Genomic DNA, 111,429 nt, shown 5'->3' with positions numbered 1-111,429 from the left:
CCGTCGAGGTCCGGGGGCTGGTCAAGCACTACGGCTCGACCAAGGCTCTGGACGGCGTGGACCTCGATGTCCGCGAGGGCACCGTGCTCGGTGTGCTCGGTCCCAACGGTGCCGGTAAGACCACGCTCGTACGCTGCCTGTCCACCCTGATCATCCCCGATGCCGGACACGCCACCGTGGCGGGCTACGACGTGGTGAAGCAGCCCCGGCAGCTGCGCCGCACCATCGGTCTGACCGGGCAGTACGCCTCGGTCGACGAGAAGCTCTCCGGCTGGGAGAACCTCTACATGATCGGGCGGCTGCTCGACCTGCCGCGCAAGACCGCCCGGTCCCGGGCCGACGAGCTCCTGGAGCGGTTCTCCCTCACCGACGCGGCCAAGCGCGCCGCGATGGACTACTCCGGCGGCATGCGGCGCCGGCTCGACCTGGCCGCCTCGATGATCGGCAGCCCGGCCGTCCTTTATCTGGACGAGCCGACGACGGGGCTCGACCCCCGGACCCGTAACGAGGTCTGGGACGAGGTGCAGCGGATGGTCGCGGAGGGGGCGACCGTCCTGCTCACCACCCAGTACATGGAAGAGGCCGAGCAGCTCGCCAATGAGCTCACCGTCATCGACAAGGGCAAGATCATCGCCAGTGGCGGGGTGAACGAGCTGAAGGCGAAGGTCGGCGGCCGCACCCTGCAGATCCGGCCCTCGGACCCGGCGCAGCTGCCCGCGATGGCGCACGCGCTCAGGGAGGCCGGACTCGACGGGGTCGCGGGCGCGCAGGCCGTCCCGGACGAGGGGCTGCTGTACGTACCGATCCTCAGCGATGAGCAGCTGACGGCCGTCATCGGCCTGCTCGGCACCCGGGGCTTCTCGCTGGCGCACGTCGCCACCGCCCTGCCCAGCCTGGACGAGGTCTTCCTGGCCATCACCGGCGAGAAGAGCTCCTCCGTCACCGACACGATCCCCGAGGAGGTCGCGGCATGAGCACGACGACTCTGACGCCCACCCCCACCGCGCCCGCAGCGGTGAAGGCGCTCCACGACGAGGGCCGGATCGGGCTGCGCGGCAATCTGCGGCACATCGGGGCGCTGGCGCGGCGCAATCTGCTCCAGATCAAGAAGGATCCGGAGTCGATGTTCGACGTACTCCTGATGCCGGTCATCTTCATCCTGCTGTTCGTGTACGTGTTCGGCGGTTCGGTCGGCGGCAGCATGGGCGGCGGCCGACAGGAGTATCTGAACTATCTGGTCCCCGGGCTGATGGCGATGATGGGCATGAACATCGCCATGGCGGTCGGCACCGGCGTCAACGACGACTTCCGCAAGGGCGTCATGGACCGGTTCCGGACGATGCCGATCGCCCGCTCCTCGGTCCTCATCGCCAAGATCGTGGTCGAGCTCGGCCGGATGATGGTCGCCACCCTGATCCTGCTGGGTATGGGGTTCGCGCTCGGTATGGAGCTGCAGACCTCGGTTCTCGGGCTGATCGGGGCGGTCGCGCTGTCGGCGGTGTTCGGTGCCGCCATCATGTGGATCTTCATCCTGCTCGGGCTGGCCATGAAGACGGCCCAGGCGGTTCAGGGAATGGGGATGCTCGTGCTGATGCCGCTCCAGTTCGGCTCCTCGATCTTCGCCCCGACCAAGACGATGCCCGGCTGGCTCCAGACGTTCACCGATTACAACCCGCTGTCCAATCTGGCGGACGCCGCGCGCGGACTGATGATGGGCGGACCGATCGCCCACTCGGTGTGGGTGACGCTCGGCTGGGCTGCGGTGATCACCGCGGTGATGGCGCCGCTCGCCGTCGCCAAGTTCCGCAAGAAGTCCTGACCGGCGATCCGGCCGGGGTCCGGCCGGTCTCAGTCCCGGTACGCGTCGACGAGGGCGGCGGCCTCCTCCAGGGAGAGGCCGCCGCCCTCGGCGTACGCGGCGTCGTAGGCGGCCCGGCCGAGGACGGCGATGGCCAGTTCCTCCGTCTGGGCACACTCGTGCCGCTCCGTGGACGTCGGCACATGGCTTTCGGGCAGCAGCCCCTGGCCGGCCCCCAGCAGCCGGGCCGCGAGTGCGGCCCGTCGCTCGCCGCCGATTCCGGCGAGCGCCCGCGCGAGGGTGACGAGATGGATGACGGACATGTGCGGCGCCACCATCTGCGACAGCGGGTCGCGGGACCGCGCCAGTGCCTCCAGGCCCCGGGGCAGGGCTTCGGCGTACAGCCCGTCCTGGTTGTCCAGCCAGGCCAGCGCGCCCTGCGCGAACCCTTCGAAGATCGCCACCGTCTCGGAACGGAACTCCTCGCGAAGCACCGTCAGTTGCTCACGTGCCTCGCCCGTACGGCCGCTGCGGCCCAGCCACATGGCGAGATAGAGCCGGGCGGCGGGCATCGCCTCGTGTCCCGCCTGACGCCCCCCGGCGAGCACCTCCCGCAGGATCGCCTCGCCCTCGTCACCGCGGTCCAGTTCGGTGAGCACGGACCCGTATCTGGCGCGCAGGACCGACACCTGGGACTGGGCGCCCAGCTTCTCCGCGTAGCCGATGGCGGCCCGGAAGTCCTCGGCCGCGCGGGTGTAATCACCCCGCTTCTCGTTGGCCTCGCCCCGGGAGGAGAGCGATTCGGCGACGCCCCAGTCGTCGCCGAGCCGGTTGAAGATCTCCAGACTCTCGTCGGCGTCCGCTTGTGCGTCGCCCGCCCACTCGGACCGGTTGGCCAGCACATTGGCCCGCATCTGGAGAGCCGCGGCCAGCTCCCACTCGTAGCCGAACTCCCGGCTGGCACGGACCGTTTCGTCCAGCAGGTCGCGCAGGTCGCGTATTTCCCCGGTGAGCAGGACCGCGAAGAACCAGAGCGATGCCGGAGTACGGCAGGTCTGCGGCTGGCCCGGCCGGTAGGTGCCCGCGATGACGCGCAGCCGGGCCATGCTCTTCTCGTCGGTCCACTCGTCCTTGGCGTGGTCCATGCTGACCAGCTGGATCAGGGCGACCTGACGCCGGGCCTCCTGGAGCAGCTCGGGCCGCATGGGCGGCGGAGCGTCGGTGCAGCGTTCGTGGAGGGAGGGTGCGGGCTCGACGGGCGGAGCGAAGGGGTCGGGGCCCAGCGCGGCGGCCGCGTCGGCCCAGTGCAAGGCGTCGGCGCGCAGATCGCGCATCTGCCAGTACCAGGACAGCGAGAGCACCATGCACAGTGCCTCCTGCTCGTCGCGGGCGGCGACGGCGCGGCGCAGGGCGGTGCGGACGTTCTCGTACTCGCGCTGGAGGAGTTCGATGACGGACCGCTGTCCGGCACCGCGGAGTCCGGGCTCCGCAGCACGGGCCAGCTCCCGGAAGTACACCAGGTGGTGCCGTTCCACGGTGTCCCGCTCCCCGGCACCGTCGAGCCGTTCGGCGGCGTACTCCGCGACGGTCTCCAGGAGCCGGTAGCGCATCTCGCCGTCGTCGGCGGGTGCGGCGACGACGAGGGACTTGTCGACGAGCGAGCCGAGCAGCCCGGCGACCTCGCGCGCACCCTGCGGCCCGTCCGCGCAGACGGCCTCGGCCGCGGCCAGGGTGCAGCCACCCGCGAAGACCGACAGCCGACGCAGGACGGCACATTCGGCGGCGTCGAGGAGGTCCCAGGACCAGTCGACGACGGCGCGCAGGGTCTGCTGTCGGGGCAGTACGGTACGGGCCCCGCTGGTGAGCAGGCGGAACCGGTCGTCGAGCCGGTCGGCGATCTGACGCGGAGTGAGCATCCGCAGCCGGGCCGCGGCGAGTTCGATGGCGAGCGGCAGTCCGTCGAGGCGGCGGCAGATCTCGGCGGCGGCCGCCGCGGTCTCCTCGTCCGCGTCGATCCGGAAGCCGGGCTTCGCTGCGGCGCCGCGGTCGGCGAGCAGCCGCAGCGCCATCGGGTCGGGCAGCGGGTCGACGGGGCGGACGAACTCGCCCGGCACCCCGAGGGGTTCACGGCTGGTCGCGAGCACGGTGACGCCCGGGCAGCGGGCGAGCAGATGGTCGGCGAGGGCGGCGGCGGCCCCGACGAGGTGCTCGCAGTTGTCCAGGAGCAGCAGCATGCGGCGCCCGGAGCAGTGCTCGGTGAGGCGCACGAGAGGGTCGCCGACGTTGCCTTCGGCGACCCGGAATTCCTCGGCACCCGCCCCGCGCAGCACGGTCTCGCGGGCGCCGAGCGCGGTCAGCACGGCTTCCGGTACGGCCTCGGGGTCGTCGACGGGGGCGAGTTCGGCCAGCCAGACGCCGTCCGGCCAGGCGGGCCCGACGGATTCGGCGGCCTCCTGGGAGAGCCGGGTCTTGCCCGCGCCACCGGGGCCCAGGAGGGTGACGAGCCGGGCGTGCGAGAGGTCCTCGCGCAGGGCCTCCATGTCGTCCTCGCGCCCGACGAAGCTGGTGAGCCTGGCCCGGAGGTTTCCCTGCGGGACGGTGGAGGTTCGGGTACGGGAGCGCCGGTGCGGCTCGGCCGCCACTGCCGCCGCGACCGGTTGCGCCGGGTCCTGACGGAGCAACTCCGCGTGCAGGGCGCGCAGTTCGGCTCCAGGGTCGGCGCCCAGGCGGTCGGCGAGCACGGTGCGCACCTCGTCGTACGCGGCCAGCGCCTGTGCCGTGCGCCCGGCATCGCGCAGGGCCCGCAGCCGCAGCGCCTGGAGGGGTTCGTCGATCGGGTGCTCGGCGCAGAGCGCGACCAGTTCGGGCAGGGCCTCGTCCGCGCGGCCGAGCGCGAGGGCCGCGGCGAGCCTGCTGCGGCGGGCGTCCAGACGCCGGGCCGCCCAGCGGGCCGCGACGGCGCCGCGGTCGGGCAGATCGGCCAGGGCAGGTCCGCGCCACAGGGCGAGCGCGTCGTCCAGCACGGCCTGGGCCTTCGCCGCGTCGCCCTCCTCCAGTGCCCGCGCCCCCTCCCCCGCGAGCCGCTCGAAGCGGTACAGGTCGACCGCGTCCGGCTCGGCGGCGAGCCGGTAGCCGCTCTCCGCGGAGGTGATCGCGGCATGGCCGAGGGCCCGCCGGAGCCGGCCGACGAGCGCCTGCAGGGCGCCCACCGCGTCGGCCGGCGGGTCGCCGTCCCATACCTCGTCGACGAGCACGGCGGCCGGAACGGTGCGGCCGGGACGCAGAGCGAGGACGGAGAGCAGGGCGCGCAGCCTCGCCCCACCGATGGCGACGGCCGTGCCGTCGTCGCGGAGTGCCTGGGTCGTCCCGAGGATGCAGTAGCGCACGCGCCTATTCTCCGTGACCGGGATCGGGAAGTGGACACCCGTACGACCGTGCCCGTGTTCGCTGTGTGCCGGGATCGTTCGTCATGCTCCCACCCTTCACGGAACCACCGCCCCGACGCGAGACGTTTGTGACGTGTCGCCTGTACGGTCGCTCTCGCCGACCGCCGCCCGTCCCCCCTTCCGGCCAGCCACCAGGAGTTTGCCGATGACCATCGCAGCAGCCCGCAGCGACCGGCGGATCAGCCCGGTCTTCCTCGGGATCGTCGCCGTGATGGCGGTATCGGGCTGGGCGGTGTGGACGGACTTCGCGCAGCGGCCCGGCATCCCGCTCTTCCTCTTCGTGACGGCGGCCTGGGTGGTGTCGCTCTGTCTGCATGAGTACGCGCATGCCCGTACCGCGCTCCACAGCGGGGACATCTCCATCGGGTCGAAGGGCTATCTGACCCTGAATCCGCTGAAGTACACCCATGCGCTGCTGAGCATCGTGCTGCCGGTGCTGTTCGTGATCATGGGCGGTATCGGTCTGCCCGGTGGTGCGGTCTTCATCGAGCGGGGCCGGATCAGCGGGCGCTGGAAGCACAGCCTCATCTCGGCGGCCGGTCCGCTGACGAATGTGCTGTTCGCGTTTGTCTGCACGGCGCCGTTCTGGCTGCACGCGCTGGACGGCGTCCCGGTCGTCTTCCAGTACGCGCTGGGCTTCCTGGCACTGCTCCAGGTCACCGCGGCGATCCTCAACCTCGTCCCGGTCCCGGGGCTGGACGGTTACGGAGTGATCGAGCCCTGGCTCTCGTACCGGATCCGCCGGCAGGTCGAGCCGTTCGCCCCGTTCGGGCTGATCGCGGTCTTCGGCATCCTGTGGATCCCCGAGGTCAACCACGCGTTCTTCGACGCGATCCACGCCCTGCTGCGGGCACTGGGCATCAGTGAGTTCACGACGTACTGCGGTTTCGACGCCTACCGCTTCTGGCAAACGGCCGATCCGGTCTGCGCGCTCAACCTCTAACCGGCGGTCTGCGCACGCTGCCGGCGCAGGTAGAACCACGCCATGTTGGACGAGAGCCCGGCCAGCAGCACCCAGACGATCCCGAGCCAGCTGCCCTGGACGAACGAGATCACGGCCGCGACGACGGCCAGGACGCAGACGGCGGTGGCGTAGAGAGCGAGGCGGGGCATGGGGGGCGGCTCCTGTCCGGGGTGATGCACGGTCCCGTCCAGTGTCCCCCATGCCCCTTTCTGCTCGCCGCAGGGTACGCCGGGAACGTGTCCGGCTCAGACGTCGGTGGTACGCAGACCCGCATGCGCCTTGTAGCGGCGGTTGACCGAGATCAGGTTGGCGACCAGCGACTCGACCTGGTGGGCGTTGCGCAGCCGCCCGGCGAAGATGCCGCGCATGCCGGGAATCCTGCCTGCCAGCGCCTGTACCAGGTCGGTGTCGGCGCGGGCCTCGCCCAGCACCAGCACATCGGTGTCGATCTCCTCGATCGCCTCGTCCTGAAGAAGCACCGCCGAGAGGTGGTGGAAGGCGGCGGTGACCCGGGACCCCGGCAGCAGGGCGGCGGCCTGCTCGGCGGCGCTGCCCTCCTCGGGCTTCAGGGCGTAGGCGCCCTTCTTGTCGAAGCCGAGGGGGTTGACGCAGTCGATGACGAGCTTGCCCGCGAGCTCGTCGCGCAGCGTCTCCAGGGTCTTGGCGTGGCCGTCCCACGGCACGGCGACGATCACGACATCGCTGCGCCGGGCGCACTCGGCGTTGTCCGCGCCCTCGACGCCCTGGCCCAGCTCGTCGGCAGCGGTCTGTGCGCGCTCGGCGGCACGGGAGCCGATGATCACTTTCTGCCCGGCGCGGGCGAACCGGTAGGCGAGCCCGCGGCCCTGCGGTCCGGTGCCGCCGAGCACGCCGACGGTCAGCCCGGACACATCGGGGAGGTCCCAGGGGTCCTTGGCGGGGGGCTTGGGTGCGCTGCCACTGTCATTCGTAGTCATGGCTTCGACACTACTGCCCGCGTTGGAGGCGAACGCTCCGTCGTCGGCCGCGCGATCCGGATCGCTCCGCATGGCCCGTTCGGATGGTTCCGCCGTCGTTCGCCCGTGGCGGGGCCAGGCCCTGGGGCATGATGCCGGGCCATGGATGCCGTACGCGTCGCCCTGCTGCGTGAAGTGCTCGCCGGGACCGAGTGGCCCGCGGCGGCCCGGCGGTTCGCCGGGGCGCTCAGGTCGTCCGTCGTCCCGCACCGCGGCGGGCTGCTGCTGGTGGGGACTGCGGTGTACGAGCCGTGGCATCTGGCGGCCCATCTGGTCGACGAGTCGACCTGGTCCGGGCTGCCCGAGCTGACACCCACCCTGGTACGCCACCGGGTGGAGCCGGGCGATCCGGCGCATCTGGCCGTCGGCCTGTGCAGGATCGAGGCGGCCGGACGGGGCGAGACGCTGCTCCTGGTGGCCCCGGAGCGGCCCGGTGCCGGGCTGCTGGAGCGGGTGCACGACGCCCGCCGGGCCGGGGCGACGGTGCTCTCTCTGGACGACGGCGACCCGGAGGTGCGGGGGCTCGCCCACGAGACGCTCGCGGTGACCGGCAGCGACGATGTCGATCTGGACACCGTGCAGCATCTGGTGAGCGCGGCGGCCGGGGAGAACAGCGCCCCCGCACCGCGCGGCCGCCGCTTCCGGGACCGGCTGTCCCGGCTCGCCGACCAGCTGACGGCGCCACCACCGGCCCGGTGGTGAGAGTCCGGGATCGCGCGGCGGGACCGGCCGGTCACCCCGGCCGCCGCCAAAATCTGTTGCAGAGGGCACCTACGGCGCCGGACCATGAGCCCTCGTGACCTCAGTTCCCTCCCCGGCCGCCCGGCTCTTTGCTCTGCTGCCCGATCTCTCGCCCCTGCGCTCCTCGGCCGACTTCCGGCTGCTGTGGATCCAGGGCCTGGTGACCTACTTCGGCAGCTTCATGGCGCTGATCGCGCTGCCGCTCCAGATCAAGGAGCTGACGGGTTCGCCGCTGGCCGTCGGTGCGATGGGGGCGGTCGAGCTGGTGCCGCTGGTCGTCTTCGGTCTGTACGGCGGAGCGCTCGCGGACTCCGCGGATCGCCGCAAGGTGATCCTGGGCACCGAGGCGGGGCTGGGGCTGCTCGCCCTCGTACTCCTGGTGAACGCCGCGCTGCCCGACCCGATGCTCTGGCCGCTCTATCTGGTCGCGGGCGGGGTCTCCGCGCTCGCCGGGCTCCAGCGGCCCGCGCTGGATTCACTGATGGCCCGGATCGTGCCGCACGACCAGCTGACCGCGGCCGCCGCACTGAACTCGCTGCGCTGGCAGTTCGGCGCGATCACCGGCCCGGCGGTGGCAGGACTGGTGGTGGCCTACGCCGGGCACGCCACGGCATACACGGTCACGGTGGTCACGTTCACCGTCTCCGTGGTCCTGTGTCTGCGGCTGGCGCCCGCGCCGCCCGCCCCGGACAGCCGGAAGCCGTCGCTGCGCGGCATTGCCGAGGGGGCGAGGTATGCCTGGAGCCGCCCGGTGCTGCTGGGGACGTACGCGGTCGATCTGGCGGCGATGTTCTTCGCCTTCCCGAACACGATCTTCCCGTTCCTCGCGGACGAGCTGGATGCCGATTGGTCGCTGGGCCTGATGTACGCGGCGGGGTCGGTCGGCTCGCTGGTCCTGGGCCTGACCAGTGGCTGGACGTCACGGGTACGGCGGCACGGGCTGTTCGTCGTGTTCGGGGCGGCGGCCTGGGGGCTGGCGATCGCGGCGGCCGGATGGTTCAGCAATGTGTGGCTGGTGCTGGTCTGCCTGGCGGTGGCGGGCGCGGGGGACATGCTCAGCGGTCTGGGCCGCTCCACGATCTGGAACCAGACCATCCCGGAGGAGCTGCGGGGCCGGCTGGCAGGCATCGAGGTGCTCTCGTACAGCGTCGGCCCGCAGCTGGGCCAGGTGCGGGCCGGCGCGATGGCGGGCTGGACGGGGACCCGCTCCGCGATCTGGAGCGGGGGTGCGGCGTGCGTCGCCTCGGTCGCGCTGCTCACCGCAGCGCTGCCGAAGCTGCTGACGTACGACTCCGGGACGGACGAGGACGCGGTACGCAGGCGCGCGGCCAGAGAGTCCAGCCCCGCCGGCGTCTGAGGAGCGGGGGCCCGGGGGCGGAGCCCCCGGACGGAGCCCCCGCTCACGCCTCCGGGTCGGGCGGAGTGGCCCGGTCGTGCCACTTGGGATCCGTCTCCCACTCAAGATTCCGCTCCTGCGCCGTCTGCATCGCGTGTTCCGCCTCCTCGCGGGAGGCATACGGCCCGAAACGGTCCTTGGCCGGGCACTCGGGGCCCTCCTCGACCTTCTGATGCTGCAGGCAGTAGTACCACTCGCCCGGCTTGCCGACCGTGCGCTTCTTGAACAGGGCCATCATCGGCTCCTTCCCTCGGGGCCATGCTGCCCCAAGCACGCTGGTTAGACTCGCTGACATGTCTGGCCAGTCGCTGCTCGTACCCGGGGAGATCACTCCCATCCGTTCCGTACCCGGAAACATCCGGCGCCCCGAATACGTGGGCAAGCCGGCCCCTACCCCGTACACCGGACCGGAGATCCAGGACGCCGACACCATCGAGCGCATGCGCATCGCGGGGCGGATCGCCGCGCAGGCGATGGCGGAGGCCGCGAAGCACATCGCCCCGGGCGTCACTACGGACGAACTCGACCGGGTCGCCCATGAGTTCATGTGCGATCACGGCGCCTATCCGTCGACGCTCGGCTACCGCGGATTTCCCAAGTCGCTCTGTTCCTCGCTCAACGAGGTGATCTGCCACGGCATCCCGGACTCCACGGTGCTGCGCGACGGCGACATCGTGAACCTCGACGTCACGGCGTACATCAACGGGGTGCACGGCGACAACAACGCCACGTACCTCTGCGGCGACGTGGACGAGGAGTCGCGGCTGCTCGTGGAGCGCACCGAGGAGTCGCTGAACCGGGCCATCAAAGCGGTCCGGCCGGGCCGGCAGGTCAATGTGATCGGACGGGTCATCGAGTCGTACGCGAAGCGCTTCGGGTACGGGGTGGTGCGGGACTTCACCGGGCACGGGATCAATTCCTCGTTCCACTCCGGTCTGATCATTCCGCACTACGACAGCCCGCACGCGACCACCGTGATGCAGCCCGGGATGACATTCACCATCGAGCCGATGCTGACGCTGGGCAGCCGTGACTACGACATGTGGGACGACGGCTGGACCGTGGTGACGAAGGACCGCAAGCGCACCGCTCAGTTCGAGCACACGCTGGTGGTGACGGAGACGGGCGCCGAGATCCTGACGCTCCCGTAAACACGCAGACAGCTCCCTTTCGAAAGCGGCCGCCCCCGGGCGGCCGCTTTCGCGTGCTCCCCCGCTGCTCCCGCCGCGTCCGCTGCACCCGCGCGGAAGCGGAACCGGGCGTATCGTTTTTACCGACAGCCTGTCGGGAAGCTGTTGACTTAGGTAAGCCTAAGTAGCAAGATCGGAGTTGTCGACAGCCGCTGCCGATGTTTCTGTCTCTGCTCCTGCCCCTTTCCGGACTTCCCGTCCGCCCTCGGCCCCCGGAGGCCCGCCTTGGACGCAACCGTCGCCACGCCCTTCTCGACGCTCATCCGCACCGCCTCGCACGAGCAGCACACCGAGGCGGAGACCTCGACCTTCATGAGCGACCTGCTGGGCGGACGCCTCGGAGTGGACGCGTACACGCGTTACACCGAGCAGCTGTGGTTCGTGTACCGGGCACTGGAAGAGGGGGCCCAGGCGCTGCGGAACGACCCGGTCGCCGGTCCGTTCATACAGCCCGAGCTGATGCGCACCACCGAGCTGGAGCGCGATCTGGCCCACCTGCGGGGTACCGGCTGGCGCGAGGGCCTGGCGCCACTGCCCGCCACGGCCGCGTACGCCGCGCGGGTCGCCGAATGCGCCCGCACCTGGCCCGCCGGTTACATCGCACACCACTACACCCGCTATCTCGGCGACCTCTCGGGCGGCCAGATCATCCGCGACAAGGCGGAGAAGACCTGGGGCTTCGCGCGCAAGGGTGACGGGGTCCGGTTCTATGTCTTCGAGGAGATCTCCAACCCCGCCTCGTTCAAGCGGGGTTACCGCGAACTGCTGGACGCGGTGAACGCGGACGACCTGGAGAAGCAACGCATCGTCGCCGAGTGCAAGCAGGCGTTCGCGCTGAACACGGCGGTGTTCCGGGAGCTGGGCGAGGTGTTCCCGCTCAGCGCTTAGCGCGGTGGCGGGGCGGGAGGAGGGGGCGACCGGGGTCAGTCGGTCGGCCCGGTCCGCCGTGCCGCTTCGTCCTCAATTGCCGGAAGGGCTTGACTGAAACGCCAGCGTGACGCGACCCCCGATCTCCACCGTGCCGTCCGGTGCGGGTGCGGTGAGGATCTGGGAGCCGCGTCCCTGCCTGATGTTGAGGGCGCGGCCCAGCTCCGCGCTGAGCAGCAGCGCCGCCGCCCCCGTCGCCTCGTCCTCCACAATGCCCCCGGCGCAAGCCCCGGCTCCACCGGAGCGGCTGACGCCGCGCTCATCGATACGTCGCGGGAACGCCCGCGCCCTGACCCGGCCCGCCGCCTCGTCCTCCCAGGCCCATACGTACAGCCAGCCCTCGCCCGGTGGCGGCCCGGTCAGCGCCTCGACCTCGGCTACGGATGCGTACCGCTCCAGCGTGCGCGGCGGCGCCCACTCGGGGCGGGCGGTGATCCAGGTGAACTCCCCGTCCTGACGGGCGAAGATCTCCCCGACCGGCAGCTCCAGGATCTCCAGATCGAGCAGCCATGCGGCGCCGACGAGCGGATGCCCGGCGAAGGGGAGGCGGAGTCCGGGGGTGTAGATGTCGACCTGCCCGCGCTCGGGGTCGTCGACGAACACGGTCTCGCTGAAGCCGAGCCGGCGGGCCAGTTCCTGCCGGGACGCCTCGTCGGGGTACGTACGACCGTCACGTACGACCCCGAGGGCGTTGCCGTGCCGGCCGTCGGGGCCGCAGAACACGCGCAGTACATCGATGCCTGCGGGTACGTCGAAGTCGCTGTCGCTCACGTGGGCATTCAAACACCGCCCGGGTGACGGCCGTACAACTGGGCCGTCACCCGGGCGGTGTCGTCGGACGGTCCGGACGGATCAGGCGTTACGGCGACGGCGGGCGGCGATCACGGCTCCGGCGCCGGTCGCCACGACGACACCCGAGGCGGCGATCAGGGCGCCGGCCGGGACGTCGGAGCCGGTGGCGGCGAGGGAGCCCGAGCCACCGACCGAGCCGCCGCCCACACTGCCGCCGCCGGTGGCCGCGGAGCCTCCCGCCAGGGCTGTGGAGCCGGTGGAGCCCGTGCCGCCCGGAAGAGCGGCGTCCTTGTCGAGGGCGACCACGACGGTCAGCGCGTCGAGCTGCTCGCCCGCCTGGTACATGCCGCCGAAAGCCCTGGTGCCGTCGGCGGTGAGAGTCGCCGGAACGGCCGAGAGGGTCACCACGCCGTCCCTGGCCGCGAGTTCGCCCTTCGGCAGCTTCAGGTCGGCGACGGCCAGGCCGGTGTATGTGCTGACCTTCTTGGTCTCACGGTCCTTGGTGGAGACGTCCGCGATCAGAGTGCCCTTTGTCCCGTTCACCTGGATCTCCATGCCGGTGAGGGAGAGGTCGAGGGTGTAGGCGCCGCTCTCCTCGTGGCCCAGGAAGCGGACCTTGCCGTCGAAGTCCGCGTTGAGGGTCTGCTTGTCGGCGTCGAAGTGGCCGGTGGCGTCCGGGAATCGGTAGCCGTCGCCGGATGCGCCGGCGCCGGCCGTCGCCTCGACCTTGCCGTGGGCGATCGGGCCCGTGACGTACGTACGGAAGGACTTCTTGACGCCCCAGTCCAGAGTGCCGTCGACAATCGCGCCCTGCTCGGCGGCGGCCGGCTTGTCGGTGACCGTGGCCGAGGGGGACGGGGACGCGGTCGAGGTGGGCTTCCCGGTCGGCTCGGTGGTCGGCTTCCCGGTGGGCTTCGTGGTGGGCTTCCCGGTCGGTTCGGTGGTCGGCTTCTGGGTGGGCTCGGTGGTCGGGGCCGAGACCGCCTTCACCGAGAGTGTGGCCGGGTCGAGCGCGTCACCCTCCTTGTACTGGCCGTTGAACGCCTCGGAGCCCGCCTTCGTGAGCGTCGCCGGGATGTCCTTGAAGACCATCGCGCCGCCCGCACCCTGGCCCGGCTTCACCGCCGACAGGTCGAGAGCCGCGAACGCCACATCGTTCCGGGTGCCTTCCGGGGTCGCCACGTCGACGGTGATCGCGCCGCCGGTGCCGGTCGTGGCGAGCTTCACGTCCGAGAGCGTGATGTCGAGAACGCCCCCGTGGGCGTAGAAGTGGACGCCGCCCTCGAAGGCGGTGTCGGTGCCGTGCGTGGCCGTGTCGTAGGTGCCCTTGCCGTTGACGAAGGTGAACACACCGTTGTCGGGCGCCTGCGTGGCACCGTCCTTGACGGTGATCTTCCCACCGGAGAACGACGAGGCGAGGTACTTGCGGAAGGACTCCTTGACGCCCCATTCCAGCGTGCCGTCCTTCAGCTCCAGCTTCGGCGCCGCGGCTGCCGCCCCGTCCGGGGCGGTGCTGTCGGCGGCGAGCGCCGGAAGGACGAACACGGTCGCGCCGAGGGCGGCTGCCGTGGCGACGGCGGCGGCGAGAGCTATGGGACGGCGGGTTGCTGCCATGGTCGGTGGTCTCCTCAGGAATGAAACGGGGGGATTGGCTAGCTGTTGTTCTGCTGGGTGCTGCGGCGGCGGGCGAGGTACAGCGCGCCTGCCGCGGCGGCGAGCACGCCCGCGCCGCCGATGCCGAGATACAGCCCGGTGCGGGAACCGGAACCGGAGTCGGACACCGATGCCGCGGTGGTGGCCTTCTCCGCGGGCGGGTCGGACGGGTCGGGAGCACTGCCCAGGTCGGGCAGGGCGGGCAGTTCGGCCTTGGTGTCGACGGCAACGGCCAGCGAGAGCGGGTCCATTGCGGTGCCCGCCCTGTAGAGCGAGCCGAACGCCTTGGCGCCGTCGGCGGTGAGGGTGGCGGGGGCTTCGGTGAGGACGGCGAGACCGTCCTTCGCCGTGAAGTCCTCTGCGGTGAAGGTGACGAGCGGGACGGCCTTGAACCGGTCGCCATCGCTCAGGACGTCGACCGAGAGCGTGCCCTTGCCCGCCTTCACCCGGACCGCGACCGCCGACAGTTTCAGATCGAGTCCGTCGGCTCCCGTGAAGCGGACGCTGCCCGCGAAGTCGGCGTCCAGGGTCTGTCCCTTCGGGTCGTACGTGCCCTTGCCGCGCGGGAAGCGGAAGAGCGCCCCACCGTCCTGGGCGCCGTCGGCGAGGGTCCACTTCCCCTTGCCGATCGAGCCCGTGACGTACTCGCGGAAGGTCCGGCGCACACCCCAGTCGACGGCGGCGTCCTCGAAGCGGCCCGCGGCCCGCTCGGTCTTCTTCGGCTCCGCCGGCTTCTCGGGGGACTTGGACGCGGCCGGCTTCCCGGCCGGGGCGGAGGTGTCCACGGAGAGACTGACCGGGTCGAGCGGCGTGCCGGCCGCGTAGTAACCGGCGAACGCCTTCGCGCCCTGCGAAGTCAGTGTTGCCGGGATGTTGTTGAGGGCGATGGGGGTGGAACCGCCCTTCATGTCGATCCCGGACAGACCGAGCGTCGCGAGTGGCACCTGGGAGGCCGAGGTGACACGGCCGCTCCCCCGGTCCTTGCTGACCATGTCGGCATGGACGGTGCCGGTGCCGCCCGTGATGCGGACGGTGGGGCGACTGATGGTGAGGTCCAGTTCGTAGCCGCCGTCGGACTTCTTGTGGCCGATGAAGCGGACCCCGCCCGAGAAGCCGGAGCCGAAGGCGCCGGTCGCCGGGTCGTAGGAACCGGTGGCGGAGTGGAAACGGAACTGACTGCCGCCGACCGTGGCGGCACCACCGGTCAGGCTCCAACTTCCGTTCGCGATGGGGCCCGTGACGTAGCTCTGGAAGGAGGACTTGATGCCCCAGTCCAGTCTGCCGCCCTGCACCGTGCGGCTCGCCGCTTGCGCGGTGGTGGCCGGGAGCAGGACTCCCAGCAGCACCGCGAGAAGCGCGACAGTCAGGGCCTGTCCGGGCGCGCGGGCAGGTCTGGACGGCAGCATGAGGACCCCTCCGAGGTCTAGAAAGTCAGGTAAGGCTAACCTAAGCTATGTAGATCTTGTGGCGGTACCCCCTTCCGTCACATTGCTCGCAAAACATTGCCAACTGCTCACCGCAGAACGACAGGACGGTGCCCCAGTGCGCTTCTCGCAGGACTTCGCCACGTCGGGCCCGGGCGCCCGACGGCCAGGGCGCGGGCCGGTCAGGACCCGTGGACCGCTGGGTGCACTGACGGCCGTCGTCGCCCTGGCCCTCGTTCTGACGGGCTGCGGCGGCGGTACGGATACGGGGACTCCTGCCGCCGGTTCCAGGAGCGCCGCGGCCGACCGCGTCGAGCCCCTGGCCACCGCTCCGAAGCCGCAGTTGCCGGTCACGGTGAAGTCGGCGGACGGCGCCGAGGTCACCGTCGCCTCGACGGACCGGATCGTTCCGCTGACCGGCAGCCTGAGCGAGATCGTCTTCACCCTCGGCCTCGGCAAGCAGGTCGTGGCCCGTGACATCACCGCCACCTTCGAACAGGCGGCGAAACTCCCGGTGGTGACCCGCGCCCATGACGTCTCGGCGGAGAGCGTGCTGTCGCTGAGGCCGACCGTCGTCCTCGCGGACACCACGACCGGCCCCGCCGAAGCCATCGGCCAGATCCGGGATGCCGGCATTCCGCTCGTCGTCGTCGAACCGGCCAAGGAACTCGCCGATGTCGGCCGCCGGATCGACACCGTGGCGGCGGCCCTGGGCGTGCCGGACTCGGGCACCGAACTGAAGTCGCGCACCCGGTCGCGCATCGACGCCGTACGGGAGTCCGTGCCCGTCCCGGCGGACGGACGGAAGAAGCCTCGGGTCGCCTTCCTCTATCTGCGCGGCTCGGCCTCCGTATATCTGCTGGGCGGCCGGGAGTCCGGTGCCGGCTCGCTCCTCGAAGCGGCGGGAGCCGTCGACGCGGGCAAGGCGTCCGGGCTGAAGAGGGACTTCACCGCCATCACCAGCGAGGCCCTCGCCAAGGCAGCCCCCGACGCCATTCTGGTGATGAGCAAGGGACTCGAATCGGTGGGCGGCGTCGACGGTCTGGTGAAGATCCCGGGCGTCGCCGAGACCCCGGCCGGGATGGACCGGCGGATCGTCTCCATCGACGACGGCGTGCTGCTGAACTACGGGCCGCGCACGGACCGGGTGCTGAGCGAACTCATCGCGCAGCTCTACCCGAAGGACGGGGCGGGCAAGTGACCACCTCGTACGAGGAACGCACCCGGCCGGGCGCTCCCATGAAACCGGAGCCTCAGCCGCCGACGGCATCGAAGCCCCGGCGCTCCGCCCCCTTCGCCCTGACCGCAGGGCTGCTCGCCGCTCTCGTGGTGTGCGCTCTGCTCTCCGCCGGGCTCGGCGCGTACAGCATCCCGCTCGGCGATGTCCTCGGCTCCGTCCAGCACCGGCTCGGGCTCGGTGGAGCCACGCTGGACCGGGTCGGTGAGAGCGTGCTGTGGAACGTACGGCTGCCGAGAGTCGTCCTCGCCCTGCTCGTCGGGGCGTCGCTGGGCTGCGCGGGCGCCCTGATGCAGGGTGTGTTCGGCAATCCGCTCGCCGAGCCCGGGGTGATCGGGATCTCCTCCGGTGCGGCGGTGGGCGCGGTCGCCTCGATCGCGCTCGGGCTGAATTTCTTCGGCAACTGGACGATCACCGTCTGCGCGTTCGCCGCCGGGCTCGCGACCGTACTGCTGGTGTACGCGCTGTCGCGGTCGGGCGGGCGGACCGAGGTCGTGACGCTCATCCTCACCGGGATCGCGGTCAATGCCTTCGCGGGTGCGCTGATCGGGCTGTTCGTCTTCTTCGCCGACAACGCGCAGATCTCGCAGATCACCTTCTGGCAGCTGGGTTCGCTGGCCCAGGCGACCTGGCCCAAGGTGCTCGCCGTGCTGCCTTGTGCGGTGCTCGGGCTGCTCGTCGCGCCGTTCTACGCCAGGAAGCTGGACCTCCTCGCGCTGGGCGAGCGGCCCGCCCGGCATCTGGGGGTCGATGTCGAGCGGCTCCGGATCACGCTCGTCCTCGTCGTGGCGCTGTTGACCGCGGCCGCGGTGGCGGTCGCCGGGATCATCTCGTTCGTGGGGCTGCTGGTTCCGCATCTGCTGCGGATGGCGAACGGTCCCGGGCACCGCTTTCTCGTCCCCGGCAGCGCGCTCGGCGGCGCCCTGGTGCTGGTGGCGGGCGATCTCGCGGCCCGTACCGTCGCCGATCCCGCCGAGCTGCCGCTCGGCGTGCTGACCGCGCTCTTCGGCAGCCCATTCTTCTTCTGGCTGCTGCGCAGAACCCGTCGCAAGCAAGGTGGTTGGGCATGAGGGCCTTGAAGAACCCGTTCCGGGTACGGGGCCGGCAGCTGCCCGCTGCCGTCTCCCCCGGCTCCCCCGTCGTCGAGGCGCGCGGGCTGCGGGTGCGGCTGGGGCAGCGGCCGGTACTCGACTCCATCGAACTGACCGCGTACGCGGGCGAGGTGCTGGCACTCGTCGGTCCCAACGGGGCCGGGAAATCGACCCTGCTGGCGGCGCTGGCCGCCGATCTGCCCGCCGAGAGCGGTGAGATACGGATCGACGGACGCCCGGTCACCGACTGGTCGGCCCCCGAACTGGCCCTGCGCCGGGCGGTGCTGCCGCAGTCCGCCGCACTGTCGTTCCCCTTCCCGGTGGAGGACGTCGTACGCATGGGGCGGGCGCCGTGGGCCGGGACGGAACGGGCGGACGAGGACGATCCGGCCATCGCCGCGGCGATGGCGGCCACCGAGGTGACCGAGTTCACCGGGCGCCCCTTCTCCGCGCTGTCCGGCGGCGAACGGGCCCGGGTCGCGCTGGCCAGGGTGCTGGCGCAGCGCGCCCCGCTGCTGCTGCTGGACGAGCCGACCGCCGCGCTCGATCTGCGTCACCAGGAACTGGTGCTGCGGATCTGCCGGGATCGGGCCGCCGCCGGTGACGCGGTCGTCGTCGTGCTGCACGATCTGGGGCTGGCCGCGGCGTACGCGGACCGGGCTGCCGTGCTGCACGACGGGCGGATCGCGGTGGCGGGCCCGCCCGCCGAGGTGTTCACGGGCGAACTGCTCGGCGAGGTCTACCGGCAGCCGGTCGAGGTGTTCCCGCATCCGCGGACCGGGGCGCCCCTCGTCATACCGACGCGAGAGACTTGACCATCACTTGACCTTATGCTGAGGCTTTCATGGGACGCCCGTGATCACCTCGTTCCCGCACCGCCGGGATGAGAGCTGAATCACTGCGCAGGTGGGTACCGGTGAGGTAAGCCTCGGTTAAGTTAGGTCCGCCTCACCTGTCTTTGTCCGACCTTCTCCTGCTTCTCCTTCATCCTCTGTGGAGCCCGTATGCGAGCCGTTCGTTTCTCCGTCGCCACCGCTGCCGCCACGGTGGCAGCCCTGACCGCCGTCACGGGCTGCGCGCAGAAGAGCGACGGCAAGGGCGACGGCGCCCTGCAGGTCGTCGCGAAGGACGACGCCTGCGAGCTCTCGAAGAAAAAGCTCCCGGCCGGTCACGTCGAACTGGCCGTACAGAACAAGGGCTCGAAGGTCACCGAGGTCTACGTCCTCTTCCCGGACGACCGCATCGCCGCCGAGCGCGAGAACATCGGCCCCGGCACCAAGGCCACCATCACGGCCGAGGTGAAGGCCGGCTCGTACAACGTCGTCTGCAAGCCCGGCATGAAGGGCGAGGGCATCCGGCAGCAGATCGAGGTCACCGGCGGTTCCGTCGCCAAGCGCAGCCCCGAGATGGACAAGGCCGTCGCGGAGTACCGCACCTACGTCCAGGCCCAGGCCGACGAGACGCTGCCGAAGGCCAAGAAGTTCACGGACGCCGTCGCCGCCGGTGACATCGAGGCCGCCAAGAAGATCTACGCCGACTCCCGGCTCGGCTGGGAGCGCACCGAGCCGGTCGCCGAGTCCTTCGGTGACATCGACCCGAAGGTCGACCTCCGGGAGGACGGCCTGGAGGACGGCCAGAAGTGGACCGGCTGGCACCGCCTGGAGAAGGCGCTGTGGCACGACAAGAAGCTCGGCGCCGAGGAGAAGGCTCTCGCCCCGGTCCTCTACAAGGACCTGCTCGACTGGCAGAAGCGGGTCGGCACGGCGGAGATCACCCCGACCTCGATGGCCAACGGCGCCAAGGAGCTCCTCGACGAGGTCGCCACGGGCAAGGTCACCGGTGAGGAGGAGCGCTACAGCCACACCGACCTGATCGACTTCAAGGGCAATGTCGAGGGCGCGGAGAAGTCCTACGAGCTGCTGAAGCCGATCGCCTCGAAGAACGACGCGGCGCTGACCGCGACCCTGGACAAGCGGTTCGCGGAGCTGAACACACTGCTGGACAAGTACCGCAAGGACAAGAGCTCCTACGAGTTCACCTCGTACGAGAAGGTCGGCAAGGCGGACCGCAAGGAGCTGTCGGACGCGGTCAACGCGCTGGCCGAGCCGCTGTCCAAGCTCGCCGCCGCGGTGACGAAGTAACGAGCGGGGAGGCTTCGGGATGTCGGAGAAGACGCAGAACACCGCCGTGGACGAGGCCGCCGGGGCAACCGCCGAGACCGGTGGCCGTGCCCCGTCCCGTCGGGCACTGCTCGGCTGGGGCGGCGCCGGTCTTGCGCTGGGCGCGGTCGCGGCCGGTGGCGCGGTCGCCGCGGTGCGTACGGAGAGCGACGCTGTGCCGGCCGCGGACAGCGGTGCGGCCGTGCCGTTCCACGGTCCGCACCAGGCCGGTATCGCCACCGCCGTACAGGACAGGCTGCACTTCGCCGCGTTCGACGTGACGACGAAGGACCGCGCCGAGCTGATCGCACTGCTCAAGGAGTGGACGCGGGCGGCCGAGCGGATGACGGCCGGTCACGCGGTCGGCGACGGTGCTTACGGCGGTCTCGCACAGGCCCCGCCGGACGACACGGGCGAGGCGCTGGGGCTCAAGCCGTCCCGGCTCACGCTCACCATCGGCTTCGGCCCCTCGCTCTTCGCCAAGGGCCGGTTCGGCCTGGAGGACAGGCGTCCCGAGTCGCTCGTCGATCTGCCGAAGTTCCCCGGCGACAATCTCGACACGGCCCGCAGCGGCGGCGATCTATGCGTCCAGGCGTGTGCGGACGACCCGCAGGTCGCGGTGCACGCCATCCGCAACCTCGCCAGGATCGGCATGGGCCGCACCGCGATCCGCTGGTCCCAACTGGGCTTCGGCAAGACATCCTCGACGACGCCCGACGCCCAGACCCCGCGCAACATGATGGGCTTCAAGGACGGCACCCGGAACATCTCCGGCACCGACACCGCTGCCCTGGACAAGCACGTGTGGGTGGGCGAGAAGGACAAGGCGGGCTGGATGACCGGGGGTTCGTACCTGGTGGCCCGGCGCATCCGGATGCACATCGAGACCTGGGACCGCGCCCCGCTCCAGGAGCAGGAGGACGTCTTCGGCCGGGACAAGGGCGAGGGCGCACCGGTCGGCAAGTCCAAGGAGCGCGACGAGCCGTTCCTGAAGGCGATGCTGCCGACCGCGCATGTGCGGCTCGCCCACCCGGACAGCAACGACGGTGCGACGATCCTGCGCCGCGGCTACTCCTTCACCGACGGTACGGACGGCCTCGGCCGGCTCGACGCCGGGCTGTTCTTCCTCGCCTACCAGCGCGATGTCCGCAAGGCATTCATTCCGCTGCAGCGCCGCCTCGCGGCGCACGACGCACTCAACCAGTACATCCAGCACGTGGGTTCGGCGCACTTCGCCGTCCCGCCGGGCGTCCGCGACAAGGACGACTGGTGGGGCCGGGCGCTGTTCTCGTAACGGAAAGGGAACCGAAACGTGTTCAGCAACTTCCTGATCGGCCTGCGCGAAGGCCTTGAGGCCAGCCTGGTCGTCTGCATCCTCATCGCCTATCTGGTGAAGACCGGCAACAAGAGCAAACTGGTGCCGATCTGGATCGGCGTCGGTATCGCGATCGTCGTCAGCCTGGCGTTCGGTGCCGGCCTCGAATTCGGTTCGCAGGAGATGACGTTCAAGGCCCAGGAGGCGCTGGGCGGTTCGCTGTCGATCGTCTCGGTCGGTCTGGTCACCTGGATGGTCTTCTGGATGCGGCGCACCGCGCGGCACCTGAAGACGGAGCTGCACGGCAAGCTCGACGCGGCACTCGCGATGGGCACCGGCGCGCTGGTCGCCACGGCGCTCCTCGCGGTGGGCCGGGAGGGCCTGGAGACCTCGCTGTTCGTGTGGCGTGCGGTGCATGCGGCGGACGACGGCTGGCACCCGATGATCGGTGCGTTCCTCGGCATCGCGGCCGCCGTCGTGCTGGGCTGGCTGTTCTACCGCGGTGCGCTGAGGATCAACCTGTCGAAGTTCTTCACCTGGACCGGCGGCATGCTGGTGATCGTCGCCGCGGGCGTGCTCGCGTACGGCGTCCATGACCTGCAGGAAGCCGAGTTCCTGGGCGGTATCCACAACAGGGCGTTCGACATCAGCGCCACGATTCCGCCGGACAGCTGGTACGGCACGCTGCTGAAGGGCACGTTCAACTTCCAGCCCGACCCGACCGTTCTTCAGATCACGGTGTGGGCGCTGTATCTGATCCCCACTCTCGCGCTGTTCCTCGCCCCGGTAGGGTTCGGACGGTCAGTGGGGGCGACGGATCAGAAGGCGCAGAAAGCAACGGATGAGAAGCCTGAGGCCGATTCGGCTGGCGACGGGGCTCGCGACGGCGACGGTGCTGTCCATGACGGCGAGCGGGTGCGTGACGGTGCACGGCGAGCTGGAAGTGGTGCCGACGGCAACCAGGTCTGAGGCCGCACAGGCCCTGAAGGCCTTCACCAGCGCGTACAACGCGGCGGACAAGGCCTACGACCCGGCTCTGGACGCGGACCGGGTCACGGGCCCGCTCGGCGCGATCAATCAGGCCGGGCTGAAGGCGCGGCAGAAGAACAATCCGGACGGCAACGCGAACCACTCGCCGTTGGAGCTGACCGACGCCAGGTATCTCATCCCGAAGAAGGCCGGCTGGCCGCGGTGGTTCCTCGCGGACACCGACTCCAACCGCGACGAGGACAGCGGAAAGCTGGACACCCGCTGGCTGGTCGTCTTCGTCAAGTCCGGGCCGGACGCGGGGTGGAAGGCCTCCTATCTGTCGGTCGTCACACCGTCCCAGCTGCCCGGCTTCACGAAGGACAACGACGGCCTGGCCGAGCCGGTGGCCGCGGACAGCTCCGAACTGGCCGTGGCGCCGGAGGACTTGGGCACCCAGTACACGGAGTACCTGCAGAAAGGCACCCCGGACGTCTTCGCCCCCGGCACCGCCACTTCGGGCTGGCGGGACGCACGCCGCACCACCCGTCGGGCGGGCTTCTCGTACCAGTACATCGACCAGCCGCTGGACAGCGGTACGTTCGCCCCGCTCGGCCTGAAGACGGACGACGGCGGGGCGCTGGTCTTCTTCAGCAGCAAGCACTTCGAACAGCAGACCGCGGCAAAGGGCCTGCGTCCGCCGCTCAACGCGGATGTGGAGGCGCTGCTGACCGGTGAGGTGAAGTCCACCCTCACCAAGGAGCGGGTCTCCAGCCAGCTGGTGTTCGTTCCGAAGAAGGGCGCCGGGGACGGCAAGGTGGTCATGCTGAACCGGCTGCCGGGCCTGACGGCGGCGAAAGGGTCGTAACCGGGGCAGGAACAGGCCCGTCCGGCGATTGAGGACGTCGTTGAGCCCGTCCGGCGATTGAGGACAGAGCGGCCACCGGACGGCCCCGGTCATTGAGCTAGCGGCTCAGCGGCCACGCCACCGAGTCGTGATCCAGATCGCTCTGGTCCGCCGCGTCCGCGTACTGCGCACACGAATCGGTGAGCGTCTCCAGGAGCGTCAGCGGATCGGGCAGCGGGTTCTCCGGCCCCCGCACCCACTGCACATCCAGCTCACCGGGCAGCCTGGCCGGCGGCAGGAGTACGTAGCTGCCGCGGCAGTGCCACCGCAGTCCCGGATGCTCGTCCATGGTCTCGGGGTGGCAGTCCAGCTCGCACGGCCACCACTCGTCCTCGTCCTCGGGCGTACCGCGGGTGGCGGTGAAGAAGAGCATCCGGTCGTCGCCGGACCGGGCGACGGGGCCGACGTCGATGCCTGCGGCGAGGAGCCGTTCCAGTGCCTGGCTGCCCGCGGACAGCGGCACGTCGAGAACGTCGTGGATCATGCCGGTCGCGGTGATGAAGTTGGCCTGCGGCTGGCTGCGGGCCCAGCGCTCGATCTGGGCGCGGTCGGTGGTGGACTGCGTCTGCCAGGCGAAGGAGATGGGGTGCCGGGCGGGGGTGGGACAGCCGATGCGTTCGCACGAACATCGGTAGCCGACCGGATGGGCGGCCGGCGCGATCGGCATTCCGGCCTCGGCGACAGCCAGGAGCAGCGCCTCCCGGGCGGTGTCGTCGACCTCGCTCTGCTGCGGTTTGGGTCGGCGGCGAAGCCATTGGGAAAATTTGCTCTCTGAGCCGCGATAACGGCCGAAATCGGCGCCCATCTATCCCCTTACCTCAGCGTTGCCCCTGCCCATGGTCCCACCATCCTGCGCCTCGGGTGGCCAGAGTCCGGAAGCGGGGTACGGGGGACGACGCCACGAGCCGGGCGCTATGCCACTTCTTGTCATGAAATGACGGGTGCGTCTCAGGGGTGCGCCAGCCCGCGCAGGGTGTAGTCGACGATCGCGTCCGCGTACTCATGAGTGAGCGGGAGGGTGCGCAGCAGCCAACGGTGGGTGAGTGGGCCCACGAGAAGTTCCAGGGCGATCCGCGGGTCGACGTCGGCGCGCACCTGACCCGCGTCCTGGGCGGCGCGCAGCCGTGCGACGTACAGCCGGAGTGAAGGATCGAGCAGCTTCTGGACGAATTCGGCGCCGAGCTGCGGGTCGACGATCCCCTCGGCCGCCAGCGCCCTGGTCGGCGCCTCGAAGGCGGGGTCGGTCAGCTCGTCGACGGTGGCCCGCAGAACGACCCTGAGGTCGGCCGCGAGATCACCGGTGTCCGGGAGCCCCTGCGCGTCACCCGCGCCGTTCTCCTCGGCGACCCGGTCGCCGAGAGCGACGAAGGCCTCCAGGAGGACGGCCGCCTTGGAGGGCCACCACCGGTAGATCGTCTGCTTCCCGACACCGGCCCGCGCGGCGATGGCCTCGACGGTGGTCCTGGGGTAGCCCACCTCACCGACCAGGGCGAGCGCAGCGTCGTAGATCGCACGGCGCGAGCGCTCGCTGCGGCGGCTGGAGTCGGGGGGCCGGTTCTCTACCATGCCGGTAAATCTAGCAGCGGCACGAGTCGATACGTTTCGTCTCATCACCGTGCGGAACCACCCGATCGGATCACTGCGCGCAGGCCCCGGAAAGCGGACCATGGGCTCACGCACATACCCGTGCGAAGTCCCCCGGCAGGTAACCCCTGCTTTTCGTGAGGAGCCTTCCTTGCCTCGTGAAGCCACACCCCGCCGTTACCTGATGTGCGCCCCGGCCCACTTCAGGGTGACGTACTCCATCAACCCCTGGATGGACCCCAGCAAGCCCGTGGATCTCCCCCTGGCCCAGACCCAGTGGGAGGACCTGCGCGACCGCTACCGCGCCCTCGGACACACCGTGGAGCTGCTCACCCCTCGCCCCGAGCTTCCCGACATGGTCTTCGCCGCCAACGGCGCCACCGTCATCGACGGCCGGGTGCTCGGCGCCCGGTTCGCGTACCAGGAGCGGTACGAGGAGGCCGGGGCCCATCGCGAGTGGTTCCGGGACAACGGCTTCACCGAGATCCATGAACCGGCCCACGTCAACGAGGGCGAGGGTGACTTCGCGGTCACCGCTTCGTACATCCTGGCCGGGCGGGGCTTCCGGTCCAGTCCCCTCTCGCACGACGAGGCGCAGGAGTTCTTCGGGCGCCCGGTGGTCGGGCTCGATCTGGTCGACCCGCGCTACTACCACCTGGACACGGCTCTGTGCGTGCTCGACGACGCGGGCGACGAGATCATGTACTACCCGGGCGCCTTCTCGCCGGGCAGCCGGTCGGTGCTGGCGCGGCTCTTCCCCGACGCACTGATCGCCGAGGAGGCGGATGCGGCGGCGCTCGGCCTGAACGCGGTGAGCGACGGGCTCCATGTGCTGCTGCCGCAGGCCGCCACGGGGCTCTTCGATCCGTTGCGGGCGCGCGGCTTCGAGCCGGTGCCGATGGATCTGGGCGAGCTCCTGAAGGGCGGCGGCAGCGTGAAGTGCTGCACGCAGGAGCTGCGCGGGTAGCCGGGGGTCCGGCAGTCGCGGGCGTCGGCCGCGCTCAGGCGCCGGACTCACCCGCGTCGCGCGGCGGCCACTCGTCGCCCCACGCGATGTCCCGGGCGGCCCGGTACAGCTCGCCGTGCCGCTTGGTGACCGTGGAGCGCTGCAGGGCCTCGTCCCGGGTGCACAGGTCCAGCAGCACCTGCCCCTTGCGGATCTGCGGCTTGCGGGTGACCCGCGCCCGGACGGGTTCCGTCCGGAAGCGGGTCGCCACGACATAGCTGAACTTCTCGTCCTCGTACGGCAGCGAGCCGCCCTTGACCTGCCGGTGCAGCGAAGAGCGGCTGACCCGGGCCGAGAAGTGGCACCAGTCCTTGCCCGGCTCGATGGGGCAGGCGTCGTCGTGCGGGCAGGGCGCGGCGACCTTCAGCCCGGCGGCGATCAGCCGGTCGCGGGCCTCGATGATCCGGGCGTAGCCGTCGGGGGTGCCCGGCTCGACGACCACGACCGCCTGTGCGGCGGCCGCCGCGGTGTCGACGAGGCCGGCGCGGGCGTCCGCCGTCAGCTCCTTGAGTACGTAGGAGACAGTGATCAGGTCCGTGGGGGCGAGTTCGAGGCCGGTGCCGATCCGGGCCCGGCGCCACTCGGCAGTGCGCAGGGCGGGAATGCCGGAGATGGCGGCCAGCTCCCGGCCGAGGGCGAGTGCGGGCTCGGCCCAGTCCAGGACGGTCGTCCTCGGCCCCTCCCAGGCTCCCGCCACGGCCCAGCTCGCCGCTCCGGTGCCGCCGCCGATATCGGTGTGCGTGGCGGGCACCCAGTCCGGGGCGGCCTCCCGGAGTGCGGCGAGCGCGGACCGTACAGCTTCGAAGGTGGCGGGCATCCGGTACGCGGCGTACGCGGCGACGTCGGAACGGTCGCGCAGCACCGGGGCGTCCGTGGGGGTGGTCCCGCGGTAGTTGGCGATGAGCCGGTCGACGGCCTGGGCGGCCTGCTTGGGCGGCAGCCCGTCGAGCAGTCCGGCCAGCGCCGCGCGCAGGGCTTCCGCAGTGGGGAGGGTGGCGTTCACCGACGAATTGTAGGCAAAGGCGGCGGACCCGCTTCCGACCCGGCACCCGCGGCGAACAGCAGCGCATGCGAACTGCCCCGGCACCTACGCAAGTTGCTACGCTGACCGGCGCGAGGTCGGGATCGCCCATCGAGGGAAACCATGAGACAGAAGATCGTGCGCCTGGTTCTGGTCGGCGGAGTGCTCGTGCTCGCCATGCTTCTTCTGCTGGCCACCTGCGGCAGCGGCGAGAAGAGCTCCGACAAGCCGAAGAAGCAGGCCAGGGCGAGCACGGCCCCGGTGACACAGCTCACCGTCCCCTCCGTGTTCGCGACCGAGCACGGCTGGGAGCTCATAGGCACCTCGCCCGACTACGCGCTCTCCCGGACGACGGGCAGCCTCGCCTATCTCGTGCGGGTCTCGGACACCAAGTTCCAGCTGCGGACCATCGACTCGGAGACCGGGGAGGCCGGCTGGCACGGGGAGAGCTGGCGGCCCCCGTCCCCGCAGCACTTCCCGAGGCTCCTCCCGGTCACCGTGGACGACCACGAGTACTTCGTGACGTGGGCGTACGGGAAGGTCGGCGAGAACGCGCTGACCCCCGCCGACGCGATCGTCTCGCTGGATGTCTACGACGTGGAGGACGGCTCCCGGCGGCGCGTCGAGGTGCCGTGGGGCTCCGTACCCACGGTCACCACCACCGGCCCCGGCATCCTCATCAGCGACGGCCGGACGAACAGCGCCGTGGTCGACCCGTTGACCGGCCGGGTGTCGGAGATCACCGCCCCCGCGCTCAAGTACCCGAAGGGCTGCACGACCTGCAAGCAGCTCACCGAGGTGCGCGGGCTGACGAAGAAGGGTCTGCTGGTCAGCGGGGCCAAGGAATTCTGGGTGCAGGGCGGCTGGTTCAGCCGCAATGTCGCCCCCAAGGGCACCGACCGGCTCAGCGGGGTCCCGACATCGGTGATCCCGGGCCTGATACTGGCGAAGTGGCAGCTCGCGAAGGGGGCGAAGCGCGCCACCACCCATGACCTGTGGACGGTGCAGGACATGGAGACGGGCAAGCCCCTCGCCTCGGTGGAGTGCAGCAAGCCTGCGATAAAGCCGGGCCAGTACCCGCAGCTGGTCGCCGCCCCCTCGGGCAACTTCCTGGTGGCCGGGCCGCTCGCCTTCGACCTGTTGACGAAGCGGGGGTTCTGCTTCGAGGGGACGGACGGCACGAAGCCGCTGACGCTCGCGTCCGTGAACGACGAGGGCATCGCGTACGGCGCGGCGAACGCACGCAACGCGGCCGACGTACTGGCCGGCGGCGGCACCCCCGTCGCGGTGGCGATCAGGAGCGGCACGACGGGCGCCCTGCCCTCGAACCAACGGATTCCGGGCACGGTGACGTCGGACGGCGTCGGCCTGTTCCGCTGGACGGACGAGAAGGACCGCCCGCATCTGATCGGCTACCCGAGCGCGAACTAGCCAGGACCTGTCCGGCCGATCATGAGGGTACGCGCGGGGACGCGCAGCACGGCAGGTGTCATGATCACGCGGGCATCCGGCGCGGGTTCGGTGGGCAGGGAGGGACCGTGAAGCTCTACCTGGCCATACCTCTTGTTCTGCTGGCGTTGCTCATCGCCGCCTCCGGCGTAGCGGCGGTCACCCGTGGCTGGGTGCTCCCCACGAACCGGCGCCGGTCCGCCGCCCCCGCCTCTACGGCTGGGGGCAGTTGACGGTTGCCTTCGCCCTGTGCCGGCAGGTGCTCTTCTTGCTGGTGTTCAGCGACCCCGACACCCGTCAGTGGGGGACCTGACCGGCAGCGCGCTTCTGCTGACCGGCCCCGTCCCCGGCCCCGCTACGAAACCCGCTGCCAGGGCCGGCACAACCCCAGGAAGCAGGCCATCGCGCCCACCGCGCACACCAGCTGCACGAGAGCCATCGGAACGGCCGTCCCCTCGCCCGCGATCCCGACGAGCGGCGAGGCGACGGCGCCGATCAGGAACGACGACGTACCGAGCAGTGCGGAGGCGGACCCGGCGGCGTGCTTCGTACGCATCAGGGCCTGTGCGTTCGTATTGGGCATCGCGAGCCCCATCGCCGACATCAGCACGAAGAGCCCGGCCGCGACCGGGACCAGGCCCACGTGCCCGAAGACCCCGGACGTCATCAGCAGCAGCGCGGCCGCGGCCAGCACGATGACCGAGAGCCCGAAGGCGAGCGCCTTGTCCAGGCTGATCCGGCCGACCAGCACCTTGCCGTTGATCTGGCCCACGATGATCAGGCCGACCGAGTTGACGCCGAAGAGCAGGCTGAAGGTCTGTGGCGAGGCCCCGTAGATCTCCTGCACGACGAACGGCGAGGCGCTCACGTACGCGAAGAGGGCGGCGAAGGCGAGGCTGCCCGCGATCATGTAGCCGGCGAAGACCCGGTCGGCGAGCAGCCCGCGCATGGTGCGCAGCGCGTCGCCGATGCCGCCGGTGTGCCGGTCCTGCGGCGGCAGGGTCTCGTGCAGCCACTTCCAGACGACCAGGGTGAGCAGCACGCCGACGACGGTGAGGACGGCGAAGATCCCCCGCCAGTCGGTGAACCGCAGCACCTGTCCGCCGATCAGCGGCGCGACGATCGGCGCAACGCCGGAGATCAGCATCAGGGTGGAGAAGAACCTGGCCATCTCCACGCCGTCGTACATGTCGCGCACCACGGCGCGGGCAATAACGATCCCCGCCGCACCGGCCAGGCCCTGCAGGAGGCGGAAGCCGATGAGGAGTTCCGTGGTGGGGGCGAAGACGCAGATCGCGGTGGCGACGACATAGATGATCATGCCGAGGAGCAGCGGCCGGCGCCTCCCCCACCGGTCGCTCATCGGTCCGACGACGACCTGCCCGAGCGCCATGCCGGTGAGGCAGGCGGTGAGGGTGAGCTGCACGGTCGCGGCGGGGGCGTGCAGGGACTCGGTGACCGCGGGCAGGGCCGGGAGGTACATGTCCATGGAGAGCGGCGGCAGTGCGGTGAGGCCGCCGAGGACCAGGGTGACGAGGAGTCCGGTGCGCCGGGCCGCGTCGGTGGCGGCCGGATTTCCGGGAGGTGTGCCGGTGGCCGCGGACTCCGTGGCCACGGCCTGGGTGGTCGATATGTGTGTGCGTTCCTGCTGGGCCCGGCTTGCGCCGCTCTCCGGCATTCTCATCTCCATGTCGTTGAATCCGCCTCTATGCTCTCAGCTCAGCCGGACTGGTCGAGACCTTTTTGGGGAGCAGGCATGACAGGCATGAGCAGGGCTGTGCGTTGGGGCGTGCTGGCGACCGGCGGTATTGCCGCGACGTTCACCGAGGACCTGCGGTCGATGCCGGACGCGGAGGTGGTGGCCGTCGCATCCCGTACGGACGCCTCGGCGAAGGCGTTCGCGCAGCGGTTCGGGATACCCCGCGCGTACGGCAGCTGGGCCGATCTCGCCGCCGACGACGAGGTCGATGTGGTGTACGTCGCGACACCGCACTCGGCGCACCGGGAGGCGGCCGCGCTCTGTCTGGAGGCCGGAAAGCACGTGCTGTGCGAAAAGGCGTTCACGCTCAACGCGCGGGAGGCGGACGAGCTGGTGAAGCTCGCCCGGGACCGCGGCCTCTTCCTCATGGAGGCCATGTGGACGTACTGCAACCCGGTCATCCGGCGCATGACGGAGCTGGTGCGGGACGACGCCATCGGCGATATCCGCACCGTGCAGGCCGACTTCGGGCTCGCGGGTCCTTTCGGTCCCGAACACCGGCTGCGCGACCCGGCGCTGGGCGGCGGCGCGCTGCTGGACCTCGGGGTCTATCCGGTGTCGTTCGCGCATCTGCTGCTGGGCGAGCCGGACCGGGTGCAGGCCGACGCACTGCTCTCCCCCGAGGGCGTCGATCTGCACACCGCGATGCTGCTGGGCTGGTCGGAGGCGGGCGCCTCGGCGCTGCTGAACTGTTCGATCGTCGCGGACACGCCGCTGACCGCCTCGGTCACGGGCACGAAGGGGCGGATCGACTTCCCGCGCGGCTTCTTCTACCCGGAACGGTTCGTGCTGCACCGGGAGGGGCGGGAGCCGGAGGAGTTCACCGCGGGGGCGGCGGGCGAGGGGCTGCGCGGGATGCAGTTCGAGCAGGCCGAGGTGGCACGGGCGCTGCGGGCGGGCGAGACGGAGTCGCCGCTGGTGCCGCTGGACGGTTCCCTTGCCGTGATGCGGACGCTCGACGCGGTGCGTGACCGCATCGGCGTCCGCTACCCGGCCGACGGCCTCCTCTGACCGGGACCTGTCCGAGAAGGGCCTTGGACCGACCGGCAAATGGAGGGCGGCGTCGCGGGGGCTGGGCACGCGCCCAGCCCCGCTCCTTCTCCCACCCCCATTTGCCGGTCGGTTCTACGCGGGCGTGAGGCCCTGGTTCCCCACCTCCGTGACGAACGATCCGGCCGTCGTCACGGGCGCACCGGGCGTGGTGACGGCCGGCACCGTGCGGTAGTCGGCGCGCGCCTGCTTCAGGCCCAGCGTGATGACCGCGTATCCGCGGCGGCCGTTGAAGAACTTCATGTGCGGGTTGGCCCGCATCTGGTTGTTCCAGCCGGACGGCTTGTCCGTACCGTCCTTGCCGCTGGTGATGGATGTGGCGACGATCTCCGTGCCGACGGTGCGGGACGACGGGTCGTCGAAGTCCTTCTTCAGGTCGAAGCCGTAGCCGACGTGCACATCGCCGGTCAGCACCATCAGGTTGTCGATCCCGGCAGCCCCGGCCCCCTTCAGAATCCGGTCCCGGGAGGCCGGGTAGCCGTCCCACGCGTCCATGGAGAGCAGATAGGAGTCGGTGGGGACATCGCGCCGCTGAGCAAAGGTGACCTGCTGCGGTACGACGTTCCAGGTGGCCCGTGAGGCGTGCCAGCCGTCGAGCAGCCAGCGTTCCTGAGTGGCGCCGGTCAGGGTGCGCGAGGGGTCCTCGGACTCCGGTCCGGGCCTGTGCCAGCCGTCGCCGTAGGCCTGGTCGCTGCGGTACTGACGGGTGTCGAGGATGTCGAACTGGGCGAGGCTTCCGAACTGCAGGCGCCGGTAGAGCTTCATGTCCGGGCCGGTCGGCTGCTGCGGGGTGCGCAGCGGCTGATTCTCCCAGTACGCCCGGTAGGCGGCGGCGCGCCGCAGCAGGAATTCCTCCGGCGGTACGCCGTTCTCGGGGGTGTCGCCCGCGTAGTTGTTCTCGGTCTCGTGGTCGTCCCAGGTGACGACGAAAGGGTGCGCGGCGTGGGCGGCGCGCAGATCGGGGTCGGACTTGTAGAGGCCGTACCGCAGCCGGTAGTCCTCCAGCGTGACCGTCTCCTGGTTGAAATGGGCGGGGAGCTTGCGGTCGGTGTAGTTACGGGCTCCGCCGGTCGCGTTGACGGCGTACTCGTAGAGGTAGTCGCCGAGGTGGAAGACGACGTCGACGTCCTCCTGGGCGAGGTGCTTGTACGCGGTGAAGTAGCCGTCGTGGTAGGCCTGGCAGGAGACGGCGGCCAGGCTCAGCGCGCTGTTGCGGGCGTCGGGGGCGGGCGCGGTGCGGGTCCGGCCGGCGGGGCTGATCCACGTACCGGTGCGGAAGCGGTAGTAGAAGACGTGGCCCGCTTCGAGACCCTTGACCTCGACATGGACGCTGTGGTTGAACTCCGGGTGGGCGGTGGCCGACCCTCGCTGGACGATGCGGGAGAAGCGCTCGTCGTGGGCGAGTTCCCAGCTCACCTCGACACGGGACCGGGGAAGTCCGCTGCCGGTCTCGTACGGGCGGGGTGCGAGTCTCGTCCACAGCAGGACCGAGTCGGGCTGCGGGTCGCCTGAGGCGACGCCGAGGGTGAACGGGTCCTCGCCGATCCTCCGGCCGTCCAGCTCGGCGGCGCTCGCGGTGCCCGCAGCCGGCAAATTGACCGAGAAGGCCAGCGCGGCAGCGGCACCGGTGGCGGTGAGGAAGCGGCGGCGTCCGACATGACTGGCGGCGTCGCGCATCTCCTGCTGGTGCGATGAGTGCGTCATCTGTCCCTCCCCTGGCTGGTGGTGTACTCGGACAGTGCACCGGACCAGCACATCGAGCGGCTGTCGTGTTCGCGTGCTCCGGCGCCGCGCGGATAAGGAATACAGCGGGAATGGATGCCCACGACAAAGTGCGCATACGCGACGGAAACCATGATCATCAATACCGGCCCTCCGAGACGTGAACCCGCCGCCGCATACGCCGTCTTGACCCCGTGTGGCCCCACGCGACCCGCAGAACGGGAAGGCGTACGCTGCGGCCCCATGAGCGACAACCTGTTGAAATCCGGCCCGAAGGCGGCGGTCGTGACGGGCGCGGGATCCGGAATCGGCCGCGCGGTGGCTCTCGCCCTGGCCGGCGCCGGCTGGTCGGTGGCGCTCGCGGGCCGGCGCCCAGAACCCCTCACCGAGACCGCCGCGCTGGCCGGGGAGAACGCCCGGGTGATCACCGTCCCCACCGATGTGTCACGCCCCGAGGACGTGGACGCCCTCTTCTCCTCGGCACGGGAGTGCTTCGGCCGAATCGATCTGCTCTTCAACAACGCGGGTACGTTCGGCCCGCGTTCCGTCCCGGTCGAGGACCTGTCCGTGGAGGACTGGCGCTCGGTGGTGGATGTGAATGTGACGGGCGCGTTCCTCTGCGCGCAGGCGGCGTACCGGCTGATGAAGGCGCAGGACCCGCAGGGCGGTCGGATCATCAACAACGGCTCGGTCTCCGCCCACGCACCACGCCCGCATTCGGTCGCCTACACCGCGACCAAGCACGCCATGACGGGCCTGACGAAGTCGCTGTCCCTGGACGGCCGTCCGTACCGGATCGCCTGCGGGCAGATCGACATCGGCAACGCCGCCACGGACATGACGGAGCGGATGCGGACCGGCACCCTTCAGGCCAATGGCGAACTGGCGGTGGAGCCGGTGATGGCGGCGGCGGACGTGGCCCGGACGGTGCTCCACATGGCGGAGCTGCCCCTGGAGGCGAACATGCAGTTCGCGACGGTCCTGGCGACGGCGATGCCGTACGTGGGCCGCGGCTGACGGGGCCGCCCGAACCGGCCGCCCGGCGTGGGCGGTTGCCACCCGAATGACCACACCCCGGCCGAATATGCACTTCCTCCTCGGGCCGGTGCGCGCTGCCCTTATGATCACAGTTCTTTACCGGAACTCCACGTAAGGATCACAGCATGCACATACGCACCGCCGCGCCGCTCGCCCTGGCCGCCGCCACCGCCCTGGCCGGTTCACTACTCGTCACGGCCCCGGCCTCGGCAGCCTCGCACCAGGGCGGGCTGCACCTCGGCAAGATCCAGTACGACAGCCCCGGCAAGGACACCCGCACCAACGCGTCCCTCAACGCCGAGTGGGTGGACATCCACAACAACGGCAAGTCGAAGCTTCAGCTCAAGGGCTACAAGGTGAAGGACAACACCGGGTACACGTACACCTTCGGCAGCTACACCATCGGCGCGGGCAAGACCGTCAAGGTCCACACGGGCAAGGGCAAGAACGCCTCGGGCCACGTCTACTGGAACCGCGGTTCGTACGTCTGGAACAACACCGGTGACAAGGCCCGGCTGATCAAGCCGAACGGCAAGCTCCAGGACTCCTGCTCCTGGACGAAGTCGAGCAAGGGCACCAAGAACTGCCACTGAGCCGGGCAACCGCGGCTCGGGGCACCATCCGGCCGGCCGGAGCGGGAATGCCCCGGGCCGCCGCGGGGTTGGCCTGCGGCATGAACCAGAATTCAGGTACCGAGATCCTGCACTACACCGCCTTCTCCGCCGACCCTGAGGGCGGCAATCCGGCAGGTGTCGTCCTTGATGCGTCCGGTCTCGACGACGCGGCGATGCTCGCCGTCGCGGCGGAGCTGGGTTACAGCGAATCAGCCTTCCTGACCGGGCGGGACGAGCCGGGCGACGAAGCGCCGTCGGCCGCCCGGGGATACACGATCCGCTACTTCAGTCCGAAGGCCGAAGTCCCGTTCTGCGGCCACGCCACCGTGGCGACGGCCCTCGCACTCGCCGAGCGCGACGGCCCCGGCGATCTGGTGTTCAGCACCCCCGCGGGTACGGTCCCGGTCACCGTCACCCAGGAGGGCGGCGAACTCCGCGCCACGCTCACCAGCGTCGAACCGGACGTCATGGACATCGCCCCGGACGACCTGGCGGAGGCACTCGCCGCCCTGGACTGGCCGGCCGCCGATCTCGACCCTGCCCTGCCGCCCCGGATCGCCTTCGCGGGCGCCCGCCACCTGGTGCTGGCCGCCGCGACCCGTGAGCGGCTTGCCGACCTCGCTTACGACTTCGCGCGCCTCGAAGCCCTGATGCACCGGCTGGACCTGACGACCCTGCAGCTGGTGTGGCGGGCGGCGCCGGACGTCTTCCACGTCCGTGACCCTTTCCCGGTCGGCGGCGTGGTGGAGGACCCCGCCACGGGCGCTGCGGCGGCCGCCTTCGGCGCCTATGTGCGCGCCCTGGGCCTCGTCCCGGACACTGCCGTCCTCACCCTCCACCAGGGCGAGGACATGGGCCGCCCCGGCACGCTCACGGTCGAACTGCGGGCGGGCGACGCGCGGGTGCGGGTGAGCGGTACGGGTACCCGGATCGAGGCCTGACGAGGGGGCGCCGCGGCGCCGTCAGCCGCTGAGGTGCCGGCGGTACCACGGCGCGTGCCGGGCGAACGCGGTCGCGAACCCTTCGCCCGGCTCCCAGTCGAAGTCCTGTCCGACCCGTTCGTCGGTGAACCAGTGGTCCACGGCGAGCATGCCGAGGTGGTGCAGCGCGTACGGGACGCCGGCGAGCCGCTCGCGGGCCGTGTCCACATCGATGCCGGTGGCTCCCCAGGGCAGCCGCAGTTCGTCGACGACCGTGGACAGCAGCTGCGAACAGCTCACCGGTTCGGGGTGGTTGACGTGATAGACCCCGGCCGGCTCCTTCGGGGACAGCGCCGCACCCAGCAGCGCCCGCCCCAGCGTCTGTACGTCGATCATCGAGTGCCGTGCCTCGCATCCGGTCAGTCCGGCCGAGAGCTGCCGGACGAGCGCGACCAGGCCGGGCACGGCCCATCGGTCCCCGGCCCCGTACACGATGTGCGGGCGCACGACGACGCCGCCGGCCGCCAGGACGTGCTGTTCGGCGGCGGCGCGGGTCAGGCTGGTGGCCGAGGCCGGGGACGGCTCGGCCTGTCCGGGCCGCAGCCGGGTGAACGGGCCCCGGCCGTAGACGGATGCCGTGCTCAGGTGGACGATCCGGGTGACTCCGCAGCGGGCCGCCTCTTCGGCCAGAGCACGGGTTCCTTGATCATTTACGGACCGGGCGGTCGGTTCGTCGCCGCCGATCCGTGAGGCGCAGTGGATCAGCGCGTCGATGCCCTCGCAGCTGCCGCGCAGCGTTGCGGGGTCGGCGAGGTCCCCGTACACCGTCTCGATGCCGGGCCCGGCGCCTGCCGTTGCCGACGTGGTGAGGGCTGTCCGATGGGTCATCAGCCGCAGCCGGACACCGGGGGTGGCCCGGGCCGCGGCCACCACATGGCTGCCGATGAAACCGGTCGCGCCGGTGATGAGTATGCGCAGTGTCATGACTGGTCATTCTGCCGGTCGTCCGGCCGGCTCCCCTGATTCCCCGCTGTGCCGTGCAGGCCTCTTGGGGAGCCGAGGGTGCAGGTGAAGACCGGCTCGCCGTCCTGGATCGCCGAGACATGCACCTCGGTCGTACCGCGGTCGCCGGCCGGGACGGGCCGGGCCTCGATCCAGCAGGGACGGTCGAGTTCCACGTACCGGAGGAAGTCGGTCTTCACCGATGCCGGGAGGAAGCCATGGCCGGGGGTGACGGCGACGGCCGCCTGACGGGCCGCCTCCAGCAGCAGAATGCCCGGCACATGGTCGTTGGGCCGGGCGAACAATGTCGGATGTGCGGTGTCGAGCCGCAGCTGCCAGACGTTTCGCTGCGGACCCGGCGCCAGTACGACATCGTGTTCATCGGTCCTGCCCACCTCGGCCGGTGCGACGGCGGGCAGGAGGGGTATCGGGGCGCCGATCACATCCTGCCGGTCGCCCCGCAGCCTGTCGTACACCTTGGCCGAGGTGCAGCTGATACGCCCCCCGCCTCTGGCGAGGACAGTGCCGAGCCGGTGCAGGAGCAGCTCGACATGCATGGAGCCGATGCTCCGGCCGCGCCGCCGGATCCGGGAGCAGGACACATCCACCGTGATGTCCCAGGGCGCCTTGCCCAGGAGCAGCCGATCAGGCTCGGAGACGTACGCGAGCTCCCACATCACGAACTGGTCCCCGACCGGGACGTCGAACGCCGCATGCCCCAGGAGCATCGTCGTCTGCCGCATGGTCTCCGCGATCAGCAGCGGGTCCTGGTAGCGGCCCGACACCGGGGCGAAGAAGCGGTGCGCATGTGGCCAACGGGCCGATACCGAGAACTGGGTGTCGGTCTGCGGGGTCCAGCCGGTGGGAAAGACATCCTCGGCATCGGACCGGTGTACCAGATGTCTCGGGAAGTCCGCCTCCCCATGTCTGCCCCTGGATGCCGTCTCCCCCTCTCCGGGGGTTGCGGTGAATTCGGCTGCGCCTGCGCCCTCGACGGACACCGATGTGTTGTGCGAGGTGAGCTGAACCATGAATTTTCCTCCCAGAGGATCCATACCGGGAGGGCGGGCCGCCCCCGCAGTAAGATACTGACAGTCCGGTTTCCCTATCCAGCCATATCCCAGTGGCGCTGACCACGCCACGACTGAGAGAGACTCGTAGCTGATGGCACAGCAGGCGCGCGCGATCCAGACTCGACGGTCAATCCTGGTGGCGGCCGCCGCCGTCTTCGACGAACGCGGTTACAGCAGCGCCACCATCAGTGAAATCCTTGCGCGGGCCGGAGTGACAAAGGGTGCGCTCTACTTCCATTTCACCTCGAAGGAAGACCTTGCACTCGGGGTGATGGACGTACAGCTGGACAGCGATCCGCTTCCCGCTCAGCTGACGAAGCTTCAGGAATTGGTCGATCAGGGCATGCTGCTCGCCCACCGGCTCCGGCATGAGCCACTGGTACGCGCCAGCGTCGGGCTGGCCATGGATCAGGCGGTGGAAGGCCTCGACCGGGGCACCCCGTTCCGTGCCTGGATAGACCGGCTCGAACATCTGCTGACCGCCGCGAAGAACCAGGGCGAACTCCTGCCGCACGTCGACGCCCGCGAGACCGCCGAAATGCTGGCGGGTTCCTTCTCCGGCATTCAGGCGATGTCTCAAGCCCTGTGCAAGCGCGAGGACTTGGGGCGGCGGATCTCGGTCCTTCTGCATTATGTACTGCCGAGCATCTCGACCGCTGCCGTGCTGGCCACGCTCGACATGGCCGAGGACCGCGGCGAGCGCCTGTTCGGCACCCTCGGATCAGTCCCCAGCCAGGCCGGCGCACCCGGCTGACGGACGGGCCCTCCCCCGACGAGGAGTCACGGGGCACGACACAGCAGCGACGATTGGCTGAACATCGGGCGACGAAGAGTTGCGGCTACGATCGCGGGCACCCAGCGAGACCAGGAGTGCCGACCGTGTCCCAACCGCGCATCGCCGTATCCATCGTCACCATGGGCGATCGCCCGCAGCAGGTCGAGGCCCTGCTGGCCTCGGTGGCCGGACAGGACGTCCGGCCGGCCCGGCTCGTCGTCGTGGGCAACGGCTCACCGCTCCCGGACTTCTCCGCGTTTCCCGGTCTGTCCGATCTGTCCGGTGGCGTGACGGCGATCGAACTCGACGAGAACCTGGGCTGCCCCGGTGGCCGTAACGTCGCCCTGCGCAAGCTGGCGGAGTTCGGCGATGTGGATGTCGTCATCGAGCTCGACGACGACGGGCTCCTGGTCGACGGCGGGGTGTTCCGCAAGGTCCAGGAGCTGTACTCCGCCGACCCGCGGCTCGGCATCGTCGGCTTCCGGATCGCCGACGAGCACGGCGAGACCCAGCGCCGCCACGTCCCGCGCCTGCGCGCCGCCGACCCGATGCGGCGCGGCCCGGTCACCGCTTTCCTGGGCGGCGGCCACGCCCTCTCCATGAAGATGCTCGCCCAGACGGGGCCCTGGCCCGCGGAGTTCTTCTTCACACACGAGGAGACGGACCTGTCCTGGCGGGCGCTCGACGCGGGCTGGAAGATCCTGTACGAGCCCGATCTGCTGCTTCAGCACCCCAAGACCTCCCCGGCCAGGCACTCCGTCTACTACCGGATGACGGCCCGCAACCGGGTCTGGCTGGCCCGCCGCAATCTTCCCCTCCCCCTGGTCCCGGCCTACCTGGGCACCTGGACCCTCCTGACCGTGGCCCGTACCCGGTCGGCGACGGGGCTGCGCGCCTGGGCCGGCGGCTTCGCCGAGGGGGTCCGTACGCCGTGCGGGCGGCGGCAGCCCATGCGGTGGCGCACGGTGTGGCGGATGACGAAACTGGGACGGCCACCGGTCATCTGACCCGCGACGGGGCCGGGTGGTCAGTCCCGAGACAGGAGTTGCCGATGTCCGTCCGCAGGATCGTCCCCAACATTCGGACCAACACCGGCCCCGGCGTCGAATCGGACGCCAACGCCACCACCAACGCCGCCGTTGCCGCCGCAATGAAGCGGAACGCGGAGTTCTACGGCCTGCTGGGCCTCCAGGAAGTCATGAACCACGGCTGGATCATGACGCTCGCCTCTCCCTCCCATCCCTCGGCCCAGATCAGCATCATGGAGGCCGACGCAACCGCCCCGGTCACACCGGACATGAGCATGGAGGTGGAGGACGTGGACGCGGCCTACACCGCCATGCAGGCGGGCGGCGCGGAGATCGTGTACCCGTTGCACGACGAGGAATGGGGCGTACGCCGCTTCTTCGTCCGCGACCCCAACGGCCGGGTGATCAACGTGCTGGGCCACCGCTGACCGGCCCCGGCTCGGTGACGCCGTCGTCGTACGGGAGGATCCGCCGCAGGAGCCCCTTGGGGTGGCCCCGCTTGCGCCATTCCCTTGGGTAACCGATGGAGACCTCCTCGAAGCGCACCCCGTCGTACCAGGTCGTACGGGGGATGTGCAGATGGCCGTAGACCATGGCCGCCACATTGAAGCGCCGGTGCCAGTCGGCGGTGAGTTCCGTGCCGCACCACTGGGCGAACTCGGGATACGTCAGGACGGCCATCGGTTCGCGGACCAGGGGCCAGTGACTGGCGATGACCAGCGGAATCTCCGGATCGTGCGCGGCGAGACGCCGCTCGGTCTCCGCCACTCGCGCCCGGCACCAGGCGTCACGGCTCGGGTACGGGTCGGGGTGCAGCAGGAACTCGTCGGTGCACACCACCCCCGTCTCGTGCGCGTACGCCAGGGACTCCTCCTTGGTCGTCGTGCCCGGCGCCCGGAAGCTGTAGTCGTACAGCAGGAACACGGGCGCAACGGCCACCGGCCCTTCGGGGCCGGGCCACAGCGGATACGGGTCCTGCGGAGTGGACACCCCGAGGCTCCGGCACAGCTCGACCAGATGCTCGTAGCGTTCCCGGCCCCGCAGTTGGACCGGGTCGTGATTGGTCGTCCACAGCTCGTGGTTCCCGGGGGTCCAGATCACCCGGGCGTACCGGCCCGCGAGCAGCCGCAGCGCCCACTCCACGTCCTCGACCTTCTCCGCAACATCACCGGCGACGATGACCCAGTCCTCGTCCGAATCCGGCCTCAGGGACTCGACGATGGGGCGATTGTCCGCCATCCCGACGTGAAGGTCGCTCACCGCGAGCAGAGAACCGCGGTTTCCGTAGGCACGATCGGACATGAAGAGCCTTTCCCGAGGACGGACCGAACGAGATCGTCTCCCATGATGTGGCCCGGTGCCTCATACCCCGTCCGGCTGTCACGCGTGTGTCACAGGGGGTTCGTTGCGGTTGCGCCCGTGATCACGGAGTTGACAGGCATGAACCCATGGACCAGCGCGCTTCGGCGGCCGCTGATTACGGGGGTCGGGTTTCTGATGGCTGGCCAGAGTGACCGTCTTTCGTACGACACGGGTGCGTCCGCGGATGCGCAGGGCAATATCCACGGGTGATCGCGCGTCTTGAGAAGTGATCGCGGCGCGTGACGCACAGGTGAAGGACTGAGTTCTGCGACAGCGACGAAGGCGACGCCCGACTGCCGGACCACCCCGATCCGGAAGGGCAGTTCGGCGCCTCCTGAAGGACTGCGTCGACCGCCGATCGGTCAGCCGGATGCTTCTCCCGTGGGAGCCGGAGCCATTTTCACCAGCTCTCCCGCCCTGCTGACCAGGAGATCGGGGACATCTTCCTCGTAGAAGCGGATCTGCCCGATGACCCCCTCGGTGCCGGAATTCCGCGCAAGCCGCACCGCCAGTGAGTCCAGCTCGGGCAGGGACTCGGCGTGCACCTCTTGACGTGCCGTCAGGGACCATCCGTCGGCAGTCCGGGCCAGCTCACCGACCAGGACCCCGCCGATGCGCGCCGCGGGCCCGCGTGCTGCGAGCAGGGGGAACATGTCACCGGTCTCGTCTGTCATGTCATCCGCCGGGTCGTCCGCCGCGCCCTCGATGCCGAGATGCCATCGCAGATCGGCGAGCACGGCACTCGGTACGGAGGCTGGGAGGTCCAGGGCGAGGTCCACGGCGTACACGTCACTCATACCCGCAGCCTAGCCAGCCTGCATGAGCATGACGGCAGATAGGGCGCCGGTGAAGCGGCAGACGAGTCGGGCTGTACGCCGGGTTCTGTCGCCCGGTCGCCTCGCGGCGGCCGGGGAGACGGCCATCCATCTAGGACCGGCATTGCTGCCGGCCTCGTGCGGTCTACCCGCGAACTCGGGCGGGCAGCCCTCGAACATTCGCGCAGGGCCGTCTCGCGACGACCCCTCTTGACCTTGCTCCGGGTGGGGTTTACCTAGCCGCCTGAGTCACCTCAGGCGCTGGTGGTCTCTTACACCACCGTTTCACCCTTACCGAGGACCGAAGTCCCCGGCGGTCTGTTTTCTGTGGCACTGTCCCGCGGGTCACCCCGGGTGGCCGTTAGCCATCACCCTGCCCTGTGGAGCCCGGACGTTCCTCGGGGGGATCCGAGGATCCCCACGCGGCCGTCCGCCCGGCTCGTCTGCCGTGCCGACCATGCTACCCGCCTGGCGGGAGCCGTCGGACGGGACGCTCAGATGAACGCCTCGGTCTCCAGGTCGAAGGCGAACGGAGCGGGAAGGGAGAGCGGCTTGCCGAACGGAATCGTGCAGTGCTGACGGTAGTCGTCCCCCTCCGGGTCGCTGAACAGCGTCACCGAAGACTGCTCACGGTCGACCAGGAGGTAGAGCGGGATGGGTCCGCGGGCGTAGCAGTGACGCTTGTCCGTGCGGTCGGCCCGGGGCTTGGACGAGGTGACCTCGACGACGAGGGACACCCCCTCGCACGGCATCCAGGGGTCCGCTCCCCGGTACAGACGCAGTTCGGTGGGGGCGAAGGTGCCGTCGGGAATGACGTGGTTCCAGGGACAGCGACCGCCGCTCTTCAGCTTCAGTCCCTTGTTCCCCGAAAAGTCCATGTCGGTCCGGGCGAGCCTGATCACCTGCTTCAGAATCAGGCTGATGTAGTCCTCGTGGTCCCCGTCCGGCGGCGGCGTCACGACAATCTCCCCCTCGATCAGCTCGGCCCGGAAGCCCTCCGGCGTATCCAGCGCCAGGAAGCCCTCCAGCAGGACGTCCGCCTGCGTGAGCGGTTCGTGCGGCATGGCAGTCATGTCACGCCCCTTCCTCGGTCGCTCGCCAGATTGAGACATCAGTGGATCAGCCGTCCGTGAGATGGGATCACTTCCTTCGATCGTGGCACAGGAGGGCGCGAAGTTGTCAGATGCGGACGGGTGCGGTGAGCACTTGACCCTGCCGTTGCGTCAACGTTTCTACTGGACTCATGCGCATCGGAGAGATCGCCGCGCTCGTCGGGGTCACCTCGCGGGCGATCCGGCACTACCACCACATCGGACTGCTTCCCGAGCCCGGGCGCCGGGCCAACGGCTACCGCGCCTACAGCGTGCGCGACGCCGTGGTGCTGGCCCGGATCCGGCGGCTCACCGAGCTCGGGCTCGGTCTGGACGAGGTACGGGACGTCCTCGCCGATGAGGCCGGGCACGAACTCGTCGAGGTGCTCGTCGAGTTGGATGCGGATCTGGCCCGGCAGGAGAACGAGATCCGGGAGCGGCGGCGTCGGCTGGCCCGGTTGCTGGACGGCCCGGTGAGCGCCGAGGAGCCCGTGTCGCCCGCGCTGGCCGAACTGCTGGGCACGGCTGTGGCCACCGGCTCCCCGATGGCTGCCAAGGACCGCGAGCACCTGGTGCTGCTGGACACGACGGGTGTCGGCGGTGAGGTCTACGCCGCGCTGCGGCCCCTGGCCGAGGACCCGGCCGTGCACGCGCTGTACGAGCGGCTGGACGCATTGGCTGCGGCGCCCGTGGACGATCCGCGGATCGCTCCGCTCGCCGCCGATCTGGCCGCCGCCGTGCCGGACGAGGTGCTGGCGGCCATCCCCGGCGGGCCGGTCCTGACGGGGTTCGGTCAGGCCCTGCTCGACGACTACGCGCCCGCGCAGGCCGAGGTGGTGCGCCGGGTGATGGCGGCCCTGGCGGCACGCGTGGCGGAGAGGGGAACAGGATGAGCGTGCGGATTGCACGGTATGCCGCCGGGGTTGCGCCGGCTGTCGAAGTGGGTCTGGGCGGCTGCCTGCTGGCGGGGGTCCGGATACCGGGTGCGGTTCTGCTCGGTGCCGAGGCCCTGGTGGTCGCCGCGCTCGGGTTCGAGGGCGTGGTCCTCTGGCGGCTCTGGCTCGTGGGCCGGCGTGCGGGTGCCGGGCGGCGGGCGGCGATGGGTACGGCGCTCCGTACCGTCGTGCCCGAGAAGGTGCGCCGTCTCGTCGCCCACGAGGTGCGCGCCCTGCGCAGTCTCGGGCTGTGGGTGCTGCGGAGGCGTCATGGCGTGCCGGAGGGTGCCCTTGCCGTCCCGTACACCGGGCCGCAGACCGCCATGATGTACGGCCTGGTCTTCGTCGCTCTGGTCGAGACGGTGATGCTGGCGCTGCTGATCCCGTGGCCGGTCGTGCACAGGGTTCTGCTCGGGCTCGATGTGTACGGGGTGGTCCTGGTGCTCGCTTTCCATGCCGCGTGTGTGACCCGGCCGCATGTGGTGGACGCCGACGGGGCGCTGCGGCTTCGCTACGGCGGGCTGTTCGACCTGCGGGTTCCCGCCGGGGCGGTCGCCGGTGCGCGGGTCGAGCGGCGCTGTCCCGAGGGCGGGCCGGTGCGGCCGGGGGCGGACGGGGTGCTCGACCTCGTCGTGGGCGGGCAGACGACGGTGACCGTGGAGCTGTTCTCGCCGGTGGCGTTCGTGCGGCCGCTCGGGAAGCGGGGGTGGGCGCGGACGGTGCGGTTCCATGCGGATGATCCGGGTGCCGCCGTGGCCGCGCTCACGCGGGGGCGAAGAGGACCTTCGCCGAGCCAGGATCCGCCTGGGCGAGCCTGACCCGCAGCCGCTCCCCCAGCGGGAGCTTCGCCGTGCCGCCCTCGACCCGGGCGACGACGGCCGGGGCGTCGATGTGGACGGTGCCCGTGGTGGGCTCCAGTTCCTTCACGTCGACCACGTACGCGTCGAAGACCTCGCCGATCCTGTCCTTGAGCAGCGCGGCCTCGACCACGTCGACGCACTCGCGCTCCACCGTGTTGGCGCGCTTGGTTCCGTCCGCCATCTCCCTCGGCAGGCCGGGCAGCGCGGCGAGGACCCACTCGGGCGGTTCCTGTTCCGCGACGGCGGCGAGGCACAGCTCGGCCGCGTACCGGTCGACGAGGCGGCGCAGCGGGGCGGTGCAGTGCGTGTAGAGGTCGGCGACGGCGGCGTGGACGGCGCGGGTGGGGAGTTCGCCGTGTTCGAAGACGGTGTAGCCGGCGCCGCGCAGCAGGGTGGTGCACTCCTGGAGGAACGCGGCGTGGTTGGCCCTCCTCGGGTCGAGGGTGCGGACGACCTGGGCGTACGGGACATGGTGCGGCCAGTCGATGTGCAGCGCCTCGGCCGAGCGCCGGAGCCGGGCCACGGCGCCGTCGGGTGCGACCGGCAGGGTCCGCAGGACGCCGGTGCCGGTCTCCGCCATGAGGTGGGCGGCGGCCATGCCGGTCAGGAGGGAGATCTGGGCGTTCCAGCCGTCGGCGGGCAGCGGGGCACGGTATTCCAGGCCGTACGTGCCGTCGCGCTCGACGATCTCCTGCTCGGGCACGTTGAGGGAGATGCCGCCTCGGGCGACCTCCTGCTCCTCGCGGAGTCGTCCGATGTCCTGGAGCAGCGCCAGGGGCTCCTCGGCGGTGCCGGTGTCGATCTGCCGCTGGACGCCCGCGTAGTCGAGCTTCGCCCGGCTGCGGACGAGGGCCCGGCGCACCGAGGTGGTGACGGCGCCGCCCTCGGAGTCCAGGTCGATCTGCCAGAGCAGGGCGGGGCGGGTCTGTCCGGGGAGGAGGCTGGCGGCGCCCTCGGAGAGCAGGGTGGGGTGGAGCGGCACCTTCCCGTCGGGGAAGTAGAGGGTCGTCACCCGGCGATGGGCCTCGGTGTCGAGTGCGCCGCCGGGGCGTACGAAGGCGGCGACATCGGCGATGGCGTAGTGCACGCGGAAGCCGTGGCGGCGGCGTTCGAGGTGCATGGCCTGGTCGAGGTCGGTCGATGTGGGCGGGTCGATGGTGAAGAACGGCAGGTCCGTCGCGTCCTTGTGGGTCGACACCGCCGGGGCCCCCGCCGCCTGCGCCGCCTCGGCGAGGACGTCGGGCGGGAAGCCGTGGGGCAGTTCGAGCTCGGTGCGCAGCTTGCACAGGGCCGCCCTCAGCGGGGTCTCGGCCGGCCCGGTCATATGGAGATGGCGGCGGGGCATGGACCGAGCGTATGGCGGGGCGGGCCGGGCGGCATCCCGGGTGGCGGCAGCGAGTGCCGGTCCGGCCCTGATCCGCCGGACAGGCCCCGGTGCGGTACCGGGGTCCCCGTACGCTGGTGCCAGGTCCTGTTGTCGAACTGCCGTCTGCCGTCGTCGCACGGCAGACGGCAGTTCGACGACAGGACCCAGGGCCTTCTGAGCCCGTTTACGTGTGCGTACGTACGAAGGAGAACCGCCGTGCTCGTGCTGTTGCCGCCCTCCGAAGGAAAGGCCGCGTCGGGGCGCGGAGCACCCCTGAAGCCGGAGTCGCTGTCGCTGCCGGGCCTGGCTGCGGCGCGGGCCGCGGTCGTCGACGAGCTGGTCGAGCTGTGTGCGGCGGACGAGGAGAAGGCCCGTGAGGTGCTCGGGCTGAGCGAAGGGCTGCGCGGCGAGATCGCGAAGAACGTCGAGCTGCGGACGGCGGGGACGCGTCCGGCCGGGGAGATCTACACGGGGGTGCTGTACGACGCCCTGGATCTGGCCTCCCTGGACACGGCGGCCAAGCGGCGGGCCGGAAGGTCGTTGCTGGTCTTCTCAGGGCTGTGGGGCGCCGTGCGGGTGGGCGACCGGATTCCTTCGTACCGCTGCTCGATGGGCGTGAAGCTGCCGGGGCTGGGCGCGCTCGGGGCGTACTGGCGTGACCCGATGGCGGAGGTCATGCCGGAGGCGGCCGGGGACGGGCTCGTCCTGGACCTGCGGTCCTCCGCGTACACCGCGGCCTGGAAGCCGAAGGGCGAGGTGGCCGGGCGCACGGCGAGCGTGCGGGTGCTGCACTCCCAGATGGTGAACGGGATCGAGAAGCGCTCCGTGGTCAGCCACTTCAACAAGGCGACAAAGGGGCGGATGGTCCGCGATCTGCTGCTGGCGGGCGCACGGCCGAAGGGGCCCGCGGAGCTGGTGGAGACATTGCGGGAGCTCGGGTACGTGGTGGAGGCCGAGGCCCCCGCGCGGGCCGGTCGGGCGTGGTCGCTCGATGTCGTGGTGACCGAGATTCACTGAACCGGGAAAGCCGTTACGTTGCAGCATATGCAACGCTCGTTGCGCAGTGTGTGGTGGGCGCGGCAGGATGTGCGCATGACCTCCTCTGTGCTGGACCTCGCCCCCGTCGTCCCCGTTGTCGTTCTGGAGGACGCCGCCGACGCGGTGCCGCTCGCCCGGGCCCTGGTCGCGGGCGGGCTCCCGGCCATCGAGGTGACGCTGCGCACCGCCGCGGCACTGGATGCGATCCGGGCCATCGCGGCCGAGGTGCCGGACGCGGTGGTCGGGGCCGGCACGGTGATCTCCGTACGCAACGTCTCCGACACCGTCGCCTCGGGGGCCCGGTTCCTGGTCAGCCCCGGCTGGACGGACACACTGCTGGACGCAATGAAGGCGTCGGAGGTGCCGTTCCTGCCGGGCGTCTCGACGACGTCCGAGGTGGTCGCGCTGCTGGAGCGCGGGGTCACCGAGATGAAGTTCTTCCCGGCCGAGGCGGCGGGCGGCACAGCGTATCTGAAGGCGCTTTCCTCGCCGCTGCCGCAGGTCCGGTTCTGCCCCACGGGCGGCATCTCGCTCGCCTCCGCACCGTCCTATCTGGCGCTGCCCAACGTCGGCTGCGTGGGCGGCAGTTGGATGGTCCCGGCAGAGGCGGTGGCGGCGAAGGACTGGGCTCGGGTGGAGCGGCTGGCCAGCGAGGCGGCGGCGCTGCGCGGCTGATTTTTTTCCCCCTACCCGCCCCTTCCCGGAACCGGGGCTCCGCCCCGGACCCCGGTGGGTGCTGACCGGGGTGCGGGCCACCCCCGCCACCCGAGGAAGCGGGAGCTTCACGCCGCCGGGGAGTCGCTCCGCTGCCCCTCCCCGGGGCGCCGCACGCCCACGCGAGCCTCCCGTCCCCTACCGCAGGTGCGATGTGTCGTTCAGCAGCCTGAGCGACACGTTCCCGTCCGAGTAGTACGCCACCGCGGAGACCGAGGCCGCCGAGAGCTCCATACGGAACATCGCTTCCGGCGGGGCGCCCAACGCCAGCCTGACCAGGGTCTTGATCGGCGTCACATGGGTGACCAGGAGGACCGTGCGGCCCGCGTAGCGGGCGGTGAGGCGGTCACGGGTGGCCGCGACGCGGCGGGCGACCTCGGCGAAGCTCTCGCCGCCCCCGGTGGGGGCCGCCTTCGCGGAGGCCAGCCAGGCGTCCAGGTCGGGGCCGTACCGCTCACGCACCTCGGCGAACGTCAGGCCCTCCCAGGCGCCGAAGTCCGTCTCGCGCAGGCCGTCCTCGATCCGGACCTCCAGGCCGAGCCGGGCCGCCACCGCGGCCGCTGTTTCGCGGCAGCGGCGCAGCGGGGAGCTGACGATCTCCTCGATCGTGCCGCGGGCGGCCAGCGACTGGGCGATGCGTTCGGCCTGGTGACGGCCGGTCGCCGAGAGTTCGGGATCGCTGCCGCCGCTGCCCGAGAACCGCTTCTCGGGGGTGAGGGCCGTCTCGCCGTGCCGGAGCAGTACGAAGGTGGCGGGCGTCGCGAGATCGGGCGCCGCGGCCCAGCCCACCTGGGGGGCGGTCGAGGATGCCTTGGGCGTGGGGGCGGCTGCCGTGCCTGTCGCCGCTCCCGGCCGGGAGGACAGGGCCGCGCGGGCCCTGGCCGCGCCCGCTGCCGCGTCACCGGGCGGGCCGGAGACGGGCGGCAGGTCGGCGGTGGTCGAGGGCCGGGGGGTTTCGAGTGCGGCCGTCGACGACGACGGCTCCCACTGCTTGCCGCGCTTGCCCGCGTCCATCGCCTCGTTGGCGAGCCGGTCCGCGTGCTTGTTCTTCTCGCGCGGGATCCACTCGTACGTCACGGCGGAGGCCGGCAGAATCCTGGCGGCCTCCGCCGCGAGCGGCTTCATGTCAGGATGCTTGATCTTCCAACGGCCCGACATCTGTTCCACGACCAGCTTGGAGTCCATCCGGACCCGCACCTGGAGCGCACCGTCCGCCGAGGCGTCCGGCACCAGCGCCTTCGCCGCCTTCAGACCCGCGATGAGGCCCTTGTACTCGGCGACGTTGTTCGTCGCGACGCCGATGTACTCGGCGGCCTCGGCAAGGGTCTCCCCCGTCACCGGGTCGATGACGACCGCACCATAACCGGCGGGCCCGGGGTTTCCCCGGGAACCGCCGTCGGCCTCGATGACGAACTGGCGCGGCTGGGTCATTACAGGCCCGACTCCGACGTACGGACCAGGATGCGGCGGCAGTTCTCGCAGCGCAGGACGGTGTCCGGGGAGGCCGCCTTCACATCGTTGACCTCGGTGATGTTCAGTTCGAGACGGCAGCCCTCGCAGCGGCGCTGGTAGAGGCGGGCGGCGCCGACCCCGCCCTGCTGGACGCGGAGCTTGTCGTACAGCTTCAGCAGGTCCGCGGGGACGGACCCGGCGACGAGCTCGCGCTCCTTGGTGACGGTCGCGGTCTCCTCGTCGAGCTCCTTGGTCGCGGCGTCACGGCGGGCGGTCGCGTCGTCGACCTTGGCCTGGACGGCGGAGACCCGGTCGGACAGCTCGGTGACGCGCTCCTGGGCGGACTCGCGGCGTTCCATCACTTCGAGGACGACGTCCTCCAGGTCGCCCTGGCGCTTGGCCAGCGAGGTGATCTCACGCTGGAGGCTCTCCAGGTCCTTGGGCGAGGTGACCGCACCCGAATCGAGGCGCTGCTGGTCGCGGGCGGCGCGCTGGCGCACCTGGTCGACGTCCTGCTCCGCCTTGGTCTGCTCGCGGGCGGTGTCGCTCTCCTCGGTCTGCGAAGCGACCAGCAGGTCACGCAGTTGCGCGAGGTCGCTGGTGAGCGCCTCGATCTCGGTGTGCTCGGGCAGCGACTTGCGCCGGTGTGCAAGCTGCGACAGACGTACGTCGAGGGCCTGGACGTCGAGGAGTCGGATCTGGTCGGCGGGCGCGGCGTTCAGTTGGGGGCTCCAGAAGAGTGGTGGGTGGTGGTGGTCCAGGGGTCGGTGACCTGCTTCGAGACATGGACCCGCAGGTCCCATCCGTGGCGGTCGGAAATCGCGTCGAGCTGCGCTGCGGCCTGTTCGCACCAGGGCCATTCGGTGGCCCAGTGTGCGGCGTCGATCAGGCCGAGCGGGGAGTGCTGGATGGCTTCGGAGGCCGGGTGGTGGCGCAGGTCGGCGGTGAGGAAGGCGTCGACACCGGCAGCGCGTACCGCGTCGAAGAGGCTGTCGCCGGAGCCGCCGCTGACCGCGACGGAGCGCACCGTCGCCGCCGGGTCGCCCGCGAGCCGGATGCCCTGCGCGGTGGCGGGCAGTCGGGCCGCGGCGCGGGCGGCGAAGTCTGCCAGGCTCTCGGGGTGGTCGAGCACACAGATCCGGCCGAGGCCGCGACGGCCCTTGGGGTCGGCCGGGTCCGGCACGAGGGGCCCCTCGACGCGCAGGTCGAGCGCACCGGCAAGGGCGTCGGAGACGCCCGGGTCGGCGGTGTCGGCGTTGGTGTGGGCGACGTGCAGCGCGACGTCGTGCTTGATGAGGGTGTGCACGACCCGGCCCTTGAAGGTGTCGGCCGCGACCGTCGTCGTACCCCGCAGATAGAGCGGATGGTGGGTGACGATCAGCTGGGCGCCGAGCCTGAGCGCCTCGTCGACGATCTCCTGGACGGGGTCGACGGCGAAGAGCACACGGTCGACCTGCGATGCGGGATCTCCGCAGACGGTGCCGACCGCGTCCCAACCTTCGGCCCGCTCGGGCGGCCAGAGAGCGTCGAGCTCGGCGAGGACTTCAGACAGACGGGGCACAAGGAAAGGCTACCTGCCCTCCGTGCCCCGTCGCCCATGGCTTCGGCGACCTGTACGGACAGGCCACAGCCTGCTGGGTCCTGTCGTCGGACTGCCCTCGTCGCCCGGACGCCGCGCGGCAGGCGGCAGTCCGACGACAGGACCCAGGGAATCGTTACTTCACGAGGTCGGCGCGGAGGTCGTCGAGGACCAGGTTCGCGGCCGTGACACCGAGGCCGAGGTACCAGGTCTCGTCGGAGACGTCCTTGGCCCGGCCGTCCTTGACCGCCTTGAGGTTCTTCCACAGCGGGTTGGACTGGGCGGTGTCGCGCTTGGTGGCCTTCACGTCGCCGTAGACGCCGGTGAAGATCCAGTCGGCGTCGGCCTCGTCGATCTTCTCCGGGCTGATCTCCGCGGCAAGGTCGTTGATCTGCTGGTTCTTGGGCCGCGGCAGACCGGCGTCGTCGAGGATGGTACCGATGAAGGACGCCTTGGCGTAGAGGCGGATCCGGTCCGGCAGGTAGCGGACCATGGAGATGGTCGGCTTGTTCGGGCCGATGTCCTCGCCGAGCTTCTTCGCCTTCGCCTCGTAGGCACCGAGCTCGCTCCTGGCCTTAGCCGTCTTGTCCAGTGCCGCGGCGTTGAGGAGGTAGTTCTCCTTCCAGGTGAAGCCCGGGCGGATGGAGAACACGGTCGGCGCGATCTTGGAGAGCGCGTCGTACTTGTCGGCGGCGCGCAGCTGGCTGCCGAGGATCAGGTCGGGCTTCAGGCCGGCGATCGCCTCAAGGTTGAGGTTGTTGATCGTGCCTACGTTCTTCGGGTTGCCCGCTTCCTTCTTCAGGTACGAGGGGATGGCCGCGTCGCCCTCGGAGGGGGCGTAGCCGACCGGCTTCACACCCAGCGAGACGACATTGTCGAACTCTCCGACGTCCAGCACGACGACGCGCTTGGGGGCGGACTTGATCTCCGTCTTGCCCATGGCGTGGGTGAGGGTCCGGGGGAACTGGCCGGCCTTGGCGTCGGTGCCGTACTCCGCCGTCTTCTTCGCGGCGTCGGCGAAGTCCTTGCCGCCCGTCGCGACGGCCGCCTTCTTGTCACCGCCGCCCTCGGACTTGGCCGAGCCGCCCGAGCCTCCGTCGTCGCTCCCGCAGGCCGAGAGGGAAAGGGCGGCAGCCACTGCCAGGCCGACTGCGGCAGTACCGCGGCGACGAAGGGACATCACTTGCTCCAGTTCAAAGTCACACAGGTATCACTTAGGGCTGCCTTACCTTACTCACCCGTCTCGCGCCGAGCACAGGCGCCCCCTCGCCCTCAGGTAAATCCGGGCAGCACCACCCTTATGTGTGAAGTGGTGAGTCTCGTGTTGTCCGGCAGGAAGTGCGAAAACTAGCTTCGGTTGCCGGAGGTGACCAGTCCATGACTGCCTGTGCCATCGAGAACGAGTCCGCGGGGGCGGCCGAGGCCGCCGGGGGTGCGGCCATGGAGGACGACGCCCCGGACGCACCCGGGGAGCCGGCCGGGTTCGGCATGCCCGGCGGGGACGGAGCGGACGGCGGGGTCGACATGCCCGAGCAGGCCGGTGCGCCGGGTGAATCGGGCCTGCCCGCCGGGGCAGCCCTCGCCCCGCCCACGCTCACGATCGCCGCGGACGGTTCGTACGCGGCTCGGCTCGCCCTCCGCAACGTCGCCGCGGAGGCCTCCGACGAGGCCGCTCAGGCGTGGTTCGTGGAGCGCTGGACGCTCGACGGGCACGAGCCGTACGCCGTGCCGCTCCCCCTCGATCAGCCGGAGGAGCCGGACTCCCAGGTGCTGCCGCTGTCCGACGGACGGGTGCTGATCCGGCGACGGGTCGCGGACCGGCATGCGTTCTCGCTGCTCTATCCGACCGGCCCCGGCACCGGTGAACTGCCGCTCGGCGCCGTCGGATGCGCGGATCCGACCCTGCTGCCGCCGTCACCGGACGGTGCGAGCGCGTACGCCCTGTCGGTCAATGCGCACTCCACCGCCGTCTGGCTGGTGGCGGGCGGCGCCTTCGGGCCCGAACTGGTCGCGGAGGTGCCTGGGCGCTGCTCCGGTGGGGTCTGGCTGGACCGGGCGGGGCGGATGCTGGCCCTGGACCGGGAGATGCCGGGCGGCGGGCCGGTCAAGGCGGTCGCCGTGGACCTGGAGCGGGGCGGCGAGGTGACACCGCTGCTGCAGATCGCACCGGAGAGCAACGACCGGCTGCTGCTCGCCGACGCGGACAGCGGGCTGCTGCTGATCCGCTCGGACGCGCCGGGGCACGACCGGCTCGGGTGGGGGGTGCTGGGCAGCTGTCTGCCGGTGCGTTTCCCGGAGTGCCTGCGCCCGGCGGATGTGGCGGTGACGCCGTTCGCCGTACAGCCGGGGCAGATGCTGATGCCGGAGAGCTGCGCGGTGGCCCTGCGGATCGACGGGGCGGCCGGCAGCTGGCTCGGGGTGTGGCGCCCGGCGGGGCGCCGGCTGCATCAACTCGCCGCCCCCGAGGGGTGGCAGGCCGGTCGCGGGGTGTGGACCCGGGACGGCGTACTCAGACTTCCGTACGCCAACGACAACGTGGCGTGCGGGGTGGCACTGCTGGAGGCACCGGTGGACGGGGAACGCGGCACGGGACCGGCGGCGGAGGCGGGCGCGGAAAGCGGTATGCAACCGTCCGCTGCCGCTGCGCCTCTTCCGATGTGCAAGCCGATTCCACTGGGGCAGGCGCCTCTCATGGGGCGCATGGTGCCTGGTTAAGATCCTGGGCCTGGGCTACGCAGCCGTGTGCGACGGTCGCCGATGGTGACCGTGCCGTGTTGCGGTGGCGTGATCGGCCCTGGTGACACACACGTAAGCGATCACAACGGGGTGACTTCCCACATGTCTGAAGCCCGAACCGACACGACCCAGACGCGTCCGCCGGGGGCGGACGCGGAACGGGCCGAAGCCGGCGGCCCCGGAAAGCACCGAGGGGGTGTGTCGATGAACGACGCGTCAGCACAGCCGCACGGCCGCCACCGCCGCCCCTCCGAGGGGGACAGCAGGGCGGCCTGACCGCGCGGAACATCAACGAGGGACGGGTGGGCCCCGGCAGCCGATCGGCTGCCGGGGCCCACCCGTTTCCGTTGTGGTCAGCCCCGTTTGAGACCGAGCACCTCCGCCGCGGCGAAGGTCTCGCCCGTCGGGCGGTCCTCGTAGTACGGGGAGATCAGCTCGTCCAGCTCGTCGAAGGAGAACGTCTCCTTCGACGAGTCGAACTTCGCCGCCACCCTGGGGCGTTCGACGATCGCGACCATCCCGCCGTGCACGACGAGCAGTTGCCCGTTGACCTTGGCGGCCGCCGGGGAGGCCAGATAGCCGACCAGCGGAGAAACATGCTCGGGGGCGAGTGCGTCGAGCCGGCCGTCCGTCGGTTCCTGGAAGCCCGCGAAGACGTCCTCGGTCATCCGGGTGCGGGCCCGCGGGCAGATGGCGTTGGCGGTGACGCCGTACTTGGCCAGGGCCAGGGCCGTGGAGGTGGTGAGGCCGACGATGCCGCCCTTGGCCGCCGCGTAGTTCGGCTGGCCCGCCGAACCGGCCAGGAACGCCTCCGACGAAGTGTTGACGATCCGGCCGTAGACCGGGCCGCCGGACTCCTTGGAGCGGGCACGCCAGTGGGATGCGGCGAAGTGTGTGGTGTTGAAGTGGCCCTTGAGGTGAACCCTGATGACGGAGTCCCACTCGTCCTCGGTCATCGAGAAGACCATCCGGTCGCGCAGGATGCCCGCGTTGTTGACCAGGATGTCGAGCTTTCCGTATGTGTCGACGGCCAGCTCCACCAGGGCGCGGGCCTGCTCGTGGTCGGAGACGTCGCCGAGGTGCGCGACCGCCCGGCCGCCCGCCGCCCGGATCTCCTCGGCGACCTCCTCGGCGGGGGTCGCGGATGCCTCGCCGGAGCCGTCGCGGCCCGGCTGCCCGTAGTCGTTGACGACGACGGACGCGCCGAGCCGCGCCAGTTCCAGTGCTTCGGCGCGTCCGAGGCCGCGGCCCGCGCCCGTGACGATCGCGGACATGCCTTCCAGGGGAAGTGACATCGGAATCTCGGAGTCCTCTCAGGTGGGAGCAGGGCGGGAGCAGGGTGAGGGTCAGAGTTCGATGCAGGTGCGCAGCGACTCGCCGGTCCTCATCTGGTCGAGGGCGTCGTTGACGCCGTCGAGCCGCACCCGGTGGGTGATCATCGATTCGAGGTCGATCCGGCCGGCCCGCCAGAGCGCGATGGCCCGTTCGTACGACCGGAGTACATCGCCTCCGCCGTACATGGAGGGCAGGATCCGCTTCTCGTCGAAGAACAGCTCGAACATGTTGACCTGGAAGTTGTCGTCCATCGCGCCCGCGCCGACGATGCAGAGGGTGCCGCCGCGCCGGGTGTTCTCGTACGCCGTGCGGGCGGTGGCCGACTTGCCGACGACTTCGAAGACGTAGTCGAAGCCCTCGCCCGCGGTGATCCGCTGCTTGGCGTCGGCGAGTTCGTCCGGGGACACCGCCTCGGTCGCGCCGAACCGCAGTGCCGCCTCGCGCCGGGACGCGACCGGGTCCACGGCCACGATCTGGGCGGCGCCCTGCACCCTGGCGCCCTGGATGGTGGAGATGCCCACTCCGCCGCAGCCGATGACGGCGACCGACGAACCGGCCTCCACCTGTGCGGTGTTGATGGCCGCACCGAGCCCGGTGGTCACCCCGCAGCCGATCAGCGCGGCAATCTCGAACGGCACGTCGTCGGGGATCGGCACGGCACAGCCCGCGCCGACGACGACCTCTTCGGTGAAGGTGCCGGTGCCCGCGAAGCCGAAGACATCTCCGCCGGGGCGCTTGAAGTTGGGCGTGCCCGCGTTCATGAAGCCGGCCAGGCAGAGCTGGGTCTGGCCGCGTTTGCAGGACGGACACGCCCCGCACGCGGGCAGCCAGCAGACCAGCACCCGGTCCCCCGCGTTCAGCCCGGTGACGCCGTCGCCGATGTCGACGACCTCGCCCGCGCCCTCGTGGCCCGGGATGAAGGGGGCGGGCTGCGGCAGCACGCCGCTCATCGCGGAGACGTCGGAGTGACACAGTCCGGTGGCCCGGATGCGGAGCTTGACCTTGCCGGGGCCGAAGCCCACCGCCTCGACGTCGTCGAGGACTTCCAGCTTGTCCTGGCCTATCTCGTGCAGTACGGCTGCGCGCATGGAGCGGCTCCCCTCATGGGCCTGTGGACCTCTTGGAGTTGGTTCAGGAGTGTTCGACGAAGGTGTCACCGAGGACCATGGCGTTGTCCCGCTCCACGGCTCTCACCTCGACCCGTACCTCGTTCCCGCCGGTCCACATCTCGATGCGGAGGGTCTCGCCGGGGAAGACGACCCCGACGAACCGGGTGCGGTAGGAGCGGATACGGGTCACATCGCCACCGAGCACCGTGTCGGTGACGGCCTTGAGTGTCATGCCGTAGGTGCACAGCCCGTGCAGGATCGGCCGGTCGAAGCCGGCGAGCCCGGCGAACTCGGGGTCGGCGTGGAGCGGGTTCCAGTCCCCGGAGAGGCGGTACAGCAGCGCCTGGTCCGGGCGGATCGGACGCTCCACGGTGTGGTTGGGGGCGATGGCGGGATGGACCATCCGCTCGGACGGGCCGCGTTCACCGCCGAAACCGCCCTCGCCCCGGACGAAGATCTGGGCGTCGTTGGTCCACAGCGGACCGTCGTCGTCGGCGGCCTCGGTACGCAGCACCAGTACGGCCGCCTTGCCCTTGTCGTACACCGCGGCGACCTTCGAGGTCTGTACGGCGCTGCCCTTCACGGGGATCGGCCGGTGCACCCGTACGCTCTGCCCGCCGTGCAGCACACCGGCGAGGTCGACGTCGATGCCCGGCGAGGAGAGACCGCCGACGACGCCCATGCCCGCACCCGCGACGGTGGCGAAGGAGGGCAGCACGTGGAGCCGGGACTCCAGGGTGTAGCGCAGCTCTCCGGGGTCGGTGGCCGGGTCGGCCCGGTCCGGGTCGGCGCCCGCGCCGATCCCCAGGTGGTAGAGCAGGACGTCCTTGTGGTCCCAGCTGATCCGGGTGGACCGGGGTTCGGCGGCGACAGCTTTTTCGGCATCAATGGGCATGGGGAAGCTGCTCCTTGATGGTGGGAAGACCTCGGCGCGGCCGTCCGCACCGTCGGCCGCACCGAGGTCGTGCGGGACCGGCCGCCACGCCCGTTCTAGAACGCGTTCTAGCCGATGACCCCATGTATAACGCAGCGCCCAGCCGTTGTGAAGACCATTGCTGACGTAGCGTCAGATCAAGTGTCCGGCCGGGACCCCGGCCATGACAAATGTCATCGCGAAGTCCGTACGCACACCCCTGCCGCAGCCTCGGGCACCCTCCGTAACGTCGTGGTCATGAAGCAGACAACGGGGAGCTCGGCCGCGGTGGTCCTCACCGCGGCGATCAAGACCTTCGGCCGGGCGGGGCGGAGCGTACGGGCTGTCGACGGGATCGATCTGTCCATAGGCCGCGGCGAGACCGTCGCCCTGCTCGGCCGCAACGGGGCGGGCAAGTCCACCACCATCGGCCTTCTGCTGGGTCTGAACGAGCCGGACTCCGGCAGTGTGCGGGTGCTGGGCCGGACCGCCGAGCAGGCGGTACGGGCCGGTCTGGTCGGCGCCATGCTCCAGGACGGGCGGCCCATCCAGCGGGTGACCGTCCGCGAACTGATCACCTTCGTCGCCTCGACCTACCCGCAGCCGATGCCGGTGACCGAGGCGCTCTCGCTGGCGGGCGTCACCGCGTACGCGAACCGGCGCATCGACAAGCTCTCCGGCGGCCAGACCCAGCGCGTCCGCTTCGCCGTCGCGCTGGCCGGCAACCCCGAGCTGATCGTCCTGGACGAGCCGACCGCCGCCCTGGACGTGGAGGCACGCCGGACGTTCTGGGACTCGATGCGGGCCTACGCCCGGCGCGGCAACACCGTCCTCTTCTCCACCCACTATCTGGAGGAGGCCGACGAGAACGCCGACCGGATCGTCGTCATCGACCGGGGCCGGATCGTCGCGGACGGCACCGGCGACACGATCAGGGGCGCGGCCGGCAGCAGTCTCGTCTCCTTCGACCTGGCGGGCGGGCCGACCGAGGGCCTGGAGCTGCTGCCCGGCGTCGTCACCGTCGAGGTGTCCGGGGACCGTGCGCTGCTGCACACCGACGATTCGGACGCCACCGTCATGGAGCTGGCCCGCCTCGGCGCGATCCGTGACCTCCGCGTCTCCCGGGCCACGCTGGAGGACGCGTTCCTCGCCCTCACCTCACCGGCCGCCGCAGCATCCGCAACAGATTCCGAGAAGGGGACCGTGTGATGTTCCGCTACATCGTGCTCGAAGTGCGCAGGACCCTGCGTGACGGCTTCTTCCTGATCTTCGGGACCGGGATGCCGGTGATGATGTATCTGCTCTTCACCAACATCGGCGGGGGCGGGGGCGCCGACGGCTGGAAGACGGCCTCGATGGTCGGCATGGCCGCGTACGGTGCGCTGGGATCCGCCATGTCGATCGGTACGGGAGTCGCCTCCGACAAGACGCTGGGCTGGCTTCAACAGCTGCGGGTCACCCCGCTCGCCCCTTCCCGGGCGGTCGTGGGCCGGGCGATCAGCGGTTCGGTGACCGTCCTGCCGACGATCCTGACGGTGCTGCTGGCCGGCGGGCTGCTCAACGGGGTACGGCTGGACGCCTGGCAGTGGATCGCACTGGCACTGCTGCTGTGGATCGGCGCGCTGCCGTTCACCCTGCTCGGCCTCGGCAACGGCTACCGGCTCACCCCGCAGGGCACCGGGGTCGTCAACGTGGCCTGCCTGATGGGCTTCGCGATCGTCGGCGGACTGTGGTTCCCGCTGGACCTGCTTCCCGAATGGCTGCGCTCCATCGGCAGGTTCACCCCCGCCAACCGGTTCGCCGACCTTGGCTGGGCCACCACCGACGGGCACGCGCCCGGCACCGGAACGATCGCCGTGCTCTGCGCGTGGCTCCTGCTGTTCGGTACGTACGCCGTGATCTCGTACCGTCGGTCCGCGAGGACCGTGTGACACGAGACGACCGTGTGACAGGAGTGGACATGGCCAGGAACCGAGCGGGTACGCGGACGGGCACGTGGCGGGAAAGGCGCAGATGCCGCGACGACCGGCGCCCCGGCCCGCCCGGTCCGTACACCCTGCTGCCCTGGCTGCTGATGGGCATGGGCGCCTTCTCCAATCTCTTCCAGGGCGAGACCCCCAACCCCTGGCTCGGCGGTCTCGGGCTGTTCACCTTCAACTCCCTCTACATCTCCGTGGTGTTCCGCGGCTTCGACAAGAAAAAGCGCGAGAGCCCGGTGTCGTACTGGCTGCTCACGGCGATGGCCGCTGTCACGTTCGGCCTCGCGATCGGCTATGGCGGGAGCTGGCTGCTGTTCTTCCCGCTGCTCTCGCTGGCCTGCGGCACCATCCTGCGCCACCGGCAGCTGGCCGTCGGTCTGCTCTCCCTCGCCGTGGTCGCCAGCCTCATCGCCGTGTGGCGCGGGAACGGCAGCTCGGACCCGTGGACGATCGGATACGGCACCTTCATCTCGGGTGCGGTGACCGCCGCGATCCTCACCCTCGCGGAGACCGTGATGGAACTGCGCGCCACTCGGCAGGAACTGGCCCGCACCGCCGTGGAGAAGGAGCGGCTGCGGTTCTCCCGCGATCTGCACGACCTGCTGGGCCACACGCTCTCCGTGATCGTGGTCAAGTCGGAGGCCGCGCGCCGGCTCGCACCGCGCGACATGGATGCGGCGCTCGTCCAGGTCGCGGACATCGAGTCCGTCGGCCGCCAGGCCCTCACCGAAATCCGTGAGGCCGTCACCGGCTACCGCGAGGGGAGCCTCGCCACCGAACTGGACCGGGCCCGGTCCGCGCTGACCGCCGCCGGGATCGAACCGGTGCTCCGCCGCTCGGGACCGCCGCTCGCCCCGCAGACGGAGGCACTGCTCGGCTGGGTAGTACGGGAGGCCGTCACCAATGTCGTACGCCACTCCAACGCCACCACCTGCTCGTTCGTCGTCGACGGCACATCCGAACGGGTCCGGCTCACGGTCACGGACGACGGCTGCGGACCGGACCCGGGCACACCGGCCACGCCCGGTATCGGCGGCACCGGACTGACCGGCCTCACCGAGCGCCTCGCCGCGGCGGGCGGCTCGCTCCGGGCGGCCCCGGGGCCGGAGCGCGGCTTCGTGCTCACCGCGGAACTGCCGGTGGACGGGACGGATCCGGCGGACGAGGATGCGGCCGCCGGACCCGCCCGGAGCCATAGGCTGGGCCGGTGAACGAGATGCCGCAGGATCACCGTCCGACCAAGTCCGTACGCGTTCTGCTCGCCGAGGACCAGGGCATGATGCGGGGTGCGCTCGCCCTGTTGCTCGGTCTGGAACCGGACATCGAGGTCGTGGCGCAGGTGGGCGCCGGGGACGAGATCGTGGATGCCGCGCTGCTGTCCCGCCCGGATGTGGCACTCCTGGACATCGAACTCCCGGGCCGCAGCGGTCTGGACGCCGCCGCCGATCTGCGCGAGGAGGTGCCGGACTGCCGGGTACTGATCCTCACCACGTTCGGCCGCCCCGGCTATCTGCGCCGGGCGATGGAGGCCGGGGCGGCGGGGTTCCTGGTCAAGGACGGCCCGGTCGAGGAGCTCGCCGCCGCGATCCGCCGGGTGCTGAGCGGTGAGACGGTCATCGACCCGGCGCTGGCCGCCGCCGCACTCAGCGCCGGACCGAGCCCGCTGACCGCGCGGGAGCGGGACGCGCTGAACGCCTCGGTGGACGGGGCGACGGTCGCCGACATCGCGGCGAAGCTGCATCTGTCCGAGTCGACGGTGCGGAACTATCTGTCGTCCGCGATCGGCAAGACGGGGACGCGCAACCGGATGGAGGCGGTGCGGGCGGCGCGGCAGCAGGGCTGGCTGTAGGCGGGACTTCGCGGCCCCCCAGGGACATGATCTGCCGGTGAACGAGCCGGCCCGCACCAGAGTCGAGGTCAGTTCATCTGCCGGCGGGCCTGCTTCACCTCGCGGTCGATGGCCCAGGCGTCGGCGACCGGCCCGAGGTGGCCGAGCTTGTCGGGATTGATCACCGCGCGGATGGTCTGAATCTGCCCGTCGAGCACCTCGAGGACCAGGATGTGGAGCACCTTGCCGTCCCGGTCGCGGAAGATCGCGCCGGGCTGGCCGTTGACCTCGTGCGGCTCGAGCGTCACGTCGATCCGGATCAGCCAGGGGAAGACCGTGCCCAGCATCCGGGCCACCTTCTCCGCACCCATGACGGCCTTGGCCAGCTGCGGGGCCTTGCCGCCGCCGTCCCCGACCAGCTGCACGTCAGCGGCCAGCAGATTCTGCAGCCCGCCCACATCGCCGTCCTTCAGCGCGCCGAAGAACCGCGTCGCCAGCTCCTGCCGCTCCTGACAGTCCGCTGTGAAGCGCGGCCGCCCGGCCTCCATATGCCGCCGCGCCCGCGCCAGCAGCTGCCGGCATGCCGCCTCCGAACGCCCCACCGCCGCGGCGACCTCGTCGAACCCGAAGGCGAACACCTCCCGCAGCAAGAAAACCGCCCGCTCCAGCGGGCTGAGCCGCTCCAGCAGCAGCAACGCCGCCATCGACACCGAGTCGGCCAGCTCCACCGACCGCGCCGGATCCTGATACGGATCGCTCAGCAGCGGCTCGGGAAACCACGGCCCGACATACCGCTCCCGCCGCACCCGCGCAGAACGCAGCACATCGATCGAGATCCGTGTCACCGCGGCCGACAGGAAAGCCTTGGTCGACGTGGGCCGGGTCGCCGAGCCGTCAAAGCGCAGCCACGTCTCCTGCACCGCATCCTCGGCGTCACTCACGCTGCCCAGAATCCGGTAGGCAATCGAAAACAGCAGCGGCCGCAGCTCCTCGAAGTCCTCGACCTTGCTCACGCCGACTCCCCTCCCCCTGATCCCTTCCCACCTGGCCGTACTCGCCGGCGCAGGCAGCTTCTTGTGATCGGCCGGACCACCGGCCGGCCAGAGTAGCGCCCCCGGGCCCGGGGGCCCGGAGCCCGCAGCCGGACCCCGGGCCAGTTGCTGATGCCGTTCAGTGGAACTGCCCGGGTTCGTAGTTGCCGGCCGGCTGCTGGGTGATGACGTTCAACCGGTTCACCGTGTTCATGAAGGAGACCAGGACCACCAGTGCGGTGAGCTGCTCCTCGTCGTAGTGCTTGGCGGCATACGCCCACACCTCGTCAGTGACCCCGCCGGCCGCATCCGCGATCCGGGTCCCCTCCTCCGCCAGCTCCAGCGCGGCACGCTCGGCCTCGGTGAAGACCGTGGCCTCCCGCCACGCCGCCACCAGGTTCAGCCGCACCGAGGTCTCGCCGGCAGCGGCAGCCTCCTTGGTGTGCATGTCGATGCAGACCGCGCAGCCGTTGATCTGGCTCACGCGCAGCGCCACCAGCTCCTGCGTCGCTGCCGGCAGTGGCGAGTCCTTGATCACCTTGCCCGCCGACATGAGGTGCTTGAGGGCCTTGCCGGCGGTCGGGTCGGCGAAGTAGTTCAGTCGCGCGTCCATGGTGTGCTCCTCCGTGGTCGTCAGTGGCTACACCCCTGAGACGAGGTGGCCCGGCCCCCTGTGACATGGACGGATGTGACCTGCGTCTCCTCGCCGTCGGCGCGCGTCAGCCGACGAAGTGCTCCAGCGCCCAGGCGGAAGGAGCCCTGGCAGACTTCCTGCACGCCTACAGCCGCCACCGCTGCCACACCGCACTCGGCGGCCGGTCACCCGTCAGCCGCGTGAACAACGCTTCAGGTCAATGCACCTGGTGCCGGTCAAACCGGTGGCGCGGCAGCCAGAGCGCCATCAGCAGCAGTCCGCCCAGCAGTACCGTGCCGGCCGTCCGGAACGCCAGCGCGTACCCGGCCGTGAGCTCCTCGGGCCCGGTGCCGCCCGCGGTGCGTGCGGCGGCGACGGTGGAGAGCACGGCGAGACCGAGCGCACCGCCCATCGTGCGGGAGGTGTTGACGAGGCCGGAGACCAGACCGGCCTCGCCGTGGGCCGCCCCCGTGATGGCGAGGGAGGCGAGCGGGGTGGATGCCAGGCCCGCACCGGCCATCATCAGGACGCCGGGCAGACAGACCGAGGTGAGGTACGAGCCGTCGGCACCCATCGTGGACTGCCAGCCGAAGCCCGCGGCGGCGACGGTCGTACCGATGAGCGCCAGGTTCTTCGCGCCGACCCCGGCCATGACGCGGGGCGCGCACTTCGAGCCGAGGACGACGGCCAACGACGAAGGCATCAGGGCGAGTCCGGCCTGCAGCGGGGTGTAACCCAGCACCGTCTGGGCGTACACGGTCATGAAGTACCACATCGAGAATGTCGCGGAACCGATCACGAACATCGCCGCGTTCGCCGAGGTCACCGCCCGCGCCCCGAGCACCCTGAGCGGCATCAGCGGCTCCGCGGTCCTGGCCTCCACCACCACGAAGGCGATCAGCAGGGCCACCCCGCCGAGCAGCGGCACCAAGGTCGCCGCCGCGGTCCAGCCCGACTCCTCGGTCTGCACGATGCCGTACGCGACGAAGGCGAGGCCCGCCGTGACGAGGACCGCGCCCAGGAAGTCGATCCGCCGCCGGTCGCCCGCCCGGCCCTCGGCGAGCCAGACCGCCGCGCTTGCCAGGACGAGCACACCGACCGGCACATTGATCAGCAGGACCCAGCGCCAGGACAGCAGATCGGTGAGCACCCCGCCGATCAGCCCGCCGGCCGCTCCGCCGCCCGCGCCGACGGCCATCCAGGTGCCGATCGCCTTCGTCCTGGCCGGGCCCTCGGGAACGGTGGTGGTGAGCAGGGTGAGGGTGGCGGGGGCGAGCACGGCGGCACCGAGCCCCTGCGCGGCGCGGGCGGCCAGCAGCTGCCAGCCCTCCTGGGCGAGCCCGCCGGCCAGGGAGGCCGCGGTGAACAGGCCGAGGCCTATGAGGAACATCCGCTTGCGGCCGTATATGTCGGCGGCGCGCCCTCCGAGCAGCATGAATCCGGCAAACGCGATCGAGTAGGCGTTGAGCACCCATTGCAGTCCGGCGGCGTTCATCCCGAGGTCGGAACGCATGGACGGCAGCGCGACATTGACGACGGATACATCGAGCACGACGAGGAACTGTCCGACACAGGCGGCGAGCACCGCTGCCCAGGTGCGGGTCCTGTGCCGTTGTTGCAGGGGTGCGGGCGTCGTGACGTCAACCATGACCGTCATACTCGCAGCCGCCCTGCGCCCCGTACATCGGTATTCGGGCCGACCCGGGCTCGGTCCGGCGACGTAGCAGCATGAGCGCTGCTGGCTCCGCTAGCGCCGCAGCAACGTCACCACCGCCGCTCCGCCGAGGCCGATGTTGTGGGCCAGGCCGACCCTGGCGTCCTTCACCTGCCTGCCCTGCGCCTCCCCTCTGAGCTGCCAGGTGAGTTCCGCGGCCTGCGCGATTCCGGTGGCGCCGAGCGGGTGCCCCTTGGAGATCAGCCCGCCGGACGGGTTGACCACCCACCGGCCGCCGTACGTGGTGGCCCCGGACTCGACGAGCTTCCCGGACTCGCCCCGGCCGCACAGCCCGAGCGCCTCGTAGGTGAGGAGTTCGTTGATGGAGAAGCAGTCGTGCAGCTCGATGACGTCGAGGTCGGCGGCCGAGAGTCCGGAGGCCTCGTACACCTGCTGGGCGGCGGCCCGCGACATCGGCTGTCCGACGGCGTCGATGCAGGTCCCGGAGGCGAAGGAGTCGCCGGTGTCGGTGGTCATCGCCTGGGCGACGATCTCGACCGCCCGGTCGCCCAGACCGTGGCTCTCGACGAAGCGTTCCGATACGACGACGGCGGCGGCCGATCCGTCGGAGGTGGGTGAGCACTGGAGTTTGGTCAGCGGGCGATGGATGGTCTTCGCGGCGAGGATCTCCTCGGCCGTGTACGGGTCCTGGAACTGGGCGTACGGGTTGTTCACCGAGTGCCGGTGGTTCTTGGCGCCGACCGCGGCGAGTTGTGCCTCGGTCGTCCCGTACCGCTCCATGTGCTCGCGGGCCGCGTTGCCGAATATCTGGGCGGTGGGCGGGCTCATCTCGAAGCCGTGGGCGGCAGCCATGACCCCGTAGTGCCGGGCGACGGGTGATGTCTTGAAGTCACCAGCACCGCCGTCGGCGCCTTTGCCGCCGAGCGCGCCCCGCGCCATCTTCTCGAAGCCGAGCGCGAGGACGCAGTCGCTGCCGCCGCCCTCGACGAACTGCCGGGCCATCATCAGCGCGGTGGAGCCGGTGGCGCAGTTGTTGTTGACGTTGTAGACGGGCACTCCGGTCAACCCGAGTTCGTACACGGCGCGCTGACCGGCTGTGGATGCCTGGAAGCAGTAGCCGACGACAACCTGCTGTACCTGCTCGTACGCGATGGAGGCATCGGTGAGCGCCGCCGTCCCGGCCTCCTTCGCCATGTCCCAGTACTGCCAGTCGCGTGTCTCGGGCTTCTCGAACTTCGTCATTCCGACACCGACGATGTACGCCTTCATGAGCAAGTCCCTTCAATCGCGCGGGAGGCCGAGGATGCGCTCGGCGACGACATTCAGCTGAACCTGGGTGGTGCCGCCCGCGATGGTCAGACAGCGGGACATCAGGAAGCCGTGCACGGCCCGCTCCGCCGCCCCTTCGCCGGCCGCGCCGGCCGGGCCGAGGAGTTCGAGGGCCAGTTCGGCGACCTTCTGCTGGTGGGTGGTCTGGACGAGTTTGCGGATGGAGGCTCCCGCACCGGGTTCGAGACCGGACACCTGCTGCAGGGTGGTCCGCAGTCCGATGCAGGCGAGTGCGTGGGCCTCGGCGGCGAGTGTCCCGATACGGGCCCGGTACGTGCCGTCGAGTTCGCCGGAGCGGGCGATCAGTGCTTCAAGGCCGGTGTCGAAGGTCATCTGGTCGGCCATGTGGACGCGTTCGTTGCCGAGGGTATTGCGGGCAACCCGCCAGCCGTCGTCGATCTCGCCGACGAGGGCGTCGGCGGGGAGCAGAACGTCGTCGAAGTACACCTCGTTGAAGAGCGAGTCGCCGGTGATCTCCTTCAGCGGGCGGATGTCGATGCCCTCGGTGTGCTTCATGTCGACGAGGAAGTAGCCGATCCCCTGGTGCTTGGGGGCGTCCGGATCTGTCCTGGCCAGCAGAATTCCGTGGTCGGCCCATTGGGCGGCGCTCGTCCACACCTTCTGCCCGTTGATCCGCCAGCCCTCGGCCGTCCGCTCGGCCCTGGTCCGGAGCGACGCGAGGTCGGAGCCCGCGCCGGGTTCGGAGAACAGCTGGCACCAGAGGAGTTCGCCGCGCAGGGTGGGCAGCAGATAGCGGTCCTGCTGCTGCGCCGTCCCGTGGGCGATGAGCGAGGGGACGACCCAGGTGGCGATCCCGAGGTCGCTCAGTTTCACTCCCTGTTCCTTCAACTCCTGCTGTATGGCGAGTTGTTGGACGGGACCGGCGCCCAGTCCGTAGGGGGCGGGGAGGTGCGGGGCCGCGTAGCCGGTCGGCGCGAGGGCGCGGCGGGCGGCCTTCGGGTCGAGGCCGCGGGCGACGGCGACGGCCTCGCGCGCCCCGGCCCGGTGGACTGCGGCCTCGGCGGGGAGTTCGAGGGTGAGTTCGCGACGTGCCCCTCCCTCGGCCAGCCGTACGGCCCGCAGCCGGTGGGCGTCGCCGGCCCCGAGCAGCTGCCGGGCCACCAGGGCCCGGCGCAGATACAGATGGGCGTCGTGCTCCCAGGTGAAGCCGATGCCGCCGAGGATCTGGATGCAGTCCTTGGCGCAGCCGTACGCGGCGTCGAGGGCGTCCGACGCGGCGAGGGCGGTGACCATGGACCGTACGTCCGGCTCCTCCTCGTCGGCGGCGCGGGCCGCGTCCCACACCAGCGCGCGGGCCCGCTCGACCCGTACGAGCATGTCGGCACAGAGGTGCTTGATGCCCTGGAACTGCCCGATGGGGCGGCCGAACTGTTCGCGGACCTTGGCGTATTCGACCGCGGTGTCCAGCGCCCGGGCCGCGATTCCACACGCTTCGGCGGAGAAGAGGACAGCGGCGAGGTCGCGTACGTGTGCGGTGTCGGCCCGCACGACATGTTCCGCGGGGACGAGTACGCCCTCGGCACGTATCTCAGCCGTGGGACGGGTCGGGTCGGCGCTGTGGTGCGGGCGGATGGTCAGCCCTTCCGCGGCGGCGTCGACGGCGAACCAGAGGGTGCCGGCGGCCGATTCGGCGGGGAGCAGGAGCAGGTCGGCATCGGCGCCGGAGAGGACGGGCGGGGCCGCGCCGTCGAGCAGATGACCGTCCTCGTGCTCCACGGCGGTGAAGGTGCCGGGGCCGAGCGCGACGGCGCCGATACGCGTGCCGTCCGCGAGGTCACGCACCAGCGCGCCCGCCCCCGACGCGTGCAGTACGCAGGAGGCGAGGGCGCTCGCGAGATACGGGCCGGGGAGCGCAGCCCGGCCCGCCTCCTCCAGGACCACGGCCAGATCGAGGAGCCGGCCGCCCCCGCCCCCGTGCGCCTCGGGCAGATGGATGGAGAGAAGGCCCTGTTCCACAAGGCCGTCCCAGTACCCGGGGCGCACGCCGGGGGTACCGGGGGCATCCGCGTCGAGGAGCTTGCGTATCTCCTGTGGCGGTACGGTGCGCGCCAGCCAGCCGCGTACGGCCTGCGCCAACTCCCTCTGTTCTTCGGTGATTCCGATGCCCATGCGGATCCTCGCCGGTCGCAGCCACTGGAACGGCGCAAGAGTAGAACACGTTTCAATCTGACGGAAGGTCAGCGGAGTGGTCCGATGGCGGCCGGATCGCCGCATGCCTCGGGGCCGGGTGCGCAGCCGTGTCCCGTTCGTACCCCGTTCACCGGAATACCTCGGACATGCGGAAGGTTTCACGCTGCACACACCTGGCGGTCGGTGCTGCCCGCCACAGGCCCCGCACGCCTCTTCAGACCCTCGATCACGCCGCCCGGAGGCCGCACGTATGCCACAGACGACGAACGAACAGCACGCCGGGGAACTCCCCGATCCGCGGATGCGCAGGGCGGGCGGCGGTGTCGTCCCCGTGCTCGCCTTCGCAGGTATCACCGTCGCGGTGATGCAGACCCTGCTCGTCCCCGTCATCAAGGATCTGCCGACCCTTCTCCGCACCGATCCGTCCAACGCCACCTGGGTGATGACCGCGACCCTGCTGGCGGGCGCCGTCGCGACCCCGATCATGGGGCGGCTCGGCGACCTCTACGGCAAGCGGAAGATGCTGCTCGCCAGCCTCGCCGTGATGGTGATCGGTTCACTGATATGCGCCTTCACCGACGATCTCGTGGTCATGATCGTGGGACGCGCGCTCCAGGGCTTCGCCATGGGCGCCATCCCGCTGGGCATCGGCATCATGCGCGACGAGCTGCCGCGCGAGAGGCTCGGCTCGGCGATGGCGCTGATGAGCTCCTCGATCGGGGTGGGCGGCGGACTCGCGCTGCCCGCCGCCGCGCTGGTCGCCCAGCACTCCGACTGGCACACCCTGTTCTTCGGCGCGGCCGGTCTCGGTGTGCTGTCGATGGTGCTCACCGTCCTCGTCGTGCCGGAGACCACGCTGCGCGCCCCCGGACGGTTCGACATCGTCGGCGCGCTCGGGCTCTCGCTCGGCCTGGTCTGCCTGCTGCTGCCCGTCACCAAGGGCAGTGACTGGGGCTGGACCTCGGGCACCACGCTCGGTCTGATCGCCGCCGCCCTGGTGATCCTGGTCCTGTGGGGCCTCTTCGAGCTGCGCAGCCCGGCGCCACTGGTCGATCTGCGGACCACGGCCCGGCGCGAGGTGCTGCTCACCAACCTCGCCTCGATCATGGTCGGGGTCGCCTTCTACGCCGTCTCGCTCGTCCTGCCGCAGCTGCTCCAGCTGCCGACGTCGACGGGGTACGGACTCGGCCGGTCGATGGTGGTCGCCGGGCTGTGCGTGGCGCCGCTCGGTCTGACGATGATGTTCGTCGCCCCGCTGTACGCCCGGCTGTCCGCCCGCCGCGGCCCCAAGGTGTCGCTGATGCTCGGCATGCTGATCATCGCGATCGGTTACGGGGCCGGGCTCGGGCTCATGAGCGCCGCCTGGCAGACCATCGTGATCGCGGTGGTGCTCGGGGCCGGTATCGGACTCGCGTACTCCTCGCTGCCCGCACTGATCATCGGGGCCGTCGATCCGTCCGAGACGGGTGCGGCCAACGGTCTGAACACCCTCATGCGGTCGATCGGTACGTCGGTGTCGAGCGCCGTGATCGGCATGGTGCTGGCGAACACCTCGGTGCGGACGGGCGGGGTGTCGTTGCCCTCGATGGAGGGGTTCCACATCTCGTTCCTGATCGCGACGGGCGCGGTGGTGGTCGGGCTGGTACTGGCCGCGTTCCTGCCGTCGCAGCGCGATGCGATGCGCCCGGCGTTGCTGGCGAGCAGCGAAGACGACGCGTCGGCCCCCGCGCTCTCCGCATCCCGCCCGGTCACCGGTTCGGGCGGCTTCCGCGGCCGGGTGCTGGACACGGACGGTACGCCGGTGGCCCGCGCCAATGTCACGCTGATCGACCACCGGGGCCGGCAGGCCGGTCTCACCGTGGCGGACGAGGACGGCCACTACGTGCTGGCTGCCCCGTCCGGCGGCAGCTTCGTGCTGGCCGGATCGGCCGCCGGATACGCGCCGCGCGCCTACCCGGCGGCCTACCCGGGCAACGGGCTGCCGGTCGATGCCGATCTGGTGCTGACGGTCAGCGCACCGGAGCGTCGAACCGCGGTGTCGTCGTGAGCAGATGAGAGACGTCCGACCCCACCGGCAGCTCCTGCGGCTGTGCGCCGCGGGTGAACAGCCGGGCGGGGCGGGCGCCCTGCACCCGGGCCTGGCGCCCGTTGACCCGCAGCCATGACCCCTCGCGCAGGCCGAGCACCGGCACGTCGTTCTCCTCGAGGAACTCGGTGAGCCGCTCCTCGCGGGTCTCCCCCTTGTGGGTGCTCTCCGGGTCCGGGTCCAGATAGTGCGGGTTGATCTGGAACGGGACGAGGCCGAGCGTCTCGAAGGACGGCGGCTGCACGATGGGCATGTCGTTGGTGGTACGGAGGGTGGGCGCCGCCATGTTCGTACCCGCACTGGCCCCCATGTACGGCAGCCCGTCGCGCACCGCTTCGATCACTGCGTCCCGCAGACCGGTCCGGTACAGCGCGCTCAGCAGCCGGAAGGAGTTGCCGCCGCCTATGAACACGGCGTCGGACGCGGCGAGTTCGGCGACCGGGTCGGCGTTCTCGTGGACCCCTCGGACGCTGATACCGGAGGGGGCGAGGGCGTCGCGGACGCGTGCGGTGTACGCGGTGTAGTCGGCGAGCGCGTACGGAACGAAGGCCAGTCGGGCGCCGGAGGGCAGGAACGCGGTGACGGTGTCCAGGGCGTGTTCCAGATAACCGCAGCCGTACTGGGTGGAGTTGGAGAGCAGCAGCAGATTCACGAGGTTCCTCTTGGGTTCTCTTCGCACGAGGATTTCTCTTCGGGCGAGGGATCTCTTCTGGCGAAGGGTTCTCTTCTGGTCAGGTGGTGCGCGTGCGCCGGGCGCGGGGCTTCGGACGCTGCGGAGGCTGGGTGAGCCGCCTCTCCAGCAGCTGGGCCGCGTGGCGCAGTGCGTCGAGCCGGTCCTCCGGAGCCCCGCAGAAGAGCTCCTCGGCACCGCCGAGGCTGAGGCTCCCGTACGGTTCGCGCCCGAGGAAGACCGGTACGGCGACGGTCGCGATACCGGTGTCGTACTCACCGACCGTCCAGGCGTACCCCTGGGCGCGGACCTTGAGGAACTCCTCCTCCAGCCGGTCCGGGTCGGTGACGGTCCGGTCGGTGAAGCGGGCCATCGGGCGCCCCCGGAAGAGCCGGTGGCGCTGCTCGTCGGGCAGATACGCGTAGTACGACTTACTGGTCGCCCCGGCGTGCGCCGGGTAGAGCTCGCCGACCAGCGGGTAGTAGCGCAGCGGCCCGGCCTCCCCCTCCTCCGCGGCGACGCACCGCATGTGGAAGCTGTCCGGCAGGCAGAACAGGACCGTGTCGCCGGTGACCCGGCGCAGCTCCTCCAGGACCGGCCCGGCCAGCAGTTCCAGCGATCCGGAACGCTCCCAGAGCCTGCCCAGGCGCAGCACGGCGGGGCCGATGCGATAACGGCGGGTGACCGGGTCCGAGACCAGGAAGCCGCGCCCGGCGAGAGTGGCGAGGAGTCGCTGGGCCACCGAGGTGTCCCAGCCGAACTCCTCGGCGACCTCGGTGACGCCCCAGTCGGGCCGGGTCCGCTCGAAGGCGAGCAGCACCAGGAGCGCCCGGTCGACGGTTTGCAGCGCCCCTGCGGGCGTGCGCCGGTCCAGATCGAAGTCCGCCATCGTCATCTCACCATTCAGACCTGAATTGCAAATAACGGGAAACAGTTGCGTTCAACGCTATCCGATCCCGAATGTTGCCTCAGCACCCCGCCCCGCGCTTCCCCCGTCGAGCGCCTCGGCCCGGGTGCCCGGATGAGCGAGAAAGTAGGGCCCCATGTTGAAGTACGTGCTGGACATCGTCGATCTGCTGGACGATCCCCAGGTCAATGGCAAGACGGTCGCCGAGTACCTCGACTCCGTCAGCGGGGCCGAGGGATCGTCGGCGCAGGTCACCACGGTCGCCGGCGAGCGGGGCTCGACGGACTTCGTGATGGTCCGCATCCCGGGCGCACAAGGGCGTACGTCCGGAGGCAGCGCCCGCACGCTGGGCGTGGTCGGCCGGCTCGGCGGCATCGGCGCCCGGCCCGAGGTGACCGGCATGGTCTCCGACGCCGACGGTGCGGTCTCCGCGATCGCCACCGCCGCCAAGCTGCTCGACATGCGCCGCCGCGGCGATGTGCTGCCCGGCGATGTGATCGTCGCCACCCACATCTGCCCGGACGCGCCGACGGAACCGCACGACCCGGTGCCGTTCATGGGCTCGCCCGTGGACATCGCCACCATGAACCGCCACGAGGTGACCGGCGAGATGGAGGCCGTGCTCTCCATCGACACCACCAAGGGCAACCGGATCATCAACCACAAGGGCCTCGCCCTGTCGCCCACCGTCAAGGAGGGCTGGGTGCTCCGGGTCAGCGAGCAACTCGGCGAGCTGCTGGCCGTGGTGACCGGTGAGCCGTTGGTCACGTACCCGGTGACCACGCAGGACATCACCCCGTACGGTAATGGTGCACACCACATCAATTCGATCCTGCAGCCCTCCACCGCGACGGCCGCCCCGGTCGTCGGCCTGGCCATCACCTCGGCCGCCGCGGTACCGGGCTGCGGTACGGGCGCGAGCCACGAGAGCGACATCGCGTCCGCCGCCCGCTACGCCGTGGAGGTCGCCAAGGCCTACGGCAGTGGCCACCTGGACTTCCACGACGCGGTGGAGTTCGACAACCTCGTCAACCGCTACGGGTCGCTGGCTCACCTGCAGACCTTCGGCCGTACACCCCAGGAGTCCTGATGGCAGCCGCCCCGCAGGCCGAGGCCGTGGCCCCCGAGGCCAAGAGCATCGGCAGCGACGACTACGCGCTCTCCCGTGTCCCGCGTGACAAGCGGTTCGGTTTCTGGTCCATGCTGCTGCAGTGGCTGGCCCAGTCCGGCTCGATCTCGCAGTTCACCCTCGGCGCCACCATCGGTGTCGGCATGACCTTCGGGGACGCCTTCCTCGCCTTCACGCTCGGCGCGGTGATCCTGGAGATCGTGATCTTCGCGATCGGTCTGGCCGGCATGCGCGAGGGTCTGGCGACCCCGATGCTGACCCGCTGGGTCGGCTTCGGCCGCAACGGCTCGGCGCTGGTCAGCTTTGTCATCGCGGTCAGCCTGGTCGGCTGGTTCGGCGTCCAGAACACGATCTTCGGCAACAGCGTCTCGGCTCTGGTCGGCGGCCCGTCCTGGATGTGGTGCGTACTGGCGGGCATCGCCATCACCGCACTGGTGATCTTCGGCTTCAAGTACATGGCCGTCTTCGCCAAGATCGTGACGCCGCTCTTCTTCGCGATGGTCGCCTGGTCGATCATCTCGACGCTGAAGGACCATTCCATCAGCGAGCTGATCCACTCGCCGGCCCCCGGCCAGACGATCCCGCTCGCCGTCGCCGCGACCGCCATCGCGGGCGGCTTCATGACCGGTGCGATCGTGGCCCCCGAGATGACCCGCTACAACAGGAAGGGCTCGCACGTCTTTCTGCAGAGCGCCTCGTCGATGATCCTCTCCGAGTACATCGTCGGCATGACCGGTGTGCTGCTCGGCCATCTGGTGAAGAGCAACGAGGTGTCGCACATCGTGCTCTCCACCTCCGGCGCCTTCGGCGTCATCGTGGTCCTGATGTCCACCGCCAAGATCAACGACTGGAACCTGTACGGCTCCTCGCTCGGCGTCGTCAACTTCTTCCAGGTCGTCTTCGGCAAGCGGATCCACCGCGGCGCGGTCACGATCGTCCTCGGCGTCGCCGGCACGGTCCTGTCCGCGGTCGGGATCATGACCCACTTCACCGAGTTCCTCTCCATCCTCGGCGTCGCGATCCCGCCGATCGGCGGCATCATCGTCGCCGAGTACTGGGTCGTGAAGCGGATGCGGGCACCGCTGGACGCCACCCGAGAGGCGGAGACGCTGCCGAAGTCCTCGCCGACCTGGGTGCCGATGTCCCTGGTCATCTGGATCGCGGCGTTCTGCGTCGGCAAGTTCTACGACGGCGGCATACCGGCCCTGAACTCGCTGGCCACCGCCTTCATCCTGTACAGCGTCCTCGGCCTGCTGGGCTGGGTGAAGCCGTACGGCACCTCCGCCCTGGACGACGAGGACGCCGCCGCCCCCGCCGCCCGCGCTACAACCTCTGTGGGAGCAGCATGACCACCCCCGACCCCACCACCCCCGGCGCCGCCACCTCCTTCGTCCCGGCCTCCGACGAGGCCCAGGACGAGGTCATCGATCTCTGCGCCGAACTGATCAGGTTCGACACCTCCAACCCCACCAGCAACGAGCGCGCGAGCGCCGACTGGGTGGTGGGCCGCCTCGCCGAGGTGGGCATCGACTCCGAACTGGTCGAGTCCGCCCCGGGCCGCGCCAATGTCATCGCCCGTATCGCGGGCGGCGACCCCACGCGCGGCGCCCTCCTGGTCCACGGCCATCTGGACGTCGTACCCGCCGACGCCTCCGAGTGGCAGGTCCCGCCGTTCTCCGGCGAGATCCGCGACGGCTACCTCTGGGGGCGCGGCGCGATCGACATGAAGGACACGGTGGCTGTCATGCTGGCCACCGCCCGCCACTTCGCCCGTACCGGCACCAAGCCGTCGCGCGACCTGGTCCTCGCCTTCCTCGCCGACGAGGAGGCGGGCGGGAAGTTCGGCGCCCACTGGCTGGTCGAGCACCGGCCGGAGCTCTTCGCCGGGGTCACCGAGGCGATCGGCGAGGGCGGCGGCTTCTCCTTCGCCATCGACGACACGCGTCGCCTCTACCCGATCGAGAACGCCCAGCGCGGCATGGCCTGGATGGAGCTCACCGCCACCGGCCGGGCCGGCCACGGCTCGTCCCCCAACGACGAGAACGCCGTCACCGACCTCGCCGAGACACTGACCCGCATCGGCCGCGAGACCTTCCCGATCCGCCTGATCGAACCGGTCCGCGCCCTGCTCGAAGAGGCCGCCCGCCTCTACGGTGTCGAGTTCGACGAGAGCGACATCGAGGGCAGCCTCGCCAGGCTGGGCCCGGTCTCCGACTTCATGCAGGTGGTGCTCCGCAACTCCGCGAACCCCACCATGTTCAGCGCGGGCTACCAGACCAACGTCATCCCGGGAAAGGCGACCGCCCGGGTGGACGGCCGCTTCCTCCCCGGCCACGAGCAGGAGCTGATCGACACCATCGACAGGCTCCTCCTCCCCTCGGTCACCCGCGAGTGGGTCAACCACGACATCGCGCTGGAGACGACGTTCGACGGCCCGCTGGTCGACGCCATGTGCGAAGCCGTACGCGCCGAGGACCCGGACGGCCACCCTGTCCCGTACTGCAACCCCGGCGGCACCGACGCCAAGGCCTTCACGCACCTCGGCATCCGCTGCTTCGGCTTCAAGGGCCTCAAGCTCCCGCACGACCTGGACTACGGCCGTCTCTTCCACGGCGTGGACGAACGCGTCCCGCTGGAGGGCCTGCGCTTCGGCGTCCGCGTCATGACCCGGCTCTGGCAGAGCTGCTGACCTCCATATCGCAGCCCTGCCGGGGGCGCCCCGACCCGGGCTCACCCCTCGTACGCCCCCGCCGATGCCTTCGGCGGGGGCGTACGGCATTTTGATCACAACTCTGTGCACCGCCGCTGAAACGGCTGCCAAGGACTACGCAGAGCGTGCACGCGGCGGCGGGGTGCCCGCGGACCGCGATCTTCGGCCAAGGCCCCTCCCCTAACAACGCAGCGGTCGGCGAATTGCATGCCTGCGGGAACACTGTGCAGCAGAGCGAGGGCCGTCGAGCGGTGGGCTACGTCCAAGTCGGCCGGCCCCCAGGAGGTCTCCACCCAATCGACGACAGCGCTGACCTCCGGGCCATCGCCGGTGCCTGTGAAGAGGTCGTTGTCAGGATGGAAGTCCCGTGCAGGAAGCAGCTCTGGTAGTCCGGGGACTCACGGCGGACAACTGACGCCACACCGGGCCCGCGCTCCGCATCAGGAACCGCCGATCAGTTTCTCCACCTCGGGCGGAAGTTCTGAGCCGGAGTAAGCGGCGAAGACCGTGGTTTCCTCGGGTGTCGCCCCGATGGCGATGGCCACCTCGGGAGAGATGCCGTCCACCTCGTATGCGGTCTCCGTCGTGACCGGCTCCTCGTTCTTGTCCTGGCCTCCGGTGTCGTCACAGGGTGGTTTGGTGGCAATACCGAGCTTCTTCCCGACCGTGAAGTCCACGTTCGCCACGTCCCGATACGATCGGTCCTGGTAGGTGAACCGGTTGACGCAGGAAGCCGATTCCTCCCCACCGCTACTGCTGTCGGCCCTGCACGCGGCTGCTGACATCACCATGGCCGCCGCCAATAGCGCGCCCGCGGCTCGTCCGGTCGAACTCATCCGTTCACCCCTCGGTAGATGCGGCGAAGAGCGAGGTCTCCCTTGCCGGGAGTCCTTGCCTTCGTTGTGCGTGAACACGAGATTCGTGCACATGGTGAGGCCCTCGTATCCCGAACCGACATGCCCCGGCCCCGTTGATGTGTCAGGCCTCGTGCGTGCTCGTGGTCGGCCGGGGCAGCCCTGGTGAGCGCCGCATCCGGCCCGAGGAGCGAGCACCTGCCCAGGCAGGTCGACGACCTTCGCGCCAAGTGGACGTCAGCAACCCGGATCAGGTTCCCTTGTCGCGCCACCGCCCCGTTTCGGACCACGGCGTGAACATGTCGTCGACCGCCGCGAGAGCGGCCAAAGCCTCGGCCGGTTCCGCCTGCGGTATCCGGGACGCCCCACCGATGCCGTCGGCAGGGGCGTACGGCACGATGGGGCGCCGTCGAAACGCACGCCCCGTAGACCGTCCCCACCAGGAGGAACCCGTGCCCGCCGAGTCCGTCGCCGAGCCCGAGCCCGAGATTCTCGCCGCTTTCCAAGCCGCCAAGGGCTTCATGCCGGTGGTCGAAGGACTCGCGCTGTACGGGGCCGCCGTCGAGGCCGCCGCGCTGGGGCTGCCGATCCTTGAGGTCGGGACCTACTGCGGGCGCTCCACCATCCTGCTCGCCGATGTCGCCCGGGCGGCCGGCGTGACCGCTCTCACCGTCGACCACCATCGCGGCAGCGAGGAACAGCAGCCCGGCTGGGAGTACCACGACCCGACCGTGGTGGACCCGGAGGTCGGCCGGATGGACACGCTGCCGACGTTCCGCCGGACCCTGCACGCGGCAGGTCTCGAAGACCATGTCGTGGCACTGGTCGGACGGTCTCCGCAGGTCGCGGCCGTCTGGGGCGGGAAGCTCGGCTTCGTCTTCATCGACGGCGGTCACACCGACGAGCATGCCAACGGTGACTACGAGGGCTGGGCGCCGCATGTCGCCGATGGCGGGCTGCTCGTGATCCACGATGTGTTCCCGGACCCCGCGCACGGCGGCCAGGCTCCGTACCGCGTCTATCTGCGGGCTCTGGCCTCCGGTGCGTTCACCGAGGTCTCGGTGACGGATTCGCTGCGGGTGCTGCGGCGCACGGGACCGGGGATCTGAGGGCAGCCGGATACGGCCCCGGTCGGGTGCGGGTCTCCGGGTCCCGGTCGGGTACCGGTCTTCGGGCCGGTCGGTCCGAGGCGCCCCGATAGCATCGCGGGGTGCCGTACGACGAGAGCGTTCCCCCCACCCCACGCCGCCGGCCCCTGCTCGCCGCCGCCATGCTCGCAGCCGTGTGCCTGAGTGCCGCGGGCTGCGGCGCAGACGGTGCCGGCGGCGGGGCACAGTCCCTGCCGGGCAGCAGCGGTAGCACCGCCGCGTCGCCGCCGCCCCCGCCGTCGACGAGCGCTCCGGTGCCGGAGAAGACGTCCGCCTCCCCCACCGCGTCCGCGAAACCGTCGAAGTCCACGTCCGGCCGGGCGTCCGGGCCGCTGTCCGGCAAGACCGTCGTCATCGACCCCGGCCACAACCCGAACAACCATCTGCACACCCGTGAGATCAACCGCCAGGTGGACATCGGCACCACGTACAAGGAGTGCGACACCACCGGAACCTCGACCAACTCCGGCTACGCGGAAGCCCAGTTCACCCTTGACGTGTCGCACCGGCTGCGTACGCTCCTGCAGGCGCAGGGCGCAAAGGTCGTGCTGACGTACGACAACGACCGCCCGTACGGGCCCTGTGTCGACGAGCGGGCCCGGATCGGCAACAACGCCAAGGCCGATGCGGTGGTCTCGGTGCACGCGGACGGCTCCGCGGTCGGCAATCGCGGCTTCCATGTGATCCTTCCCGCGCTGGTACGGGGTGGAGCGGCGAACACCTCGGAGATCGTCGAGCCGTCGCGCGATCTCGGCACCCGGATCGCTGGTCTCTTCGTCCGCGATACCGGAAGTGCACCTTCCAATTACGTAGGCGGCAATACCGGGTTGGACATCCGCAAGGACCTGGGCGGACTGAATTTGTCGACCGTGCCCAAAGTGTTCATCGAATGCGGCAATATGCGTGATCCGAAGGACGCCGCCCTGCTCACCAGTGCGAGTTGGCGCCAGAAGGCGGCGCAGGGCATCGCCGATGGCATCAGCAGCTATCTGAACGGGTAGCAAGAGGTAGTTCTGAGGCGAAATTGGGGGGAAGTGCGTCCAAGGTCCGGGCAGGGACACAACCTGCCCGGGCAGACGATAGATTCATCCGTACGATGGGGAGCCGCCCCCGAGCTTCGCGCCGTGCCCGCCCTACCGGTGGCAGCGACGACCGCCCCGACGAGACGATCGACTAAGGACCTTCACGTGAATATCCGCTCCCTCACTCGAGGCGATGGCGTGGTGATCGGAGCAGCGGTCGTGCTGTTCATCGCCTCTTTCCTCGATTACTTCTCCTACGGCGACCTCAACGTAAGTGCGCCGAACGCCTGGGAGTCGTTGGGCAACGCGATCGGTGTCTACATGGTCGGGGTGGCCGGTGCGGCACTGATCATCCTGTCCCGCTCGCAGCCCCAGCCCCGCAAGGTCGCGGGTCTGGATCTCAGCCAGTTCGGTGTCGCGGCTACGGTCTTCACCGCCTGGAACCTCTTCTGGACGATCATCGACCTCGGCCAGGTCGACGCCGGTGCGGGTCTCATCCTCGGCCTGATCGCCGCCCTGGCGCTGGCCGCGGGCGCGATCGCCACTCCGCTGGTCCCCGCGCTCAAGGCCCCGCTGGCAAGTGCCCCGCGTCCGCAGGCCGTGCAGTCGCCGTACGGCGGCCAGCCGCAGCCCGGCCAGGGATACGGCTACCCCGGCGCACAGCAGCAGCCGTACGGCGCACAGCCGGGGCAGCCGCAGCCGTACGGTGCGCAGCCGCAGGCCGGTCAGCCGCAGCCCGGTCAGCCGGAGCCGCAGCAGGCCCAGCCGGCTCCGGCGGCCGGTACCCCGACCGGTGACTTCACGCCGTTCTGGTTCGCGGTGCCGGTGGCCCGCCCGCTGTACGGGGAGGACGGTTCGCCGTCGCCGATCGCCGAGTTGGCGCCGGGCACCTGGTACCTCGCGGTGGAGCAGCGCGGTCCGGGCCTCATCGCCCAGACCCAGGACGGCCGTCGTGGTGTGCTCCAGGACACCACGGGCATCCAGCGCGGCTGAGTCACGCTTCCGTAGTACGACAGCGGCCTCCCGCCCCTTCCGGGCGAGGGGCCGCTGTCGTACTCTCCGTCCGTGCGTCAATGATCTGACGTTGCATCAGAGATGGTGGGAGGCAGCGGAATGCGGCTCGGACTCGCGCTCGGTTACTGGGGCCGCGGCCCGAACCCCGCCCATCTGGAGCTCGCCCGGGAGGCGGAGGAGCTGGGGTACGGATCGGTGTGGACGGCAGAGGCCTGGGGCTCCGACGCGTTCACCCCGCTGACCTGGATCGCCGCGCACACTTCCCGCATCCGGCTGGGCACCGGTATCGCGCAGATGGCGGCGCGCACCCCGACGGCGACCGCCATGCACGCCCTGACCCTCGACCATCTCTCCGGCGGCCGGATGATGCTCGGCCTGGGGCTGTCCGGGCCGCAGGTGGTGGAGGGCTGGTACGGGCGGCCGTTCCCGAAGAGCCCGCTGACCGCGACCCGCGAGTACGTCGACGTCATCCGCCAAGTGCTCAGCCGTGAGGCCCCCGTTGAGCTGGACGGACGCTTCCACTCCCACCCGTACAACGGTCCGGACGCCACCGGTCTGGGCAAGCCGCTGAAGCCGATCACCCATCCTCTGCGGTCCCGGCTGCCCGTGCTGCTCGGGGCGGAGGGGCCGAAGAACATCGCGCAGACGACGAGGATCGCCGACGGCTGGCTGCCGCTGTACTGGTCACCGCTGCGCACCGATGTGTACGAGGCGTCGCTGGCCGATCTCCCCGACGGCTTCATGGTCGCGCCGATGGCCCGCGCGCACGTCTGTGACGATGTCGCGGAGGGGCTGCTGCCGGTGAAGGCGATGCTCGGCTTCTACATCGGGGGGATGGGGCACGCGGCCCGTAACTTCCATGCCGATCTGATGGCACGGATGGGATTCGAGGAGGAGGCGCGGCGGATCCAGCAGCTGTTCCTCGAAGGGCGCAAGGAGGAGGCGGTGCTGGCCGTGCCGGACGCGTTCGCCGATGAGATCTCGCTCGTCGGACCCCGTCAACGGATCGCGGAGCGGCTGGAGTTGTGGCGCAAGGGGCCGGTGACCGATCTGCTGGTGACGGCACCGGACCCGCGGACGTTGCGGGTGCTCGCGGAGCTCAACTAGGCCGAGCCGGGTCCGTCGGCCAGGCACTGGTGCCGACCGGCGCGGGCCGCACCCGCCGTCGTGGCGCGGTGCGCTCCCAGGGCTGGGGGTCGGGGTACGTCAGGAGTACCAGCGTGCTGCCCCATGGGGTGCGCAGATATGCGAACCGGTTGCGTTCCCCCGCTTCGGGGCCCGGCAGCGGCTGCGCCTCCGCGAGCAGCGAGGCTCCCGCGGCCACACAGTCCCGCACGGCCGCGTCCAGATCGTCGACGTAGAGCGCCACATGCTGCCAGCCGAAGTCGCAGGGCAGCACCGGTGGTTCCCGGCGGGGGCCCTGGAACTCGAACAGCTCGATGCCCGGGCCGTCGCCGGGAAGGGCCAGCATCCGGATCGCCAACTGCTGTGTGCCCGCGGGGACTCCGAGCCGCCGCTCGACGTCCGGCCCGCCCTGCGGACGGTCCTGGCGGCGCAGGGTGTCGTACAGCACCTCGGCGCCGAACGCCCTGACGAGAAAGAGGGTGGCAGTCTCCAGGTCGGGGACCGTGACCCCGATGTGGTCGATGCCTCGCACGCTTGTGGCCGTCATGGGTTCACCGCTCCTGTCCCGGGGCTGCGCAGACCGCCCCGTCCGCCCCGGAGCGGGCCCGCTCCGGGGTCGTGCCCCCGCGCGACCAGGCCAGCAGTTCGTCGGCCGACCACGTGGTGATGACGCGTTCCGCCGGGACGCGGCACTCCTCGGCGCGGGCGCAGCCGTGGATCTGCCAGTCCAGCTGTCCGGGCGCGTGTGCGTCGGTGTCGACGGAGAACAGGGTGCCCGCGGCAACGGCGCGGCGCAGCAGCCGGCGGGGCGGGTCGAGCCGTTCGGGCCGGCTGTTGATCTCCACCGCCGTGCCCTCCTCCGCGCACGCGGCGAAGACCTCGTCCGCGTCGAAGCGGGACTCCGGGCGGCCCCGGCCGGTGATCAGCCGCCCGGTGCAGTGCCCGAGGACGTTCGCCCGCGGATGGCGGACGGCCGCGAGCAGGCGTCTGGTCATCGGGGCAGCGTCCATCCGTAGTTCGGAGTGTACGGAGACCACCACGACGTCCAGCTGCTCCAGCAGCTCCTCCTCCTGGTCGAGGGCGCCGTCGGGGAGGATGTCGCACTCGATGCCGGTGAGCAGCCGGAACGGCGCCCAGCCCGCGTTGAGCTCGGCGATCACATCCAGCTGCCGGCGCAGCCGCTCCGGGGAGAGCCCGTTCGCCACGGTCAGCCGGGGCGAGTGGTCGGTGAGGACCGCCCACTCACGGCCCAGCTCCGCCGCCGTGCGGCCCATCTCCTCGATCGGGCTGCCGCCGTCCGACCAGTCGGAGTGCAGATGGCAGTCGCCGCGCAGCCGGGCAAGGAGACTCCGGCCACCCTCGGGGGGCGGGGCGGCGGCCTCTTCCTCCAGCCGCTCCAGGTAGCCGGGCACTTCCCCGGCCACCGCCTCGCGGATCACCTGCGCGGTCTTCGGCCCGATGCCCCTGACCGACTCCAGCGAGCCGTCCGCCACCCGCTGCGCGGCCTCGCCGTCCGTCATCGCCGCCACCACGTCGGCGGCCGTACGGAATGCCTGCACGCGGTAGGTGTCGGCCCTGCCGCGTTCCAGCAGGAAGGCGATCCGTTTCAGGGCGCGGACGGGCTCCATCGGCACCTCCACAGGGGCCGCCGGACACTACGGGCTGTCCTCTCCAGCTTGGCTCAGCACCGCCGCGCCCGCACAGCGGACGGGGACCGCACAGCGGGCAGCGGCCGGTGGGGGCTCAGCCGAACGCCGCACGCTCCAGCCAGAAGTCCAGCAGTTCCGCGTCCCCCAGCACCTCGACCCGGTCACTGTCCGGAGCGAGGCGCCGGTTGAAGACCAGCATGACGTCGGTGAGCGGACCCCGCAGCGCCACGGTCGCCTTCTCGTGGGCGCGCCGCCAGGTGAAGCCGTCCTCACCGAACTCGATCAGCCACTCGGCACCCGGCGCGTCCGTGGCGTGCAGATGGATCGAGCGCCCGGTTCCGGTCAGTCCGGCGGCCTCCTTGTTGCCCGCTGCCTGCATGAAGGCGACGATCTCCAGCCACTCCTCGATCGTGTCGGCGGCCAGCTCGGGGGCCACCTCGTAACCGGTCTTCGCGGTGAGTGCCGCGTCGGCCTGGTGGACGATCGTCTCGTGCGCCATGCGCCGGGCCCAGAAGCCGGTGCTCCGCTCCCAGCCCCAGGACCACACCTTCTGGTCGGGGCCGGCCGCGCGCAGCGACTCGACGGTCTTCGCCGCGCCCTCCGCCAGCCAGGCGTCGAGCACGGCGGGGTCGTCGCCCTCGGGTGTGGAATCCGGTACTCGTTCGTGCGGGACCGCTTCGGTGGCCCGGGTGCGTACGATCTCGCCCGCCCAACGGTGCGCTCGGCCGACGTGGACGGCGAGATCGCGCAGGGTCCAGTCGGGGCAGGTCGGGACGGTCGCGTTGAGGTCGGCGTCCTTGATCGCCGCCCTCAACGCGTCGGTGCGGCCGATGATTTCGTCACAGTAGAGGTCATGTGGGAGTGCGCTCATGAGACGCACCCTAGTCAGGTCAAGGGCCGGGATCCCATCGGTTATCCGCCGAGTTGCGAGCTGGTGGGCACCTTGTCCTTGACCTCGGCGCCCGCGCTCTTGCCCGCGTCCTTGATGCCGCCGATCACGCTCTCGAAGGCGCCGATGTCGCCCGCGCCCGCCTCACCCTTGCGGAGCTTGCTGCCGAGGCCCTTGAGCGATTCGATGCCCGCCGTCAGCGGCGCGACCGCCTTCGACAGCAGCGGGTCGCCCTTGGCGTTGTCCACTGCGGCCTTCAGCCGGTTGTAGGCGAAGCCGCCCGCGAGCCCGGCCTTGACCAGAGCGAACGTCCGTCCGTCCGCGCCCTTCTTGAACTTGCCCGCACGGTAGGGCTTCACGATCCACTGATACGTCGCACCGGCCGCGAGCCCCGCGTTGGCGACGAACCGCGTCTTGGCGAACTTCTGCGCCTCGGCCGAGGACGTGCCGCTCGGGGACGCCGAGCTGCTCGCGGTCTTGCTCTCGTTGCCGCCGCCGCACGCGGTGGCGCCCACCAGCACGGCGCAGGACAGCAGCAGCGAGACGAGCAGACGGCGGAGCGGTACGGGACGGTTCACGGCGGAACTGGTCACAGCGGGCCTCCCTGGCCGGGCGCATCACGGCGATCTTTACGGTGAGTGACGCCTCTCGGCACTCTCCGCAAGGCTCGCCCGGCCCCGGGCGTCGTGCCACTCGGAGCCGCCGTCCGGGTTTCTCCCGCCGGAAAACGGCAACCCGGACCCCATGTCTCCTCGAACAGGAACGAGAAGCACCACCGCAGCACGTGTCATAGCCGTCGTGGCCGACATCATGGCCTTAGTCATCGGCTTGTGGATCCTGATGTACCTGCTGGAGGCCAACCGGGGCAACGACCTGGTGAATGTCGTCCAGCACACCGCACGCTGGCTGGCCGGCTGGTCGTACGACCTGTTCACCTTCGACGAGGCGTGGGCGCGGGTGGTCTCCGGATACGGGCTGGCCGCCGTCGTCTACCTCTTCGTGGGTCACGCGGTGGCCGCCCGCATCCGGCACTAGCCGCAGCAGTCCGGTTCCAGCCCGCGCGGCAGGTGCTCGCCGCTGAAGACCTCGGTGGTCGCCTCGTCGCCGCCGAGTGCGGCCACCGCGAGCAGCAGCGAACCGGCGGTCCAGGTGGTGAGTTCCTCCGGCCAGAACGCCCGGTTGCCCTCGAAGACGTACCCAGTCCAGTACATGCCGCCGTCGGCGCGCAGATGCCGGATGGACTGGAGGATCTCCAGCGCCCGGTCGGATTCGCCCATCACCCAGAGCGCCAGGGCGAGTTCACAGCTCTCGCCGCCGGTCACCCACGGATTGGGCAGCACACAGCGCACCCCGAGGCCGGGGACCACGAAGCGGTCCCAGCCCTCCTCCATCCGCTCCTTGGCGGCCGCTCCGGTGACCGCGCCGCCGAGGACCGGGTAGTACCAGTCCATCGAGTAGCGGCTCTTGTCCAGGAAGCGTTCCGGGTGGTTGCGGATCGCGTGGGCCAGCGCACCGGTCGCCAGCTCCCAGTCGGGCTGCGGCTCTTCGCGCCGTTCGGCGATGGCGAGTGCGCAGCGCAGCGCCTGGTGGATGGAGGAGCAGCCGGTCAGCAGCGCGTCCTCGACGGGCGTTCCGTCGGCTTCGCGCTTCCAGCCGATCTGGCCGCCGGGCTGCTGGAGCCGGAGCACGAATTCCACGGCGGCGTAGACCGTCGGCCACATCCGGTCGACGAACGTGTCGTCGCCGGTGGCGAGGTAGTGATGCCAGACACCGACGGCCACGTACGCGCAGAAGTTGGTCTCCAGACCGCGGTCGGTCGGCTGCTCCGGGTCTCCGTCGTGGTACGCGGCGTACCAGGAGCCGTCCTCGTTCTGATGCCGGGCCAGCCAGTCGTACGCACGTTCCGCGGCGGCGTGCTCGCCGGCCGCGTCGAGGGCCATGGCGGCCTCGGTGTGGTCCCACGGGTCGAGGTGGTGGCCGCGGAACCAGGGCAGCGCACCGTCCTCGCACTGCGCGGCGAGGAGGGCTGCGACGGTCTCGACGGCCTGCTCGGCGGTGAGGACTCCGGGCAGGACGAGGTGTTCGGTCTGCTCGGGAGTGGTCACGCCTCGGCCTTGGAGAGGTCCTCGGCAGCGGCGGCCACGGGCAGGTGCGGCTTGGTCGCGTACGCCACGAAGCTCTTGCCGACGACCGGGTTGAGCAGCTGCTCGGCGACCCGGGTGACGGCCGGCTTCTTCATGATGTCCCAGACCAGCAGCTTGTGGTACGCGCGGACCGGCAGCGCTGCGTCCTTGCCGTCGCGGCCCACCCCGAATGCGCACTTCAGCCACCAGTACGGCGAGTGCAGGGCGTGGGCGTGGTGGGTGCCGTACGGCTTGAGACCGGCGCCGCGGATCTTGCCGAGGAGTTCGTCCGCCCTGTAGATGCGGATGTGGCCGCCCTCGACCTCGTGGTACGCGTCGGAGAGCGTCCAGCAGACCTTCTCGGGGCCGTAGCGCGGCACGGTGATCGCGATCCGGCCGCCGGGCCTGAGGACCCGGACCATCTCGGCGAGCACACCCTTGTCGTCGGGGATGTGCTCCATCACCTCGGAGATGATCACGACGTCGAAGGACTCGTCGGGGAACGGCAGATTGAGCGCGTCACCCTCCATCGCGGTGGCGGTGGCGCCCTCGGGGGCCTCCCCGGCCTCCTTCATCGCGGCGAACCACTTCGCGACCTCGCGGATCTCCTCGCCGTTCCGGTCGAGTGCCACGACCTGGGCGCCGCGCCGGTAGCACTCGAAGGCGTGGCGTCCGGCGCCGCAGCCCAGGTCGAGCACTCGGTCACCTGCGGCGAGCGGGAAGCGGGTGAAGTCCACGGTCAGCACGAATGCCTGCTTTCGCGGTCGAGGGGGATCAGTGGGCGGGGACGACGAGGTCGGGCGGCGGTGTCAACGACGGTCGCCGGGGCGCGCGATACCGGCGCGGGCGGCGATCGCCTCGCGGTAGAGGGCGGCGGTGCCGATGGCGGCCTGCTTCCAGGTGAACCGGGAGAGCACCCGGGCGCGGCCCGCGGCGCCGAGCCGGGACCGCAGTTCCGGGTCGCCGAGCAGCCGGGCGAGCGCCTCGGCCAGCGCACCGGCGTCGGCGGGTGGGACGGCCAGGCAGGTCTCGCCGTCCGCGCCCGCGACCTCGGGAATCGCACCGCCGGTGGTGGCGACGAGGGGCGTGCCGGTGGCCATGGCCTCGGCGGCGGGCAGCGAGAAGCCTTCGTACAGGGAGGGGACGCAGGCTATCTGGGCGCTGCGCACCAGGTCGACGAGTTCGGCGTCGCTGATGCCCTTGACGAACTCGACGGCGTCCCGGAGTCCGTGCCGCTCGATGGCCTGCGCGACCGGCCCGTCCTCGGCCCGCTTGCCGACGACCACGAGGTGCGCCTGCGGGTTCTCGGTACGGAGCTTGGCGAGCGCCTCGACGAGGTGGACGAGGCCCTTCAGCGGGACGTCGGCGCTGGAGGTGGTGACGATCCGGCCGGGAACCTCGGCGACCGACGGGTCGGGTGACCACAGGTCGGTGTCCGCGCCGATGTGCACGACGTGGATACGGTCCCCTCGCACCCCGAGATGGTCGACGATCTCCTGCTTGGAGGAGCCGGAGACGGTGAGCACCGAGGGCAGCCGGCGCGCTACCCGCTTCTGCATGCGGGTGAAGGCGTACCAGCGGCGGACAGATGCGCGCCGGCGACGGGTCTCGGCGGCGTCCAGGTCCAACTGCCGGTCGACCGTGATGGGGTGGTGGATCGTGGTGACGAGCGGGGCACCGAGGTCCGCCAACAGCCCGTATCCAAGGGTCTGGTTGTCGTGGATGACGTCGAACTCGCCGCGGCGGGCGGCGAGATGGCGTCGGGCGCGCAGGCTGAAGGTGAGGGGTTCCGGGAAGCCGCCGGTCCACATGGTGGCGACCTCGGCGGCGTCGATCCAGTCCCGGTACTCGCCACGCTTCGGGGTACGGAAGGGGTCGGGCTGGCGGTAGAGGTCCAGGCTCGGCAGCTCGGTGAGCGGGACGCCCTCGTCGAGCGCCGGATAGGGCTGGGCGCCGATCACTTCGACGCTGTGACCGAGGCGGGCGAGCTCGCGGCCGAGGTGGCGTACGTAGACGCCCTGGCCGCCGCAGAACGGGTTGCCCTTGTAGGTGAGGAGTGCGATGCGCAACGGACGGTCGCCGGCGGCGCCCGGCGTGTCGCTGCCCGTGCGGGGGCCCGTCTCTATGGCCTCAGCGGTCACACTCGGCCCCCTTCTCACTGCGTGTTCGCCGGAGCGTAACCGCTCACGCTAATCTAGAACAAGTTTCAGACTGGATCGTTCAATGAGCTACGAATCTACCGGCAGGTAGCGTCGGCGCAACGGCCGGATCAGGTGATTCGCGCCACGACCGGCCACCCTGGCATGCTGTGCGCCGCCGGGAGACCGAGCGCCTCCCTCCGGTTGGGGACAGAAGCCATGGATGGGGACACATGACAGCGGAAGCCAAGCCGGCATCGCCGCCCCTGACGGAGCGGCAGGAGGCCCGCCGCCGCCGCATCCTGCACGCCAGCGCCCAGCTCGCCAGCAGGGGCGGATTCGAGGCGGTGCAGATGCGTGAGGTCGCGGAGGCCGCCGAGGTCGCCCTGGGCACGCTGTACCGCTACTTCCCGTCCAAGATCCATCTGCTGGTCGCCACCATGCAGGACCAGCTCCAGCACATGCACACGACGCTGCACAAGCGCCCCCCGGCCGGGGACGACGCGGCCCAGCGGGTCGCCGACACCCTGATGCGGGCGTTCCGCGCACTGCAGCGCGAACCGCATCTGGCGGATGCGATGGTGCGGGCTCTGACCTTCGCGGACCGCAGTGTCAGCCCGGAGGTGGACACCGTCTCGCGGATCACGACGGCGATCATCCTTGACGCGATGGGCCTGGAGCACCCGACGCCGGAGCAGCTGTCCGCGGTCCGGGTCATCGAGCACACCTGGCACTCGGCGCTGATCACCTGGCTGTCGGGGCGGGCGTCGATCGCCCAGGTGAAGATAGACATCGAGACCGTGTGCCGGCTGATCGACGTGACGGCACCCCGGGACGCGTCCTGACGGGTCGCGTCCTGACGGGTCGCGTCCTGACGGGTCGCGTCCTGAACGATCTTTCGTCACACGTCCCTCACCGCTCTGCCCGGAAAGGCCACAGACCTCTCCTTAACATGGTCATGACCAGCACCGATGGAGAGGAAGACATGGCTGACCAGTCAGGCAGTGCAGGCGGCGCGGCGGGGACGCAGGCCCCGGGCGCATACCCGGGAGGCGTACCGGGCTACGGCGCCCAGCCGCCGGCCGGCTACGGATACCCCGGTGGTGCCGCGCTGCCCAGCGGCAAGGCGACCGCCTCGATGGTGCTCGGCATCCTCGGCCTGGTGCTCATCCCGATCATCCTGCCGATCATCGCGCTGTGCCTCGGCATCTCGGCCAGGCGCATGGCCGACCGGGGCGAGGGCGGCGGCCGCGGCCAGGCGGTCGCCGGCATCGTGATGGGTGGCGTCGGCATCGCGTTCGCCGTGCTCGGCATCATCGTGGCCACCGTCCAGGGCATCAGCGCGATGTGACGGGCCACCGCCCAGGACCCGCGCACCGCGTACCGGCCGCGCCGGGGAACCGTACGATCCGGTTCCCCGGCGCGGCTTCGGCTTTCCGGGCCCATGTGCGGCCCCCACATGTGCACCGCGTCAGGTGGGGCGCTCTGCACCATGTCGACGGCGGCACGGTGTTCATACGGTTCGGCGACATCACATGAATACGCCGAGGAGCCGGTCACCATGCGTCGCAGAGCCACAGGCACCGTCCGTCACCACAGATCTCTCTCCGCCGTCGTCACGCTGGCCTCGGCCGGCCTCCTGCTGGTCGGGTGCACCGCCGCCGGGAAGGCGGGCGAGGCCGATTCCGCGTCAGGAAAGGACGCGAAGGACCAGAGCGTGAAGGTGGGCCTGGTCTACTCCCGTACGGGGCTGCTGGCGGACTACGGGAAGCAGTACCGCGACGGGTTCATGGCGGGCCTGGACTATGCGACGAAGGGCACCGGCAAGGTCGCCGGGCACCGTATCGAGGTCACCGAGCAGGACGACGCGGGCGACCCGGGCAAAGCGGTCTCCGCGGCCAAGAACCTGATCGGCAAGGGCTACAAGGTACTGGCCGGCACCACCGATTCCGGGGTGGCCCTCCAGATGGCGCCGCTCGCCGCCCAGAACAAGGTGCTGTACATCAGCGGCCCCGCCGCCACCGACGCCGTGACCGGCATCAACGACTACACCTTCCGCTCGGGCCGACAGTCCTACCAGGACATTCTCACGGCCGGGACGATGCTCGGCGAGGCCAAGGGCAAGAAGGTCACGGTGCTGGCCCAGGACTCCACCTTCGGCCAGGCCAATGTCGCCGCCGTGAAGGCCGTCCTCGGCTCCAAGGGCGCGAAGGTGGGCTCCGTACTGGCTCCGCCCAGCGCCACCGACCTGACCCCGTTCGCCCGGCAGGTCAAGGCGGGCGGGCCCGATCTGGTCTTCGTCGCCTGGGCCGGCTCCACCGCACCGGCGCTGTGGACCGCGCTGGACCAGCAGGGCGTACTGGGGGCGGGCAAGGTCGTCACGGGTCTCGCCGGAACGGCCTCGTACCCGATCTTCGGGAACGCCGGTTCCAAGGTGTCGTTCCTGGCGCACTACTTCCCCGGCGCGGGCGGCGGCAACGCCGTGGAGAAGTCCATGCTCGACTCGGTCACCAAGGCCGGCGGCACCCCGGACCTGTTCACCCCTGACGGCTTCACCGCGGCGCAGATGGTCGTGCGCGCCGTCGAGGAGGGCGGCGCCACCGATTCCGCCGCCATGGTCAAGGCCCTCGAGGGCTGGAGCTTCGACGGGGTGAAGGGCAAGGAGCAGGTCCGTGCCGAGGACCACGCGCTGGTCCAGCCGATGTTCGTCGCGAAACTCAAGGGGACGGGCGCCGGTGCCCGGCCGGAGCTGGTGAGCACCGAGCCGATGGACAAGGTGGCACCGCCCGCCAAGCCCTCGGCGGGCTGACCGATGGCCGCACCGGACACCACCGCGGAGCGCCCGGGCGGGGCGCGGAACACCGCCCCGGTGCTTCAACTGGCCGGGCTCGGCTGGGGCGTCGGCGGAGCGACGATTGTCGAGGACGTCACGCTGAGCGTCCACGAGGGCGAGTTCCTCGCCTTCATCGGTCCCAACGGGGCCGGCAAGACCTCTCTGTTCAACCTGATCAGCGGGCTGACCATGGCCACGTCGGGCACAATCACGCTGGACGGTACGGACATGACGGACCGCCCCGCGCACGCACGGGCGAGGCGCGGCATCGGCCGCACATTCCAGACGTCCAGCCTCTGGCCCGGGATGAGTGTGGCCGACCACGTCCGGCTGGCCGCTCAGGCGGCCCGGGGCGGCTCGTACCGGCTGTGGCGGCGCGCCTCCCCGTACACCGCCGAGGTGAACGGCGTACTGGAGCGCACCGGCCTCGGCCACCGGGCACAGGCGATGGCGTCCGAGCTGTCGCACGGCGAGAAGCGGAAGCTGGAGCTGGCCGTGCTGCTGGTGGGCGAGCCGCGGCTGATGCTGCTCGACGAGCCGATGGCCGGGGTGAGCGCGGAGGAGGTCCCCGCGCTGACCGAACTGATCCGCACCCTGCACCGGGACGAGGGCCGCACCGTCCTGATGGTCGAACACCACATGGACGTCCTGCTGGGCCTGGCCGACCGGCTCGCCGTGATGCACCACGGAAGGCTGCTGGCACTGGACACCCCGGAGACGGTGACCGCCGACCCGACCGTTCAACAGGCCTATCTCGGGGAGGGGTTGTGACGACAGGGAAGCTGCTCGCCGTACGGGACCTGCGGGTCCTGATCGGCGGCCGGCACATCCTGCACGGCGTGGACCTGGACGTCGCCCGGCACGGGGTGACCGCGCTCCTCGGCCGCAACGGTGCCGGGAAGACCACAACCGTACGCGGCGTCCTCGGCCTCGTCCCGCGCACCGGCAGCGTGCGGCTGGACGGCGAGGAGACCGTGTCGATGCCCACCCACACCGTGGTGCGGCTGGGCATCGGTTACGCCCCCGAGGACCGGGGCATCTTCGCCGGGCTGACCGTCGCGGAGAATCTGCGCCTGGCGGAGCGGCGCGGCGCGGGCGAGCCCGCGTACCCGCTCGTCCATGAGCTCTTCCCCGAACTGAAGCGCCGGGAAAAGCAGTTGGCGGGCACATTGTCCGGCGGGCAGCAGCAGATGGTGGCCATCGGCCGCACGCTCCTGAACGGAAACCGGCTGATCATCGCCGATGAACCCACCAAGGGCCTGGCGCCGAAGGTGGTCACCGAGGTCGCCCAGGTGCTGGAACGGGCCGCCGAGGCGGTGCCGGTGCTGCTCGTGGAGCAGAACCTCGCCGTCGTGCGGCGCCTGGCCGAGCACTGTGCGGTGCTCGCCGACGGCCGGACCGCCCATCAGGGACCGGCCGCCGAGCTGCTGGGCGATGCGGAAGCGGCACGTCGCCTGCTGGGCGTGGGGCACGGCCCGGCCATCGAAGCACCTTCCGTGGAGGCGGATTCCTGATGTCCACCGTCGTTCTGCTCACCATGACCGGACTCGGTCTGGGGGCGCTCTACTTCCTGATCGCATCGGGACTCTCACTGATCTTCGGCCTGATGGACGTACTCAACTTCGCGCACGGGGCGCTGCTCTCCATCGGCGCGTACGGCACCTGGTGGGCGGCGTCCGGCAATCTGCCCGGCGCCGGCCCGGGCGGAGCGGGCTTCGTCCTCGCGGTCCTGTTCGGTACGGCGGTGGGCACCGCGGCCGCCGTGCTGCTGGAACTCGCCGTCGTCCGCCCGCTCTACACCCGGCCGCGCGAGCAGGTGCTCGCCACGGTCGGGGTGGGGCTCGCCGTCCCGGCGCTGCTGTCGGGCATCTGGGGCTCGGACGCCCGGACCTTCCCGGGGCCGAAGGCGCTGTCCGGCACCTTCGGGCTGCTCGGCGCCCAGGTCCCGGTCAACCGGCTGGTACTGGTCGCGGCGGCGGTCGTGGTCCTCGTCGCACTGCGGCTCTTCCTCGGCCGTACCCGGCACGGTCTGGTCGTACGGGCCGGCGTCGAGGACCGGGCGATGGTCACCGCCCTGGGTATCGATGTGCGGAAGGCGTTCACGCTCGTCTTCGCGATCGGCGGCTGCGCCGCCGCGCTCGGCGGGGCGCTCGGCGGCCTGTACTTCGGCTCGGTCGACCCGCGCCAGGGCACCTCGCTGCTGATCTTCGCGTTCGTCGTGGTGGTCACCGGGGGCATGGGCTCGGTGACCGGCGCCGCAGTGGCATCCGCCGTCATCGGCCTGGTCCAGCAGTTCGCCAACTACTACACCGCAGCGGGCCTCGGCGACCTGGCCGTCGTCGTCCTGCTCGCCGCGCTGCTGCTTCTGCGGCCGCGCGGACTGACCGGGAGGCTCGCGTGAGCACCGTCACCGAGACACACGACCGCACCGGCGAAAAACACACGGTCGCACCCGGCCCCGGGAACACCGCCCGGCTGCTGCGCCGCTGGTGGCCCGCCGCCGCACTGCTGATCCTCGCCATCGCGCCGTACAGCGCACTGCCGCTGCCCGGACTCCTGGACGGCCCGCTCGGCAGCCCCGGCAGCCTCCAACTGCTCGCCACCTGCCTGCTGTTCGGCGCGCTGGCAACCGGCTACGACCTGCTGCTCGGCCGCACCGGGCTGCTCTCCTTCGGGCATGCGCTCTACTTCGCCGCGGGCAGCTACGCCACCAACATGTTCCTGCTGGAGGCGGGCCTCCCGTTCGCCGTGTCCGCACTGCTCGGCCTCTGCTCCGGGATCGCGCTCGCGCTGGTCCTGGGGTCGGTGAGCCTACGGGTCACCGGCATCGGCTTCTCCATGGTGACGCTGGCCTTCGCCCAGGCGGGCTCGATCCTGGTCTCCCGCAACCCCGGTGGTCTCACCGGCGGCGAGGAGGGCCGGGCTGCCCCCGCGGATCTGCTGCCGTCCGGGCTCGTGGGCATCGAGCACACCGCGAACCTCTACTGGGTGGCGCTCGCCTACCTGGTCCTCACCCTCGCCGTCGTCCACTGGGCGGTCCGCTCCCCCACCGGACGGGTCTGGGAGGGCATCAAGGAGAACGAACGCCGGGTGGAGGTACTGGGGTTGAAGCCGTACGGCTTCAAGCTGACGGCCTTCGTCCTGGCGGGCGCGCTGGCCGCGCTGGGCGGTCTGGTGCACCTGCTGCTCACCGGCGGCTCGACGCCGCAGACAACCACCTCGGACTTCACCCTCTCCCTGTTGGTGATGGTGGTGCTGGGTGGATCGGGCACCCGCTGGGGTCCGATGGTCGGCGGCATCCTCTACACCTGGGCCGATCACCGGCTCGGCGATCTGGCCGGGTCGGGCGCGGTCGCCGATCTGCCCGCGGTGCTGCGGGTGCCGCTCTCCCAGCCGCTGTTCCTGCTGGGTGTGCTGTTCGTGGCCGTGGTACACCTGCTGCCGGGCGGCCTGGCCCGGCTGCCGTCCCGGCTGGCCGCGGTACGACGCGGTCCCGCCGCCCCCGAAACGCTCCCGGCCGAAAAGGCCCGGAAGGAGAACGGACGCCCGTGATTCCTTACGAAGAGGTACAGGTCCCCGTGGCCGGGGGCGAGTTGGCGGTACTGAGGTGGCCGGCCCGTGAGCCGGGCGCACCGGTCGTCGTCGCCCTGCACGGCATCACGGCCAACGCGCTGTCCTGGGGCCCGGTGGCAGGGCTGCTGGACGGCCGCATCACCCTGATCGCCCCGGATCTGCGTGGCAGGGCCGGGAGTTCGGCCCTGCCGGGGCCGTACGGGATCGCCACGCACGCCGATGACATCGCCGCCCTGACCGAGGCCCTGGGTCTGGACCGCGTGGTGCTGGCCGGTCATTCGATGGGCGCGTTCGTGACGGCGCTGGCCGCCGTACGACACCCGGAACGGTTCGGGCCGCTGCTGCTGGTCGACGGCGGCATCGGCTTCCCCGCCCCCACGCATCTCTCCCCGGACGAGCTGATGACCGCCGTGATCGGGCCGGCCATGGACCGGCTTTCGATGACCTTCCCCGACCGGACCGCATACCGCTCCTTCTGGCAGGCGCACCCGGCGTTCGCGGGTGCGTGGTCGGCCGAGGTGGATGCGTACATCCAGCGCGACCTGACCGGCGACGAACCCGCCATGCACTCCACCTGCCGGATCGAGGCGGTACGCACCGACGGCATCGGCCTCTTCGACGAGGAGGTGCTGACGGCGGTACGGAAGCTGCCGGCTCCGGCGACTCTGCTGTGGGCACAGCGTGGCCTGATGAACGAGGAGCAGGGCCTGTACGACGAGACGCGCCTGGCAGCGGCCGACCTCGGGGGCACGGAGGTGACACCGGTGCCGGTAAGGGACGTCAACCACTACACGCTGCTGACGGGAGAAGCGGGCGCCGGAGAGATCGCACACCACTTGCTGACCATGTCCGGCGCCCCCGGCCCGTCCGGCGCTTGAGGACAGAGACACCGGAACGCACCCCGGGCGGCCGGACGGCCTCTACCGCTCCCGGCCGCCCGCCAACAGATGCAACCTCAAGGCGAGTTGCAGCTCCAACGCCCGCCCGGGCTCGTTCCAGTCCCGCCCCAGCAGCACCTGCACCCGGTCCAGCCGCTGCACCACCGTGTTGACGTGCACGTGGAGTTCGTCCTTGGCGCGGATGAGACTGCCCCCGGACCCGAAATAGGCGCTGAGCGTACGCACGAGATGCGTGCCGCGCTGCGCGTCGTACTCCAGCAGCGGCCCCAGCGTCGCCGTGACGAAGCCGTCGACGTCCTGGGCGTTGCCCAACACCACTCCCAGGAAGCCGAGTTCGTCGACGCACGCGCCTTCCCCCGCACGCCCCAGGACCCGCATGGCGCGCAGGCAGCGGGCGGCCTCCCCGTATGCGGAGGCCAGCTCCCGGGCGCCGCGGGCCGGCCCGGTGGCGGCGACGGTGACGGGGGCCTGGATCAGCTGGCCGAGCTGGGCCGCCGCCGCGCGTGCCGCGGCACCGGCAGCCGGGCCGGGGTCGTCGGCCTCTATCAACAGCACCACGTTCCCCGCGTGTTCGGCGCTCACCCCGTGGATGTCCCCGCCGAACAGATAGCGCATCGCGGCAGGAGCCAGCCTCTCCCGGGCTCCGCCCTCGGCCACCAGCAGCAGATGTGGGCGGTCGAGGTCGATGCCGAGGCGTCGGCCGCGTTCGGCGAGCCCGGCCGGGTCTCGGTCCGCTTCGGTCAGCAGGTCGGTGATCAGCTCTCCGCGGATCCGGTTCTCGGTCTCGGCGACCGTGCGCCGCAGCAGCAGAAGGAGTCCGGTGACCACCGAGGCCCGCTCGAACAGCCGCCGGTCGGAGTCGTCGAGCTGTTCGCGCCGGTGCAGGACCAGACCGGCCAGGAGTTCCCGTCCGGCAAGGACCGCGCAGATCCACCGGCCGTCGCGGTGCACGGCGCGGGCACCCGTACGGGACTCCTCGGCGGTCTCGGCCAGCCACCCGGCGTCCATGCTGTCGGCGGCGAAGTCCGCACCGTCGGGCCGGACCGCCGCCAGGGGCCGCCCGCCCGGGTCGTGAATGGTGAGCGGGGAGTCCAGCAGCCCCGCGACCGCCGCGGCGACATCCTTGACGTCGCGGCCGCGCAGGACCAGATCGGTCAGCCGGTCGTGGGACTCCTCGGCGCGCCGCATCGCCGCCGAGTGGGCCCGTACGGCCGCATTGGCCTCGGCCAGCTCGGCGTTGGTCTCGGCCAGTTCGTCCAGCGCGGACCGGGTGTCGGCGAGCGCGCGGGCGGTGTCGATGGCGATCGCGGCATGTGCGGCGAGCGAGCACAGCAGGGCGACCTCGTCGGGGCTGAAGACGCGGGGTGCACGGTCGGCCGCGAAGAGGACGCCGATGACCTTTCCCGTGCCGCCGCGGCTGGAGCCGAGGAGCAGGGGCACGCCCAGGATGGCTACGAGCCCGTCGTCCAGCACCGCGGAGTCGATGTTGCGGGTGTGGTGGAAGCGGTCGTCGGTGCGGTAGTCGGGGGTCGCGTACGGGCTCGCGGTCTGCGCCACCAGACCGCCGAGCCCTTCGCCCAGCTCAAGCCGCAGGCGCTGGAAGGGCACCGACACCGACCCGTCGGTGACCCGCATATAGGTGTCCCCCGCCTCCTCGTCGGGGAGCGTGAGATACGCCGTGTCCGTGCCGAGCAGCATCCTGGCGCGGCGGACGATCGCATTCAGCACGTCGTCCAGGTCGCGGGATGCGGCCAGGTCGCCCGCGGTGTCGAAGAGCGCGGTGAGCTGGAGCTCGCGGCGCCGGTGCTGCCGCAGGGCGCCCCTGATCCGCAGGGCGGTGGCGGTGGCCCGCTCCACCTCCGCCAGATCGCCCGCGGGCACGCCGGCGGCCCGCGCCTGCGAGGAGACGGCGCCCAGCGCCTCGGCGGGGGCGTCGTCGGCCAGCAGGTCGAGGAGGCGCCGCAGATGGGGCGCGGCGGAGGCTGACGGTTCAGACATGGGCGGCCATCGTTCGTAGAGGTAGTAGAGGTCGTAGCGGTCGTACAGGTCGTAGGGGTCGGGGGATCAGTTGGCGGTCCAGCCGCCGTCCATGGAGAGCGAGGTTCCGGTGATGTGCCCGGTACGCGGCCCGCAGAGCCACAGCACGGCCTCGGCGACGTCGTCGGGTTCGATCAGGCGCTTGATCGCGCTGCGTTCCAGCATGACCCGCCCCACCACCTCCTCCTCGGTGATGCCGTGCGTACGGGCCTGGTCCGCGATCTGGTTCTCGACCAGGGGGGTGCGTACGTACCCGGGGCTGACACAGTTGCTCGTCACCCCGTGCTCCGCCGCTTCGAGCGCGACCACCTTGCTGAGTCCCTCCAGTGCGTGCTTTGCCATTACATAGGCCGATTTGTAGGGGCTGGCCCGCAGGCCGTGCACGGACGAGATGTTGACCACGCGTCCCCAGCCGCGTTCGTACATGCCCGGCAGGGTCCGGCGCAAGATGCGGAACGGGGCCTCCGCCATGACACGCTGGATCAGCGCGAAGCGGTCCGGCGGGAACTCGTGCACGGGGGCGACATGCTGGAGCCCGGCGTTGTTGACCACGATGTCCGCGTCGGCGGGCAGCGTGTCCACCGCGTCGGGGACGGAGAGATCAACCACCCATGCGGTCCCGCCGATCGCCTCGGCCAGGTCCTTGGCGGCGTCGGCGGCCTTGTCCACCACATGGACATGGGCGCCCGCGGCGGCCAGGGCCTGTGCGCAGGCCCGCCCGATACCGCTCGCGGCACCGGTCACCAGGGCGGTACGCCCGGTGAGGAACCGGTCTGCGGGCGACGGCGAGGGACCGGCGGCAGGTGGCGGGACGGTGGGCGGGGCGGCCTGCGGGGCGGGCCCGCGGTCCGGGCTCTGAGGAGTCTCCATGGTCGTCACCGTAAGGAGACCGAAGCCCACGTCACACGGGGTCGGTACACACACCGTCGCACGTCGGCATGGTGGTGACGTACATGGTGCGGGTCCGGTCCCGGGCCGTCAGCGGGCCACGTCCAACGCCGCCCGCTGCTCCGTGGCCGGCTCCAGGTCCACCGCGGCCGGGCTCTCGTCCAGTTGCGCCACCGAGGAGGCGCCGGCCAGCGGGACGACCGGGACATCGCCGCCGATGAGCCAGGCCGGAACCACCTGGTTGACGGTCGCCCAGGCCTGCTCGGCCACCGTCCGCAGCGCCGCCCGCCGGGCCGGCGTGCCCGGGTGGTCGAACTCCGGGCCCGGCGGCTTGTCCACGGAGACCGAGGACGGCATGGTCCTCGAAGGCGGCGCCCGGCTGCGGCCCGGCACCGTGGACAGCCGTCGTGACCACCGGATCGCGGTGGCCGCTGCCGTCGCCGCGGCATGCGCCGCGGCGGGTGAGTCGCTGGTCAACGGGTGGGACTCGGTCGCTACCGGTTTACCCGGCGTTCCTGGCGGACCTGGTACGGCTGACCGGGGCGGATGTCGCCGCGGCAGAGGTGCAGGAGGGCATGGTGGTGGGGCCCCCGCCGAGACGGGGGCAGGGTGAGTCCATCGGGTACCGCCGGCTCGTGCCCCGGTCCGGGGTCAGCCCGCCGCCTCCACCGCCCGTCGTGCCTCGGCCACCACCTCGGGGTCGGTGACGAAGTGGGTGTCCTGCTCGGCCGACGCGCCCCCGGCGCCGAGCGGTATCCACTTGCCGCCGCGCCGGGGCAGCGCCCTCGCCTTGGCGGAGAGATGGACAGCGGCGACGCCGACTGAGGTCAGGGCCGGGATGTCGGCGGGGCGCACGCCGCCGCCGGCCATCACCTGCACCCCGGGTGCGGCAGCGGCCATCGCGGCGATCGTCGCCAGCCCGTCGGCCGCGGCGGGAGCGCCGCCCGAGGTGAGGACCCGGGTGAGACCGAGTGAAGGCAGCAGTGCGGCGGTGGCCACCGGGTCGGCGGACTGGTCGATGGCGCGGTGCAGGGTGATGTCCACCGGGCAGCCCGGGGCGCGGGCCGCTTCGGCGAGCCGGGCGACCGCCACGGTGTCCAGGGTGCCGTCGACGGTCAGCGCGCCGATCACCACGCCGGAGGCACCGGAGGCGATGACGGACCGCACCTCGGCGGCCATGAGCGCGATCTCCTCCGCGTCATGGACGAAGTCGCCGGGCCGGCACCTGACCAGCACCTGCACCGGCAGCCCTTCCGCGGCGACCGCCTCCACCAGGGCTGCCGACGGGGTCAGGCCGCCCAGCTCCAGGGCGACGCAGAGTTCGACCCGGTCGGCGCCGTGCTCCCGGGCGGTCCGGGCGCCGGCCGGTGAGGTGACGGCGATCTCCAGGGCGGGGCGCGCGGTCACTCGTCGTCCCCGGTCAGCGGCTGGTCGGAGGCGGAGATGATGCGGGCCGACAGATCCGGGTCGGCCATCTCGCGGTCGAAGGGGAACATCGGGCGGCGGATGCGGTGGTGGCCCAGGCGTACCAGGTCCTGGTCCACACCGCCGGGGGTGAGCGCCATCTTCCACCCGACCGACATGTCGAAGAGTTCGGGCTCCAGGTAGCCGATCTTCACGATCACGATGTCGGCGCCGCGCGGGTCGAGGTCCAGGTCGGTGAAGTCGTGCTCGTGGTGGTAGGGCTTGCGGAGCCCGGTGAGGATCGCGTACACGCTGCCGACCCGGATCACGACCTCGGTCCGGGCGTCGCGGTCGCCGTGCCGGATGGCGTGCACCGTGCCGGTCAGGGTGACCGGGCCCGCGTGCCGGTCGTCCACCTCGGCGCCGGCGGTGACCGTGACGGTGGCGCCGACACCCGCGGCAACGGCGGTCTCGACGGCGGCCGGTCCCGGCACCGAGGCGTAGATGACGGTCGGACCGTCGTCCTTCTGGAACTCCGGGCGGGCCAGCAGCCGGGTCAGGCCCCAGGTCATGTCGCCGGCGCCCCCGGCGGTCGGGTTGTCCCCGGTGTCGCTGATGAAGTACGGGCGCTGGTCGGAGTCCAGGGCCTCGTCCAGGATGCCGTCGAAGGTGCCGGTCGGGGCGACGAAGTCGAAGTCGTCGCGGGCCTTCCAGAAGCCCTGGGCCAGGCGCTCGGCACCGGCCGAGACGGCGGCCCGGTCGGTGCCGGTGACCACCACCACGGCGCGGTTGCGCGGTTCGTCGGCCCAGGCGTAGCCGACCCATATCGCGGCGTCGATCACGCCGTCCATGGCCTCGACCTCGTCAACGGCCGCGTACACGCTCCTGGCCGGCTCGATCCGGGTGGAGGTCTGCTCGCCGGCCAGCAGCACCGGCACCGGCACCCAGGCCTTGACCGGGCGGGGCGCGCCGGAGGCCAGCAGGTCCACCAGGTTGCGGACGGCCCGCTCCTTGGTCTCCATGTGGTCCTCGTGCGGGGCCATCCGGTAGCAGGTGATCAGGTCGCTGCCGTGGGCGAGTTCGCGGGAGACGTTGCCGTGCAGGTCCATCGAGGTGGAGATGATCACGTCGGGGCCGACGGTGGCGCGGATGCGCTCCAGCAGCACCGCCTCGGCGTCGTCGATGCCCTCCACGGTCATCGCGCCGTGGATGTCGTACCAGAGGCCGTCCGGCCGGGGCAGCGCGGCGAGCCGTTCGATCAGCTCGTCGGTCAGCTCGGCCCAGGCGGCGGCGGTGACGGTGCCACCCGGCAGCGACTTGCCGACCAGGGCGCCGTGCCAGTCGGCCGCCTCGCGCAGTTCCTCACCGGGGGCCAGGAAGGGGTAGCGGTCCAGTACTTCGGCGCCGCGCGAGGGGTGGAAGGCGGGGGCCTGGGTGCGGGCGGGAGAGAAGGTGGACGACTCGATGCCGAGTCCGGCGATGGCTATGACCGGGCGGGCTGCGGCGGTGCGGGATTGCGACATGGCTCCTCGTAGGGGTGGGGCGTCAGACGTGACGGGGCGCTGGGGCGCGGAATTGGTCGGCGGCGCCGACCTCGCTCAGGGCGCGGGTCAGGGCGCGCTGCAGGGCGAACTGACCGGCGCCGACCAGTCCGGCGTCGGCGCCGAGGCTGGCCCGCTCGATGGTGAGGTGTTCGGTGACGAGCGGGTGGCAGCTCTCGTAGAGCTGGCTGCGCACGGCGGCGACGAACGGTTCCAGGGTGGAGAGGATGCCGCCGAGGTAGACGGCGTCGGGATTGAAGAAGTTGACGTTGGCGGCGAGCACCTGGCCGAGGTAGTCGCCGGCCCTGCGGACCGCGCGGGTGGCCAACGGGTCTGCGTCGATGGCGAGTCGGGCCACGTCCTCGGGGCTGCTGACGTCGGCCCCGCGCTCGCGCAGGATGCGGACCAGGGCGGCGCCGGACGCCACGGTTTCCAGGCAGCCGGTGTTGCCGCAGGAGCAGGGGATGTCGGCGCCGGCGTCGATCCGGATGTGGGTGATGTCACCGGCCGCGCCGGTTCCGCCCCGGTAGAGGCGTCCGTCGACGATGACGCCGGCGCCGATCGCGGAGCCGATCTTCACCATGATCGTCTGCCGGTGCTCGGCGGGCCGTACGGTGTGCTCGCCGATCGCCATGCAGTTGGCGTCGTTGTCCACGGCGGCCGGGACGCCGAAGCGTTCCTCCAGCCAGGCGGTGACCGGAAAACGGTTCCAGCCCGGCATCCGCGACGGCAGGACGACCGACCCCGACGCGATGTCCACCGGTCCGGGCAGCGAGAGCCCGACCCCGCGCAGCCGGCCGCGGCCGCGCTGCTCGGCCAGCGCCTCCAGGGTCTCGGCGAGCCGGGGCAGAGCCGCCTCGGGGCCGTCGGCGATCACGAAGGGGACGGTCGAGACATCGGTCAGACCGCCGCCGGGCAGCACCACACCGATCCGGGCGTGCCGGCCGCCGAGGTCGGCGGCGACCGCGAACTCGTCGTTGCTCCCCAGTCTCAGTACTTTGCGGGGGCGCCCGCCGGTGGAGGACTGGGTGCCCTCCTCGGCGATCAGCCCGCGCTCCACCAGATGGGCCACGGTGAGAGAGATGGTGGAGGCGGCGGCCCCCAGCAGTCCGGCGAGTTCGGCGCGTGACGAGGCCTGGCCCGATGCGACGAGTTCCAGGACCCGCGCGGCGAGGGCCGGCGTGCCTTTTGCGGCCCTGCGGTCCCATGCACTTATTTCAGTCATGTACGAAGTAACTTCCGCAACGGTGGGTGTGGCGAAGACAATACGCCCGCGCTCGGCGCGGGGGAACAGCTTCGCGAAGGAAGTAGGCCCTACCTGAAACCCATTCAATCCACCCAAATACCCCCAACGGAGAGGGGTGATCGAGGCGAGAGGGCTTTTTTCGTAGGTGCAGTAACTTACTTTTTACTAATTCTTGTTTGTTTCTTCGGCGTGTCCGGCGTTAGCTGTCGTGAACGCAGTGCCGGTCCCGGGCATACGGGTCCTTTCACTCTGAGGAGAGTCATGTTCCTTGCTCACACGGCGAACAGCCGCCGCTGGGCCCTTGTCGCGGGCGCCGCTGTCACCGCGGGTGCTCTGCTGACCGGTTGTTCCGGGGGCGGCACCTCGTCGTCCGCCTCCGGCTCGTCGGACACCATCAACTACGCGCTGCCGGCGAACTTCACGCCGAACTGGATCCTCCCGGTCGGCACCGCGGCGCACCTGAACACCAACAACTCCTCCATATCCCAGTCCCTCTGGGAGCCGCTGATCGCGTACGACGGCTCCACCGGCAAGGTCGGCTGGAACAAGGACAACTCGCTCGCCACCGCCGCCGACTTCGCCAAGGACAGCAAGAGCGTCACGATCACGCTCGGCGACCGGCACTGGAGCGACGGCAAGCAGATCACCTCCCGCGACGTGGAGTTCTGGTTCAACCTGGTCAAGGCCAACAAGGCCGACTGGGCCAGCTACAGCCCGGGCAAGGCGCCGGACAACTGGACCTCGCTGAAGGTCGTCGACGACACGCACTTCACCATCACCTTCGACCAGGCGTACAACCAGCAGTGGATGCTCGCCAACGAGTTGAGCATGATCCGCCCGATGCCGCAGCACGTCTGGGACAAGACCAGCGACTCGGGCAGCGTGTCGGACCTCGACCGCACCGCCGCGGACGCCAAGAAGGTCTGGGCGTACCTGAACGACGCCGCCAAGAAGATCTCCGGTTACGCCACCGACCCGCTCTGGAAGACGGTCAGCGGCCCGTACACCATCAAGTCGTTCTCCACGGCCGGCAAGGTCCAGCTGACGGCCAACGCCAAGTACGACGGCGGGGGCAAGGCCAACATCAAGACCGTGAACCTGCTGCCGTTCACCACCACGGACGCCGAGGAGAACGCGCTCCGGGCAGGCACGGTCGACTACGGCTACATCAACGCGACCAACCTCAGCCAGGAGTCGTCCTTCACCGCCAAGGGCTACACGGTGAAGCCGTGGTCCGGCTGGGCCATCACGTACATGCCCTACAACTTCAACAACCCCGCCATGGGCGCTGTGTTCAAGCAGCTCTACGCCCGCCAGGCGATCCAGATGTCGGTGGATCAGACCACCCTCTCCAAGGTCGTCTTCAACGGCACCGCGGTCTCCACCTACGGCCCGATCCCGCAGGGCCAGAGCTCGTCCTTCGTCTCGCCGGAGCAGAAGAACAACCCGTACCCGTTCTCCACCGCCAAGGCGAAGCAGCTGCTGACCGGCCACGGCTGGACCGAGCAGAACGGCACCATGGTGTGCACCGCGCCGGGCACCGGCGACAACCAGTGCGGCGCCGGCGTGGACAAGGGCACCAAGTTCCGGATGCAGGTGCTCTCGCAGTCCGGTTCGACCGTGACCGACAACATGATGAGCGCCCTGCAGTCGTCGTTCGCAAAGACCGGCATCGACTTCACCATCAAGACCGCCCCGGTCAACTCGGTCCTCTCGCAGGCCGGCCAGTGCAAGGCCGACCAGGACAGCTGCAAGTGGCAGCTGTCGTTCTTCGGCACCGCGGGCAGCTGGTACTTCCCGGCCTACCCGAGCGGTGACTCGCTCTTCGCCACCGGCGGCGGCTCCAACTTCGGCAGCTACTCCAACCCCGCCGTGGACAAGCTGGTCACCCAGACCACCACCTCCTCCTCCGACGAGGCGGTGCAGAAGTACAGCGCGGCCCTGGCCAAGGACCTCCCGGTCATCTGGCTGCCGGAGCCGGACTACCAGGTCTCCGTGGTCAAGAAGAGCCTTGGCGGCTTCGCCCAGGACTCGCTCGCCAACTTCCACCCCGCCATGTGGAAGTGGACGACCAAGTGAGCCCGGCCGGTGACCCCGCGTACCACTGAGCCGAAGCGACCGGAAAACACATGAGCACTTCCTCGTACCTGATCAGGCGGGTCCTCCAAGCCGTCGTGGTGATCGTCATCGTGACGATCGTGGTCTTCGGTCTGCTGCACGCCCTGCCCGGGGGTCCCGCTCGCGGGATCCTCGGCCCGCAGGCCACGGCGCAGCAGATCACGTCCTTCAACCACGAGCAGGGCCTCGACAAGCCACTTCCCGTGCAGTACTTCTACTACCTGAACCAGCTGCTGCACGGCGACCTCGGAACCTCGTACACCCTCAATGAGCCGGTCTCCCAGCTCATCACCGAGCGGCTGGCCAAGACCCTGCTCCTCACCGCCCTGTCGGCGATTCTCGGCCTCGTGCTGGCCATCCCGCTGGGCATGTGGCAGGCCGTCCGGCGCAACAAGCCGGTCGACTACGTCATCACCACGCTGAGCTTCATCGCCTACTCCACGCCCGTGTACTTCCTCGGGCTGATCCTGGTGCTGGTGTTCAGCCAGGCGCTGCCGTGGTTCCCGTCCCAGGCCCCGCAGGGGGACACGCTCGCCCAGGTGTTCTCCGAACCGCAGGCGCTGGTGCTGCCGGTCGTCGCCGGTGCGGCCTCGATGATCGCGGTGTTCAGCCGCTACATGCGGGCGGCCACCCTGGAGAACCTCTCCGAGGACTACGTCAGGACGGCGCGGGCCGGCGGTTCCCGCTCCCGCGCCATCCTGTGGCGGCATGTGTTCCGCAACTCGCTGACGCCGGTGGTCGCCATGCTCGGCTACTACGTGCCGGTGCTGTTCGGCGGCGCCCTGGTCGTCGAGCAGCTCTTCAACTACCCCGGCATGGGGCTGCTCTTCTGGACCGCCGCACAGTCCTCCGACTACCCGGTGCTGCTGGGCTGCGTACTGGTCATCGCGGCCGCCACGGTGGTCGGCACGCTGCTCGCCGACATCGTCCAGCGGATCATCGACCCCCGAGTGAAGGCAGGCCGGGCATGAGCGCCGCCATCCAGCCGGGCCAGGCGCCCGGCACGGCCACCGCCGCCGCCACGGCGTCCGGCACCCGGCTCGCCGTCCGGCGCTTCCTGCGCAACCGGCTCGCCGTGGTCGGGCTCGGCGTCGTGGTCCTCTTCTTCCTGCTCTGCTTCGCCGGTCCGCTGGTGTACTCCACCGACCAGACCCACACGATGCTCCAGCAGGTCAACCTCGCCCCCAGCGGCTCGCACTGGCTCGGCACCGACGCCGTCGGCCACGACGAGCTGGGCCGGCTGATGTACGGCGGCAAGGTGTCGCTGATCGTCGGCCTCGCCGCAGGCATCCTGGCCACCGTGATCGGCACCCTGTGGGGCGCCGTCGCCGGCTACGCGGGCGGCTGGGTCGACGCAGTGATGATGCGGATCGTGGACGCGGGGATCGCCATCCCGGCGCTCTTCATCCTGCTGGTGGTTTCCGCCATCACCACCCCGGGTCTGACCGGACTGATCGTCATCCTGGGCTTCGTCTCCTGGCTGGTGCCGTCCCGGCTGATCAGGGCCGAGACGCTCTCCCTGAAGAACCGCGACTACGTCCTGACGCTGCGGGCCATCGGCGGGACGCACGCCCGGGCGATCACCCGGCACATCCTGCCGAACTCGGTCTCGACCATCATCGTCGCGGCCACCTTCCAGATCGCCGACGCCATCCTGCTGGTCGCCTACGTCTCCTACCTGGGCCTGGGCGTCCAGCCGCCGGCCACCGACTGGGGCGGCATGCTCTCGGCCGGTCTCACCGCCGCCTACTCCGGCTACTGGTGGCTCATCCTGCCGCCGGGCCTGGCCATCATCCTGGTGGTGTGGGCGTTCAACGCGATCGGGGACGGACTCCGCGACGCATTCGACGTGAGGGGACGCGGATGACCGCCACCCAGGGCTCCGCCGCCCCGCAGGCCGGGCCGATTCTCGAACTCGACGACCTCGGTGTCGTCTTCACCACCGAGACCGGCAAGGTGCCGGCCGTACGAGGTGTCTCCCTGCACGTCCGCCCCGGCGAGACGCTCGCCCTGGTCGGCGAGTCGGGTTCCGGCAAGTCCACCATCGCGCTGGCCGCGATGGGCCTGCTGGCCGGCAACGCCCGTGCCACCGGCAGCGCCACCATCGCCGGCAACCAGGTGGTCGGTGCCCGCGAGGCCGACCTGGCGGCGCTGCGTGGCCGGACCGTCTCCATGGTGTTCCAGGAGCCGGCCACCGCGCTCGACCCGCTGACCCGGATCGGCAGGCAGATCGCCGAGGTGATCCGCAACCACCGCAAGGTGTCCGCCAAGGAGGCCGCCGCCGAAGCCGTCGAACTCCTCCGCAAGGTCGGCATCCCGGAGCCGGAGAGGCGGGCCACCGCCTACCCCTTCCAGCTCTCCGGCGGACAGCGCCAGCGGGTGGTCATCGCCATGGCCATCGCCAACGAACCGGCCCTGCTGATAGCCGACGAGCCGACCACCGCGCTGGACGTCACGGTGCAGGCCGAGATCCTCGACCTGCTGCGCCGGCTCGCCGTCGAGACCGGCACCGGCGTCCTGCTGGTCACCCACAACATGGGCGTGGTCGCGGACTTCGCCGACCGGGTCGCCGTGATGTACCACGGCGAGATCGTGGAGACCGGACCGGTCGAGGACGTACTGCTGCGCCCGTCCCACGAGTACACCGAGCGGCTACTGGCCGCGGTGCCCCGGCTGTCGGTCGCCGAGGCGGGCCGGCCGGCCGCGCCGGCCGCCGCCGCCCGCCCGGACACCGACCCGGTGGTCGAACTCCGCGACATCTCCGTGGTGTTCGGCCGTGGCAAGGGCGCCGTGCGCGCCCTGGACGGGGTCTCGCTCGCCGTACACGCCGGGGAGACCCTGGGCCTGGTGGGCGAGTCGGGCTCCGGCAAGTCGACCGCGTCCCGGGTCGCGCTCGGTCTGATCCCGCCGAGTTCCGGCACCGTCTCGCTGTTCGGCAGCGACCTGGGCCGCACCCGGTCCCGGGCCCGCCGGGCGCTGCGAGCCGGTATCGGTGTGGTCCTCCAGGACCCGGTGGCCTCGCTGGACGCCCGGATGACGGTCGGCGAATGCGTCGCCGAGCCGCTCAGGGTGCACCGCCGCGAGCTCTCCGCCAAGGACCGCCGGAGCAAGGTCGCCGACGTCCTCGACCGGGTCCGGCTGCCGCGTGAACTCGCCCGGCGCGCCCCCCGGGAGCTGTCCGGCGGTCAGCGCCAGCGGGTCAGCCTGGCCCGCGCCCTGGTCCTGGAGCCCCGGCTGCTGGTCGCCGACGAGCCCACCAGCGCGCTCGACGTGAGCGTGCAGGAGGCGGTGCTCGAAGTGATCTCCGAGCTCCAGCACGAGCTGGGCTTCGCCTGTCTCTTCGTCTCCCACGACCTGGCCGTCGTACAGCACTTCGCGCAGCGCGTCGTGGTGATGCGGGCCGGCCGGATCGAGGAGCAGGGCCCCACCGGGGCAACCCTGCTGCACCCGGAGACCGACTACACCCGCCGGCTGCTGGCCGCCGTGCCGGTGCCCGACCCGGTGATCCAGCGCGGCCGCAGAGCCGAACGTCTGGCCACCCTCGCGGCCGGCCGGACGGAGGCACAGGTATGAGCTTTTGTGACCGTACGCTCTTCGCCGGAGTGGACATCGGCGGCACCACGACCCAGGTGGTGGTCTGCGCCGAGGACCTGACCGTACTGGACCGCGCGGAGGTGGCGACCCCGGCGGCCGACGGCGGCCGGGCCATGATCGGCGCGGCCCTGGGCGCGCTGGCCCCGCTGCTGGAGCGCACCCCCGGCCGCCTCGTCGGTTGCGGGGTCGGCGCAGCCGGTGTGGTGGACTCCGCCACCGGTCGCATCCTGGTGGCCAGCGACTCCTTCACCGGCTGGGCCGGCTTCGCGGTGACGGACGCCGTCGAGGAGGCGCTGGGTGTCCCGGCGTTCCTGGACAACGACGTCAACGCCTTCCTCTACGGGGAGGCGTCCGGCGGCGCAGTGCGCGGCGAGTCGGACGTCCTCGGGATGACGCTGGGCACCGGGGTCGGCGGCGCTCTGTGGACCGGCGGCGCACTGTTCGCCGGGCCGCACGGCGCGGCCGGCGAGATCGGGCACATCCCCGGCTTCGGTGATCTGCTCTGCTCGTGCGGCGGCCGCGGCCATCTGGAGACCCTGGCCTCCGGCCGTTCCATCGGCGCCCGTTACGCGGACCGCACCGGCCGCCGGCTGACCGCCCGCGAGGTCGCACAGGCCGCCGGCCACGGTGACCAGGACGCCCTCGCGGTGTACCGGGCCGCCGGTGCCGGGATCGCCCGGGCGATCGTGATGACAGCGGGCGTCGTGGACATCACCACGGTGGTGGTCGGCGGCGGGGTCAGTCGCGCCTGGCCCCTGTTGGAACCCCTCATCCTGACGTCACTGGCCGCCGACCCGCCGGTCAGCGGCCACCCTGTCCGGCTGGTCAGGGCCGCCCTGGGGTCCGACGCCGTACCGGTCGGCGCCGCGGCACGGGTGCGACAGGAACTCGCGACGGGGGTCGAGGTCTGAGGCTTCCCGGGTGCGGGCGTTGCCGGCCGGGAGTCCGCATCTTCGAGCGCACTCGATGTCAACGCCCGCTCCCCGCCGGTGCTCGCGGCGCAAGGGCGGCGCCGCACACAGCGGGGCCCGAGGGATGTCAGCCCGCCCCATGGGCCGTGGCGGCCCGGACTCGTAGGTTCCGGCAACAGTCCACATGTCCGCACGCCCGCACGTTCCGAGCAGGGAGGCCCCCGTGCGCCCATCGATCCTGCGACGCCTGCTCCGGCGCGTCGCGTCCACGGCTGTCCTCGGCGTCGTCGCGGCGACGCTGAGCACCGTGGGCGCCGCCCAGCCCGCCGCTGCCGCCGGAGGCCTGCAGCAGGTCACCGGCTTCGGCACGAACCCCGGCAATCTGCAGATGTACCAGTACGCCCCCGCAGGTCTGCCCGCGAACGCACCGCTGGTGATCGCCCTGCACGGCTGTACGCAGACGGCCAACGACTACTACACGAAATCGGGCTGGCCGAAGTACGCCGATCTGTGGGGCTTCGCCGTGGTCTTCCCGCAGACCACGTCCGCCAACAACTCGCTGTCCTGCTTCAGCTGGTTCGACCCGGCCGAGGACAGCAGGGGCAAGGGCGAGGCCGCCTCGATCGTGCAGATGGTGGAGCACGCGAAGCAGAGTCACGGCTCGGACGCCCGCCGGGTGTACGTCACCGGCCTCTCGGCGGGCGGCGGCATGACCGCCGACCTGCTGGCCGCGTACCCGGACGTGTTCGCGGGCGGCTCCGTGGCCTCGGGCCTGCCCGCCCAGTGCGCGACGAGCCAGGCGGCCGCGTCCGGCTGCCAGACGGGCCCGCAGAAGCTGACGCCCACGCAGTGGGGCGACAAGGTACGCGGCTCCTACCCCGGCTACTCGGGCCCCTGGCCCCGCGTGGCGATCTGGCAGGGCACGTCCGACTACACGGTGTATCCCGCCAACGCCACGGCCCTGCGCGACCAGTGGACGGACGTCTGGGGTATCGGCCAGACGCCGTCGTCCACGGACACCCTCCCCGGCAACACGACACGCAGCATCTACAACGACGCCTCCGGCAAGCCCGCCGTGGAGACGTACTCCGTCTCCGGCATGGGCCACGGCCTGGCAGTGAGCCCCGGCTCGGGCACCGACCAGTGCGGCACGACGGCCGCGTACTTCCTGAACTCCATCTGCTCGACGTACTACACGGGCGTCTTCTGGGGCCTGGACCAGGACACACCCGGCGGCGGCCAACTCCCCGCCCCGTCCGGCCTGCAGGTCACAGGCGTCACGGCGAACAGCGCTTCACTGTCCTGGAACGCCGTCCCGGACTCAGCCTCGTACGCGCTCTACCGCAACGGCACGAAGGTCGCCTCCCCCACTTCCACGACGTACACGGACTCGGGCCTCTCCGCCGGAACCGCCTACCGGTACACGGTGGCAGCGGTCGACGCATCGGGCACAGCCGGCAGCACGTCACCCCAGGTGACGGCGACCACGACGGGCGGCACACCGGCTCAGTGCTTCACAGCGACCAACTACGCACACGTGACCGCGGGGAGGGCGCACACCACGGGCGGCTATGTGTACGCCAACGGCTCGAACGAGAACATGGGCCTGTACAACGTCTTCGTCACGCACACGGTGAAGGAGTCACCGGCGGGGTACTTCGTGATCGCCGACACGGGGTGTACGCCGGAGGTCAAGTCCTGAAAAGAGATCGCGACTGTGTGGCGGCATCGTTGGCCTCAGCGTCGTGTCTGAGGCTTCCGCGGTCGCGCGTTTCTACGATGAACTCGCTTCACGTCCCCGGTCTCATCGACCACCAGCACCGCATCCTCGTCGCGCAGGTGCTTCAGTACGTACTCACGCCCGTCGTCGCGCACGGCGTCGGCATCCCACCTGGCCCGGCCGAGCAGGTGCTGCATGCCGTGGGGGTGGCCAACCCTGCCCACTCGGCGATGCTCCAGCAGTTCCTGCGCGGCAGGTCCGACAGCGGCCCCAGCGCCAAGCCCCGCACCCGGCGCCGGGGTTCGACCCGCGCGAACCGGCCCGCTATCCGGGACCTCAGGGCCTCGAAGCCCTCCTGCCGGCGGGCAGGGTCTACGCTGTCCCTCTCGGCCGCCGCGGGTTCTTCTGTCTTCACACACCGATGGTCACAGATGGCTGCAGTTGACAGTCATGGGTGCACCCCTGGATAGGCTCCCGTGCCCATGAGCGCCATACAACTCTGGAGACGAGTACGCCGGGCAGACAAGCCGGTCGCTGTCATCGTTGGCGTGGGGAACCTGCTGCTCTGCGGCGTGCTCTTCTTGATGATGATCGGCGGGGTACTGAACTTCGAGGCCGCTACCCGGGAGCAGGAGACCGCCGCTCAGACTCTCGCGGGCCAGATCTTTGGGTGCTGGCTCGCGGGCGGGCTGATGCTGTTCTCCATGCTGGGAATGACGCGGGCCTTGTTCAGCCACCTGGCCACGATGCTATGTATGCCCGCCGCGCTGATCCTGATCTTGACACTCTTGTGGTGACGTGCGGCACGCGATCCAGCAGGCACTGAAGGCCCGAGCTACACCGACGCTCGGCTTCGGACAGGCGGCTCTGAGTGCCGAGCGGCCAACTGAGCCAATAACGGCCGACTGGGGCACCCAGTCACATCACCAGCAAGATCACGATCTACGGCTGGATTATTAGATTAGAGCAATCTCAAGAATGGGGTGCGAAGAAAGAAATCCATCCCACCCCATTCAAAAAGACATGCACCTAGAACAGTTGACGCCGCATCGTCGAAGAACTTCCACTCCCCCAATATTCTTCGAGCTACCCGCCTACCACCTCTATGCAGATCCACTCCGAAGTGACGCACTTCGAAATGGATGTCGATCCCATCAAATCCGACTCGCCTGCGGGAGTGAAGACAGGACGACTTGACGGTTATTTTGAAATCGGCGCCGTCGAGCGACCCGCGCGTGCCATTTCTGAGGATTTTCATTGAAGTTAAACCCGGTGAACCGAACTCCGGAACCAGAATCCTTCCAGCCTTGCCGGCATCGATGATCCACTCTTCGCGCTTCTCCGCCTTCGCCTCATGGCTTCGACGCTCTGCCGGGAGGCGAGAGAGAGTGACTTCTCCTAGATGCGTAATAGCGTGCGCGTAAACCATTTCCCTATCAGCTGGATTCCCCCACTCGGCGCGAGATACCCGCCGTTTCAGTATCATTCACTATCCTTCCGGTTTGGAGGAGCGGTGCCCCGGGGCAAGGGCGGAGTGGCGGCAGTGGACTCCTCCCAGTGCGTGGTGCGGTCCGGCGGGCTCCACCCGCCGCGGCGAACCGTAAGGGCCGTTGCCCCGCCGTGGACGAGAGAGCACCGCAAGGCCTCTCAGGACCCCTTTCCGCATGCCGGCTGACCATTCACCCACTATCGGCTGATGGTTTTCCCGTACCCTTCCCTGACCACCAATCAGAATACAAGTCCATTAATTTCCGAAAAAAAGCAAGAACGCTGAACCTGACGCACCCCGAGGAAGCCCACAACCTAATCGCACCCAAGCCGAACGGGTGGATCCAGGATCAAGTACCAGATCCCGAGTAGGTATCCATCAGAATGAGTCCAGCCACGAATATCACCATGCTCACCGAGGCCCCCACTCTCTGACGTCTTGTCCAGTTGCACCAGTCGCGTTGCCCCCGTCGAGATGAGCAGGCCGAGCCCACCAATAACCATCACGGAAGCTCCCACGCATCCCATGACGACCTCCCTCAGTAACTATTGCCCACTGCTGAACTTGAATGTGTGATGTCGACCTGATTGTGTCAACTGGTCAGGTTCAGGCCGGCGCCCATGAGACAGCCGTCGGTGGGGTGGGGGGCGGTATTGGGTTTTCTTGAGGCTGCGCTTCACGGCGGTGGCAAGTTGGTCGAGGTTGGCGGCGGCGAGGTTGCCGATGGTCCGCTTCACC

General features: G+C 70.6%; 105 protein-coding genes, 1 other RNA gene and 4 pseudogenes (2 of these 110 running past the window's edge). 59 read left to right on the top strand and 51 right to left on the bottom strand.

Translation table 11 applies throughout. The annotated features are described in order from the left end of the window. Together OG609_RS29300 and OG609_RS29295 are read left to right on the top strand one after the other, a co-directional pair. Positions 1-974: the 3' portion of an ATP-binding cassette domain-containing protein gene (locus tag OG609_RS29300; RefSeq protein WP_327275578.1), read on the top strand. 49 nt of this gene lie to the left of the window's left edge; 974 of the gene's 1,023 nt are visible here — the last part of the coding sequence; its start codon lies off the left edge, out of view; it ends in the stop codon at positions 972-974. Next, on the top strand, positions 971-1,819 hold the full coding sequence (locus OG609_RS29295; protein ID WP_327275577.1) for an ABC transporter permease: 849 nt from the start codon (positions 971-973) through the stop codon (positions 1,817-1,819). The genes OG609_RS29300 and OG609_RS29295 overlap by 4 nt, the downstream gene beginning before the upstream one ends. Before the next feature lie 29 nt (positions 1,820-1,848). Here the strand turns inward: OG609_RS29295 and OG609_RS29290 are convergent, their stop codons facing one another. Further along, positions 1,849-5,184 carry a BTAD domain-containing putative transcriptional regulator gene (locus tag OG609_RS29290; RefSeq protein WP_327275576.1) on the bottom strand — a complete coding sequence of 1,112 codons (3,336 nt, stop codon included), beginning with the start codon at positions 5,182-5,184 and terminating at the stop codon, positions 1,849-1,851. Positions 5,185-5,389: 205 nt separating this feature from the next. Here OG609_RS29290 and OG609_RS29285 point away from each other — a divergent pair, with 205 nt between their 5' ends. Continuing rightward, positions 5,390-6,187 (top strand): site-2 protease family protein, encoded by a 798-nt coding sequence (locus OG609_RS29285; RefSeq protein WP_327275575.1) that lies wholly within the window; start codon positions 5,390-5,392, stop codon positions 6,185-6,187. Here the strand turns inward: OG609_RS29285 and OG609_RS29280 are convergent. Together OG609_RS29280 and npdG are read right to left on the bottom strand one after the other, a co-directional pair. Then, on the bottom strand, positions 6,184-6,357 hold the full coding sequence (locus OG609_RS29280; protein WP_327275574.1) for a hypothetical protein: 174 nt from the start codon (positions 6,355-6,357) through the stop codon (positions 6,184-6,186). The two genes, OG609_RS29285 and OG609_RS29280, sit on opposite strands and share 4 nt — an antisense overlap. Before the next feature lie 96 nt (positions 6,358-6,453). Then, on the bottom strand, positions 6,454-7,164 hold the full coding sequence (gene npdG, locus OG609_RS29275; protein ID WP_327275573.1) for an NADPH-dependent F420 reductase: 711 nt from the start codon (positions 7,162-7,164) through the stop codon (positions 6,454-6,456). A 141-nt stretch (positions 7,165-7,305) separates the two neighbouring features. On the opposite strand from npdG, the gene OG609_RS29270 reads away from it, so the two are divergent. Next, on the top strand, positions 7,306-7,905 hold the full coding sequence (locus OG609_RS29270) for a hypothetical protein (RefSeq protein WP_327275572.1): 600 nt from the start codon (positions 7,306-7,308) through the stop codon (positions 7,903-7,905). Between the two features lie 94 nt (positions 7,906-7,999). Next, positions 8,000-9,301 (top strand): MFS transporter, encoded by a 1,302-nt coding sequence (locus tag OG609_RS29265; protein WP_327275571.1) that lies wholly within the window; start codon positions 8,000-8,002, stop codon positions 9,299-9,301. A gap of 43 nt (positions 9,302-9,344) precedes the next feature. Here OG609_RS29265 and OG609_RS29260 read toward each other — a convergent pair whose 3' ends face one another. After that, positions 9,345-9,575 (bottom strand): hypothetical protein, encoded by a 231-nt coding sequence (locus tag OG609_RS29260; protein ID WP_176740283.1) that lies wholly within the window; start codon positions 9,573-9,575, stop codon positions 9,345-9,347. A 58-nt stretch (positions 9,576-9,633) separates the two neighbouring features. On the opposite strand from OG609_RS29260, the gene map reads away from it, so the two are divergent. Continuing rightward, positions 9,634-10,491, top strand: a complete 858-nt coding sequence (gene map, locus OG609_RS29255) for a type I methionyl aminopeptidase (RefSeq protein ID WP_327275570.1) — start codon at positions 9,634-9,636, stop codon at positions 10,489-10,491. Between the two features lie 264 nt (positions 10,492-10,755). After that, positions 10,756-11,418, top strand: coding sequence for a biliverdin-producing heme oxygenase (locus tag OG609_RS29250; protein WP_327275569.1), 663 nt, complete (start codon positions 10,756-10,758; stop codon positions 11,416-11,418). 72 nt (positions 11,419-11,490) lie between these two features. Here OG609_RS29250 and OG609_RS29245 read toward each other — a convergent pair whose 3' ends face one another. From OG609_RS29245 to OG609_RS29235, 3 genes are all read right to left on the bottom strand, one after another. Further along, the gene (locus tag OG609_RS29245; protein WP_327275568.1) at positions 11,491-12,228 is read right to left on the bottom strand and encodes a PhzF family phenazine biosynthesis protein; all 738 of its coding nucleotides are present in this window, start codon (positions 12,226-12,228) and stop codon (positions 11,491-11,493) included. Positions 12,229-12,309: 81 nt separating this feature from the next. After that, positions 12,310-13,863, bottom strand: a complete 1,554-nt coding sequence (locus tag OG609_RS29240; protein ID WP_327275567.1) for an HtaA domain-containing protein — start codon at positions 13,861-13,863, stop codon at positions 12,310-12,312. Between the two features lie 38 nt (positions 13,864-13,901). After that, complete coding sequence (locus OG609_RS29235) at positions 13,902-15,308, bottom strand: HtaA domain-containing protein (RefSeq protein WP_327275566.1); 1,407 nt, start codon at positions 15,306-15,308, stop codon at positions 13,902-13,904. A gap of 136 nt (positions 15,309-15,444) precedes the next feature. On the opposite strand from OG609_RS29235, the gene OG609_RS29230 reads away from it, so the two are divergent. From OG609_RS29230 to OG609_RS29200, 7 genes are all read left to right on the top strand, one after another. Continuing rightward, a complete protein-coding gene (locus OG609_RS29230; protein ID WP_327275565.1) occupies positions 15,445-16,527 on the top strand; it encodes a heme/hemin ABC transporter substrate-binding protein in 1,083 nt (360 codons plus the stop codon). Between the two features lie 38 nt (positions 16,528-16,565). Continuing rightward, complete coding sequence (locus OG609_RS29225) at positions 16,566-17,633, top strand: FecCD family ABC transporter permease (protein ID WP_327278220.1); 1,068 nt, start codon at positions 16,566-16,568, stop codon at positions 17,631-17,633. Beyond that, positions 17,630-18,469 (top strand): heme ABC transporter ATP-binding protein, encoded by an 840-nt coding sequence (locus tag OG609_RS29220; protein WP_327275564.1) that lies wholly within the window; start codon positions 17,630-17,632, stop codon positions 18,467-18,469. Before OG609_RS29225 ends, OG609_RS29220 begins: the two co-directional genes overlap by 4 nt. Positions 18,470-18,658: 189 nt before the next feature. Then, entirely contained in the window at positions 18,659-19,795 is a 1,137-nt protein-coding gene (gene efeO / locus OG609_RS29215; RefSeq protein WP_327275563.1) for an iron uptake system protein EfeO, read from the top strand. 19 nt (positions 19,796-19,814) lie between these two features. Beyond that, positions 19,815-21,107 carry an iron uptake transporter deferrochelatase/peroxidase subunit gene (efeB, locus tag OG609_RS29210; protein WP_327275562.1) on the top strand — a complete coding sequence of 431 codons (1,293 nt, stop codon included), beginning with the start codon at positions 19,815-19,817 and terminating at the stop codon, positions 21,105-21,107. Positions 21,108-21,125: 18 nt separating this feature from the next. Then, the gene (gene efeU / locus OG609_RS29205; protein ID WP_327275561.1) at positions 21,126-22,097 is read left to right on the top strand and encodes an iron uptake transporter permease EfeU; all 972 of its coding nucleotides are present in this window, start codon (positions 21,126-21,128) and stop codon (positions 22,095-22,097) included. After that, positions 22,030-22,962 carry a hypothetical protein gene (locus OG609_RS29200; protein ID WP_327275560.1) on the top strand — a complete coding sequence of 311 codons (933 nt, stop codon included), beginning with the start codon at positions 22,030-22,032 and terminating at the stop codon, positions 22,960-22,962. Before efeU ends, OG609_RS29200 begins: the two co-directional genes overlap by 68 nt. A gap of 97 nt (positions 22,963-23,059) precedes the next feature. Here the strand turns inward: OG609_RS29200 and OG609_RS29195 are convergent, their stop codons facing one another. Both OG609_RS29195 and OG609_RS29190 read right to left on the bottom strand, forming a co-directional pair. Beyond that, complete coding sequence (locus tag OG609_RS29195; protein WP_327275559.1) at positions 23,060-23,806, bottom strand: bifunctional DNA primase/polymerase; 747 nt, start codon at positions 23,804-23,806, stop codon at positions 23,060-23,062. A 143-nt stretch (positions 23,807-23,949) separates the two neighbouring features. Further along, the gene (locus OG609_RS29190) at positions 23,950-24,567 is read right to left on the bottom strand and encodes a TetR/AcrR family transcriptional regulator (RefSeq protein WP_327275558.1); all 618 of its coding nucleotides are present in this window, start codon (positions 24,565-24,567) and stop codon (positions 23,950-23,952) included. Between the two features lie 169 nt (positions 24,568-24,736). Here OG609_RS29190 and ddaH point away from each other — a divergent pair, with 169 nt between their 5' ends. Next, entirely contained in the window at positions 24,737-25,552 is an 816-nt protein-coding gene (ddaH, locus tag OG609_RS29185) for a dimethylargininase (RefSeq protein ID WP_327275557.1), read from the top strand. Between the two features lie 34 nt (positions 25,553-25,586). On the opposite strand, the gene OG609_RS29180 is transcribed toward ddaH, so the two are convergent. After that, the gene (locus tag OG609_RS29180) at positions 25,587-26,594 is read right to left on the bottom strand and encodes a small ribosomal subunit Rsm22 family protein (RefSeq protein WP_327275556.1); all 1,008 of its coding nucleotides are present in this window, start codon (positions 26,592-26,594) and stop codon (positions 25,587-25,589) included. A 141-nt stretch (positions 26,595-26,735) separates the two neighbouring features. Between OG609_RS29180 and OG609_RS29175 the strand changes: the two genes are divergently transcribed. Both OG609_RS29175 and OG609_RS29170 read left to right on the top strand, forming a co-directional pair. Continuing rightward, entirely contained in the window at positions 26,736-28,043 is a 1,308-nt protein-coding gene (locus tag OG609_RS29175; protein WP_327275555.1) for a hypothetical protein, read from the top strand. Between the two features lie 107 nt (positions 28,044-28,150). Beyond that, on the top strand, positions 28,151-28,294 hold the full coding sequence (locus tag OG609_RS29170; protein WP_327275554.1) for a hypothetical protein: 144 nt from the start codon (positions 28,151-28,153) through the stop codon (positions 28,292-28,294). A 122-nt stretch (positions 28,295-28,416) separates the two neighbouring features. On the opposite strand, the gene OG609_RS29165 is transcribed toward OG609_RS29170, so the two are convergent. Beyond that, the gene (locus tag OG609_RS29165) at positions 28,417-29,739 is read right to left on the bottom strand and encodes a multidrug effflux MFS transporter (RefSeq protein WP_327275553.1); all 1,323 of its coding nucleotides are present in this window, start codon (positions 29,737-29,739) and stop codon (positions 28,417-28,419) included. Between the two features lie 87 nt (positions 29,740-29,826). Here OG609_RS29165 and OG609_RS29160 point away from each other — a divergent pair, with 87 nt between their 5' ends. Next, the gene (locus OG609_RS29160) at positions 29,827-30,831 is read left to right on the top strand and encodes a Gfo/Idh/MocA family protein (protein ID WP_327275552.1); all 1,005 of its coding nucleotides are present in this window, start codon (positions 29,827-29,829) and stop codon (positions 30,829-30,831) included. A gap of 114 nt (positions 30,832-30,945) precedes the next feature. Here the strand turns inward: OG609_RS29160 and OG609_RS29155 are convergent, their stop codons facing one another. Then, positions 30,946-32,574, bottom strand: a complete 1,629-nt coding sequence (locus tag OG609_RS29155; protein ID WP_327275551.1) for an alkaline phosphatase D family protein — start codon at positions 32,572-32,574, stop codon at positions 30,946-30,948. 261 nt (positions 32,575-32,835) lie between these two features. On the opposite strand from OG609_RS29155, the gene OG609_RS29150 reads away from it, so the two are divergent. The 3 genes from OG609_RS29150 to OG609_RS29140 all read left to right on the top strand — a co-directional run bounded on the left by OG609_RS29150 (position 32,836) and on the right by OG609_RS29140 (position 35,185). Next, positions 32,836-33,609, top strand: coding sequence for an SDR family oxidoreductase (locus OG609_RS29150; protein ID WP_327275550.1), 774 nt, complete (start codon positions 32,836-32,838; stop codon positions 33,607-33,609). A gap of 146 nt (positions 33,610-33,755) precedes the next feature. Then, positions 33,756-34,223, top strand: coding sequence for a lamin tail domain-containing protein (locus OG609_RS29145; protein ID WP_327275549.1), 468 nt, complete (start codon positions 33,756-33,758; stop codon positions 34,221-34,223). Positions 34,224-34,303: 80 nt separating this feature from the next. After that, entirely contained in the window at positions 34,304-35,185 is an 882-nt protein-coding gene (locus OG609_RS29140; protein WP_327275548.1) for a PhzF family phenazine biosynthesis protein, read from the top strand. 21 nt (positions 35,186-35,206) lie between these two features. Here the strand turns inward: OG609_RS29140 and OG609_RS29135 are convergent, their stop codons facing one another. Together OG609_RS29135 and OG609_RS29130 are read right to left on the bottom strand one after the other, a co-directional pair. Then, complete coding sequence (locus tag OG609_RS29135; protein WP_327275547.1) at positions 35,207-36,148, bottom strand: NAD-dependent epimerase/dehydratase family protein; 942 nt, start codon at positions 36,146-36,148, stop codon at positions 35,207-35,209. After that, complete coding sequence (locus tag OG609_RS29130; protein ID WP_327275546.1) at positions 36,145-37,197, bottom strand: ScbA/BarX family gamma-butyrolactone biosynthesis protein; 1,053 nt, start codon at positions 37,195-37,197, stop codon at positions 36,145-36,147. The genes OG609_RS29135 and OG609_RS29130 overlap by 4 nt, the downstream gene beginning before the upstream one ends. Before the next feature lie 133 nt (positions 37,198-37,330). On the opposite strand from OG609_RS29130, the gene OG609_RS29125 reads away from it, so the two are divergent. The 3 genes from OG609_RS29125 (at position 37,331) to OG609_RS29115 (ending at position 39,470) form a co-directional block, all read left to right on the top strand. After that, on the top strand, positions 37,331-37,993 hold the full coding sequence (locus OG609_RS29125) for a ScbR family autoregulator-binding transcription factor (RefSeq protein ID WP_327275544.1): 663 nt from the start codon (positions 37,331-37,333) through the stop codon (positions 37,991-37,993). Between the two features lie 125 nt (positions 37,994-38,118). Further along, positions 38,119-39,021 carry a glycosyltransferase family 2 protein gene (locus OG609_RS29120; RefSeq protein WP_327275543.1) on the top strand — a complete coding sequence of 301 codons (903 nt, stop codon included), beginning with the start codon at positions 38,119-38,121 and terminating at the stop codon, positions 39,019-39,021. 143 nt (positions 39,022-39,164) lie between these two features. Further along, positions 39,165-39,470: a VOC family protein gene (locus tag OG609_RS29115; protein WP_385652513.1), complete on the top strand. Its 306-nt coding sequence runs from the start codon at positions 39,165-39,167 to the stop codon at positions 39,468-39,470. On the opposite strand, the gene OG609_RS29110 is transcribed toward OG609_RS29115, so the two are convergent. The 4 genes from OG609_RS29110 to OG609_RS29095 form a co-directional block, all read right to left on the bottom strand. Then, on the bottom strand, positions 39,448-40,344 hold the full coding sequence (locus OG609_RS29110) for a metallophosphoesterase family protein (RefSeq protein WP_327275541.1): 897 nt from the start codon (positions 40,342-40,344) through the stop codon (positions 39,448-39,450). The genes OG609_RS29115 and OG609_RS29110 overlap by 23 nt on opposite strands. Positions 40,345-40,766: 422 nt before the next feature. After that, positions 40,767-41,201 carry a hypothetical protein gene (locus OG609_RS29105; RefSeq protein ID WP_327275540.1) on the bottom strand — a complete coding sequence of 145 codons (435 nt, stop codon included), beginning with the start codon at positions 41,199-41,201 and terminating at the stop codon, positions 40,767-40,769. Between the two features lie 58 nt (positions 41,202-41,259). Beyond that, an RNA gene (gene rnpB / locus OG609_RS29100) (RNase P RNA component class A) lies at positions 41,260-41,661 on the bottom strand. Positions 41,662-41,713: 52 nt separating this feature from the next. After that, entirely contained in the window at positions 41,714-42,283 is a 570-nt protein-coding gene (locus tag OG609_RS29095; RefSeq protein WP_327278219.1) for a Uma2 family endonuclease, read from the bottom strand. Between the two features lie 179 nt (positions 42,284-42,462). Between OG609_RS29095 and OG609_RS29090 the strand changes: the two genes are divergently transcribed. Then, on the top strand, positions 42,463-43,203 hold the full coding sequence (locus OG609_RS29090; RefSeq protein WP_327275539.1) for a MerR family transcriptional regulator: 741 nt from the start codon (positions 42,463-42,465) through the stop codon (positions 43,201-43,203). Continuing rightward, a complete protein-coding gene (locus OG609_RS29085; RefSeq protein ID WP_327275538.1) occupies positions 43,200-44,063 on the top strand; it encodes a hypothetical protein in 864 nt (287 codons plus the stop codon). Before OG609_RS29090 ends, OG609_RS29085 begins: the two co-directional genes overlap by 4 nt. Here OG609_RS29085 and OG609_RS29080 read toward each other — a convergent pair. Beyond that, the gene (locus OG609_RS29080) at positions 44,008-45,450 is read right to left on the bottom strand and encodes an RNB domain-containing ribonuclease (protein ID WP_327275537.1); all 1,443 of its coding nucleotides are present in this window, start codon (positions 45,448-45,450) and stop codon (positions 44,008-44,010) included. The genes OG609_RS29085 and OG609_RS29080 overlap by 56 nt on opposite strands. Positions 45,451-45,687: 237 nt before the next feature. Between OG609_RS29080 and yaaA the strand changes: the two genes are divergently transcribed. Continuing rightward, positions 45,688-46,488 carry a peroxide stress protein YaaA gene (gene yaaA / locus OG609_RS29075; protein WP_327275536.1) on the top strand — a complete coding sequence of 267 codons (801 nt, stop codon included), beginning with the start codon at positions 45,688-45,690 and terminating at the stop codon, positions 46,486-46,488. 75 nt (positions 46,489-46,563) lie between these two features. After that, complete coding sequence (eda, locus tag OG609_RS29070; protein ID WP_327275535.1) at positions 46,564-47,184, top strand: bifunctional 4-hydroxy-2-oxoglutarate aldolase/2-dehydro-3-deoxy-phosphogluconate aldolase; 621 nt, start codon at positions 46,564-46,566, stop codon at positions 47,182-47,184. A 177-nt stretch (positions 47,185-47,361) separates the two neighbouring features. On the opposite strand, the gene OG609_RS29065 is transcribed toward eda, so the two are convergent. From OG609_RS29065 to OG609_RS29050, 4 genes are all read right to left on the bottom strand, one after another. Further along, complete coding sequence (locus OG609_RS29065) at positions 47,362-48,654, bottom strand: bifunctional RNase H/acid phosphatase (protein WP_327275534.1); 1,293 nt, start codon at positions 48,652-48,654, stop codon at positions 47,362-47,364. Further along, on the bottom strand, positions 48,654-49,397 hold the full coding sequence (locus OG609_RS29060) for a zinc ribbon domain-containing protein (RefSeq protein ID WP_327278218.1): 744 nt from the start codon (positions 49,395-49,397) through the stop codon (positions 48,654-48,656). Before OG609_RS29060 ends, OG609_RS29065 begins: the two co-directional genes overlap by 1 nt. After that, positions 49,394-50,236 (bottom strand): Nif3-like dinuclear metal center hexameric protein, encoded by an 843-nt coding sequence (locus OG609_RS29055; RefSeq protein WP_327275533.1) that lies wholly within the window; start codon positions 50,234-50,236, stop codon positions 49,394-49,396. Before OG609_RS29055 ends, OG609_RS29060 begins: the two co-directional genes overlap by 4 nt. Before the next feature lie 154 nt (positions 50,237-50,390). Then, positions 50,391-51,434 carry an ABC transporter substrate-binding protein gene (locus tag OG609_RS29050; RefSeq protein WP_327275532.1) on the bottom strand — a complete coding sequence of 348 codons (1,044 nt, stop codon included), beginning with the start codon at positions 51,432-51,434 and terminating at the stop codon, positions 50,391-50,393. Between the two features lie 197 nt (positions 51,435-51,631). Here OG609_RS29050 and OG609_RS29045 point away from each other — a divergent pair, with 197 nt between their 5' ends. Continuing rightward, positions 51,632-52,969 (top strand): hypothetical protein, encoded by a 1,338-nt coding sequence (locus OG609_RS29045; RefSeq protein ID WP_327275531.1) that lies wholly within the window; start codon positions 51,632-51,634, stop codon positions 52,967-52,969. Between the two features lie 374 nt (positions 52,970-53,343). On the opposite strand, the gene OG609_RS29040 is transcribed toward OG609_RS29045, so the two are convergent. The 3 genes from OG609_RS29040 to OG609_RS29030 are packed head-to-tail and all read right to left on the bottom strand — an operon-like array spanning position 53,344 to position 56,329. Continuing rightward, a complete protein-coding gene (locus tag OG609_RS29040) occupies positions 53,344-54,285 on the bottom strand; it encodes a 3-oxoacyl-ACP reductase (protein ID WP_327275530.1) in 942 nt (313 codons plus the stop codon). A gap of 51 nt (positions 54,286-54,336) precedes the next feature. Next, positions 54,337-55,413 carry a Zn-dependent alcohol dehydrogenase gene (locus tag OG609_RS29035; protein WP_327275529.1) on the bottom strand — a complete coding sequence of 359 codons (1,077 nt, stop codon included), beginning with the start codon at positions 55,411-55,413 and terminating at the stop codon, positions 54,337-54,339. Between the two features lie 43 nt (positions 55,414-55,456). After that, positions 55,457-56,329, bottom strand: coding sequence for a MaoC/PaaZ C-terminal domain-containing protein (locus tag OG609_RS29030; protein WP_327275528.1), 873 nt, complete (start codon positions 56,327-56,329; stop codon positions 55,457-55,459). Between the two features lie 276 nt (positions 56,330-56,605). On the opposite strand from OG609_RS29030, the gene OG609_RS29025 reads away from it, so the two are divergent. Genes OG609_RS29025 through OG609_RS29010 form a run of 4 tightly spaced genes read left to right on the top strand, consistent with a single transcriptional unit; the run spans position 56,606 to position 60,175 of the window. Then, positions 56,606-57,556 (top strand): ABC transporter ATP-binding protein, encoded by a 951-nt coding sequence (locus OG609_RS29025; protein ID WP_327275527.1) that lies wholly within the window; start codon positions 56,606-56,608, stop codon positions 57,554-57,556. Continuing rightward, the gene (locus OG609_RS29020) at positions 57,556-58,278 is read left to right on the top strand and encodes an ABC transporter permease (RefSeq protein ID WP_327275526.1); all 723 of its coding nucleotides are present in this window, start codon (positions 57,556-57,558) and stop codon (positions 58,276-58,278) included. The genes OG609_RS29025 and OG609_RS29020 overlap by 1 nt, the downstream gene beginning before the upstream one ends. Before the next feature lie 29 nt (positions 58,279-58,307). Then, the gene (locus OG609_RS29015) at positions 58,308-59,537 is read left to right on the top strand and encodes a sensor histidine kinase (RefSeq protein WP_327275525.1); all 1,230 of its coding nucleotides are present in this window, start codon (positions 58,308-58,310) and stop codon (positions 59,535-59,537) included. Positions 59,538-59,542: 5 nt separating this feature from the next. Continuing rightward, on the top strand, positions 59,543-60,175 hold the full coding sequence (locus OG609_RS29010; RefSeq protein ID WP_327278217.1) for a response regulator transcription factor: 633 nt from the start codon (positions 59,543-59,545) through the stop codon (positions 60,173-60,175). A gap of 68 nt (positions 60,176-60,243) precedes the next feature. Here the strand turns inward: OG609_RS29010 and OG609_RS29005 are convergent, their stop codons facing one another. Beyond that, the gene (locus tag OG609_RS29005) at positions 60,244-61,167 is read right to left on the bottom strand and encodes an RNA polymerase sigma-70 factor (protein WP_327275524.1); all 924 of its coding nucleotides are present in this window, start codon (positions 61,165-61,167) and stop codon (positions 60,244-60,246) included. A gap of 157 nt (positions 61,168-61,324) precedes the next feature. Continuing rightward, a complete protein-coding gene (locus OG609_RS29000; protein ID WP_327275523.1) occupies positions 61,325-61,798 on the bottom strand; it encodes a carboxymuconolactone decarboxylase family protein in 474 nt (157 codons plus the stop codon). Positions 61,799-61,938: 140 nt separating this feature from the next. Between OG609_RS29000 and OG609_RS28995 the strand changes: the two are divergent. After that, positions 61,939-62,040, top strand: a pseudogene (locus OG609_RS28995) (IS481 family transposase); the annotation flags it as partial. On the opposite strand, the gene OG609_RS28990 reads toward OG609_RS28995, so the two are convergent. The 3 genes from OG609_RS28990 to OG609_RS28980 form a co-directional block, all read right to left on the bottom strand. Next, entirely contained in the window at positions 62,037-63,476 is a 1,440-nt protein-coding gene (locus tag OG609_RS28990) for an MFS transporter (RefSeq protein ID WP_327275522.1), read from the bottom strand. The pseudogene OG609_RS28995 and the gene OG609_RS28990 sit on opposite strands and share 4 nt — an antisense overlap. Before the next feature lie 90 nt (positions 63,477-63,566). Beyond that, complete coding sequence (locus tag OG609_RS28985) at positions 63,567-64,763, bottom strand: lipid-transfer protein (protein ID WP_327275521.1); 1,197 nt, start codon at positions 64,761-64,763, stop codon at positions 63,567-63,569. A gap of 12 nt (positions 64,764-64,775) precedes the next feature. Beyond that, complete coding sequence (locus tag OG609_RS28980; RefSeq protein ID WP_327275520.1) at positions 64,776-66,953, bottom strand: acyl-CoA dehydrogenase; 2,178 nt, start codon at positions 66,951-66,953, stop codon at positions 64,776-64,778. Positions 66,954-67,224: 271 nt separating this feature from the next. Here OG609_RS28980 and OG609_RS28975 point away from each other — a divergent pair, with 271 nt between their 5' ends. Next, entirely contained in the window at positions 67,225-69,021 is a 1,797-nt protein-coding gene (locus OG609_RS28975; RefSeq protein WP_327275519.1) for an MFS transporter, read from the top strand. On the opposite strand, the gene pepE is transcribed toward OG609_RS28975, so the two are convergent. Both pepE and OG609_RS28965 read right to left on the bottom strand, forming a co-directional pair. Further along, positions 68,984-69,712 carry a dipeptidase PepE gene (gene pepE / locus OG609_RS28970; RefSeq protein ID WP_327275518.1) on the bottom strand — a complete coding sequence of 243 codons (729 nt, stop codon included), beginning with the start codon at positions 69,710-69,712 and terminating at the stop codon, positions 68,984-68,986. The genes OG609_RS28975 and pepE overlap by 38 nt on opposite strands. Positions 69,713-69,791: 79 nt before the next feature. Continuing rightward, complete coding sequence (locus tag OG609_RS28965; protein WP_327275517.1) at positions 69,792-70,619, bottom strand: IclR family transcriptional regulator; 828 nt, start codon at positions 70,617-70,619, stop codon at positions 69,792-69,794. A 154-nt stretch (positions 70,620-70,773) separates the two neighbouring features. Here OG609_RS28965 and OG609_RS28960 point away from each other — a divergent pair, with 154 nt between their 5' ends. The 3 genes from OG609_RS28960 to OG609_RS28950 are packed head-to-tail and all read left to right on the top strand — an operon-like array spanning position 70,774 to position 74,455. After that, positions 70,774-71,727 carry a DUF1177 domain-containing protein gene (locus OG609_RS28960; RefSeq protein WP_327275516.1) on the top strand — a complete coding sequence of 318 codons (954 nt, stop codon included), beginning with the start codon at positions 70,774-70,776 and terminating at the stop codon, positions 71,725-71,727. Beyond that, positions 71,727-73,115, top strand: coding sequence for a cytosine permease (locus OG609_RS28955; protein WP_327275515.1), 1,389 nt, complete (start codon positions 71,727-71,729; stop codon positions 73,113-73,115). The genes OG609_RS28960 and OG609_RS28955 overlap by 1 nt, the downstream gene beginning before the upstream one ends. Next, complete coding sequence (locus OG609_RS28950) at positions 73,112-74,455, top strand: M20/M25/M40 family metallo-hydrolase (RefSeq protein WP_327275514.1); 1,344 nt, start codon at positions 73,112-73,114, stop codon at positions 74,453-74,455. Before OG609_RS28955 ends, OG609_RS28950 begins: the two co-directional genes overlap by 4 nt. A 95-nt stretch (positions 74,456-74,550) precedes the next feature. On the opposite strand, the gene OG609_RS28945 is transcribed toward OG609_RS28950, so the two are convergent. The 3 genes from OG609_RS28945 to OG609_RS28935 form a co-directional block, all read right to left on the bottom strand. Further along, complete coding sequence (locus tag OG609_RS28945; RefSeq protein WP_442818085.1) at positions 74,551-74,856, bottom strand: phosphotransferase; 306 nt, start codon at positions 74,854-74,856, stop codon at positions 74,551-74,553. 60 nt (positions 74,857-74,916) lie between these two features. Continuing rightward, positions 74,917-75,162, bottom strand: a complete 246-nt coding sequence (locus tag OG609_RS28940; RefSeq protein WP_327275513.1) for a DUF6281 family protein — start codon at positions 75,160-75,162, stop codon at positions 74,917-74,919. Positions 75,163-75,580: 418 nt separating this feature from the next. After that, positions 75,581-75,727 (bottom strand): hypothetical protein, encoded by a 147-nt coding sequence (locus OG609_RS28935; protein WP_327275512.1) that lies wholly within the window; start codon positions 75,725-75,727, stop codon positions 75,581-75,583. A gap of 55 nt (positions 75,728-75,782) precedes the next feature. Here OG609_RS28935 and OG609_RS28930 point away from each other — a divergent pair, with 55 nt between their 5' ends. The 4 genes from OG609_RS28930 (at position 75,783) to OG609_RS28915 (ending at position 79,621) form a co-directional block, all read left to right on the top strand. Then, positions 75,783-76,439, top strand: a complete 657-nt coding sequence (locus OG609_RS28930) for a class I SAM-dependent methyltransferase (protein WP_385651236.1) — start codon at positions 75,783-75,785, stop codon at positions 76,437-76,439. A gap of 101 nt (positions 76,440-76,540) precedes the next feature. Then, complete coding sequence (locus OG609_RS28925) at positions 76,541-77,479, top strand: N-acetylmuramoyl-L-alanine amidase (RefSeq protein ID WP_327275511.1); 939 nt, start codon at positions 76,541-76,543, stop codon at positions 77,477-77,479. A gap of 219 nt (positions 77,480-77,698) precedes the next feature. Then, entirely contained in the window at positions 77,699-78,493 is a 795-nt protein-coding gene (locus OG609_RS28920) for a hypothetical protein (RefSeq protein WP_327275510.1), read from the top strand. A gap of 120 nt (positions 78,494-78,613) precedes the next feature. Next, positions 78,614-79,621 (top strand): LLM class F420-dependent oxidoreductase, encoded by a 1,008-nt coding sequence (locus OG609_RS28915; RefSeq protein ID WP_327275509.1) that lies wholly within the window; start codon positions 78,614-78,616, stop codon positions 79,619-79,621. Here OG609_RS28915 and OG609_RS28910 read toward each other — a convergent pair. From OG609_RS28910 to OG609_RS28895, 4 genes are all read right to left on the bottom strand, one after another. Next, positions 79,614-80,186 (bottom strand): VOC family protein, encoded by a 573-nt coding sequence (locus OG609_RS28910; RefSeq protein ID WP_327275508.1) that lies wholly within the window; start codon positions 80,184-80,186, stop codon positions 79,614-79,616. The genes OG609_RS28915 and OG609_RS28910 overlap by 8 nt on opposite strands. Positions 80,187-80,190: 4 nt before the next feature. Next, on the bottom strand, positions 80,191-81,267 hold the full coding sequence (locus OG609_RS28905) for a PHP domain-containing protein (RefSeq protein WP_327275507.1): 1,077 nt from the start codon (positions 81,265-81,267) through the stop codon (positions 80,191-80,193). A 115-nt stretch (positions 81,268-81,382) separates the two neighbouring features. Next, positions 81,383-82,159 carry a maleylpyruvate isomerase family mycothiol-dependent enzyme gene (locus OG609_RS28900; RefSeq protein WP_327275506.1) on the bottom strand — a complete coding sequence of 259 codons (777 nt, stop codon included), beginning with the start codon at positions 82,157-82,159 and terminating at the stop codon, positions 81,383-81,385. Positions 82,160-82,200: 41 nt separating this feature from the next. Continuing rightward, entirely contained in the window at positions 82,201-82,755 is a 555-nt protein-coding gene (locus OG609_RS28895; protein WP_327278215.1) for a hypothetical protein, read from the bottom strand. A 166-nt stretch (positions 82,756-82,921) separates the two neighbouring features. Between OG609_RS28895 and OG609_RS28890 the strand changes: the two genes are divergently transcribed. Continuing rightward, complete coding sequence (locus OG609_RS28890) at positions 82,922-83,212, top strand: hypothetical protein (RefSeq protein ID WP_327275505.1); 291 nt, start codon at positions 82,922-82,924, stop codon at positions 83,210-83,212. Here OG609_RS28890 and OG609_RS28885 read toward each other — a convergent pair. The 3 genes from OG609_RS28885 to OG609_RS28875 form a co-directional block, all read right to left on the bottom strand. Further along, complete coding sequence (locus tag OG609_RS28885; protein WP_327275504.1) at positions 83,209-84,282, bottom strand: prenyltransferase; 1,074 nt, start codon at positions 84,280-84,282, stop codon at positions 83,209-83,211. The genes OG609_RS28890 and OG609_RS28885 overlap by 4 nt on opposite strands. After that, on the bottom strand, positions 84,279-85,046 hold the full coding sequence (locus OG609_RS28880; RefSeq protein WP_327275503.1) for a class I SAM-dependent methyltransferase: 768 nt from the start codon (positions 85,044-85,046) through the stop codon (positions 84,279-84,281). Before OG609_RS28880 ends, OG609_RS28885 begins: the two co-directional genes overlap by 4 nt. Before the next feature lie 63 nt (positions 85,047-85,109). After that, entirely contained in the window at positions 85,110-86,441 is a 1,332-nt protein-coding gene (locus OG609_RS28875; RefSeq protein ID WP_327275502.1) for a glycosyltransferase family 4 protein, read from the bottom strand. Between the two features lie 230 nt (positions 86,442-86,671). Here OG609_RS28875 and OG609_RS28870 point away from each other — a divergent pair, with 230 nt between their 5' ends. The 8 genes from OG609_RS28870 to OG609_RS28835 all read left to right on the top strand — a co-directional run bounded on the left by OG609_RS28870 (position 86,672) and on the right by OG609_RS28835 (position 93,722). Further along, positions 86,672-87,283: a TetR family transcriptional regulator gene (locus tag OG609_RS28870; protein WP_327275501.1), complete on the top strand. Its 612-nt coding sequence runs from the start codon at positions 86,672-86,674 to the stop codon at positions 87,281-87,283. Between the two features lie 140 nt (positions 87,284-87,423). Continuing rightward, positions 87,424-87,789: a DUF4190 domain-containing protein gene (locus OG609_RS28865; protein WP_327275500.1), complete on the top strand. Its 366-nt coding sequence runs from the start codon at positions 87,424-87,426 to the stop codon at positions 87,787-87,789. A gap of 210 nt (positions 87,790-87,999) precedes the next feature. Then, the gene (locus tag OG609_RS28860; protein WP_327275499.1) at positions 88,000-89,247 is read left to right on the top strand and encodes a substrate-binding domain-containing protein; all 1,248 of its coding nucleotides are present in this window, start codon (positions 88,000-88,002) and stop codon (positions 89,245-89,247) included. Positions 89,248-89,250: 3 nt separating this feature from the next. Next, the gene (locus tag OG609_RS28855) at positions 89,251-90,042 is read left to right on the top strand and encodes an ABC transporter ATP-binding protein (protein ID WP_327275498.1); all 792 of its coding nucleotides are present in this window, start codon (positions 89,251-89,253) and stop codon (positions 90,040-90,042) included. After that, positions 90,039-90,785 carry an ABC transporter ATP-binding protein gene (locus OG609_RS28850; protein ID WP_327275497.1) on the top strand — a complete coding sequence of 249 codons (747 nt, stop codon included), beginning with the start codon at positions 90,039-90,041 and terminating at the stop codon, positions 90,783-90,785. The genes OG609_RS28855 and OG609_RS28850 overlap by 4 nt, the downstream gene beginning before the upstream one ends. Further along, a complete protein-coding gene (locus OG609_RS28845) occupies positions 90,785-91,672 on the top strand; it encodes a branched-chain amino acid ABC transporter permease (RefSeq protein WP_327275496.1) in 888 nt (295 codons plus the stop codon). The genes OG609_RS28850 and OG609_RS28845 overlap by 1 nt, the downstream gene beginning before the upstream one ends. Then, positions 91,669-92,823 carry a branched-chain amino acid ABC transporter permease gene (locus tag OG609_RS28840; RefSeq protein ID WP_327275495.1) on the top strand — a complete coding sequence of 385 codons (1,155 nt, stop codon included), beginning with the start codon at positions 91,669-91,671 and terminating at the stop codon, positions 92,821-92,823. The genes OG609_RS28845 and OG609_RS28840 overlap by 4 nt, the downstream gene beginning before the upstream one ends. Then, positions 92,820-93,722: an alpha/beta hydrolase gene (locus tag OG609_RS28835; RefSeq protein WP_327275494.1), complete on the top strand. Its 903-nt coding sequence runs from the start codon at positions 92,820-92,822 to the stop codon at positions 93,720-93,722. Before OG609_RS28840 ends, OG609_RS28835 begins: the two co-directional genes overlap by 4 nt. A gap of 42 nt (positions 93,723-93,764) precedes the next feature. Here OG609_RS28835 and OG609_RS28830 read toward each other — a convergent pair whose 3' ends face one another. From OG609_RS28830 to OG609_RS28820, 3 genes and pseudogenes are all read right to left on the bottom strand, one after another. Beyond that, a complete protein-coding gene (locus OG609_RS28830; protein WP_327275492.1) occupies positions 93,765-95,741 on the bottom strand; it encodes a helix-turn-helix domain-containing protein in 1,977 nt (658 codons plus the stop codon). A 66-nt stretch (positions 95,742-95,807) separates the two neighbouring features. Then, positions 95,808-96,650 (bottom strand): 3-hydroxybutyrate dehydrogenase, encoded by an 843-nt coding sequence (locus tag OG609_RS28825; RefSeq protein ID WP_327275491.1) that lies wholly within the window; start codon positions 96,648-96,650, stop codon positions 95,808-95,810. Positions 96,651-96,758: 108 nt separating this feature from the next. Continuing rightward, positions 96,759-97,013 (bottom strand): annotated as a pseudogene (locus tag OG609_RS28820) (aldo/keto reductase); the annotation flags it as partial. Positions 97,014-97,023: 10 nt separating this feature from the next. On the opposite strand from OG609_RS28820, the gene OG609_RS46320 reads away from it, so the two are divergent. After that, positions 97,024-97,281, top strand: a complete 258-nt coding sequence (locus OG609_RS46320; protein ID WP_385651266.1) for a hypothetical protein — start codon at positions 97,024-97,026, stop codon at positions 97,279-97,281. Positions 97,282-97,319: 38 nt separating this feature from the next. Here the strand turns inward: OG609_RS46320 and OG609_RS28815 are convergent, their stop codons facing one another. The 3 genes from OG609_RS28815 to OG609_RS28805 are packed head-to-tail and all read right to left on the bottom strand — an operon-like array spanning position 97,320 to position 100,838. Continuing rightward, complete coding sequence (locus tag OG609_RS28815; protein ID WP_327275490.1) at positions 97,320-98,075, bottom strand: copper homeostasis protein CutC; 756 nt, start codon at positions 98,073-98,075, stop codon at positions 97,320-97,322. Beyond that, on the bottom strand, positions 98,072-99,595 hold the full coding sequence (locus tag OG609_RS28810; protein WP_327275489.1) for a M81 family metallopeptidase: 1,524 nt from the start codon (positions 99,593-99,595) through the stop codon (positions 98,072-98,074). Before OG609_RS28810 ends, OG609_RS28815 begins: the two co-directional genes overlap by 4 nt. A gap of 22 nt (positions 99,596-99,617) precedes the next feature. Next, entirely contained in the window at positions 99,618-100,838 is a 1,221-nt protein-coding gene (locus OG609_RS28805; RefSeq protein ID WP_327275488.1) for an ROK family transcriptional regulator, read from the bottom strand. Positions 100,839-101,120: 282 nt separating this feature from the next. Between OG609_RS28805 and OG609_RS28800 the strand changes: the two genes are divergently transcribed. The 6 genes from OG609_RS28800 to OG609_RS28775 all read left to right on the top strand — a co-directional run bounded on the left by OG609_RS28800 (position 101,121) and on the right by OG609_RS28775 (position 109,184). Next, positions 101,121-102,938, top strand: a complete 1,818-nt coding sequence (locus tag OG609_RS28800; RefSeq protein WP_327275487.1) for a peptide ABC transporter substrate-binding protein — start codon at positions 101,121-101,123, stop codon at positions 102,936-102,938. A 50-nt stretch (positions 102,939-102,988) separates the two neighbouring features. Next, positions 102,989-103,948: an ABC transporter permease gene (locus OG609_RS28795; protein ID WP_327275486.1), complete on the top strand. Its 960-nt coding sequence runs from the start codon at positions 102,989-102,991 to the stop codon at positions 103,946-103,948. Beyond that, a complete protein-coding gene (locus OG609_RS28790; RefSeq protein ID WP_327275485.1) occupies positions 103,945-104,844 on the top strand; it encodes an ABC transporter permease in 900 nt (299 codons plus the stop codon). Before OG609_RS28795 ends, OG609_RS28790 begins: the two co-directional genes overlap by 4 nt. Further along, the gene (locus OG609_RS28785) at positions 104,841-106,550 is read left to right on the top strand and encodes an ABC transporter ATP-binding protein (protein WP_327275484.1); all 1,710 of its coding nucleotides are present in this window, start codon (positions 104,841-104,843) and stop codon (positions 106,548-106,550) included. Before OG609_RS28790 ends, OG609_RS28785 begins: the two co-directional genes overlap by 4 nt. Beyond that, the gene (locus OG609_RS28780) at positions 106,547-107,482 is read left to right on the top strand and encodes an ROK family protein (protein WP_327275483.1); all 936 of its coding nucleotides are present in this window, start codon (positions 106,547-106,549) and stop codon (positions 107,480-107,482) included. The genes OG609_RS28785 and OG609_RS28780 overlap by 4 nt, the downstream gene beginning before the upstream one ends. A 223-nt stretch (positions 107,483-107,705) precedes the next feature. Next, the gene (locus OG609_RS28775) at positions 107,706-109,184 is read left to right on the top strand and encodes an extracellular catalytic domain type 1 short-chain-length polyhydroxyalkanoate depolymerase (protein ID WP_327275482.1); all 1,479 of its coding nucleotides are present in this window, start codon (positions 107,706-107,708) and stop codon (positions 109,182-109,184) included. 83 nt (positions 109,185-109,267) lie between these two features. Here OG609_RS28775 and OG609_RS28770 read toward each other — a convergent pair. Then, positions 109,268-109,542 (bottom strand): annotated as a pseudogene (locus tag OG609_RS28770) (transposase); the annotation flags it as partial. 142 nt (positions 109,543-109,684) lie between these two features. Here OG609_RS28770 and OG609_RS28765 point away from each other — a divergent pair. Further along, on the top strand, positions 109,685-109,999 hold the full coding sequence (locus tag OG609_RS28765; protein WP_327275481.1) for a hypothetical protein: 315 nt from the start codon (positions 109,685-109,687) through the stop codon (positions 109,997-109,999). A gap of 1,284 nt (positions 110,000-111,283) precedes the next feature. Here OG609_RS28765 and OG609_RS28760 read toward each other — a convergent pair. Beyond that, a pseudogene (locus OG609_RS28760) lies at positions 111,284-111,429 on the bottom strand (winged helix-turn-helix domain-containing protein) (it continues 564 nt past the right edge of the window).

Source organism: Streptomyces sp. NBC_01224 (assembly GCF_036002945.1).
In the GTDB taxonomy this organism is placed as follows: domain Bacteria; phylum Actinomycetota; class Actinomycetes; order Streptomycetales; family Streptomycetaceae; genus Streptomyces.
Note: the sequence above shows the minus strand (reverse complement) of the source record. Positions and strands in the feature narration are given on the sequence as shown.

Excerpts from the sequence above, each read along its gene's own strand:
- OG609_RS28780 (WP_327275483.1), top strand. The coding sequence starts at position 106,547 with ATGAGCTTTTGTGACCGTACGCTCTTCGCCGGAGTGGACATCGGCGGC.
- OG609_RS29270 (WP_327275572.1), top strand. The coding sequence starts at position 7,306 with ATGGATGCCGTACGCGTCGCCCTGCTGCGTGAAGTGCTCGCCGGGACC.
- eda (WP_327275535.1), top strand. The coding sequence starts at position 46,564 with ATGACCTCCTCTGTGCTGGACCTCGCCCCCGTCGTCCCCGTTGTCGTT.
- OG609_RS28765 (WP_327275481.1), top strand. The coding sequence starts at position 109,685 with ATGAGCGCCATACAACTCTGGAGACGAGTACGCCGGGCAGACAAGCCG.
- OG609_RS28915 (WP_327275509.1), top strand. The coding sequence starts at position 78,614 with ATGCGGCTCGGACTCGCGCTCGGTTACTGGGGCCGCGGCCCGAACCCC.
- OG609_RS28890 (WP_327275505.1), top strand. The coding sequence starts at position 82,922 with ATGTCTCCTCGAACAGGAACGAGAAGCACCACCGCAGCACGTGTCATA.
- OG609_RS28860 (WP_327275499.1), top strand. The coding sequence starts at position 88,000 with ATGCGTCGCAGAGCCACAGGCACCGTCCGTCACCACAGATCTCTCTCC.
- OG609_RS28855 (WP_327275498.1), top strand. The coding sequence starts at position 89,251 with ATGGCCGCACCGGACACCACCGCGGAGCGCCCGGGCGGGGCGCGGAAC.
- OG609_RS29095 (WP_327278219.1), bottom strand. The coding sequence starts at position 42,283 with ATGCCGCACGAACCGCTCACGCAGGCGGACGTCCTGCTGGAGGGCTTC.
- OG609_RS29195 (WP_327275559.1), bottom strand. The coding sequence starts at position 23,806 with ATGGGCGCCGATTTCGGCCGTTATCGCGGCTCAGAGAGCAAATTTTCC.
- OG609_RS28805 (WP_327275488.1), bottom strand. The coding sequence starts at position 100,838 with ATGACTGAAATAAGTGCATGGGACCGCAGGGCCGCAAAAGGCACGCCG.
- OG609_RS29295 (WP_327275577.1), top strand. The coding sequence starts at position 971 with ATGAGCACGACGACTCTGACGCCCACCCCCACCGCGCCCGCAGCGGTG.
- OG609_RS28905 (WP_327275507.1), bottom strand. The coding sequence starts at position 81,267 with ATGGAGCCCGTCCGCGCCCTGAAACGGATCGCCTTCCTGCTGGAACGC.
- OG609_RS29035 (WP_327275529.1), bottom strand. The coding sequence starts at position 55,413 with ATGCGCGCAGCCGTACTGCACGAGATAGGCCAGGACAAGCTGGAAGTC.
- OG609_RS28865 (WP_327275500.1), top strand. The coding sequence starts at position 87,424 with ATGGCTGACCAGTCAGGCAGTGCAGGCGGCGCGGCGGGGACGCAGGCC.
- OG609_RS29225 (WP_327278220.1), top strand. The coding sequence starts at position 16,566 with ATGAAACCGGAGCCTCAGCCGCCGACGGCATCGAAGCCCCGGCGCTCC.
- OG609_RS29125 (WP_327275544.1), top strand. The coding sequence starts at position 37,331 with ATGGCACAGCAGGCGCGCGCGATCCAGACTCGACGGTCAATCCTGGTG.
- OG609_RS29090 (WP_327275539.1), top strand. The coding sequence starts at position 42,463 with ATGCGCATCGGAGAGATCGCCGCGCTCGTCGGGGTCACCTCGCGGGCG.
- OG609_RS28790 (WP_327275485.1), top strand. The coding sequence starts at position 103,945 with ATGAGCGCCGCCATCCAGCCGGGCCAGGCGCCCGGCACGGCCACCGCC.
- OG609_RS29030 (WP_327275528.1), bottom strand. The coding sequence starts at position 56,329 with ATGCCCATTGATGCCGAAAAAGCTGTCGCCGCCGAACCCCGGTCCACC.
- OG609_RS28955 (WP_327275515.1), top strand. The coding sequence starts at position 71,727 with ATGGCAGCCGCCCCGCAGGCCGAGGCCGTGGCCCCCGAGGCCAAGAGC.
- OG609_RS29085 (WP_327275538.1), top strand. The coding sequence starts at position 43,200 with ATGAGCGTGCGGATTGCACGGTATGCCGCCGGGGTTGCGCCGGCTGTC.
- efeO (WP_327275563.1), top strand. The coding sequence starts at position 18,659 with ATGCGAGCCGTTCGTTTCTCCGTCGCCACCGCTGCCGCCACGGTGGCA.
- OG609_RS29165 (WP_327275553.1), bottom strand. The coding sequence starts at position 29,739 with ATGCCGGAGAGCGGCGCAAGCCGGGCCCAGCAGGAACGCACACACATA.
- OG609_RS29150 (WP_327275550.1), top strand. The coding sequence starts at position 32,836 with ATGAGCGACAACCTGTTGAAATCCGGCCCGAAGGCGGCGGTCGTGACG.
- efeB (WP_327275562.1), top strand. The coding sequence starts at position 19,815 with ATGTCGGAGAAGACGCAGAACACCGCCGTGGACGAGGCCGCCGGGGCA.
- OG609_RS29190 (WP_327275558.1), bottom strand. The coding sequence starts at position 24,567 with ATGGTAGAGAACCGGCCCCCCGACTCCAGCCGCCGCAGCGAGCGCTCG.
- OG609_RS28990 (WP_327275522.1), bottom strand. The coding sequence starts at position 63,476 with ATGACGGTCATGGTTGACGTCACGACGCCCGCACCCCTGCAACAACGG.
- OG609_RS28980 (WP_327275520.1), bottom strand. The coding sequence starts at position 66,953 with ATGGGCATCGGAATCACCGAAGAACAGAGGGAGTTGGCGCAGGCCGTA.
- OG609_RS29110 (WP_327275541.1), bottom strand. The coding sequence starts at position 40,344 with ATGTCCGATCGTGCCTACGGAAACCGCGGTTCTCTGCTCGCGGTGAGC.
- OG609_RS29175 (WP_327275555.1), top strand. The coding sequence starts at position 26,736 with ATGAGACAGAAGATCGTGCGCCTGGTTCTGGTCGGCGGAGTGCTCGTG.
- OG609_RS29010 (WP_327278217.1), top strand. The coding sequence starts at position 59,543 with ATGCCGCAGGATCACCGTCCGACCAAGTCCGTACGCGTTCTGCTCGCC.
- OG609_RS29020 (WP_327275526.1), top strand. The coding sequence starts at position 57,556 with ATGTTCCGCTACATCGTGCTCGAAGTGCGCAGGACCCTGCGTGACGGC.
- OG609_RS28810 (WP_327275489.1), bottom strand. The coding sequence starts at position 99,595 with ATGTCGCAATCCCGCACCGCCGCAGCCCGCCCGGTCATAGCCATCGCC.
- OG609_RS29045 (WP_327275531.1), top strand. The coding sequence starts at position 51,632 with ATGACTGCCTGTGCCATCGAGAACGAGTCCGCGGGGGCGGCCGAGGCC.
- OG609_RS29260 (WP_176740283.1), bottom strand. The coding sequence starts at position 9,575 with ATGGCCCTGTTCAAGAAGCGCACGGTCGGCAAGCCGGGCGAGTGGTAC.
- OG609_RS29285 (WP_327275575.1), top strand. The coding sequence starts at position 5,390 with ATGACCATCGCAGCAGCCCGCAGCGACCGGCGGATCAGCCCGGTCTTC.
- OG609_RS29155 (WP_327275551.1), bottom strand. The coding sequence starts at position 32,574 with ATGACGCACTCATCGCACCAGCAGGAGATGCGCGACGCCGCCAGTCAT.
- OG609_RS29135 (WP_327275547.1), bottom strand. The coding sequence starts at position 36,148 with ATGACACTGCGCATACTCATCACCGGCGCGACCGGTTTCATCGGCAGC.
- OG609_RS29105 (WP_327275540.1), bottom strand. The coding sequence starts at position 41,201 with ATGAGTGACGTGTACGCCGTGGACCTCGCCCTGGACCTCCCAGCCTCC.
- OG609_RS29140 (WP_327275548.1), top strand. The coding sequence starts at position 34,304 with ATGAACCAGAATTCAGGTACCGAGATCCTGCACTACACCGCCTTCTCC.
- OG609_RS28960 (WP_327275516.1), top strand. The coding sequence starts at position 70,774 with ATGTTGAAGTACGTGCTGGACATCGTCGATCTGCTGGACGATCCCCAG.
- OG609_RS29040 (WP_327275530.1), bottom strand. The coding sequence starts at position 54,285 with ATGTCACTTCCCCTGGAAGGCATGTCCGCGATCGTCACGGGCGCGGGC.
- OG609_RS29280 (WP_327275574.1), bottom strand. The coding sequence starts at position 6,357 with ATGCCCCGCCTCGCTCTCTACGCCACCGCCGTCTGCGTCCTGGCCGTC.
- OG609_RS29080 (WP_327275537.1), bottom strand. The coding sequence starts at position 45,450 with ATGCCCCGCCGCCATCTCCATATGACCGGGCCGGCCGAGACCCCGCTG.
- OG609_RS28800 (WP_327275487.1), top strand. The coding sequence starts at position 101,121 with ATGTTCCTTGCTCACACGGCGAACAGCCGCCGCTGGGCCCTTGTCGCG.
- OG609_RS29160 (WP_327275552.1), top strand. The coding sequence starts at position 29,827 with ATGAGCAGGGCTGTGCGTTGGGGCGTGCTGGCGACCGGCGGTATTGCC.
- OG609_RS29130 (WP_327275546.1), bottom strand. The coding sequence starts at position 37,197 with ATGGTTCAGCTCACCTCGCACAACACATCGGTGTCCGTCGAGGGCGCA.
- OG609_RS29220 (WP_327275564.1), top strand. The coding sequence starts at position 17,630 with ATGAGGGCCTTGAAGAACCCGTTCCGGGTACGGGGCCGGCAGCTGCCC.
- OG609_RS46320 (WP_385651266.1), top strand. The coding sequence starts at position 97,024 with ATGGTCCTCGAAGGCGGCGCCCGGCTGCGGCCCGGCACCGTGGACAGC.
- OG609_RS28950 (WP_327275514.1), top strand. The coding sequence starts at position 73,112 with ATGACCACCCCCGACCCCACCACCCCCGGCGCCGCCACCTCCTTCGTC.
- OG609_RS29235 (WP_327275566.1), bottom strand. The coding sequence starts at position 15,308 with ATGCTGCCGTCCAGACCTGCCCGCGCGCCCGGACAGGCCCTGACTGTC.
- OG609_RS29025 (WP_327275527.1), top strand. The coding sequence starts at position 56,606 with ATGAAGCAGACAACGGGGAGCTCGGCCGCGGTGGTCCTCACCGCGGCG.
- OG609_RS28785 (WP_327275484.1), top strand. The coding sequence starts at position 104,841 with ATGACCGCCACCCAGGGCTCCGCCGCCCCGCAGGCCGGGCCGATTCTC.
- map (WP_327275570.1), top strand. The coding sequence starts at position 9,634 with ATGTCTGGCCAGTCGCTGCTCGTACCCGGGGAGATCACTCCCATCCGT.
- OG609_RS29065 (WP_327275534.1), bottom strand. The coding sequence starts at position 48,654 with ATGACCCAGCCGCGCCAGTTCGTCATCGAGGCCGACGGCGGTTCCCGG.
- OG609_RS29015 (WP_327275525.1), top strand. The coding sequence starts at position 58,308 with ATGGCCAGGAACCGAGCGGGTACGCGGACGGGCACGTGGCGGGAAAGG.
- OG609_RS28845 (WP_327275496.1), top strand. The coding sequence starts at position 90,785 with ATGTCCACCGTCGTTCTGCTCACCATGACCGGACTCGGTCTGGGGGCG.
- OG609_RS28985 (WP_327275521.1), bottom strand. The coding sequence starts at position 64,763 with ATGAAGGCGTACATCGTCGGTGTCGGAATGACGAAGTTCGAGAAGCCC.
- OG609_RS28900 (WP_327275506.1), bottom strand. The coding sequence starts at position 82,159 with ATGAGCGCACTCCCACATGACCTCTACTGTGACGAAATCATCGGCCGC.
- OG609_RS28825 (WP_327275491.1), bottom strand. The coding sequence starts at position 96,650 with ATGGAGACTCCTCAGAGCCCGGACCGCGGGCCCGCCCCGCAGGCCGCC.
- OG609_RS29000 (WP_327275523.1), bottom strand. The coding sequence starts at position 61,798 with ATGGACGCGCGACTGAACTACTTCGCCGACCCGACCGCCGGCAAGGCC.
- OG609_RS28975 (WP_327275519.1), top strand. The coding sequence starts at position 67,225 with ATGCCACAGACGACGAACGAACAGCACGCCGGGGAACTCCCCGATCCG.
- OG609_RS29050 (WP_327275532.1), bottom strand. The coding sequence starts at position 51,434 with ATGTCCCTTCGTCGCCGCGGTACTGCCGCAGTCGGCCTGGCAGTGGCT.
- OG609_RS29145 (WP_327275549.1), top strand. The coding sequence starts at position 33,756 with ATGCACATACGCACCGCCGCGCCGCTCGCCCTGGCCGCCGCCACCGCC.
- OG609_RS29115 (WP_385652513.1), top strand. The coding sequence starts at position 39,165 with ATGAAGCGGAACGCGGAGTTCTACGGCCTGCTGGGCCTCCAGGAAGTC.
- OG609_RS28795 (WP_327275486.1), top strand. The coding sequence starts at position 102,989 with ATGAGCACTTCCTCGTACCTGATCAGGCGGGTCCTCCAAGCCGTCGTG.
- OG609_RS28830 (WP_327275492.1), bottom strand. The coding sequence starts at position 95,741 with ATGTCTGAACCGTCAGCCTCCGCCGCGCCCCATCTGCGGCGCCTCCTC.
- OG609_RS28910 (WP_327275508.1), bottom strand. The coding sequence starts at position 80,186 with ATGACGGCCACAAGCGTGCGAGGCATCGACCACATCGGGGTCACGGTC.
- OG609_RS29240 (WP_327275567.1), bottom strand. The coding sequence starts at position 13,863 with ATGGCAGCAACCCGCCGTCCCATAGCTCTCGCCGCCGCCGTCGCCACG.
- OG609_RS28965 (WP_327275517.1), bottom strand. The coding sequence starts at position 70,619 with ATGGCGGACTTCGATCTGGACCGGCGCACGCCCGCAGGGGCGCTGCAA.
- npdG (WP_327275573.1), bottom strand. The coding sequence starts at position 7,164 with ATGACTACGAATGACAGTGGCAGCGCACCCAAGCCCCCCGCCAAGGAC.
- OG609_RS29200 (WP_327275560.1), top strand. The coding sequence starts at position 22,030 with ATGACGGCGAGCGGGTGCGTGACGGTGCACGGCGAGCTGGAAGTGGTG.
- OG609_RS28870 (WP_327275501.1), top strand. The coding sequence starts at position 86,672 with ATGACAGCGGAAGCCAAGCCGGCATCGCCGCCCCTGACGGAGCGGCAG.